This window comes from Methylosinus sp. DMC45 (assembly GCF_056313885.1).
Window position 1 is genome coordinate 110,223 of the sequence record NZ_JBQUZK010000044.1, and the last position, 90,254, is coordinate 200,476.

The 90,254-nt window shown below is 66.7% G+C and carries 86 protein-coding genes, 1 tRNA gene and 1 other RNA gene (1 of these 88 only partly in view); 63 read left to right on the forward strand and 25 right to left on the reverse strand.

Annotated elements, in window-relative coordinates:
- The 3 genes from ACT53T_RS12490 to ppdK all read right to left on the reverse strand — a co-directional run.
- Positions 1-44: the 5' portion of a cell wall hydrolase gene (locus ACT53T_RS12490; protein WP_476161437.1), read on the reverse strand. It extends 1,042 nt beyond the left edge of the window; the window shows 44 of its 1,086 coding nt (coding positions 1-44); its start codon is at positions 42-44; the stop codon falls past the left edge of the window.
- 139 nt (positions 45-183) lie between these two features.
- Entirely contained in the window at positions 184-603 is a 420-nt protein-coding gene (locus tag ACT53T_RS12495) for a secondary thiamine-phosphate synthase enzyme YjbQ (protein ID WP_476161438.1), read from the reverse strand.
- A gap of 50 nt (positions 604-653) precedes the next feature.
- A complete protein-coding gene (gene ppdK / locus ACT53T_RS12500) occupies positions 654-3,332 on the reverse strand; it encodes a pyruvate, phosphate dikinase (RefSeq protein ID WP_476161439.1) in 2,679 nt (892 codons plus the stop codon).
- A 284-nt stretch (positions 3,333-3,616) separates the two neighbouring features.
- Between ppdK and ACT53T_RS12505 the strand changes: the two genes are divergently transcribed.
- The 5 genes from ACT53T_RS12505 (at position 3,617) to ACT53T_RS12525 (ending at position 8,145) form a co-directional block, all read left to right on the forward strand.
- A complete protein-coding gene (locus ACT53T_RS12505; RefSeq protein ID WP_476161440.1) occupies positions 3,617-3,826 on the forward strand; it encodes a DUF1192 domain-containing protein in 210 nt (69 codons plus the stop codon).
- Positions 3,827-3,926: 100 nt separating this feature from the next.
- Positions 3,927-4,988, forward strand: a complete 1,062-nt coding sequence (gene tsaD, locus ACT53T_RS12510; RefSeq protein ID WP_026191240.1) for a tRNA (adenosine(37)-N6)-threonylcarbamoyltransferase complex transferase subunit TsaD — start codon at positions 3,927-3,929, stop codon at positions 4,986-4,988.
- A 30-nt stretch (positions 4,989-5,018) separates the two neighbouring features.
- Positions 5,019-5,564: a phospholipase D-like domain-containing protein gene (locus tag ACT53T_RS12515; protein WP_476161441.1), complete on the forward strand. Its 546-nt coding sequence runs from the start codon at positions 5,019-5,021 to the stop codon at positions 5,562-5,564.
- Positions 5,561-6,553, forward strand: coding sequence for an NAD(P)H-dependent glycerol-3-phosphate dehydrogenase (locus ACT53T_RS12520; protein ID WP_476161442.1), 993 nt, complete (start codon positions 5,561-5,563; stop codon positions 6,551-6,553). Before ACT53T_RS12515 ends, ACT53T_RS12520 begins: the two co-directional genes overlap by 4 nt.
- Before the next feature lie 35 nt (positions 6,554-6,588).
- Positions 6,589-8,145 (forward strand): hypothetical protein, encoded by a 1,557-nt coding sequence (locus tag ACT53T_RS12525; protein ID WP_476161443.1) that lies wholly within the window; start codon positions 6,589-6,591, stop codon positions 8,143-8,145.
- Here ACT53T_RS12525 and ACT53T_RS12530 read toward each other — a convergent pair.
- Positions 8,126-9,235 (reverse strand): DUF2865 domain-containing protein, encoded by a 1,110-nt coding sequence (locus tag ACT53T_RS12530; RefSeq protein WP_476161444.1) that lies wholly within the window; start codon positions 9,233-9,235, stop codon positions 8,126-8,128. The two genes, ACT53T_RS12525 and ACT53T_RS12530, sit on opposite strands and share 20 nt — an antisense overlap.
- Before the next feature lie 194 nt (positions 9,236-9,429).
- On the opposite strand from ACT53T_RS12530, the gene ACT53T_RS12535 reads away from it, so the two are divergent.
- A complete protein-coding gene (locus ACT53T_RS12535) occupies positions 9,430-9,954 on the forward strand; it encodes a CreA family protein (protein ID WP_400767300.1) in 525 nt (174 codons plus the stop codon).
- A gap of 29 nt (positions 9,955-9,983) precedes the next feature.
- On the opposite strand, the gene ACT53T_RS12540 is transcribed toward ACT53T_RS12535, so the two are convergent.
- Positions 9,984-10,319, reverse strand: coding sequence for a hypothetical protein (locus ACT53T_RS12540; RefSeq protein ID WP_400767301.1), 336 nt, complete (start codon positions 10,317-10,319; stop codon positions 9,984-9,986).
- 156 nt (positions 10,320-10,475) lie between these two features.
- Entirely contained in the window at positions 10,476-10,874 is a 399-nt protein-coding gene (locus ACT53T_RS12545; protein WP_400767302.1) for a carboxymuconolactone decarboxylase family protein, read from the reverse strand.
- A gap of 85 nt (positions 10,875-10,959) precedes the next feature.
- Here ACT53T_RS12545 and ACT53T_RS12550 point away from each other — a divergent pair, with 85 nt between their 5' ends.
- The 3 genes from ACT53T_RS12550 (at position 10,960) to ACT53T_RS12560 (ending at position 14,594) form a co-directional block, all read left to right on the forward strand.
- The gene (locus tag ACT53T_RS12550) at positions 10,960-11,454 is read left to right on the forward strand and encodes a hypothetical protein (protein WP_476161445.1); all 495 of its coding nucleotides are present in this window, start codon (positions 10,960-10,962) and stop codon (positions 11,452-11,454) included.
- A gap of 135 nt (positions 11,455-11,589) precedes the next feature.
- Entirely contained in the window at positions 11,590-13,809 is a 2,220-nt protein-coding gene (locus tag ACT53T_RS12555) for a carboxypeptidase-like regulatory domain-containing protein (RefSeq protein ID WP_476161446.1), read from the forward strand.
- Positions 13,810-13,850: 41 nt separating this feature from the next.
- Positions 13,851-14,594 carry a hypothetical protein gene (locus ACT53T_RS12560; RefSeq protein ID WP_036289893.1) on the forward strand — a complete coding sequence of 248 codons (744 nt, stop codon included), beginning with the start codon at positions 13,851-13,853 and terminating at the stop codon, positions 14,592-14,594.
- Positions 14,595-14,699: 105 nt separating this feature from the next.
- On the opposite strand, the gene ACT53T_RS12565 is transcribed toward ACT53T_RS12560, so the two are convergent.
- The gene (locus tag ACT53T_RS12565) at positions 14,700-15,932 is read right to left on the reverse strand and encodes a beta-ketoacyl-[acyl-carrier-protein] synthase family protein (RefSeq protein ID WP_476161447.1); all 1,233 of its coding nucleotides are present in this window, start codon (positions 15,930-15,932) and stop codon (positions 14,700-14,702) included.
- A 256-nt stretch (positions 15,933-16,188) separates the two neighbouring features.
- On the opposite strand from ACT53T_RS12565, the gene rnpB reads away from it, so the two are divergent.
- From rnpB to aspS, 21 genes are all read left to right on the forward strand, one after another.
- An RNA gene (gene rnpB, locus ACT53T_RS12570) (RNase P RNA component class A) lies at positions 16,189-16,581 on the forward strand.
- Between the two features lie 377 nt (positions 16,582-16,958).
- On the forward strand, positions 16,959-17,969 hold the full coding sequence (gene rsmH / locus ACT53T_RS12575; RefSeq protein ID WP_476161448.1) for a 16S rRNA (cytosine(1402)-N(4))-methyltransferase RsmH: 1,011 nt from the start codon (positions 16,959-16,961) through the stop codon (positions 17,967-17,969).
- The gene (ftsL, locus tag ACT53T_RS12580; RefSeq protein ID WP_476161449.1) at positions 17,969-18,355 is read left to right on the forward strand and encodes a cell division protein FtsL; all 387 of its coding nucleotides are present in this window, start codon (positions 17,969-17,971) and stop codon (positions 18,353-18,355) included. The genes rsmH and ftsL overlap by 1 nt, the downstream gene beginning before the upstream one ends.
- The gene (locus ACT53T_RS12585; protein ID WP_476161450.1) at positions 18,352-20,121 is read left to right on the forward strand and encodes a peptidoglycan D,D-transpeptidase FtsI family protein; all 1,770 of its coding nucleotides are present in this window, start codon (positions 18,352-18,354) and stop codon (positions 20,119-20,121) included. The genes ftsL and ACT53T_RS12585 overlap by 4 nt, the downstream gene beginning before the upstream one ends.
- Positions 20,121-21,572 (forward strand): UDP-N-acetylmuramoyl-L-alanyl-D-glutamate--2,6-diaminopimelate ligase, encoded by a 1,452-nt coding sequence (locus ACT53T_RS12590; RefSeq protein WP_476161451.1) that lies wholly within the window; start codon positions 20,121-20,123, stop codon positions 21,570-21,572. Before ACT53T_RS12585 ends, ACT53T_RS12590 begins: the two co-directional genes overlap by 1 nt.
- Complete coding sequence (locus tag ACT53T_RS12595; RefSeq protein WP_476161452.1) at positions 21,569-22,987, forward strand: UDP-N-acetylmuramoylalanyl-D-glutamyl-2,6-diaminopimelate--D-alanyl-D-alanine ligase; 1,419 nt, start codon at positions 21,569-21,571, stop codon at positions 22,985-22,987. Before ACT53T_RS12590 ends, ACT53T_RS12595 begins: the two co-directional genes overlap by 4 nt.
- Before the next feature lie 12 nt (positions 22,988-22,999).
- On the forward strand, positions 23,000-24,082 hold the full coding sequence (gene mraY / locus ACT53T_RS12600) for a phospho-N-acetylmuramoyl-pentapeptide-transferase (protein WP_476161453.1): 1,083 nt from the start codon (positions 23,000-23,002) through the stop codon (positions 24,080-24,082).
- A gap of 4 nt (positions 24,083-24,086) precedes the next feature.
- Positions 24,087-25,511 (forward strand): UDP-N-acetylmuramoyl-L-alanine--D-glutamate ligase, encoded by a 1,425-nt coding sequence (gene murD, locus ACT53T_RS12605; protein ID WP_476161454.1) that lies wholly within the window; start codon positions 24,087-24,089, stop codon positions 25,509-25,511.
- The gene (locus tag ACT53T_RS12610; protein ID WP_476161455.1) at positions 25,508-26,671 is read left to right on the forward strand and encodes an FtsW/RodA/SpoVE family cell cycle protein; all 1,164 of its coding nucleotides are present in this window, start codon (positions 25,508-25,510) and stop codon (positions 26,669-26,671) included. The genes murD and ACT53T_RS12610 overlap by 4 nt, the downstream gene beginning before the upstream one ends.
- Positions 26,668-27,792, forward strand: coding sequence for an undecaprenyldiphospho-muramoylpentapeptide beta-N-acetylglucosaminyltransferase (gene murG, locus ACT53T_RS12615; RefSeq protein WP_476161456.1), 1,125 nt, complete (start codon positions 26,668-26,670; stop codon positions 27,790-27,792). Before ACT53T_RS12610 ends, murG begins: the two co-directional genes overlap by 4 nt.
- Entirely contained in the window at positions 27,789-29,192 is a 1,404-nt protein-coding gene (murC, locus tag ACT53T_RS12620) for a UDP-N-acetylmuramate--L-alanine ligase (RefSeq protein WP_476161457.1), read from the forward strand. The genes murG and murC overlap by 4 nt, the downstream gene beginning before the upstream one ends.
- Before the next feature lie 220 nt (positions 29,193-29,412).
- Positions 29,413-30,339, forward strand: coding sequence for a UDP-N-acetylmuramate dehydrogenase (murB, locus tag ACT53T_RS12625; protein WP_476161458.1), 927 nt, complete (start codon positions 29,413-29,415; stop codon positions 30,337-30,339).
- Positions 30,336-31,847 carry a hypothetical protein gene (locus ACT53T_RS12630; protein WP_476161459.1) on the forward strand — a complete coding sequence of 504 codons (1,512 nt, stop codon included), beginning with the start codon at positions 30,336-30,338 and terminating at the stop codon, positions 31,845-31,847. The genes murB and ACT53T_RS12630 overlap by 4 nt, the downstream gene beginning before the upstream one ends.
- Positions 31,848-31,917: 70 nt before the next feature.
- Positions 31,918-32,154, forward strand: a complete 237-nt coding sequence (locus tag ACT53T_RS12635) for an AbrB/MazE/SpoVT family DNA-binding domain-containing protein (RefSeq protein ID WP_476161460.1) — start codon at positions 31,918-31,920, stop codon at positions 32,152-32,154.
- A gap of 39 nt (positions 32,155-32,193) precedes the next feature.
- Positions 32,194-32,562 carry a type II toxin-antitoxin system PemK/MazF family toxin gene (locus tag ACT53T_RS12640; protein WP_476161461.1) on the forward strand — a complete coding sequence of 123 codons (369 nt, stop codon included), beginning with the start codon at positions 32,194-32,196 and terminating at the stop codon, positions 32,560-32,562.
- A complete protein-coding gene (locus ACT53T_RS12645) occupies positions 32,559-33,482 on the forward strand; it encodes a D-alanine--D-alanine ligase (RefSeq protein ID WP_476161462.1) in 924 nt (307 codons plus the stop codon). The genes ACT53T_RS12640 and ACT53T_RS12645 overlap by 4 nt, the downstream gene beginning before the upstream one ends.
- Positions 33,479-34,462, forward strand: a complete 984-nt coding sequence (locus ACT53T_RS12650) for a cell division protein FtsQ/DivIB (protein WP_476161463.1) — start codon at positions 33,479-33,481, stop codon at positions 34,460-34,462. Before ACT53T_RS12645 ends, ACT53T_RS12650 begins: the two co-directional genes overlap by 4 nt.
- A complete protein-coding gene (ftsA, locus tag ACT53T_RS12655; RefSeq protein WP_476161464.1) occupies positions 34,459-35,772 on the forward strand; it encodes a cell division protein FtsA in 1,314 nt (437 codons plus the stop codon). The genes ACT53T_RS12650 and ftsA overlap by 4 nt, the downstream gene beginning before the upstream one ends.
- A gap of 97 nt (positions 35,773-35,869) precedes the next feature.
- Positions 35,870-37,582 carry a cell division protein FtsZ gene (gene ftsZ, locus ACT53T_RS12660; protein WP_476161465.1) on the forward strand — a complete coding sequence of 571 codons (1,713 nt, stop codon included), beginning with the start codon at positions 35,870-35,872 and terminating at the stop codon, positions 37,580-37,582.
- A gap of 202 nt (positions 37,583-37,784) precedes the next feature.
- Positions 37,785-38,702 carry a UDP-3-O-acyl-N-acetylglucosamine deacetylase gene (gene lpxC / locus ACT53T_RS12665; RefSeq protein WP_476161466.1) on the forward strand — a complete coding sequence of 306 codons (918 nt, stop codon included), beginning with the start codon at positions 37,785-37,787 and terminating at the stop codon, positions 38,700-38,702.
- Between the two features lie 136 nt (positions 38,703-38,838).
- Positions 38,839-40,617: an aspartate--tRNA ligase gene (gene aspS, locus ACT53T_RS12670; RefSeq protein ID WP_476161467.1), complete on the forward strand. Its 1,779-nt coding sequence runs from the start codon at positions 38,839-38,841 to the stop codon at positions 40,615-40,617.
- 231 nt (positions 40,618-40,848) lie between these two features.
- Here aspS and ACT53T_RS12675 read toward each other — a convergent pair whose 3' ends face one another.
- The 3 genes from ACT53T_RS12675 to ACT53T_RS12685 are packed head-to-tail and all read right to left on the reverse strand — an operon-like array spanning position 40,849 to position 43,180.
- On the reverse strand, positions 40,849-41,325 hold the full coding sequence (locus ACT53T_RS12675) for an N-acetyltransferase family protein (protein ID WP_476161468.1): 477 nt from the start codon (positions 41,323-41,325) through the stop codon (positions 40,849-40,851).
- Positions 41,322-42,029: an aminotransferase class IV family protein gene (locus ACT53T_RS12680; protein WP_476161469.1), complete on the reverse strand. Its 708-nt coding sequence runs from the start codon at positions 42,027-42,029 to the stop codon at positions 41,322-41,324. Before ACT53T_RS12680 ends, ACT53T_RS12675 begins: the two co-directional genes overlap by 4 nt.
- A complete protein-coding gene (locus tag ACT53T_RS12685; RefSeq protein ID WP_476161470.1) occupies positions 41,981-43,180 on the reverse strand; it encodes an aminodeoxychorismate synthase component I in 1,200 nt (399 codons plus the stop codon). Before ACT53T_RS12685 ends, ACT53T_RS12680 begins: the two co-directional genes overlap by 49 nt.
- Before the next feature lie 220 nt (positions 43,181-43,400).
- On the opposite strand from ACT53T_RS12685, the gene ACT53T_RS12690 reads away from it, so the two are divergent.
- The 3 genes from ACT53T_RS12690 (at position 43,401) to ACT53T_RS12700 (ending at position 47,172) form a co-directional block, all read left to right on the forward strand.
- Entirely contained in the window at positions 43,401-44,276 is an 876-nt protein-coding gene (locus ACT53T_RS12690) for a TIGR00282 family metallophosphoesterase (protein ID WP_400770373.1), read from the forward strand.
- Positions 44,273-45,190: a KPN_02809 family neutral zinc metallopeptidase gene (gene ypfJ / locus ACT53T_RS12695; RefSeq protein ID WP_476161471.1), complete on the forward strand. Its 918-nt coding sequence runs from the start codon at positions 44,273-44,275 to the stop codon at positions 45,188-45,190. Before ACT53T_RS12690 ends, ypfJ begins: the two co-directional genes overlap by 4 nt.
- A 71-nt stretch (positions 45,191-45,261) precedes the next feature.
- Positions 45,262-47,172 (forward strand): S9 family peptidase, encoded by a 1,911-nt coding sequence (locus ACT53T_RS12700; RefSeq protein WP_476161472.1) that lies wholly within the window; start codon positions 45,262-45,264, stop codon positions 47,170-47,172.
- A 96-nt stretch (positions 47,173-47,268) separates the two neighbouring features.
- Here the strand turns inward: ACT53T_RS12700 and ACT53T_RS12705 are convergent, their stop codons facing one another.
- Both ACT53T_RS12705 and ACT53T_RS12710 read right to left on the reverse strand, forming a co-directional pair.
- Positions 47,269-47,838 carry a transposase gene (locus ACT53T_RS12705; protein ID WP_245278142.1) on the reverse strand — a complete coding sequence of 190 codons (570 nt, stop codon included), beginning with the start codon at positions 47,836-47,838 and terminating at the stop codon, positions 47,269-47,271.
- 37 nt (positions 47,839-47,875) lie between these two features.
- A complete protein-coding gene (locus ACT53T_RS12710) occupies positions 47,876-48,631 on the reverse strand; it encodes a hypothetical protein (protein WP_476161473.1) in 756 nt (251 codons plus the stop codon).
- Between the two features lie 159 nt (positions 48,632-48,790).
- On the opposite strand from ACT53T_RS12710, the gene ACT53T_RS12715 reads away from it, so the two are divergent.
- On the forward strand, positions 48,791-49,024 hold the full coding sequence (locus ACT53T_RS12715) for a hypothetical protein (protein ID WP_476161474.1): 234 nt from the start codon (positions 48,791-48,793) through the stop codon (positions 49,022-49,024).
- Between the two features lie 33 nt (positions 49,025-49,057).
- On the opposite strand, the gene ACT53T_RS12720 is transcribed toward ACT53T_RS12715, so the two are convergent.
- The gene (locus tag ACT53T_RS12720; RefSeq protein ID WP_026191250.1) at positions 49,058-49,726 is read right to left on the reverse strand and encodes a glutathione S-transferase family protein; all 669 of its coding nucleotides are present in this window, start codon (positions 49,724-49,726) and stop codon (positions 49,058-49,060) included.
- A 128-nt stretch (positions 49,727-49,854) separates the two neighbouring features.
- On the opposite strand from ACT53T_RS12720, the gene ACT53T_RS12725 reads away from it, so the two are divergent.
- From ACT53T_RS12725 to mtnA, 3 genes are all read left to right on the forward strand, one after another.
- On the forward strand, positions 49,855-51,069 hold the full coding sequence (locus ACT53T_RS12725) for a polyhydroxyalkanoate depolymerase (RefSeq protein WP_476161508.1): 1,215 nt from the start codon (positions 49,855-49,857) through the stop codon (positions 51,067-51,069).
- Positions 51,070-51,605: 536 nt separating this feature from the next.
- Positions 51,606-51,896: a hypothetical protein gene (locus ACT53T_RS12730; RefSeq protein ID WP_476161475.1), complete on the forward strand. Its 291-nt coding sequence runs from the start codon at positions 51,606-51,608 to the stop codon at positions 51,894-51,896.
- Between the two features lie 121 nt (positions 51,897-52,017).
- Positions 52,018-53,106 carry an S-methyl-5-thioribose-1-phosphate isomerase gene (gene mtnA, locus ACT53T_RS12735; protein ID WP_476161509.1) on the forward strand — a complete coding sequence of 363 codons (1,089 nt, stop codon included), beginning with the start codon at positions 52,018-52,020 and terminating at the stop codon, positions 53,104-53,106.
- A 57-nt stretch (positions 53,107-53,163) separates the two neighbouring features.
- On the opposite strand, the gene ACT53T_RS12740 is transcribed toward mtnA, so the two are convergent.
- Entirely contained in the window at positions 53,164-53,814 is a 651-nt protein-coding gene (locus ACT53T_RS12740) for a class II aldolase/adducin family protein (RefSeq protein WP_476161476.1), read from the reverse strand.
- Positions 53,815-53,906: 92 nt separating this feature from the next.
- On the opposite strand from ACT53T_RS12740, the gene hslV reads away from it, so the two are divergent.
- The 6 genes from hslV (at position 53,907) to ACT53T_RS12770 (ending at position 57,918) form a co-directional block, all read left to right on the forward strand.
- Entirely contained in the window at positions 53,907-54,473 is a 567-nt protein-coding gene (gene hslV, locus ACT53T_RS12745; protein ID WP_018265038.1) for an ATP-dependent protease subunit HslV, read from the forward strand.
- Positions 54,474-54,492: 19 nt separating this feature from the next.
- Positions 54,493-55,800 carry an ATP-dependent protease ATPase subunit HslU gene (gene hslU, locus ACT53T_RS12750; protein ID WP_400767356.1) on the forward strand — a complete coding sequence of 436 codons (1,308 nt, stop codon included), beginning with the start codon at positions 54,493-54,495 and terminating at the stop codon, positions 55,798-55,800.
- Positions 55,801-55,920: 120 nt separating this feature from the next.
- A tRNA-Ala gene (locus tag ACT53T_RS12755) sits at positions 55,921-55,996 on the forward strand.
- Between the two features lie 188 nt (positions 55,997-56,184).
- Complete coding sequence (locus tag ACT53T_RS12760) at positions 56,185-56,493, forward strand: hypothetical protein (RefSeq protein ID WP_476161477.1); 309 nt, start codon at positions 56,185-56,187, stop codon at positions 56,491-56,493.
- A gap of 110 nt (positions 56,494-56,603) precedes the next feature.
- The gene (locus ACT53T_RS12765; RefSeq protein ID WP_476161478.1) at positions 56,604-56,702 is read left to right on the forward strand and encodes a type II toxin-antitoxin system HicA family toxin; all 99 of its coding nucleotides are present in this window, start codon (positions 56,604-56,606) and stop codon (positions 56,700-56,702) included.
- Positions 56,703-56,769: 67 nt separating this feature from the next.
- The gene (locus ACT53T_RS12770; protein WP_476161479.1) at positions 56,770-57,918 is read left to right on the forward strand and encodes an acyltransferase family protein; all 1,149 of its coding nucleotides are present in this window, start codon (positions 56,770-56,772) and stop codon (positions 57,916-57,918) included.
- On the opposite strand, the gene pstS is transcribed toward ACT53T_RS12770, so the two are convergent.
- Positions 57,919-58,950 carry a phosphate ABC transporter substrate-binding protein PstS gene (gene pstS / locus ACT53T_RS12775; RefSeq protein WP_476161480.1) on the reverse strand — a complete coding sequence of 344 codons (1,032 nt, stop codon included), beginning with the start codon at positions 58,948-58,950 and terminating at the stop codon, positions 57,919-57,921. It abuts the gene before it with no gap.
- A 47-nt stretch (positions 58,951-58,997) separates the two neighbouring features.
- On the reverse strand, positions 58,998-60,215 hold the full coding sequence (gene phnA / locus ACT53T_RS12780) for a phosphonoacetate hydrolase (protein ID WP_476161481.1): 1,218 nt from the start codon (positions 60,213-60,215) through the stop codon (positions 58,998-59,000).
- A gap of 195 nt (positions 60,216-60,410) precedes the next feature.
- Between phnA and ACT53T_RS12785 the strand changes: the two genes are divergently transcribed.
- Positions 60,411-61,304, forward strand: a complete 894-nt coding sequence (locus ACT53T_RS12785) for a LysR substrate-binding domain-containing protein (protein WP_476161482.1) — start codon at positions 60,411-60,413, stop codon at positions 61,302-61,304.
- Here the strand turns inward: ACT53T_RS12785 and ACT53T_RS12790 are convergent.
- The 5 genes from ACT53T_RS12790 to ACT53T_RS12810 all read right to left on the reverse strand — a co-directional run bounded on the left by ACT53T_RS12790 (position 61,301) and on the right by ACT53T_RS12810 (position 64,749).
- On the reverse strand, positions 61,301-61,603 hold the full coding sequence (locus ACT53T_RS12790) for a hypothetical protein (RefSeq protein ID WP_400767372.1): 303 nt from the start codon (positions 61,601-61,603) through the stop codon (positions 61,301-61,303). The genes ACT53T_RS12785 and ACT53T_RS12790 overlap by 4 nt on opposite strands.
- 78 nt (positions 61,604-61,681) lie before the next feature.
- Positions 61,682-62,485 carry a 23S rRNA (guanosine(2251)-2'-O)-methyltransferase RlmB gene (gene rlmB / locus ACT53T_RS12795; protein ID WP_476161483.1) on the reverse strand — a complete coding sequence of 268 codons (804 nt, stop codon included), beginning with the start codon at positions 62,483-62,485 and terminating at the stop codon, positions 61,682-61,684.
- Positions 62,482-63,348, reverse strand: coding sequence for a 4-(cytidine 5'-diphospho)-2-C-methyl-D-erythritol kinase (locus ACT53T_RS12800; protein ID WP_400767376.1), 867 nt, complete (start codon positions 63,346-63,348; stop codon positions 62,482-62,484). The genes rlmB and ACT53T_RS12800 overlap by 4 nt, the downstream gene beginning before the upstream one ends.
- A gap of 218 nt (positions 63,349-63,566) precedes the next feature.
- A complete protein-coding gene (locus ACT53T_RS12805) occupies positions 63,567-63,992 on the reverse strand; it encodes a DoxX family protein (protein ID WP_476161484.1) in 426 nt (141 codons plus the stop codon).
- Positions 63,993-64,050: 58 nt separating this feature from the next.
- Positions 64,051-64,749, reverse strand: coding sequence for a pirin family protein (locus ACT53T_RS12810; RefSeq protein WP_476161485.1), 699 nt, complete (start codon positions 64,747-64,749; stop codon positions 64,051-64,053).
- Positions 64,750-64,861: 112 nt separating this feature from the next.
- Here ACT53T_RS12810 and ACT53T_RS12815 point away from each other — a divergent pair, with 112 nt between their 5' ends.
- The 16 genes from ACT53T_RS12815 (at position 64,862) to ACT53T_RS12890 (ending at position 83,240) form a co-directional block, all read left to right on the forward strand.
- On the forward strand, positions 64,862-65,791 hold the full coding sequence (locus ACT53T_RS12815; RefSeq protein WP_476161486.1) for a LysR family transcriptional regulator: 930 nt from the start codon (positions 64,862-64,864) through the stop codon (positions 65,789-65,791).
- Between the two features lie 74 nt (positions 65,792-65,865).
- The gene (locus ACT53T_RS12820) at positions 65,866-66,282 is read left to right on the forward strand and encodes a hypothetical protein (RefSeq protein ID WP_476161487.1); all 417 of its coding nucleotides are present in this window, start codon (positions 65,866-65,868) and stop codon (positions 66,280-66,282) included.
- Positions 66,283-66,354: 72 nt separating this feature from the next.
- Positions 66,355-66,855: an RNA polymerase sigma factor gene (locus tag ACT53T_RS12825; RefSeq protein ID WP_476161488.1), complete on the forward strand. Its 501-nt coding sequence runs from the start codon at positions 66,355-66,357 to the stop codon at positions 66,853-66,855.
- 93 nt (positions 66,856-66,948) lie between these two features.
- On the forward strand, positions 66,949-67,896 hold the full coding sequence (locus ACT53T_RS12830; protein ID WP_476161489.1) for a FecR family protein: 948 nt from the start codon (positions 66,949-66,951) through the stop codon (positions 67,894-67,896).
- 126 nt (positions 67,897-68,022) lie between these two features.
- Positions 68,023-70,581, forward strand: a complete 2,559-nt coding sequence (locus ACT53T_RS12835) for a TonB-dependent siderophore receptor (RefSeq protein ID WP_476161490.1) — start codon at positions 68,023-68,025, stop codon at positions 70,579-70,581.
- Between the two features lie 155 nt (positions 70,582-70,736).
- The gene (locus ACT53T_RS12840) at positions 70,737-71,717 is read left to right on the forward strand and encodes an MbnP family copper-binding protein (protein ID WP_476161491.1); all 981 of its coding nucleotides are present in this window, start codon (positions 70,737-70,739) and stop codon (positions 71,715-71,717) included.
- Between the two features lie 23 nt (positions 71,718-71,740).
- Positions 71,741-72,862: an MbnH family di-heme enzyme gene (locus tag ACT53T_RS12845; protein WP_476161492.1), complete on the forward strand. Its 1,122-nt coding sequence runs from the start codon at positions 71,741-71,743 to the stop codon at positions 72,860-72,862.
- A 474-nt stretch (positions 72,863-73,336) separates the two neighbouring features.
- Entirely contained in the window at positions 73,337-73,516 is a 180-nt protein-coding gene (locus ACT53T_RS12850; RefSeq protein ID WP_476161493.1) for a hypothetical protein, read from the forward strand.
- Positions 73,517-73,578: 62 nt separating this feature from the next.
- Complete coding sequence (locus ACT53T_RS12855) at positions 73,579-73,923, forward strand: ArsR/SmtB family transcription factor (RefSeq protein WP_476161494.1); 345 nt, start codon at positions 73,579-73,581, stop codon at positions 73,921-73,923.
- Entirely contained in the window at positions 73,920-74,432 is a 513-nt protein-coding gene (locus ACT53T_RS12860; protein ID WP_476161495.1) for an ArsI/CadI family heavy metal resistance metalloenzyme, read from the forward strand. The genes ACT53T_RS12855 and ACT53T_RS12860 overlap by 4 nt, the downstream gene beginning before the upstream one ends.
- Complete coding sequence (arsC, locus tag ACT53T_RS12865) at positions 74,429-74,866, forward strand: arsenate reductase (glutaredoxin) (RefSeq protein WP_476161496.1); 438 nt, start codon at positions 74,429-74,431, stop codon at positions 74,864-74,866. The genes ACT53T_RS12860 and arsC overlap by 4 nt, the downstream gene beginning before the upstream one ends.
- A gap of 123 nt (positions 74,867-74,989) precedes the next feature.
- On the forward strand, positions 74,990-76,021 hold the full coding sequence (arsB, locus tag ACT53T_RS12870) for an ACR3 family arsenite efflux transporter (protein WP_476161510.1): 1,032 nt from the start codon (positions 74,990-74,992) through the stop codon (positions 76,019-76,021).
- Positions 76,022-76,151: 130 nt separating this feature from the next.
- Positions 76,152-77,447: an adenylosuccinate synthase gene (locus ACT53T_RS12875; protein ID WP_018265064.1), complete on the forward strand. Its 1,296-nt coding sequence runs from the start codon at positions 76,152-76,154 to the stop codon at positions 77,445-77,447.
- Positions 77,448-77,479: 32 nt separating this feature from the next.
- Positions 77,480-78,739: a hypothetical protein gene (locus ACT53T_RS12880; protein ID WP_476161497.1), complete on the forward strand. Its 1,260-nt coding sequence runs from the start codon at positions 77,480-77,482 to the stop codon at positions 78,737-78,739.
- 80 nt (positions 78,740-78,819) lie between these two features.
- Positions 78,820-80,853 (forward strand): NAD(+) synthase, encoded by a 2,034-nt coding sequence (locus tag ACT53T_RS12885; RefSeq protein ID WP_476161498.1) that lies wholly within the window; start codon positions 78,820-78,822, stop codon positions 80,851-80,853.
- 113 nt (positions 80,854-80,966) lie between these two features.
- Positions 80,967-83,240 (forward strand): M48 family metallopeptidase, encoded by a 2,274-nt coding sequence (locus ACT53T_RS12890; protein WP_476161499.1) that lies wholly within the window; start codon positions 80,967-80,969, stop codon positions 83,238-83,240.
- 347 nt (positions 83,241-83,587) lie between these two features.
- Here ACT53T_RS12890 and ACT53T_RS12895 read toward each other — a convergent pair whose 3' ends face one another.
- The 4 genes from ACT53T_RS12895 to ACT53T_RS12910 form a co-directional block, all read right to left on the reverse strand.
- Positions 83,588-84,280 carry an SDR family NAD(P)-dependent oxidoreductase gene (locus tag ACT53T_RS12895; protein WP_476161500.1) on the reverse strand — a complete coding sequence of 231 codons (693 nt, stop codon included), beginning with the start codon at positions 84,278-84,280 and terminating at the stop codon, positions 83,588-83,590.
- A 38-nt stretch (positions 84,281-84,318) separates the two neighbouring features.
- On the reverse strand, positions 84,319-85,176 hold the full coding sequence (locus ACT53T_RS12900; RefSeq protein WP_476161501.1) for a CmcJ/NvfI family oxidoreductase: 858 nt from the start codon (positions 85,174-85,176) through the stop codon (positions 84,319-84,321).
- A 73-nt stretch (positions 85,177-85,249) separates the two neighbouring features.
- Entirely contained in the window at positions 85,250-86,368 is a 1,119-nt protein-coding gene (locus ACT53T_RS12905) for a GGDEF domain-containing protein (RefSeq protein WP_476161502.1), read from the reverse strand.
- A gap of 221 nt (positions 86,369-86,589) precedes the next feature.
- Positions 86,590-87,252, reverse strand: a complete 663-nt coding sequence (locus ACT53T_RS12910) for a CDP-alcohol phosphatidyltransferase family protein (RefSeq protein ID WP_400767413.1) — start codon at positions 87,250-87,252, stop codon at positions 86,590-86,592.
- Between the two features lie 170 nt (positions 87,253-87,422).
- On the opposite strand from ACT53T_RS12910, the gene ACT53T_RS12915 reads away from it, so the two are divergent.
- From ACT53T_RS12915 to ACT53T_RS12925, 3 genes are read left to right on the forward strand one after another with little or no spacing between them, the layout of a single operon-like run.
- A complete protein-coding gene (locus ACT53T_RS12915) occupies positions 87,423-88,259 on the forward strand; it encodes a transketolase (protein WP_476161503.1) in 837 nt (278 codons plus the stop codon).
- Complete coding sequence (locus ACT53T_RS12920; protein ID WP_476161504.1) at positions 88,259-89,200, forward strand: transketolase family protein; 942 nt, start codon at positions 88,259-88,261, stop codon at positions 89,198-89,200. The genes ACT53T_RS12915 and ACT53T_RS12920 overlap by 1 nt, the downstream gene beginning before the upstream one ends.
- Positions 89,201-89,203: 3 nt before the next feature.
- Complete coding sequence (locus ACT53T_RS12925) at positions 89,204-90,127, forward strand: NAD-dependent epimerase/dehydratase family protein (protein WP_476161505.1); 924 nt, start codon at positions 89,204-89,206, stop codon at positions 90,125-90,127.
- Positions 90,128-90,254 lie beyond the last annotated feature (127 nt).

Genomic DNA, 90,254 nt, shown 5'->3' on the forward strand with positions numbered 1-90,254 from the left:
GCGATGACGCCTATGGCCCAGCTCACTCCCGACCGACGACTCATACGCTGACGCCCCGTCTCGACCCGCGGAAGCGTGGCCGAAACGCCACACGCAAACGCAGAAAAGCCTAACGGCAAGCGTTATCGCTCATTAGGCTTGCGGGTCGGTTAAGGCGGCGCTCCTCGCATGTCCCGCTTTGGATCATTCGCCGAGGAGATGCGCCACCAGCTCGCGCGTTTGCGCGCCATGGCGATGCTCGAAGATATAGATCGCCTGCCAAGTTCCCAGCACGAGCGCGCCGCGCGACAGCGGAATGGAGAGCTGCGTCTGCGTCAGCGCCGTCCGTATGTGCGCGGGCATATCGTCCGGGCCTTCCGTGTCGTGCTCATAGAGGCGCGCGCCCTCTGGCGCGAGGCCGGCGAAGGCGCGCTCGAGATCGCGTAGCACGGCCGGATCGGCGTTCTCCTGAATCGTGAGCGAGGCCGATGTGTGCCGGCAGAACAGCGTCAGCAAGCCCGTCGTCAGTCCCTCGCCGCGCGCCCAGGCGGAGACGACGCGGGTGACGTCGTAAAAGCCCTTGCCGCGGGTCTCGACATGGAAGTGATGGAGCGATTGGCGCATTGGGGGAATGTGCGGAGGAAGCGCGGAGAAGTCCAGCGCTCCTCATGCGCTCACGCCGTGCTCACCGCCTCCTTGCCCAGCGCCGCCTGCGCCGCGGCGAGGCGGGCGATCGGCACGCGATAGGGCGAGCAGGACACGTAATCGAGGCCGACGCTCTCGAAGAAGGCGATGGAGGCCGGATCGCCGCCATGCTCGCCGCAAATGCCGAGCTTGATCGCCGGACGTTGCGCGCGGGCGCGCTCGGCCGCGATGCGCACCAGCTCGCCGACGCCCTGCTGATCGATGGTCACGAAAGGATCGGCAGCCAATATCCCCTTCTGCGTATAGGCGCCGAGGAAGGAGCCGGCGTCGTCGCGCGAGACGCCCAGCGCCGTCTGGGTGAGGTCATTGGTGCCGAAGGAGAAGAACTCCGCCGTCTCGGCGATCTCGGCGGCGCGCAGGCAGGCGCGCGGCAGCTCGATCATCGTGCCGATGTGATATTTGGGCGAGAGGCCGGTCTCCTGCTCGAGCGCCTTCGCCGTCGCGTCTATGCGCGCGGCGACGAAATCCAGCTCCGCCTTGGAGAAGACCAGCGGCACCATGATCTCGATCGTCGCCGGCACGCCGGTCTGCGCGGCGGAGGCGATCGCCGCCTCGAAGATCGCGCGCGCCTGCATCTCCGCGATCTCGGGAAAGGCGATGGCGAGGCGCACGCCGCGAAAGCCGAGCATGGGGTTGAACTCGGAGAGCTCCTTGGCGCGCTGGCGCAGCTTGGCCGGATCGGCGCCCATGGCTTGCGCCACCTCGGCGATCTCGGATTCCGTATGCGGCAGGAACTCGTGCAGCGGCGGGTCGAGCAGGCGGATCGTCACCGGCAGGCCGGCCATGATCTCGAACAGCTCCTGAAAATCCCCGCGCTGGATCGGCAGCAGCTTGGCGAGCGCGGCGCGGCGGCCCTCGACATCATCGGCGAGGATCATCTCGCGCACGGCGACGATGCGGTCGTCCTCGAAGAACATATGCTCGGTGCGGGCGAGGCCGACGCCCTCGGCGCCGAAGCGCCGCGCCGCGCGGGCGTCGGCCGGCGTCTCGGCGTTGGCGCGCACGCGCATGCGGCGGGCCTTGTCCGCCCATTCCATCAGCACGGCGAATTCGCCGGTGAGCTCCGGCTGGCGCATCTTCACCGCGCCGGCGATCACGCGCCCGGCCGAGCCGTCTATGGTGACGAGATCGCCCTTGGCGAAGCGCCGCCCCGCGACAGAAAAGCTCTGGTCCTCATAGCTCACGCGGATGGCGCCGACGCCGGAGACGCAGGGCTTGCCCATGCCGCGGGCCACCACAGCGGCGTGCGAGGTCATGCCGCCGCGCGTCGTCAAAATGCCCTCGGCGGCGTGCATTCCGCCGATATCCTCCGGGCTCGTCTCGACGCGCACCAGAATGATCTTGCGGCCCTGCGCGGCGAGCGCCTCCGCCTCCGCGGCGTCGAAGACGATCTCGCCGACGGCGGCGCCGGGCGAGGCGGGCAGGCCGCTGGCCAATATGGTCGTCTTCACGTCGGGGTCGATGGTGGGATGCAGCAATTGGTCGAGCGACAGAGGATCGATGCGCAATATCGCCTCGTCGCGCGTGATGAGCCCCTCATTGGCCATGTCGACGGCGATCTTCAGCGCGGCCGGCGCGGTGCGCTTGCCGGTGCGCGTCTGCAGCATCCAGAGCTTCCCGCGCTCGACGGTGAACTCCATGTCCTGCATGTCGCGATAATGCTTCTCGAGCAGGGCCGAGACGTGGCGGAACTCCTCGAACACATCCGGCAGCGCCGCTTCCATGGAGGGGCGGGTGGAGCCGCCGGCGCGGCGCGCCGCCTCGGTGATGGGCTGCGGGGTGCGAATGCCGGCGACGACATCCTCGCCCTGCGCATTGATGAGGAACTCGCCATAGAGCTCGCGCGCGCCGGTCGAGGGATTGCGCGTGAAAGCGACGCCGGTCGCGGAATTATCGTCCATATTGCCGAAGACCATGGCCTGCACATTGACGGCCGTGCCCCAATCCTCGGGAATATTGTGCAGCTGGCGATAGATGATGGCGCGGTGATTCATCCAGGAGGAGAAGACGGCGCCGATCGCGCCCCATAATTGCTCGCGCGGCTCCTGTGGAAAGGGGCGGGCGGTCGCTTTCTCGACAATCGTCTTGAATGTGTCGACGATAAAGCGCCAATCATCGGCCGAAAGATCCGTGTCGAGCGAGAGGCCCTTCTTCTCCTTATAGTGCTCGAGCGCGTCCTCGAACGCGTGATGCTCGAGGCCGAGCACCACGGTCGCATACATTTCGACGAAGCGACGGTAGGAATCATAGGCGAAGCGCTCATTGCCGGCGATCGCCGCCAGCGCCCCGACGGTCTTGTCGTTGAGGCCGAGGTTCAGCACCGTATCCATCATGCCGGGCATGGAGGCGCGGGCGCCGGAGCGCACCGAGACCAGCAGCGGCCATTTCGACTCGCCGAAGCTATGGCCGGCGAGATCGCCGAGACGCTCCAGCGCCGCGTCGATCTGCGCGCCGAGCTCGGCTGGATAAGTTTTGCTATTCGCATAGAAATGCGAGCAAACCTCGGTGGTTATGGTGAAGCCAGGGGGGACCGGCAGGCCGAGCCCGGCCATTTCGGCGAGATTGGCTCCCTTGCCGCCGAGCAGGTTCTTCATCGCGGCCGCGCCTTCGGCCGCGCCGCCGCCGAAATTATAGACCCATTTGGTCATAGCATCATTTTCCGGGCGCCACGCTGCGGCGCAACATACAAGAACCGGACCGCCGAGAGCTTCCCCCGAAGGTTTCGCATATTCGAGCTCACGCTCGCAACCGGCGGCGCCGGGATTGTCCGGCGAATGACCGGTCCTTGTCGCAAAATAGGTCGGCCCAGACGAATATTCCGTGAACGGCGGCCCCGTCGGCGCAGAAAAGAGACGCGCGTCCCGACGCATGGCGAGCGGCGCGCTTTTCTGGTCTAATGCAATTCCGCGAGGAAAGCTTCGGGGACCACGCCATGATCGACGACCAGGATGAGCGTCCGCGCGCCGGAGTGGGAAGCGGCAAGACCGTTTCGCATGAGATCGGCCAGCCCCTGGACGCGCTCTCGGTCGCCGAATTCGACGCGCGCATCGCGCTGCTGCGCGCCGAGATCGCGCGGCTGGAGCAGGCGCGCGCCGCCAAGGCGGCCTCGCTCGCGGCCGCCGACGCGTTTTTCAAGAAATAGATCGGCGATTTGCTTTGCCGGGCCGCGCGCCTATAGGTTGGCGCCTGTTTTGGCTCCCGCCGGCAGGGCGATTCGTCCGCCGGCGCTCGAGGATCCGTCCATGCGCGTGCTCGGCATTGAAACCACCTGCGACGAGACGGCGGTCGCCGTCGTGGCGTCGCGCATCGGCGGCGATGGCGGCGACATTCTCTCAAATGAGGTGATGAGCCAGATCGCCCAGCATGCGGCCTATGGCGGCGTCGTGCCGGAGATCGCGGCGCGCGCCCATATCGACGTGCTGGAGCGGCTGATCGTCCGCGCGCTGGATACGGCGGGAACCGATATCGCCGGCGTCGACGCCATAGCGGCTTCCGCCGGGCCGGGCCTCATCGGCGGCATTCTGGTCGGCCTCACCGCGGCCAAGGCGCTGGCGCTGGCCGCCGACAAGCCTTTCATCGCCGTCAATCACCTCGAGGCCCATGCGCTCACCGGCCGCCTGACCGAGCGGCTGGACTTCCCCTATCTCGCTCTGCTGGTTTCCGGCGGCCATACGCAGCTCGTCGCCGTGATGGGCGTCGGGGATTACAAGCGGCTCGGCTCGACGGTCGATGACGCGGCCGGCGAGGCCTTCGACAAGGTCGCCAAAATGCTCGGGCTTCCCTATCCCGGCGGCCCGCATATCGAGCGTTTGGCGGAGGAGGGCGATCCCGCCCGCTTCGATTTCCCGCGTCCCATGTTCGGCCGCGAGGGGGCAGATTTCTCGCTCTCCGGCCTCAAGACCGCGGTGCGGCAGGAGATCGCCCGGATCGGAACGCCGACCGAGCGCGACGTCGCCGATCTCGCCGCCTCCTTCCAGGCGGCGATCGTGGATGTTCTGGTCGATCGCGTTCGCTCCGGCCTGCGCATCTTCACGCAGAATGGCGGCCAGCCCAATGGCCTCGTCATCGGCGGCGGCGTCGGCGCCAATGGCGCGATCCGCCGCGCGCTCACGCGTCTGTGCGCTGAGACCGGCTTGCGCTTCGTCTCGCCGCCGCCGGGCCTGTGCTCGGACAATGGCGCCGTGGTGGCCTGGGCCGGGCTCGAGCGCTTTGCGCGCGGCATGACCGATGATCTGACCTTCGCCGCCCGCCCGCGCTGGCCGCTGGACGCCAACGCCGGCGCGCTGCACCACGGCAAGGCGTGAGCGCTCGATGCCTTCGGCGGGGCGGATAAGATGAAACGGCTCTTGCTGGCCGCGGCGGCGACCTTCTCGGTTCCGCCGCAGCCGGGCGGCCTGCTGTCGCAGGAGCCGCTCGCCGTCGGCGTGCGCGTCTTCTATGGGCCGCGTCCCGGCTTCGAGGACATCGATCTTCGGCTCATCGGCGGCGCCAAAAAATCCATCGATATGGCCGCTTATGTTCTCACCGATCGCGCTGTGATCTCGGCGCTGGGCGCCGCCGCCATGCGCGGCGTGCGCGTGCGAATCTATATCGATGGGGAGGAGCGCGGCGGCCTCGGCCCGGCGGTGGAGGCGGTCGCCGCCGCCCGCAATATGGAGATCAGGCGCAAGGGCCGGTCGCGCGATCTGATGCATCTGAAGTCCTATCAGGTGGACGGACGGATGCTGCGCAGCGGATCGGCCAATTTTTCGGTCTCGGGCGAAGAATTCCAGGACAATGACCTCATATTGATCGAAAGCCCTAGTGCGGTCGAGCAGTTCGAGGCGACATTCGAGCGGCTATGGGCGCGCTCGGACAATCAGAAGATCGGGATGCGATGACGAGCGAGGAGAAGATCGCCGTGCTGGGCGCCGGCGCCTGGGGAACGGCGCTCGCCAATGTGGCCGCGACCGGGCGCGAGAGAGTCGCGCTCTGGGGCCATGATCCCGCCCATATCGCCGCTCTTTCGCGCGACCGCGAGAACCGCGCCTATCTGCCGGGCCTGCCGCTGGCCGCGGGCGTCGCGCCTTCCGCCGATCTCGAGGCCGTGGCGGGCGCCGGCGTCGTGCTCTCGGTGGTTCCGGCGCAGGCGATGCGCGAAGTGGCGCGGCGCTTTCGCGACATTCTCGCGCCGGGAACGGCTTTCGTCATCTGCTCCAAGGGCATAGAGCGCGGCACGCGGCGCTTCATGAGCGAGGTGGCGGCGCAGGAGTTGCCGCAGGCGAACATCGCTATTCTCTCTGGCCCGAGCTTCGCCGCCGACGTCTGCCGCGGCCTGCCGACGGCGGTGACGCTCGCCGCGCGCGACGAGGCGCTGGCCAAGCGCCTCTGCGAGACATTGTCGACGCGCGCCTTCCGCCTCTATCGCTCCACCGATGTGCTGGGCGTCGAGATCGGCGGCGCGGCGAAGAATGTGCTCGCCATAGCGAGTGGCATGGCGGCGGGCAGGGCGCTCGGCGCCAGCGCCGGCGCCGCGCTGATCGCCCGCGGCTTCGCCGAGCTGACGCGCCTCGGCCGCGCCTATGGCGTCAATCAGGAGACGCTGATGGGCCTCTCCGGCCTCGGCGATCTGGTGCTCACCTGCGGCTCGGCGCAATCGCGCAATTTCGCGCTGGGCGCGGCGCTGGCGAGCGGCGAGGCGCCGCTCGAGGCCGCCCATGGCAAGCTCGCCGAGGGCGCTTTCACCGCCTCGGCGTTGGTCGCCATGGCCAGGGAGCGCGGCGTCGAAATGCCGATCGCCGAGGCTGTGGATGCGATATTGTCGGGCGCGATCGGCGTCGATCAGGCGATAGAGGCGCTGCTGATGCGGCCGCTCAGGGCTGAGGCTTGAGCTTTCGTTGACGGCTCGATGCGATCTTCTCGCCGATGCGAAACGAGCCGAAAGTCGCGCCCCCTCCCCAACCCTTCCCCGCTTCGCAGGAGAGGGAGCAGATTCCGCGCGTCAGGGACGTTGCGCGTAACGTCGCCGCCCCCCTCTCCCGCAAAGCGGGGGAGGGTGAGGGAGGGGGCCTCGGCGCATTTCGCTATGCCCTCATCGCCTTCACCCTCATCGGAGCGGCCCTGCGCCTCTGCGCTGCGCAGGGCGATCTCTGGCTCGATGAAATCTGGACGCTGAACCTGCTCGAGCGGGCGCATTCCTTCGGCGACGTCTTCATCGGTCTGCATCACGACAATAATCATGTCGCCAATTCCGGCTGGCTCTATCTCATAGGCCCGAACGCGCCGGTTCCGCTGATGCGCCTCGCCGCGGTCGCATTCGGGACGCTGGCCATTCCCGCCGCCGCGGCCGCCAGCCGCCGCTATTGCGACGCGGCCGGCCTCATCGCGGCTTTCGTCTTCGCGACCTCCTATTTCTTCGTCCATTACGGCTCCGAGGCGCGCGGCTATGCCGGCATGACGCTCGCCGTGCTGCTGGCCTATGGTGTCGTGGACGCCATTCTGGTCGAGGGCGCCTCCTGGCGCAGGCTGCTGGCGCTGGCGGCGGCGATCGGTTTCGGGACCTTCTCCCACCTCACGATGATCGAGGCGAGCGGCGCGCTGGCGCTGACGGCGCTGCTGCGGTTTCGCAGCAGCACTCTCGGCCGGGCGGTCGCGATAGGGGCTGTCGCCGGGCTCGCCAGCCTTCCCGCGCTCGCCTGCTTCGCCTATGGCGCGCTAGCCCCGGATTTTCAGGTCGGGGCCATGGTTCCGCTGAGCCCGGCGATCTTCGCCGAGGGCGTCGCCGGAATGGCGCGGGCGACCTTGGGCTTTCCGCGCGGCGTCGATGATTTCGTCCTTCTCGGCGCCGCCGGCCTGCTCGCCCTCGGCCTGCTGGCGGTTCTGCCGGCAGAGCGGCGGGTCTTCCCGGCCATCGCCGTTTTCGGCCTGCCGCTGCTGCATGTGGCCGCCGGCCTGCCGAGTCAGCAATATCCGCGCTTTCACTCGACCGCGGCGATCGGCCTCGCGCTGCTCGCGGCCGAAGGCTGCGCCGCCCTTTGGCGCGCCGGCGCGTGGCGGCGCGTGGCGGCGGCGGTCCTGCTTCTCGCCTTTGCAGTCGGCGACGCCGCGCAGCTCGCTGATTTCTACTGCGACGGCCGCGGCCATTACGCGGATGCGGTGACGATCATGGCCGAGCGTAACGAGGCGTCCTACGCCGTCGATTTCGCCCGCGGCGAGACCAAGGCCGTCGTCGCGTATTATGCCCATAGGCTGGGCGTCGTCGCGACGCCCGTCGCTCCGGCCGAATGGTGCGCGACGCCGCCGGCCTTTCTGCTGGTGGTCGATCTGCCTGATTCACAGGCGGAACATGCGGAGCGGCGCTCCGCCGGCCCGCAGGATTGCCGCTCGGCCTTCCTGCGGCGCGGATATTTCCCGGCCTCGGGCCTCTCGGGCTTCGCCTGGACGCTCTATGAGCGGGAGGAGATCACAAGGTCGGCGCGATGACGCGCACGCGCTTCTTGACGCCGTCGGCGCCGACGATCTCGCGCGTCGTCTCATGCGCGTCCACGGGGCGCTTCTCCGGCTGAGCGGCCTCCGGGCCGGTGGCCGGGAGATTGGGCGAGACCGCGCCTCGCGCCGTGCGCGCGATGATCGGCCGCGACATTTCCTCCGCCTTTTCCGCCGAGACGACGAGATCGCCCTTGTTGCGCTCGGCCAGCAGGCGCTCCGCCTCGGCGAGCGTCTCCGCCCAGCTGCGGCCCGGCGGCCGGCAGGAGCAGGTCGGATCATAGCTCTTGGTGAATTTCAGCGCATTGGGATGGTCGCCATAGGCCTCGCCATCCATCGACACCGCAGTCTCTATGTCGCGCGAGGGCGAGCGCGTGTAGAGCGTCACTTCGACATTGGGGCATTGCGCCCGGCACAATTCCTGGAGATCGGCGAGATTGGCGCGCCGCGCCGAATAGCTGATGGGGAAGAAGCCGCCGTCGCAGGCGCGCACGCAGACCGCCAGCGAGCCGCCACGCGCGACAGGCCCGCCATTGTCGTCCTCGCCGCGATCCTGCTGCCCGTCGAGCGGAAGCTCGCGGACAGGCGTCGGCTCCTCCTCCTGCGAGCCGAACAGCTCCTCGAAAATATTGCGCTGACGCGAGGCGACGCGCGTCGGCTGCTGCGGCTGCCGGCATTGCTGATCGAAGCGCGCCTGCAGCGCCTGCCGCTGGCCGTCGCCGGAATTCTGCTGGAGCGCGGCGAGATTGGAGCGCATCTGCGCGATGCGGCCGTTGATCGCGCCGCATTGCGGGGGCGGCGCATTGCCGAAGAAGAGGAACTGCCGCCGGTCGCAGCCGATGGAATGGCCATAGGCGACCGTGCGGTCGATCTCTTTCTGCTGGGTCGCGGCGGCGGCGCGATAGCGGGCCGAGCCGCTGTTGTTTCCAGCGGCGGCGATCTGCGCGCGCAAATTGTCGCAATAGGCCGATTGCGCCATCGCCGGCGCGGAGAGCAGCGCGGCCGCCGCCAGAATGAGCGCGCCCGCGAGGCGTTGCAGGAGCCGCTGGCGGGCGGACGTCTTCCGAATGATATGTTTCGCCGACATTGGTCCTATATTGCGCGATTCGAAAGGCGAGGCGCCGCGGGCCGGCGAATCCGAAACCGTCGAGCTCGAGACCATATCGGGCATATCGTCCGTCCGATCAATCGGCGCGCGATTGTCGCGAGCTTCTTGTCGCGAACAAGGCGCGTCACGACATTTGTCGAGGGAATTTCCCGGCGCTCTGGAGGAACGCAGTTATGAAGCCGTCCAAATTCGTCCTGTCCGCTCTCATCGCCTCCGGGCTCTTCGCCGCCCTCGGCGCAGCGCCCGCCCGGGCCGACGGGCCGGATCTGATCTTTCGCAAGTCCACCGACTTCAAGCTGCTGACGCCCAACGACAAATTGGCGACCTATGTGCTCGACGACCCCGATATAGACGGGGTGGCCTGCTATTACACCGTGCATGAGAAGGGCGGCGTCGCCGGAATGTTCGGCGTCGCGGAGCAGACCTCCGATGTGTCGCTGTCCTGCCGTCAATATGGGCCGGTGAAATTCAAGGAGAAATTCGGTCAGGGCGACGAAGTGTTCAGCGAGCGCCGCTCTGCGCTGTGGAAGCGCCTGCATATCGTGCGCGGCTGCGACGCCAAGCACAATGCGCTGGTCTATATGGCCTATTCTGATCGCCTGATCGAAGGTTCGCCGGAAAACTCCACCTCGGGCGTGCCGATCCAGCCCTGGGGCGCCGGCGACGTCGCGCAATGCGGCGAGTTCTTGAAAAAATGACGCGGCGGCGGGCCTGCGCCCGCCCACGCTCAGTCGCCGCAGGAGACGACGGCGGCTTCGGCCGTCAAGGGCTTGCGCGCCGAGGCCGGGCCGATCGCCGAGGTCACGTCGTCGGCGCGGCCGAAGGCCACCGCGGGGCCGTGGCCATGCGACTCGCACCAGCTGTCGGCGACGATCTTCCCGCATTCTTTCTTCTGCGTGATGCATTCGACGACGCCATAGCCTTCGGTGCCGGAGATCAAATAGACGTTCTTCGGCGCCTCGGCGGCGCGGGCGCCGCCCTGGGCCGCCGCGAGCAGCAATCCGCCCAGCAGCGGAATGGCGAGACGCGGGAGAACGAGACGCTGAAATTCGGTGGAGAACATCGGGGGCACGCCTCGCGCGGGGACGCTCATTCGCCTCGCCGCGCCGGCTCCTGGTTTATGTGATCGCAGTTAAGGCGCGGTTAAGTCCGCGCCGATTTGCGGGACCTTACGCCCTCGAGGCGGGACCTCGCGCCCTCGAGCATGGACCTCGCCATTTCAGCGAATGTCATATTCCGCATCCACCTCCACGCCGAGCGCGGTGACGAGGCGGTTGGTCTCCGAGGCCATGCCGACGATGGCGAGCAGCTCGTTGAACTCCGCCTCGGTCATGCCCTTGGCGCGCGCGCTCGCCGTGTGGGAGTGGATGCAATAGCTGCAGCCATGCGCGATGGAGACGGCGATATAGATCATCTCCTTCACCTTCGGGTCCAGGACGCCCGGTCCCATCACCGCCTTTATGCTCTCCCATGTGCGTTTCAGCGTCGCCGGATCATGTGCGAGGGCGCGCCAGAAATTATTGACGAAATCGCTTTTGCGCGTCGCGCGAATATCGTCGAAGACCGCGCGAGCTTCGTCCGAGAGCTCGTCGTCGCCGAGCAGCTTCACAGTGGCCATTTTTTCCTCGCTTCGTCGCGCATTCGCATTCGGCCTATCATAGCGGCGGCGCGCGCGGCGCGCATGTCTCGAGATGGAGTGGAAAATGTCGAATGCATCGGCTCGGAGCGCGTCAGCCGCGCTCTTCGTCGCGCTTATGGGAATGGCGTCGCCGGCGGCGGCGCAGCAGGGGCGCATTTGGAGCTTCTCGCTCGACGAGGCGAAGCCGCAAATGGCCTTTCTCAACTATGGCGTTCCCGAAACGGATGATTCCTTCGGCGCCTTTCATTGCGACGCGCATAGCGGCGCGACGACGCTGTTCATCTCCGAGACCGACGGCAAGCAGAAGGCCGGCAAGGCCGCGACGGCGATCCTGGTGGTCGGCGATGCGAAGACGAAGGTCGCGGGAAAGCTCGTGCCGAATGAGGAGGCGGGCGTTCCGAGCTTCGAAGGGCGGGTCGCCGCCGATGATCCGATCTTCGCCGCAATGGCGCGGGGCGAGGCGCTCGTCGTGACGGTCGGCGGCTCGAAACAATCCGCGCCGCTGAAGGGCGCAGCGGAGAAAATCGGCAAATTCGTCGAGGCCTGCAAGAAAAAGTGAGCGCCGCGACCTTCGTCGCGCTCGCCCGCCTCGGATTTCATGGTGGAGGCGCGCACTGGAAAGCCGAGCCTGCCGTCTCGACAGGGCCGATAAATTCGTTATAATCTATCGGCTTTGTATATTGTAGGCTCGGACATGCGCTTCACAGGCTTTCTCGCTTTCGCCGCGACGCTCGGCGGCGCGCTGCTTCCCTTCGCCGCCCATGGGCAGGCGCAACGCGTCGAGATCGACGCCGACGCCATCGGCGGCGTGGTGACGAGCCGCTTCGGGCCGGAGGCGGGCGTCTGGGTCATCGCCGAGACGACCGAGCTCGGCACGCGCTACGCCAAGATCGTCGTGACCGACGATCTCGGCCGCTATGTCATTCCCGATCTGCCCAAGGCGCATTATCGCGTGTGGACGCGCGGCTATGGGCTGGTGGATTCCAAGAAGATCGCCGCCGAGCCGGGCAAGCTCGTCGATCATGAGGCGTCCGTCGCGCCGAGCCTCGCGGCGGCGGCGCAATACTACCCGCCGATCTATTGGCTCTCGCTGCTGCGCGTGCCGGACAGGGCCGAATTCCCCGGCACGGGGCCGTCCGGCAATGGCGTGCCGGAGAATTTCAAATCGCAGGAGCAATGGCTCGATCTCGTCAAGACCAATGGCTGCGGGCCGTGTCACCAGCTCGGCAATTATGCGACGCGCACGATATCGCCGGCGCTCGGCCATTTCGAGACGTCGCAGGAGGCCTGGGCGCGGCGCCTGCGCTCCGGCCAAGCGGGATCGGCGATGGTCAACACGATTTCCCGCCTCGATACGACCGAGGGCGGCCAGCTGGCGCTCTTCGCCGATTGGACCGATCGCATAAAGGCCGGCGAGCTCCCGCATGAGACGCCGCCGCGCCCCTCCGGCGTCGAGCGCAATATCGTCGTCACCGTGCGAGAATGGGCCTCGCCCAAGCACTATCTGCATGATCTCGCCATTACCGACAAGCGCAAGCCGACCGTCAACGCCAAGGGCCTCATCTATGGCGCGACGGAGCTCGGCAGCGACGACATTCCGGTGATCGATCCGCAGACCAACAAGAAATGGCTCATCGACGCCAAGGTGCGCGACGCCGATACGCCGTCTTCTCTGCTCGGCAATCCGGTGGTCGATCCTTCGCCCTATTTGGGAAGCGAGGCGATCTGGAACAGCAAGTTCAACGCGCATACGCCGACATTGGACGAGACGGGCAAAATCTATTTCGCCGCGCAGGCGCGCGCGCCGAAGAATGCGCCCGCCTTCTGCGACAAGACGTCCGCGCTGCGCTCCGCGCAGCTCTATCCGCTTTCGGCGCGGCCCGAAGGATTCTCGGGCGGTCAGCGTCAGGTGACGATCTATGATCCTTCAACGAAGCAATTCTCCTTCATCGACACCTGCTTTTCCTCGCATCATCTGAATTTCGCCGAGGATGCGAATAATACGCTGTGGCTCAACACGCTCGGCTCTCCCGATCTCGCCGTCGTCGGCTGGGTGGATACGAAGAAATTCCTCGCGACCGGCGACGCCGCCGCATCGCAGGGCTGGACTCCGCTCATCGTCGACACCAATGGAAACGGCAAGCGCGACGAGGGCTATAACGAGCCGGGCAAGCCGGTCGATCCCGCCAAGGACACGCGCGTTCCGCTCAATTACTACAGCATTTCCTGGAGCCCGCTCGACGGCTCGGTGTGGGGATCGAGCCTCGCCTTTCCCGGCTATGCGGTGCGTCTCGCGCCCGGCGCCAATCCGCCGGAGACGGCGCTGGCCGAGGTCTATAAGGTTCCCGCGCCCGGCTACGGAATTCGGGGCGCGGATATCGATCGCAAAGGCGTTTTCTGGGCGGCGCTCGGCAGCGGCCATATAGCGAGCTTCGACCGCCGCAAATGCAAGGGGCCGCTCAACGGGCCGGGCGCCGAGAAGGGCGAAAAATGCCCGGAGGGCTGGAGCTTCTACCCGCTGCCGGGGCCGGGCTTCGCCGGCGCGGCGGGAGCCGCCGAGACGCCCTATTATCTGTGGGTCGATCAGCACGATATTCTCGGCCTCGGCGCCGATACGCCGATCGCCACGGGCAATCAGTCGGATTCGCTGCATGCGCTGGTCGGCGGCAGGATCGTCGAGCTGCGCGTGCCCTATCCGCTCGGCTTCTACGCCAAGGGAGTCGACGGCCGCATCGACGATGCGAAAGCCGGCTGGAAGGGCAAGGGCCTCTGGGTCACTTCCGGCAATCGCACGCCCTATCACATAGAGGCGATCGACGCCCCGGCGCCCGGCGCGCCGGGCGCGACGCCCGCCGCCTATTCGAGCCCGCTGGTGGTGAATTTCCAGCTGCGGCCCGATCCGCTCGCGCATTGAGCGCGCGCTATCCGCTCCTTCTCACGTCAAAGGTCGATCCCATGAGCGAAGCCGTCGATAGCCTACCCGTCGCCTCCAAAATTCGTCTGCCGAAGCAAGGCTGGTTCGTCGGGCTCGGAGTCCTGTTGCTGCTCGTCGGCTTTGCGCCGACCTTCTATCTGAAGCCCGTCTTCGGCGCCGGCAAGCCGCTGACGCTGCTCGTGCTCGCGCATGGCGTGACAACGACGGCCTGGCTCGCCGTCTTCATCTATCAATATGTCGCCGCGAGCAGAGGAGCGCTCAAGAACCATCGCACGGTGGGCGTGATCGGCGCGGTCCTCTTCGGCCTCGTCATCGCCTTGTCGATCGTCACGGCGGTGGGACGCGTCGCCGCGGCGAATCCGCAGGTCGCGGGAACGGCGCCATTGATCGGCCTCGCCTATCCTTTCTGGGTGATCGCCGAGGTCGCCTTCTTCGGCGTCGGGGCTTTCGTCACGGTCCGTCGTCCCGAATGGCACCGGCATTTTCAGCTGGCGAGCTTCTTCACCTTCATCGCGCCGGCGACGGCGCGCGCGCTCCGCTTCGTCATTCCGGGCGGCCCGGCGGTGACTTACGGATCGCTGCTGATCTCGCTCCTGCTCTATGTCGGCGCGAGCCGTCTCGACGACGGCGCCGGAAAATTGTCGCGCGCCGCGCTCGTCGCCATCGGCGTTCAGCTCGCCGCGGCGGCTCTGCTCTTCGCCAGCCTCTCCGGCGCGGATCCTTGGCTGTGGTTCGCCTCCGCCATCACGGGCTATTCTTTGTAAAAAGTCCCGCGCGCTCTCCTCGATCCTCGTCGAGGAGAGCGTGAAAATTCGGGCGATCAGATAGACGCTCGGCTTCGCCCGCAGCGCATCATGACTGCCGCCCCACTACCGCGCCCGTCGCACCACCAGCACGGCGTTGATGCCGCCGAAGGCGAAGGAATTGGACATGGCCGCGCGCATCGGCACGCGGCGCGCCTCGTGCGGCACGGGGTCGACCGGACATTTGGGGTCCGGCGCCTTGAAATGGATCGTCGGCGGGGCGAGCTGCTCGCGCAGGGCGCTGATCGTGATGGCGAGCTCGAGCGCGCCGGAGGAGCCCAGCGCATGGCCGTGGATCGGCTTGGTCGAGGAGACCGGCAGACGCGCGCCGCGCTCGCCGAAGACGCGCAGGATCGCCTCCGACTCGGTGATGTCATTGGCGTAGGTGCCGGTGCCATGGGCGTTGAGATAATCGATATCGTCGGGCGTGAGGCCGGCGCTCTCCAGCGCTTGGCGCATGGCGGAGGAGGGGCCTTCGACATTGGGCCGCAGCGGATCGAAAGCGTCGCTCGTCGTGCCATAGCCTGCGAGCTCGCAGAGCGGCGCATGGCCGCGAGAATGCGCGAGCTCCTCCGTCTCCAGCACGAAGATCGCGGCGCCCTCGCCGAGCACTATGCCGTTGCGGCCGGCCGAGAAGGGCCGGCAGAAATCCGGCGTCAGCACGCGTAGCGCCTCCCAGGAGCGCAGCGAGCCATTGATGACGGCCGCCTCCGCCCCGCCGACGATGGCGCGATCGGCCGCGCCGGAGCGGATCATCTCCAGCCCGACGCCGATCGCCTGGCTCGCCGAGGAGCAGGCGCTGGCGATGGCGAAAGTCGGCCCGTTGCAGGAATAGCGCATGCCCAGCATTGTGGGCGCGGCGCTGGGGATGAGGCGCGGCACGGTCAGCGGATCGGGCCGCTCGCGCGTGTGATATTCCTTATGCGCCTCGTCATCGATGGTCTTGGAGCCGCCGATCCCCGAGCCGATGACGACCGCCGTGCGCGGCCCCGCGATGTCCTTGCGCGCGAAGCCCGCCTGCGCCATGGCCTCGTCGGCGGCGACGATGGCGTATTGGGTGAAAGGGTCGCAATAGGGGAGAATCTCGGGCTCGAGATGGGCCAGCGGATCGAAATCCTGCGGCTGCGCGGCGATCTTGATGCGGCCGCCGTAGGGGCGCTCGAGCTTCAGCGGGCGGACCTGGCATCGTCCGTCGCGCGCCGCCTCCCATAGCGGCTGGGCCCCGACGCCGGCGGCCGAAACCGCGCCCATGCCGGAGATCACCACACGTCTTCCGTTCGATTTCACCGCTGTCGCCAAAGTGGAAATTCGCTCCGTTGCCGCCGTCTCCAGTCCGACGGGACCAGACGTTAATCCTTTTTGCCGTCATGGTCGCCTCACGCGCAAGCAGAGGTCCCCGCTTTTCCCCGAAAAGGCGCGCGGCGCCGCGCCGCAGCGGTCTCTACTCGGCTGATTCATAAGTTGTTCTACTGATGCGTGCGGCTCTGCGCAGCCGCGGCCGCTGGTTTTTGCGGCGTCTTGACCTTCCGCGCCGGGCTGCCTATTGGCACATCAGCCAGTCGGCTGGATGGCCGCTGTCCTTCGGGATAGAGGAAAGTCCGGGCTCCACGGAGACACGGCGCCGGATAATGTCCGGCGGGGGCGACCCCAGGGAAAGCGCCACAGAAAGCAAACCGCCGCGCCCCTCGGGGCCGCGGTAAGGGTGAAAGGGTGCGGTAAGAGCGCACCGCTCGGGCGGCGACGTTCGAGGCATGGCAAGCCCCGCCGGGAGCAAGACCGAATAGGGGCGACTGGAAATAGCGATATTTCCCGGCCCGTCTCCGGGCCGTCGCCCGGGTTGGTCGCTAGAGGCGGCGCGCAAGCGTCGTCCCAGAGGAATGGCCATCGCGCGTGGAAGGGGCGACCCGACCGCGCCATACAGAACCCGGCTTATAGGCCGACTGGCGATTTTTTTCGGGCGAGGGGAGGAGCGGGCGGGGAGCAGTCCGTCTATTCCCGGTTCGCGAGCCTGCGCCTTGGCTAACGCGAAATGCGCGGCCCGCGCCCGCGTCAACGCTCCCTTAACCCTGACGACGGCTAATAATCGCAAGCGCCGCGCCGCCCGCGCCGCTCCGTCGCCCGTGGTCCTTCATGATATGCGTTGTTGTTCAGAGCGATGACACGTCTCTCCGGGAGAAGGCGCGCCCGCGCCTTTCGCGCGTCGGCGCTTTCGCGCCTGCGCGCGGGCTCGGCGGACGGCCGCGTCGACGCCAAATATCCGCCCTGGAGGGCGCGTCCGACGGGCGCGCGCCGGCTTTGCGGCGACATTTTCGGATCGGAGGAGAAATGACGGCGAGCGGCGCTGAGCGGCATGTTCCCGTGCTGCTCGAGGAGGCGGTCGCCGCGCTCGCGCCACAGGCGGGCGGCGTCTATCTGGACGCCACCTTCGGCGCCGGCGGCTACACGCGCGCCTTGCTGGCGCATGAGGGCACACGCGTGCTGGCGCTCGATCGCGATCCGAGCGCCATAAGGGGCGGCTATGCGCTGGTGGAGGCGGCCGGCGGGCGGCTGACCCTGGTGGAGGCGCGCTTCTCCGAGCTGGCGCAGGTCGCCGATCGCGCGGGGCTGGCGCCGCTCGATGGAATCGTCGCCGACATAGGCGTCTCCTCCATGCAGTTCGACGAGGCGGCGCGTGGCTTCTCCTTCCGCAATGACGGGCCGCTCGACATGCGCATGGAGGGGCGCGGGCCGAGCGCCGCCGACATTGTCGCGGAGGCCGAGGAGGAGGCGCTCGCCGATATTCTGTATCACTATGGCGAGGAGCGCGCCTCGCGCCGCATCGCCCGCGCCATCGTCAAGGCGCGCGAGGCCGGCCGCATAGAGACGACGCGCGCGCTGGCGCAGATCATCGAGCGCGCCGCGCCCGGCAAGCCGGGCGACATTCATCCGGCGACGAAGAGCTTCCAGGCGCTGCGCATCGCCGTCAATGACGAGCTGGGCGAGCTGGTGGCCGCGCTCGGCGCCGCCGAGCGGGCGTTGAAGCCGGGCGGCCGGCTGGCCGTGGTGACGTTTCACTCGCTCGAGGATCGCATCGTCAAGCAGTTCTTAGGCGAGCGCTCGGGCCGCGGCGAGACGCGCTCGCGCCGCCTGCCGGGCGAGCCGATTCCGCCGCCGCCCACTTTCATCGGCGAAGGGCGCCAGCCGGTGACGCCTTCGGACCGCGAAATCGCCGCAAATCCGCGCGCGCGCTCCGCCAAGCTGCGCTTCGCGACGCGAACGGATGCGCCGGCGCGCGCGATCGACGAGTCTCTGGCGCGTCTCGCCCGCCTGCCGGAACGCGCGAAAGGAAGACGCTGATGCTGCGCATTCTCAATGTCGTCGCCATTCTCGCGCTGATCGGCTCGGGCTTCTACGCCTATTCGATCAAATATCAGACCATGCTGCGCGCCGAGCAGATCAACAAGATGAAGCGCGAGGCGAAAAGCGAGCGCGACGCTATCGCCGTGCTGCGCGCCGAATGGGCCTTCATGACGCGGCCCGAGCGCGTGCAGGAGCTCGCCGACAAATATCTCGATCTGAAGCCGGTCGCCGTCACGCAGATCGCCACGGCGCAATCGCTGCCGGAAAAGCCCGAGCGCATCGACTCGATCGGCCGCAAGCTGGACGCGCTCGGCCTCGGCGGCGCGGCGACGACGCCGGCCGCGACCGAGGCGCCGACGACGCCGAAAGGAAAGCCGCGATGACGACAGCCGAAACTTTGACGAAAGCCGCGCGCAAGAGCCTGCGCGGCCGGCTCGACGGACTGTTCGCCACCTCGTTCGGCAAGACGGGATCGCGCATGCGCATCGTCGCCGTGGGCTTTTGCTGCCTCTATGTCGGCATAGGCGCGCGTCTCGTCGCCATCGGCTTCAAGCCCGATCCGACGACGATGCGCCGCGCCTCCGGCGAGCCCATCGCCGCCTCGCGCCCCGATGTGCTCGATCGCAATGGCGAGATACTCGCGACCGATGTGAAGACCATGTCGGTTTTCGCCGAGCCGCGCCGGCTCATCGACAAGGACGAGGCGACGGAGCTGCTGACCGCTGTGCTGCCCAATGTCGACTCGCGCGAATTGCGCGAGCGTCTCGCCTCGCGCAAGGGCTTCGTCTGGGTGAAGCGCGAGGTGACGCCCAAGCAGCGTGACGAAGTGTTTCATCTCGGCCTGCCGGGCGTCGGCCTCGCGCCGGAGAACAAGCGCGTCTACCCCAACGGGCCGGCGGGCGCGCATGTGCTCGGCTATGTCAATATCGACAACGCCGGCATCGCCGGAATCGAGAAATATATCGACGGGCAAGGACTCGCCGATCTGCATGACGCCGGCTTCAGCCTGACGCCGGAGGAGCTGAAGCCCATCTCGCTGTCGATCGACATAAAGGCGACGCACGCCATTCGCGACGAGCTGGAAAAGGGCATTGCGCATTTCAAGGCCAAGGCCGGCGCCGCGGCGATCATGGACGTCAACACGGGCGAGATCATCGCGCTCGCCTCGCTGCCGGATTATGATCCCAACAAGCCCGGCGACATGCGTGATCCGACGATCATCAATCGCATGAATGTCGGCGTCTATGAGATGGGCTCCACCTTCAAGGCGCTGACCATCGCAATGGCGCTCGACTCCGGCAAGGTCAATCTCAACTCGCGCCTCGACGCGCGCGGCACGCTCAATTTCGGCCATTTCCGCATTCACGATTATCACGCGACCAATCGCGTGCTGACTCTGCCGGAAGTGTTCACCCATTCCTCCAACATCGGCACGGCGCGCATGGCGCTCGGCCAGGGCGTCGAGCGGCACAAGGCGTTTTTGCGCAAGATGGGCCAGCTCTCGCGCATGCGCACCGAGCTGCCGGAGAGCGCCGAGCCGATCGTGCCGAAGAATTGGGGCGAGCTGAACACTATGACCATCGCTTTCGGCCATGGTCTCGCCGTCGCGCCGCTGCAGGCGATGATGGCGGTCGGCGCGCTGATGAACGGCGGCTATCTGATGACGCCCACCTTTCTCAAGCGCAGCGAGGAGGAGGCGCGCAAGGACGCCGTTCAGGTCATCAAGCCGGAGACCAGCGAGTCCATGCGCTATCTCATGCGGCTCAACGCCGAGATCGGCTCCGCCAAGAAGGTCAACATCAACGGCTATTTCGTCGGCGGCAAGACCGGCACGGCCGAAAAGGTGATCGGCGGCCATTATTCCAAGACCCGCCTTTTCACCACTTTCATGGCGGTGGCGCCGGCGGACAAACCGAAGTATCTGTTCCTCACCGTAATGGACGAGCCGCAGGGCCTGCTGGAAACCGGCGGCTACGCCACGGCCGCCTATAACTCGGGCCAGGTGACGGGGCAGATCATCGAGCGCGTCGGCCCGCTGCTGGGCCTGCCGCCACGCTTCGAATTGCCGACGCAGCCTTTCCCGCTGCTCGCCAAGCTCGGCTATGGCATAGCCAATAGTCCCGCCGTTCCCGGCGGGGGAGGGCATTGATGCGATTTTCCGACCTTCTCGACGAAGCGACGGCGGCGAACCTCGGCGATCTCGATATCGCCGGCGTCACCGCCGACAGCCGCGACGTCCGCGAAGGCTATGCTTTCTTCGCCGTGCCGGGCCATGCCGGCGACGGCCTCGCTTATGTCGCCGATGCGCGCGCGCGCGGCGCGCGGGTCATCGTCGCGCCGCGCACGGCGGAGGTCGGGCTGCCGCTGCTGGTGGTCGCGGATGTGCGCGCGGCGCTCGCTCATGCGGCGGCGCGGTTTTTCGCGCGTCAGCCGCAGATCGTCGCCGCGGTGACAGGCACCAGCGGCAAAAGCTCGGTCGTCGATTTCCTGCGCCAGATCTGGCTCACGCTCGGCCGCGACGCGGCGTCGCTCGGCACGATCGGAATCGTCGATAAGAATGGCGCGCATTACGGATCGCTGACGACGCCGGGGCCAGTGGCGCTGCATCAATCGCTCGATGCGCTCGCCGCGCTCGGCGTCACCCATCTCGCCATGGAGGCGTCCTCGCTCGGCATAGATCAGCGACGCCTCGACGGCGTTCGTCTGACAGTCGGCGCCTTCACCAATTTCTCGCGCGATCATCTCGATCATCACCGCGATCTCGAGGAGTATTTCGAGGCGAAGATGCGCCTCTTCGACACGCTGCTCGCGCCCGGCCAGACGGCGGTGATCGACGCCGACAGCTCGGTGGCCGCGCGCGTGATCGACATTTGCGAGAAGCGCGGGCTGACGATTTTCGACGTCGGCGAGAAGGGCCGCGCCATATCGCTGCTCGAGGCCGATGCGCAGGCGCTCGGCTCGCGCTTGCGGCTGCGTTGCGGCGACGAGACTTTCACCGTCGCTCTGCCGCTCGCCGGCGCGTTTCAAATTTCCAATGCGCTGGTCGCCGCCGGAATGGCGATCGCCTGCGGCGAGGCGCCGGCGCAGGTTTTCGCGGCGCTCGAGACATTGCGCGGCGCGCCCGGACGGCTGGAGCTCATCGGCGCGCGCGACGGCGCGCCGGTCTTCGTCGATTACGCCCATAAGCCCGATGCGCTGGACAAGGTGCTGGCCGCCGTGCGCCCTCTGGCGAAGGGACGGCTCGTCGTCGTCTTCGGCGCCGGCGGCGATCGCGACAGAGGCAAGCGGCCGCTAATGGGCGAGATCGCGGCGCGCGCCGCGGATGTGGTCGTCGTCACCGACGACAATCCGCGCAGCGAGGAGCCGGCCTCGATCCGCGCCGCCATATTGGCGGCGGCGCGCGGCGCGAAGGGCGCGGAGATTCACGAGATCGGCGATCGCGCCGCGGCGATCCGCGCGGCGGTCTCCTGGCTGCGCGAGGGCGATGCGCTGGTGGTCGCCGGAAAGGGCCATGAAACGGGCCAGATCGTCGGCGATCAGGTCCTGCCATTCTCCGACCGCGCGGCGGTCGAGGCGGCCTTGCAGGATGGACTCGAATGAAACAGCAAGCGCTATGGACCGGATTGGGGCTGATCGGCGCCTTGCGCGCGCGCATCAGCGGCGGCTTGCCTCGCGACGTCAATGGCGTGTCCATCGACACGCGCACGCTGGCGGCGGGCGATCTCTTCTTCGCCATAAAGGGCGAGGCGCGCGACGGTCATGATTTCGTGCGCATGGCTTTCGAGCGCGGCGCCGCGGGCGCGGTGATCGACGACGCGCACGCCGCCGAGTTTCGCGATCTCTCGCCGCTCTATGTCGTGCGCGACGTGCAGGAGTCGCTGGAATTTCTCGGCGCTCGCGCGCGCGAGCGCTCGCCCGCCTATATAGCCGCGATCACCGGCTCGGTCGGCAAGACCTCGACCAAAGACATGGCGAAGACGCTGTTTTCGCGCTTCGGCGAGACGCACGCCTCCGCCGCCTCCTACAACAACCAATGGGGCGTGCCGCTGTCGCTCTCGCGAATGCCCGCCTCGGCGCGCTACGGCCTGTTCGAGATCGGCATGAATCACGCCGGCGAGATCGCGTCGCTCGTGCGCTTCGTCGAGCCGCATGTCGCCGTGGTGACGCGCGTCGCGCCCGTGCATCTCGAGCATTTCGACTCGCTCGAGGCCATAGCGGCGGCGAAGTCCGAGGTTTTTTCCGGCCTCGTCGATGGCGGCGTCGCCATCATCAATCGCGACGACGAGACTTATGAGACGTTGCTGGAAGGCGCCGCCGCATCCAGAGCCGCGCATGTCTTTTCCTTCGGCGAGAGCGAGGCCGCGCAGGCGCGGCTGCTCTCCTATGACGGCGAGAGCCAAGTCGCCGATGCGGAGATTTTCGGCCGCCGCCTGCGTTATCGCATCGGCGCGCCGGGCAAGCATTTTGCGATCAACTCGCTCGCCGTGCTGGTCACGGCCCATGTCTTCGGCATAGATATCGTCGAGGCGGCGGAGACGCTCGCCGATTTCGCGCCGCCCAAGGGACGCGGCCGTCGCGAGACTTTGGCGATCGGCGGCGGGAGCTTCACGCTCGTCGACGAGAGCTATAACGCCAATCCAACCTCCATGCGCGCGGCTTTCGATCTCATCGGCGCCGAGAAAAGCGCGCGGCGCCGCATCGCCGTGCTCGGCGACATGCTGGAGCTCGGGCCGAGCGCCGGCGAATTGCACGCCGGCCTCGCCAAAGACCTCGAGGCGGCCGGCGTCGATCTCCTCTTCACCGCCGGCCCGCTGATGGCGCGGCTCTTCTACGCCGCGCCCGAGCATATGCGCGGCGCGCATCGCGCCAACGCCGCCGAGCTCGAGGAGGCGGTTCTCTCCGCGCTCGCGCCGGGCGATGTGGTCATGATCAAGGGCTCGAACGGCTCGCGCATGGCGCGCATCGTCGAGGCGATCAGAACGAAATTCCCGGCCGAAACCGAAGCGGCCTCGTAAAGGAAAAGACGAATGCTGACGCTGCTCGCGGACTTCTCGCATCTCTTCGGTCCGCTGAACCTCTTCCGCTACATCACCTTCCGCGCCGCCGGCGCGGCGGCGACGGCGCTGTTCTTCGTCTTCTTCTTCGGCCCCGCCATCATTGATGCGCTGCGCATCAAGCAGGGCAAGGGCCAGCCCATTCGCGAGGACGGCCCGGCCTCGCATCTGCTCACCAAAAAAGGCACGCCGACCATGGGCGGGCTGATGATCCTCTCGGGTCTGCTCGTCGCCACCGTGCTCTGGGCGAATTTGAAGAATTCCTATGTGTGGATCGTCATATTGGTGACGGCCTCCTTCGGCGCGATCGGCTTCTACGACGATTATCTGAAGGTGACGAAGCAATCGCACAAAGGCTTTTCCGGTAAGGCGCGGCTCGCGCTCGAGTTCCTCGTCGCCGGCCTCGCCTGCTATGCGCTCACCACGGTCGGCGGCGACAATATGACCAAGCTGGCGCTGCCGCTGCTCAAGGGCTACGCCTTCTCGCTCGGCTGGCTGTTCATTCCCTTCGGCGCCTTCGTCATCGTGGCGGCGGGCAATTGCGTCAATCTCACCGATGGTCTCGACGGCCTCGCCATCGTGCCGTCGATGATCGCGGCCGGCGCCTTCGCCATCATCGCCTATCTCGTCGGCAATTCGATCTTCTCCGATTATCTCGGCGTCAATCACGTCGCCGGCACCGGCGAGCTGACCATCGTCTGTGCGGCGCTCATCGGCTCCGGCCTCGGCTTTCTATGGTTCAATGCGCCGCCGGCGCAGATCTTCATGGGCGACACCGGCTCGCTCGCGCTCGGCGGATTGCTCGGAACCACATCGGTCGCCATCAAGCAGGAGTTCGTGCTGGTCATCATCGGCGGTCTCTTCGTGCTCGAGGGCGCCTCCGTCATCGTGCAGGTGGCGAGCTTCAAGCTCACGGGCAAGCGCGTGTTTCGCATGGCGCCGATCCATCATCACTTCGAGCAGATGGGCTGGACCGAGCCGCAGATCGTCATTCGCTTCTGGATCATCTCCTTCGTTCTCGCCCTTCTGGGGCTCTCCTCGCTGAAGCTGAGGTGAGCGCATGACTCCGGCGACGACATTCGCAGGGCGCAAGGTCGCGCTCTTTGGTCTCGGCGGCTCCGGCCTGTCGACGGCGCGCGCATTGATCGCGGGCGGCGCCAGCGTCGCCGCCTGGGACGATGGCGAGCCCGGCCGCGCCAAGGCGCAGGCGCAGGGCGTGGATCTCGTCGATCTGACGAGCGCGGATTGGCGCGAGTTCTCCGCGCTCATTCTCTCGCCCGGCGTGCCGCTGACGCATCCAGAGCCGCATTGGACCGTCGCGCGCGCGCGCGAGGCCGGCGTCGAGGTGATCGGAGATATCGAGCTCTTCTGCCGCGAGCGGCAGGCGAAGGCGCCCGGCGCGCCCTTCATCGCCATCACCGGCACCAATGGCAAATCGACGACGACGGCGCTGATCGCGCATCTTCTGCGCAGCGCCGGCAAGGATGTGCAGCTCGGCGGCAATATCGGCACGCCGATCCTCGATCTCGAGCCGCCCTCCGAGGCGCGCATTCACGTCATCGAATGCTCGTCCTTTCAGATCGATCTCACGCCTTCGCTCGCGCCGTCCATCGGCATTCTCATCAATTTGACGCCGGACCATATCGACCGGCACGGAACGATGGAGAATTACGCGGCGGTGAAGGAGCGTCTCGTCGCCGGCGCCGATGTCGCGCTGATCGGCGTCGACGACGCTTTCTCTCACGCGATCGGCGCGCGGCTGACCGAGCGAGGCCGCGAGGGCCAGCGCGTCTATCCCGTCTCCGCCGCGCGCGCGCTCGATTGGGGCTTTTTCATCGAGGACCGCAAGGCGCTCTATCGCGAGGCCGGCCATGCGCCGGAGGAGACCGAGACGCTCGGAGATCTCGAGGGCGCGCGCACATTGCGTGGCGCGCATAATGCGCAGAACGCCGCCTTCGCCGCCGCCGCCGCATGGCATTGCGGGCTCTCCTGCGCGGAGATCGCGCGCGGGCTGCTCACCTATCCCGGCCTGCCGCATCGCATGGAAGAAGTGGGGCGTCGCGGACGCGTCGTCTTCGTCAACGACTCGAAAGCCACCAACGCCGACGCCGCGGAGAAGGCGCTGCTCTCCTATGACGATATTTTCTGGATCGCCGGCGGCAAGGCCAAGGAGGGCGGCATAGAGCCGCTGCGTCCGCTGTTCTCGCGCATCGCCAAAGCCTATCTCATCGGCGCGGCGGCGCAGGATTTCGCGCGCACGCTCGAGGGCGCGGTGACTTATGAGCAATGCGGAACGCTCGATGTGGCGATCGCGCGCGCGGCCGAGGAGGCCGCGCTGAGCGAGGCGCGCGAGCCCGTGGTGCTGCTGTCGCCGGCCTGCGCCTCTTACGATCAATTCGCCAATTTCGAAGCGCGCGGCGACGCTTTTCGCCTGCTCGCGCGCGAGCTGCATGCGCATGCGCCCATTGCCGGAGAAACCCCATGATCTCGCGCGCGGAGCGTTCCACCTTCTCTGATTGGGCCTGGACGATCGACCGCTGGCTCCTCGCCGGCGTCGCGCTGCTCATCGTCTGCGGCCTCGTCTTCGCCATGGCCGGCAGCCCGCCCGTCGCCGAGCGGCTGCATCTCTCCACCTTCTATTTCGTGCATCGGCAGGTGCTGTATCTCGGTCCAGCGATCCTGGTGATGATCGGCGTCTCCTTTCTCACGCCGCGTCATGTGCGCCGCGCGGCGATCGTGCTGTGGATCGTCTCGCTCGCGCTCGTCGTCGGCACGCTGTTCTTCGGGCAGGAGGTGAAGGGCGCCAAGCGTTGGATCTTCGGCATTCAGCCCTCCGAATTCTTGAAGCCGGCCTTCGTCATCATGGCGGCCTGGGCGTTTTCGGAAGGCGCCAAGCGCAAGGACGTTCCCGGCAATCTTCTCGCCATCGCGCTGCTGCCCGTCACTGTCGCGCCGCTGGTGATGCAGCCGGACATCGGTCAGACCATGCTGATCTCGCTCGTCTGGGCGGGACTCTTGTTCATGGCCGGCATTCACTGGTTCTGGATTTTCGGCGTCGGCGGCGCGGGCGCGGTGGGCGCGGTCGCGGCCTATAAATTTCTGCCGCATGTTCATGCGCGCGTGACGCGCTTTCTCGATCCGCAAGCGGCGGGGCAGGGCGTCGCCGACACATTCCAGGCCGATACGGCGCTCTACAGCTTCATCAGCGGCTCCTGGTTCGGCAAAGGGCCGGGCGAAGGCACGCTGAAGCGCATCTTGCCGGATGCGCATACGGATACGATCTTCGCCGTCATCGGCGAGGAGTTCGGCCTCTTCGTCTGCATGGGCGTCGCCGCGATCTATGGCTTCATCGTGCTGCGCGGGCTCTATTCGGCCTCGCGCAACGACGATCTTTTCTGCGGCTTCGCCACCGCCGGCCTCGTCATGCTGTTCGGCCTGCAGGCTTGCATCAACATGGCGGTCAATCTCCAGCTGATGCCGTCGAAAGGCATGACGCTTCCTTTCATTTCGTACGGCGGCTCCTCGCTCATCTCGCTGGCGCTGGGCTTCGGCTTTCTGCTCGCCGTCACGCGCCGGCGCCCGCACATCGAGCCGGTCGTCGAGACCGCGCATGTCGGCCCCGCGCCGATGGGAGCGGCGGCATGAGCGCGCCGGTTCTGCTCGCCGCCGGCGGCACCGGCGGCCATCTTTTTCCGGCCGAGGCGCTGGCGCATGCGCTGCGCGCGCGCGGGCTCGAGGTGGAGCTCGTCACCGATGAGCGCGCCTTGCGCTATGGCGGCGAATTTCCGGCGCGCGCAATGCACACGATCGCTTCCGCGACGCCGCGCGGCGGCTCGGCCCTCGCCAAGGCGAAGGCCATTGCGACGCTCGGCGTCGGCGCCTTGCAGGCGCTGCTTCTCCTGCGGCGCATTCGCCCGCTCGCCGTCGTCGGCTTCGGCGGCTATCCCAGCGTGCCGCCGCTCTTCGCCGCCTCGCTTCTGCGCATTCCGACCGTGCTGCATGAGGCGAATGCGGTGATGGGCCGCGCCAACTCCTTTCTCGCCGGCCGCGTCGATAGCGTTGCGTCGGGCTTTCCGCTCGCCGGCGTTTCGGCTGCGCTGGCGGAGAAGATCGTCGTCACCGGCAATCCGCTGCGTCCCGCCGCGCTCGCCGCCGCCGCGACGCCCTATCCTACGTTCGATGACGGCAAGCTGCGCCTGCTCGTCACCGGCGGCTCGCAGGGCGCGCGGGTGATGTCCGATATCGCGCCGGCGGCGCTCGAATCTCTGCCGAAAGAATTGCGCGAGCGCATAGAGCTGACGCAGCAGGCGCGCGAGGAAGATCTCGCGCGCGTCACCATCGCTTATGCGCGCGCCGGAATCGTCGCGCAGATCGCGCCTTTCTTCGCCGATCTGCCGGAGCGCATCGCGGGGGCGCATCTCGTGATCGCGCGCGCCGGCGCCTCCACCGTCACCGAGCTGGCAGCGATCGGGCGGCCGAGCATTCTCGTGCCGCTGCCGCATGCGTTGGATCAGGATCAGGCGGCAAACGCCGCCGTGCTGGCGAAATCCGGCGCGGCGGAGGTCGTGCGCCAGGCCGATTTCACGCCGCAATGGCTCGCCGAACGCATCGCCGCGCTCGCCGCGGACGGCGGCGAATTGCAGCGGCGCGCACAGGCGGCGAAAAGCGTCGGCGTGACCGACGCGGCCGAGCGGCTCGCCGATCTCGTGCTCGCCGTCGCGCAGAAGAGAGAGAGCGCCGCGCCGGCGCAGGGGAGCCAGATATGAGAATGCCGCGCCGTCTCGGCCCCATTCATTTCGTCGGCATCGGCGGAATCGGAATGTCCGGCGTCGCCGAGATTCTGCTCGCGCAAGGTTATGAGGTGCAGGGCACGGACGCCGCCGACAGCGCCAATCTGCAACGGCTCGCCGGCAAGGGCGCGCGCGTGCATGTCGGGCATGACGCCAAATGGCTGGGCGAAGCCGCCGTCGTCGTCGTGTCGAGCGCGATCAAGCGCGACAATCCCGAGCTCGTCGCGGCGCGCGCGCAGCGCTTGCCCGTGGTCAAGCGCGCGGAGATGCTCGCGGAGCTGATGCGCGACAAGCGCTGCGTCGCCGTCGCGGGCACGCATGGCAAGACGACGACCACCTCGCTGGTCGCCACTCTGCTCGACGCCGGCGGCCTCGATCCGACGGTCGTGAATGGCGGCATCATCAACGCCTATGGCACGAATGCGCGGCCGGGCGCCGGCGAATGGATGGTGGTGGAAGCCGACGAGAGCGACGGCACATTCTTGAAGCTGCCGGCGGAAGTCGCCATCGTCACCAATGTCGATCCCGAGCATTTGGATCATTTCGGCGATTTCGACGGCGTGAAGAAGGGCTTTCGTAGCTTCATCGAAAATCTGCCATTCTATGGCTTCGCGGCAGTCTGCCTCGATCATCCGACCGCGCGCGAGATCATCGGCCAAGTCGAGGATCGCCGCGTCATTTCCTATGGCGAGAGCGCGGATGCCGAGGCGCGCTTGCTCGATCTCGATCTTTCCGGCGGCGTCGGACGCTTTTCCGTGCTGCTGCGCGATCGCGATACGGGCGTAGAGACGCGGCTCGTCGAGCTTCTGCTGCCGGCGGCGGGACGGCACAATGCGCTCAACGCCACGGCGGCCATTGCGGTGGCGCATCGGCTCGGCGTTCCCGCGGACAAGATTCGCGACGGGCTCGCGCGCTTTGCCGGCGTGAAGCGGCGCTTCACCAAGACGGGCGAGTGGAAGGGCGTTTCCATCTTCGACGATTACGGCCATCATCCGGTCGAGATCGCCGCCGTGCTGCGCGCCGCGCGCGCTTCAACCAAGGGCAAGGTGATCGCCATCATGCAGCCGCATCGCTACACGCGGCTGCAATCCTTGTTCGATCAATTCGCCGGCTGTTTCAGCGACGCCGATGTGGCGCTGATCGCCGATGTCTATCCGGCTGGCGAAAGCAAGATAGAGGGCGTCGACGGTTCCGCGCTGGCGCGCGCCGCCGCTGCGCAAGGGCAGCGCGCGAGCGCCTTCGCTTCGCCGCAGGAGCTGCCGGGCTTGATCCGCGAGATCGCCGCGCCGGGGGATTATGTCGTGTTTCTCGGCGCCGGCGACATTACGAAATGGGCCTATGCGCTGCCCGTGCAATTGGCGGAGCTCGCGCCATGACAATTGCGCAGACATGCAGAACGCGCGCTCCTTCTCCCACTCGTGGGAGAAGGTGGCCCGACGCAGTCGGGTCGGATGAGGGCCCGCGCCGAAGTGCCAGGCTCCTCGTTTCGCTGTGCTCTTACGTTGCGCGCAATATTCACGGACCCTCATCCGACCTCGCTTCGCGAGGCCACCTTCTCCCGCAGGCGGGAGAAGGAATCGCGCACGGAGATTGCGGATGAGCTTTCGAGATATCTCGGCCGAGATCGCCGCGCTCATGCCGGAATTGCGCGGGCGTCTTTCCGCCAATGAGCCGCTCGCGCCTCTCACCTGGTTTCGCGTCGGCGGGCCGGCGCAGCTTCTCTTCTCGCCGGCGGACGAGGATGATCTCGCCTACTTTCTCGCGCGTCTGCCGCGCGAGATTCCGGTCACGGTCATCGGCCTCGGCTCCAATCTCATCGTGCGCGACGGCGGCGTGCCGGGCGTCGTGGTGCGGCTGACGGCCAAGGGCTTCGGCGCCATTACGGTGGAGGAGGGCGAGCGCATTCGCGTCGGCGCGGCCGTTCCCGATGTGAAGCTCGCGCGCGCGGCGGCGGACGCCGGCTTAGACGGTCTCGCTTTCTATCGCGGCATTCCGGGCGGCGTCGGCGGCGCGCTGCGCATGAATGCGGGCGCGCATGGCGGCGAGACCAAGGATGCGCTGATCGAGGCGCGCGGCGTCGATCGTTCCGGCAATACGCGTGTCTACGCCAACGCCGATCTCGGCTTCTCCTATCGCCATAGCGATGCGCCGGAGGATGTGATTTTCACGCAAGCGCTGTATCAGGGCCGCAAGGGCGATCCCGCGACGATCCTCGCGGAGATGGAGCGCATCACGCAGGCGCGCGAAGCCTCGCAGCCCATTCGCGAGAAGACCGGCGGTTCCACTTTCGCCAATCCGCCCGGCCATAAAGCGTGGCAATTGATCGACGAGGCCGGTTGCCGCGGGCTCGTGATCGGCGATGCGCAGGTCAGCGAGATGCATTGCAATTTCCTCGTCAATCGCGGCCAGGCGACAGCCGCCGACGTCGAGGCGCTGGGCGAGGAGGTGCGGCGGCGCGTGCGGGAGAAGAGCGGCGTTGTGCTGCGCTGGGAGATCAAGCGGATCGGCCTCGCCCTCGCATGAGTGTCCTCGAGAAGAGCGCGCGCGCGCGCGTCGAGAGCGACGGGCTCGCGCTGCTGCTGTCGAGCCCGCTGCTCGGCGCGGCGCTCGCTATTGTCGCCGTCGCGCAGCAGCTCATCGGCCATATCGATTGCGACGTCTCCTGGTTCCTGACTTTCGCCGAGAAGGTTCTCGATGGGCGCATCGCCTATGTCGAGGCGAGCGATCCCAATCCGCCGGCGGCCTTTCTCTCGCTCATGCCGGCCGTGCTGCTGGCCCGCGCGCTGCATCTTCCGGCGGAGGCGATGGTCGCGGCTCTGGTGTTTCTCGCCGCGGCGGGCTCCATCGGCTTTTCCTTCTTGCTGCTGCGGCATGGCGCGGCGCGCGGCCGGCGCGAATGGATGCAACTGCTCAACGCCGCGATCTTTCTGCTGCTGGTCGCGCCGGAGATCGTCTTCGCCGAGCGCGAGCATATCGCTCTGCTCGCTCTGCTGCCGCTGCTCGCCGCGCTGGCGGAGGAGCGCGCGTCGGCGCCGCTCCCCTTGCGCGTCGTCGCGGGATTGTGCGGCGGTCTCGCCGTGGCGATGAAGCCGCATTTCATCCTCGCCATCGCTCTGCCGGCGCTGGCGCTCGCGTGGCGGGAGCGCAGCGCGCGCGCCTCGCTGCGGGCGGAGCTGGTCGCCGCGGCGCTCGCCGCCGTGGTCGCGACCGGCGCGATGCTGATCGCCTTTCCGGCCTATGTCGACGAGGCGCTGCCGCTCGCGCTCGAGGTCTATGGACCGGCGCGCGACGATCTCGGCCATTTTCTCGCGCATTCGCTCGCGCTCGCCTATCTGGCGCTGCTCGTGGGCTTTCTCGTCGCGGCGCGCGGGGCTGCGCTCGGCCGGGCGTCGCTCGTCGCGCTCGCCGCCTCTCTCGGCTTTTTCGCCGCCTTTCTGCTGCAGGGGAAGGGCTGGATGAATCACGCCTATCCGGCGATGGTCCTGCTGCTGTTCGCCTGGATATTTTTCGCGCTTCGCGACCGAGCGGCCCCGGTCGCCGGCCTGCGCGCGGCGCTGACGAAATTCCTGTTCGTGCCGGCGCTGCTCGCCGCGCCGGCCTATTTCGGAATCGTCGAGCAGCTGACCGATCGCGAGGAGCACGAGGGCCTCACGGCCGCCGTGGCCGCGGTCGCGCCGCCGCATCCGCGCATCGCGATCATCGCCAGCCAGCTCGATTTCGGCCATCCTCTGACGCGGCGGCTCGCCGGCGAATGGGTCGGCCGCCAGAACGCGCTCTTCGTCACCGCGGCCGTCGGCCGGCTGCTGGAGACGGCGGGGCCGGAACGCCGCCAGCGGCTGGAGGCGCGGCGCAGCGCCGATCTCGCTGCGCTGGCCGAGGATATTCGCGCCGGGCGGCCGGACATTATCGTCGCCGAAGATCGGGCGACGCGGGAATGGGTGCTGAAGCGCTCGGAAATGGCCGGCGCGCTCGATGGCTACAGGCTCGCGAAACAGGCGGGGGATATAGAGATTTGGCGGCAGGCGGAGTGAGCGTCTGGACTTGCCCTCGACTCGGCCTATAGTAAGTCGGTAAGACAGTAAGACGGAAGGAGCGTGAGCCATGCCGTCCGCCAGGCGCCGGACCGTATATTCGAAGGTTTCCGTGAAGAGCCAGACGGTGCTGCCGGCGGAGGTCCGTGAACGCTTGCGCATAAAGCCGGGGGATCGGCTACGCTATGTCATCGACGAGTCCGGCGTGCGGATCGAGCGCGGCGCGCCCAATGAGGACGACGATCCTTTTGCGACTTTCACCGAATGGGCGAGCGACGCCGACGACGAAGCCTATGCCGATCTTTGAGAGCGCCGGCGCCGAACATGGCTCTCGGAGGAGATTGACGTGACGCGCTACGCGCCGGGCGACGTGGTCGTCGTGCCCTTCCCCTATTCGGATCGCTTCGCGGAAAAGCGGCGGCCGGCTCTCGTCGTCTCGAATGACGAGGTGATGTCCGCAGGATTTCTCTGGCTGGTCATGATCACCACGGCGCAGAATTCCGGCATGGATCACGACATGCCGATCGAGGATTTATCGGCGGCCGGACTTTCGAGCCCGTCGATCGTCCGGCCAGTCAAGATCGCCAATGTCGAGCCCTCGCGGATCGTGCGGCGCGCCGGACGGCTCGACGCCAAGCAGGCCGAAGCGGTTTTCGAGGCGGTTCGTTCTTTCATCGGGCGAGGTCGCCCGCAACCACGCAAAGGTGCGTCATGACTGCTCACGTCGCCGTGCTCATGGGCGGATTCTCCTCGGAGCGAGAGGTCTCGCTGCGCTCGGGCGAGGCCAGCGCCAAGGCGCTGGAGAGCGTCGGCTTTCGCGTCACCCGCGTCGATGTCGGCCGCGACGTCGCCGAGGTTCTCGCCAAGCTCGCGCCGGATGTGGCCTTCAATGCGCTGCACGGCCGCTTCGGCGAGGATGGCGCCATTCAGGGCGTGCTCGAGATTCTGCGCATCCCCTATACGCATTCGGGCGTGCTCGCCTCGTCGCTGGCGATGAAGAAGGATGTGGCCAAGAGCGTCATGGCGGCGGCCGGCGTGCCTGTGCCGCGGGGCCGGGTGGTGCATCGTCTCGAGGCGGCCAAGGCCCATGCCCTCGAGCCCCCTTACGTGCTGAAGCCGGTGAGCGAAGGATCGTCCTTCGGCGTCTTCATCGTCAAGGAGGGGCGCTCGCATCCGCCGCAGGAGCTGGCCGCCGCCGATTGGCGCCATGGCGATTTCATGCTGGCGGAGAATTTCGTCGACGGCCGCGAGCTGACCTGCGCGGTGATGGGCGATCGACCGCTCGACGTGATCGAAATCCTCCCCGTGTCGGAGGACTTCTACGGTTTCGACGCGAAATACGCGAAAGGCGGGTCGAAACACGTGCTTCCGGCGAATCTTAAACAAAATATTTACCAAGAGGTCCAACAGTTGGCGCTCGAGGCTCATCGGGCTCTCGGCTGTCGTGGCGTCAGCCGTGCGGACTTTCGATACGACGATCGACCCGGAGGAACGGGCGAGCTCGTCGTGCTGGAGGTCAACACGCAGCCGGGCATGACCGAGACCTCGCTGGTTCCCGAAATGGCGGCATATGCCGGATATTCGTTTGGCGAGCTCGTAAGATGGATGGTGGAAGACGCGTCCTGCGATCGTTGAGGGAGCCCGTCGAGGCTCTCTTCGATGTCGCGCATCCGCATCCCGTCCAAGCCGGATCGTATCAAGCCGGCGCCTATTCCACCCCTTACGTAAACCCCGTCGCCTCCCAGCCGGCCGAGCGGCGCGTCCGCCCGCCGGCCGCCTCGGCTCCGCGCGCGGAGCGCGGGCGTCTGTCGCGGCTCGCCGCTCTGCCGGGAATCGGCACGGCGGCGCTCGCTCTGCTGTTCGGCGGCGTCGGCTTCGTCGGCGTCGCGCATAATGGCGGCTATGCGGAATTCGTCGCCCGCAATGGCGCGCCGCGCGATATCGTGGCGCGCGCGCTCGGCTTTTCCATCGAGGTGGTCACCATCAGCGGGCTCGGCGAGCTGTCCGAGAGCGACGTGCTCGCCGCTTCGGGCGTGAAGCCCACGCATTCGCTTCTCTTTCTCGACGCCGAGACGATTCGCGAGCGGCTGACCGCGCTGCCGCTGGTGGAGAGCGCGCGCGTGCTGAAGCTCTATCCCGATCGGCTGATCATCGCGCTCGAGGGGCGGCGGCCCTTCGCGCTCTGGCAGCGCGACGGCAAGCTCTCTGTCGTCGCCGCGGATGGCGTCGTCATCGACGAGATGCGCGACGAGCGATTCCTGGGTCTGCCCTTCGTCGTCGGCGAGGGCGCGGAAAAGCGGCTCGACGAATACATGCGGCTGCTGGAGGCCGCCGGCGATCTCAAATCGCGCGTGCGCGCCGGCGTTCTCGTCTCCGGGCGGCGATGGTCGCTCGACATGACCAATGGCGTCGAGGTCAAGCTCCCCGAGCAGGATCCCGAGGCGGCGCTCGCCGTTCTGCAGCGACTCCAGCGTGAGGCCAGGATCCTCGATAAGGATGTGATCTCGATCGATTTGCGCGCGCCGGGACGCGTAGCGGCGCGCCTCTCCGAGGAGGCGGCCGCCGCGCGCGCGGCCGCGAGTTCGCGTGGTTCACACAAGGGCGGCCAGACATGAAGCCACATCTCTTCCCGCCGCGAATGAAGCAGCTCGGCGCGCGCCGCAGCGCGACCATGGCGGTGCTCGACGTCGGCACGTCGAAGATCGCCTGCATCATCGCGCGGCTGACGCCTGTCGGCGACGGCTCGCCGCGCGGGCGCACGCATCGCGCGCGCGTGCTCGGCATCGGCCATCAGCGCTCGCGCGGCGTGAAGGCCGGCCAGATCGTCGATATGGAGGAAGTCGAGAGCGCGCTTCGCCGTACGGTGGACGCGGCCGAGCGCATGGCGCGCTCGCAGATCGACGCCATCATCGTGACCGCTTCCGGCGGGCGGCTCGCCTCGCAGCATTTCGCCGCCAAGACGCGCGTCGTCTCCGGCGCCGTCGCGCCCTCCGACGTGCATCGCGTGCTCGAGGCTTCCGCCGCCCATGTGACGGAGCGCGGCCGCGTGGTCATGCATTCGCTGCCCACTGGCTTCTCGCTGGATGGAACGCCCGGCATTCGCGAGCCGGCCGGCATGGTCGGCGGCGAGCTCGGCGTCGATCTCCATGTCGCGAGCTGCGATCAGGCGGCGATGCGCAATCTTCTGGTCGCGGTGGAGCGCTGCCATCTCGGCATAGAGGCGGCCGCCGCGGCGCCTTATGTCGCCGGCCTCGCCGTGCTGGAGGCCGATGAGGCGGAGCTCGGCGCCATCGTCATCGACATGGGCGCGGGCGTCACCTCGCTCGCCGTCTTCGCGGGCGGCGCGCTGGCGCATGTCGATGCGGTGACGCTCGGCGGCAATCACATCACCATGGATATCGCCCGCGGCCTCGACTGTCGTCTGAGCGACGCCGAGCGTCTGAAGACGCTCTATGGCGCGGCGATCTCCTCGCCCTCCGACGATCGCGAGACGATCGCCTTCGATCATGTGGGCGACAGCGGCGAGCATCCGGCGCATGCGCCGAAATCGCATCTCGTGCGCATCATTCGTCCGCGCGTCGAGGAGACTTTGGAGTTCCTGCGCGACCGTCTGGCGGCGTCCGGCTTCTCGGCGCATGCGGGGCGGCGCGTGGTGCTCACCGGCGGCGCCTGCATGCTCACGGGCCTGCCGGAGGCGGCGCGCCGCATTCTGGGCGGACAGGTGCGCGTCGGCCGGCCGGCCGGCATCGACGGCCTGCCCGAATCGGCCAGGAGCCCGGCTTTCGCCGCGGCCGTCGGCCTGCTCGTCTATCCGCAATTCGCGGGGCGCGAATATTTCGAGCCGCGTCGCGAGGCGGAGACGCGCGGGACCGGGACCAATGGGTACATCTCTCGGGTCGGACAGTGGTTGAGAGACAGTTTCTGAGCATTTCGAGCATGGAGAGCGAGGCGCGCGTCGGCGAAACGCTCCGGGGATGGCAACCGACGCGCAGTCGCATGAAAATCAGTCGAAAGGTCTGGCGATGACGATCAATCTCAAGGCGCCCGAGCTCCGGGAATTGAAGCCCCGCATTTTGGTGTGCGGCGTCGGCGGCGGCGGGGGCAACGCCGTCAACAATATGATCATGTCGGGCCTCTCCGGGGTGGACTTTCTGATCGCCAACACCGACGCGCAGGCGCTCGCCTCGGCGCGCGCCGAGCACATCATTCAGATGGGCCTGCAGGTGACGGAAGGCCTCGGCGCCGGCGCGCAGCCGGAAGTCGGCCGCGCCGCCGCGGAAGAGGCCAAGGACGAGATCCGCGAGCACCTCAATGGCGCGCATATGGTCTTCGTCACCGCCGGCATGGGCGGCGGCACGGGCACGGGCGCGGCCCCGGTCATCGCCGCCACCGCGCGCGAGATGGGCATTCTGACCGTCGGCGTCGTGACCAAGCCCTTCCATTTCGAGGGCGCGCGTCGTCTGCGCATCGCCGAGGGCGGCATCGCCGAATTGCAGAAGTCGGTCGACACTCTGATCATCATCCCGAATCAGAATCTTTTCCGCATCGCCACGGAGAAGACGACCTTCGCCGACGCTTTCGCCATGGCCGATCAGGTGCTCTACTCGGGCGTCGCCTCGGTCACTGATCTCATGGTCAAGGAAGGCCTCATCAATCTCGACTTCGCCGATGTGCGCTCGATCATGCGCGGCATGGGCAAGGCGATGATGGGCACGGGCGAGGCCACCGGCGAGCGCCGCGCCAGCCTGGCGGCGGAGGCGGCCATCGCCAATCCGCTGCTCGACGAAGTGTCGATGAAGGGCGCCCGCGGCCTCTTGATCTCGATCACCGGCGGCAACGACCTCACCCTCTATGAGGTGGACGAGGCGGCGAGCCGCATCCGCCAGGAGGTGGACGAGGACGCCAACATCATCCTCGGCGCGACCTTCGATTCGTCGCTCGAGGGCGTCGTGCGCGTGTCGGTGGTGGCGACGGGCATCGATCTGCCCTCCACCGCCGCCGAGGACGCCGCCGCGGCGGAAGCCCGCGTGCTGGAGGCCGCCGAGCGTCTGCGCGCCCAGGTGGCGGCGCAGGGCCGGGTGTCCTTCGTCCAGACGGTCGCCGAGCCGGCTCCGCAGCAGGCCTATGCGGCTCCCGGCTATGCGCCCGAGCCCGCGCAGGCCCCGGTCGAGCGCCAGCAGCCCTCGCCCTATTACGGCGAGCCGCAGCAGGCGCAGGCGCCCTCGCGCGATGTCTATCTCGAGCAGGTGTCGACGCGTCCGGTCTATGCGCCGGAGCCCGCGCCGCAGCCGGCCCCGATGATGGAGGCGCATGAGCCCTACATCCCGCCGGCCGCCGAGCTGCCGCGCATGCGCATGCCGCAGATCGAGGACTTCCCGCGTCCGGTGCAGGAGCAATATCGCCAGGCGCGCGGCGACGCCGCCGCCCAGGCGCCGGAGGCCGCCCGTCGCCGCACGCTGCTGGAGCGTCTCGCCTCCTTCGGCGCGAGCCGTCAGGAGGATGCGCTGCAGGGGCCGGCGGCCGCCGCCGCGCCGCGTCCGCAGATGCGCCCGCAGGCGCCCGCGCCCTCCCAGGGACATGCGGAATACGCCAAGCGTCCGGTTCCCCAGGCGCCGCAGCAGCCGGCCGGACACGCCGGCCTCGATCCGCATGGCCGCCGCGTCGCGCAGGCCCGCTCGATCGAGGAGGAGCAGCTCGAGATCCCGGCCTTCCTGCGCCGCCAGATCAACAATTGATCTTTCGTCGCCGAACTCGAAAACTGTGAAAGGCCCGCTCCGGCGGGCCTTTTCTCATTCGGATCGGCTGTAACATTTTGTAAAAAACCGTGACTGGAGCCCCGCTGCGGCGCGGATTATTCTGCGCGGGCGCCGCTTCGCCACAATCGCGCATCATCGCGCGCGGCGGACTCGACCGCTGTCCCGGAGTGAGACGAAATCGATGACGTCGCATCGACCGACGAGGATGCAGACGACGCTCGGCGCCGCAGTGGCGCTGGACGGCGTCGGCGCGCATAGCGGCCTCGCCTCGCGGCTCCTTCTGACGCCCGCCGAAGCAGGCTCGGGAATTATGTTCTCGCGGCTCGGCGGCGTGGATGCGCTACGCGCCGAGGCGCGCAATGTCTCCTCCACCGATCTTTGCGTGCGGCTCGGCTCGGGCGCCGCGTCGATCTCGACGATCGAACATCTGATGGCGGCGCTGCGCGGCCTTCGGGTCGATAATGTCGCCATCGAGGTCGACGGGCCGGAGGTTCCGGCGATGGACGGCTCGGCGGCGGCCTTCGTCGCGGCCATCGACGAGGCCGGAATCGTGGCGCTCGACGCGCCGCGCCGGGCCGTTGTGATTCGCGCGCCGGTGCGCGTCGCCGACGGCGCCGCCTGGGCGGAGCTGGCTCCCGCGTCTGGCAGCTTCTCCATGGATGTCGAGATTTCCTACGCCGCCGCGCCCATCGGCCGCATGCGGCGGCGGATGCGGCTGACGCCGGCGAGCTTTCGCGCCGAGATCGCGCGCGCCCGAACCTTCGGCTTTCTGTCGGACGCGGAGCGTCTGTGGCGAGAGGGCAGGGCGCTCGGCGCCTCGCTGGACAACACCATCGTCCTCTCGGAGGGCCGCGCGCTCAATCCGCAGGGACTGCGCTTCGCCGACGAGTTCGTCCGTCACAAAATGCTGGATGTGCTCGGCGATCTCGCCCTCGCCGGCGCGCCGATCGTCGGCGCTTTCCGCTCCTATCGCGGCGGCCATCGCCTCAATCTCGCTCTGGTCGAGACGCTGCTGGCGACGCCTTCCGCTTTCGCCATCGTCGGCGGCGAGCAGCGGCCGCGCTCGCGCCCGGCCGCCCGTATCGGCGCGCCCGGCTGAGGCTGCGCTTCCGTTCGTCCGCCATGGCGCGGTGGTCGCGCCCGCAAGCGCGACGCTCCGGCTTGACACCGGCCCTTCCCCCTGCGCTTCTCCGCGGCTAGAAACGTCCCTCCCTACGAGACAAAAGACACGCAAAATGCATCGCTATCGTTCGCATAATTGTGGAGAGCCGCGCGAGGCCCACGCCGGCGAGAAAATCCGTCTCTCCGGCTGGTGCCACCGCATTCGCGACCACGGCGGGGTTCTGTTCATCGATCTGCGCGATCATTACGGCCTCACCCAATGCGTGGTCGACCCCGACTCGCCGGCTTTCAAAGCCGCGGAGAAGCTGCGCTCGGAATGGGTCGCGCGCCTCGACGGCGAGGTGCGCAAGCGCCCCGCCGGCACCGAAAATCCCGACATGCCGACCGGCCTCGTCGAGGTCTATGTCACCGAGATCGAGGTGCTCGGCCCCGCCGCCGAGCTGCCGCTGCCGGTCTTCGGCGACCTTCCCTATCCCGAGGAGACGCGGCTCAAATACCGCTTCCTGGATCTGCGCCGCGAGAAGCTGCACGCCAATATCATGCTGCGCGGCCAGGTGATCGATTCGCTGCGCCAGCGGATGAAGTCCCAGGGCTTCTTCGAGTTCCAGACGCCAATCCTCACGGCCTCCTCGCCGGAGGGCGCGCGCGACTTTCTGGTGCCTTCGCGCATTCATCCCGGCAAATTCTACGCGCTGCCGCAGGCGCCGCAGCAGTTCAAGCAGCTGCTGATGGTGGCGGGCTTCGATCGCTATTTCCAGATCGCGCCCTGTTTCCGCGACGAGGACGCCCGCGCCGACCGCAGCCCCGGCGAGTTCTACCAGCTCGATATCGAAATGAGCTTTGTGACGCAGGAAGACGTGTTCGCTTCGGTCGAGCCCGTGCTGCGTGGCGTGTTCGAGGAGTTCGGCGGCGGCAAGCCGGTGACGCCCGTCTTCCCCAAGATCGCCTTCCGCGACGCCATGCTGAAATATGGCTCCGACAAGCCGGACCTGCGCAATCCGCTCATCATCGCCGATGTGAGCGCGGAATTCGCGCGCGACGATGTGAGCTTCAAGGCCTTCAAGGGCAAGGTGGTGCGCGCCATTCCGGCGCCGGGCGCAGCGTCGCAGCCGCGCAGCTTCTTCGACAAGCTCAATGATTGGGCGCGGTCGGAAGGCGCGCCGGGCCTCGGCTACATCATCTTCGATGAGGAGAATGGCGCGCTGATCGGCAAGGGGCCGATCGCGAAGTTCATTCCGCCGGAGGCGCTGGCCGCGCTCGCCGCCAAGGGCGGCGTGAAGGCGGGCGATGCGCTGTTCTTCTCGGCCGGCGAGGAGCTGAAGGCGGCCAAGCTCGCCGGCGCCGCGCGTCTGCGCGTCGGAACCGAGCTCGGCCTGTCGAAGACGGATGTCTTCGAATTCTGCTGGATCGTCGACTTCCCGATGTATGAATACAACGAGGACGACAAGAAGATCGACTTCTCGCATAATCCCTTCTCCATGCCGCAGGGCGGCCTGGAGGCGCTGGAGAGCAAGGACCCGCTCGATCTTCTCGCCTATCAATACGACATCGTCTGCAACGGCATCGAATTGTCCTCGGGCGCGATCCGAAACCATCGCCCGGACATTATGAAGAAGGCCTTCGAGATCGCCGGCTATGGCGAGGATGTGCTGATCGAGAAATTCGGCGGCATGTATCGCGCCTTCCAATATGGCGCCCCGCCGCATGGCGGAATCGCGCCGGGCGTCGATCGCATCGTGATGCTGCTCGCGGGCGAGGAGAATTTGCGCGAGGTGGTGCTGTTCCCGATGAATCAGCGCGCCGAAGATCTGCTGATGGGCGCGCCCTCCGAGGCGACGGCCAAGCAGCTGCGCGAATTGCACATTCGCTTGAACCTGCCCGAGAAGGGCTGAGTCTCGCCGCTGCGCCCCTTCTCCCACTTGTGGGAGAAGGTGGCCCGACGTAGTCGGGTCGGATGAGGGCCGCTGCGATTTGCGGCTCTGATGAAACTGATTCTCACGCGCCGGAATGCGACGACAATCCGCGCGTGGTTTTCAATGCCGCCCAATTCCGAAGGACCCTCATCCGACCCCGCTGCGCGGGGCCACCTTCTCCCACAAGTGGGAGAAGGGAGGGATGCGGGATCATTTTTCCGCGAGCGCTTCCAGAGCGGCGCCGGTCGTGCGGCAGATCTTCCATTCCTGCATGAGCTTTGCGCCCTGCGCCTCATAAAAGGCGATCGAGGGCGCGTTCCAATCCAGCACCGACCATTCGAAGCGGCCGAGTCCCTCGGCGACGCAGCGCCGCGCGAGATGGGCCAGCAGCGCCTTGCCTATGCCGGCGCCGCGAAATTGCGGGCGCACGAAAATATCCTCGAGCCAGATTCCGTGCCGGCCGCGAAAGGACGAGAAAGTATAGAACCACAGAGCGAAGCCGGCGGGCGCGCCGTCCCATTCGGCGATATCGCAGAAGACGCGCGGATTTTGCGCGAACAGGGCATCGGCGAGCGTCTCCTCCGAGGCTTCGACCTCATGCGAGAGCTTCTCATAATCCGCGAGCTCGCGCACGAAGGCGGCGACCAGCGCGCTATCCGTGCGCGCGGCGGGGCGGATGTGGATCACGGTTCGTTCTCGGCGGTCTCGTCCTCGACGAGCTTTTCCTCGACGATCAACGCCGCGCGCACCAGCCCACGCACGGAATTGCCGAAATAAAATTCGGCGTCGCCAGAAAAATCCTCGAGCCGCAGCACGGCCTCGCGCGCCTTGCCGCTCGCGAGAAGATGCGCGCGCAATGTCCCCGGCAACAGCCCGCTGGAGAGCGGCGGCGTCAGCAGCGCGCCATCCCGCGCGAGAAACACATTGGTGCGCGCGCCCTCGCAAACCTCGTCGCGCTCATTGCGGAATAGCACTTCATCCGCGCGGCAGCGCATCGCCGCTTCCGCCAGCTCGCGCTCGTAGAGCTCGCGCCGCGTCGTCTTGTGGCGCAGCATCGGATCATCGGATTCGAAGCGTGCCTCGGCGACGGCGACGCGCCAGATCGTGTCCGGCGTGATCGCGTCGATCGGCAGCGAGCTGGCCTCGAAACGGCCGTCGCGGCCGAGCGCATAGCGCACGCGCAGACGATCATCGAGCGGATCGGCGACCTCCTCGTTCAGCGCCGCGAGAAAGGCCTCGTCGCTATGGAGAAAGCCGAGCGCGCGCGCCGAGGCGGAAAGCCGCGCGATATGCTCATCGAGATAGAGAAAGCCGCCGTCCTGCGTCCACAGCAGCGTTTCGATCAGGCCGAAGTCTTCGCTCCGGTCAGGAATTTCGCCTTGATCAGACATTCCTCATATTCCTCGCGCGCCCGCGAATCGGCCACGACCGCAGAGCCGACGTTGCAGACGAGCTCCCCATCGGGGAAAAGTGTGAGCGTGCGGATCGCCACATTGAAACGGATCGCCCCGTCGGGCGCGATGAGGCCGAGCGAGCCGCAATAGACGCCGCGGGGCGCGCATTCGAGATCGCGAATGATCTCCATGGCGCGAATCTTCGGCGCGCCGGTCACGGAGCCGCAGGGAAACAGGCCCGCGAAGAGATCGGCGAGCGTCACGCCCTCGCGCAGCTTCGCCTCTATGCCGGAGGTCATCTGATGCAGCGTCGGATAGGTCTCGACGGTGAAGAGATCGGTCACGCGCACCGAGCCGATCTCGGAGAGGCGCGAGAGATCATTGCGCAGCAGATCGACGATCATCAGATTTTCGGCGCGGGATTTCTCGTCCTGCGTCAGCAGCGCGGCGCGCGCCATATCCTCCGTCGGCAGAAAGCCGCGGCGCGCGGTTCCCTTCATCGGCCGCGCGCGTATGACGCCTTCGCAGGCGTCGAAGAAAACCTCCGGCGAGAGCGAGACGATTCTCTCCGCGCCGAGCGCGACCACGCCGCCATAGGCGACCGGCTGGCGCTTGCGCAGCGCGCGATAGAGCGCCGTCGCCTCGCCCTCGTAGCGTCCATGCATGGGGAAGGTCAGATTGATCTGATAGACGTCGCCCGCATAGATGAACTCGCGGCAGGCGTCGAAGCGCTCGGTATATTCGGCGAGGCTCCAGGCGGGGGTCAGCGCGACCTCGACCGGCGCGGTCTCGGTCGCCAGCGAGGCGGCGTTGCGCCACTCATATTGGCGCGGCGCGCGGAATGCGCCGAAGAGCAGCAGCGGCGTGCGCGCCTGGGGCAGGGGGCCGCTCGCGAATTTCGCCTCGAGAGCATAGCCCAGCTCATAGCCGGCGTAGCCCGCGAGGAAGAGCCCGCGCCGCGTCGCGGCCTCCATGCGCGCGAAAGCCGCCGGAACCTCCGCCGCCGTATCGGCGCGGATGATCTCCTCCGGCTCGTCGAAGAGCAAAGCGGCGCCGTTTCGTCCGTCCTCGAAGACGACGAAGGGGCCATCGGGCGCCTTATTGGGGTCGAAAGGCTCGCGCCCGCGAAGCTCGGCGATATGGAACATGAGGGACGCGGCGCTCCGGTTCGGAAAGCCCATCTTATATCAGCCGGGCCCGCGGATGAAGCCGCGAGTTGAGAAACCGAAGGGTTCCGCCGCCACGCTCTCGCCGTCGTGGAAAATTGCTCCCCGCCCCATTGCGCTATATGGAACATCTGAGCTTTCCTCCGGTCCCACGAGCGTTCTCATGCCCCATTCCCCCGACCAATCGCCGAGCGAGCGCGGCATGCGCCTCCTCTTCATCGGCGATGTGGTGGGGCGGGCCGGGCGCAAGGCGATACAGGAGCGGCTGCCGGAGCTGCGCCGTCGCTGGGCGCTCGATTTCATCGTCGTCAATGGCGAGAACGCCGCCGGCGGCTTCGGCATAACCGAGGCGATTTGCGACGAGATGCTCGCCGCCGGCGCCGATTGCATCACCACCGGCAATCACGCCTTCGATCAGCGCGAGGCGCTGGTCTTCATCGAGCGCCAGCCGCGGTTGCTGCGCCCCGTGAATTATCCGCCCGGCACGCCGGGCCGCGGGGCCAATCTCTACACGGCCGAGAACGGTCGGCAGGTGCTGGTGGTCAATGTGCAGGGCCGCGTCTTCATGGATGCGCTGGACGACCCTTTCGCCGCCATTGAGCGGGAAGTGGGCGCCTGTCCGCTGGGCATGGCTTGCGACGCGCTCATCGTCGACATACATGCCGAGACGTCCAGCGAGAAAATGGCCATGGGCCATTTCGTCGACGGACGCGCCTCTCTGGTGGTGGGCACGCACACCCATGTGCCGACGGCGGACGGGCAGATCCTGCCCCATGGCACGGCCTATATGACCGACGCCGGCATGACTGGAGACTATGATTCGGTCATCGGCATGGAGAAGGAGGAGCCGCTGCGCCGCTTCACCCGCAAGACGCCGGGCGCCCGTTTCGAGCCCGCCCAGGGCGAGGCGACGCTCTGCGGCGTCGCGGTGGAGCTTTCGGCCGACGGCCTCGCGCGGCGCATCGCCCCGGTGCGGATCGGCGGCCGGCTGGCGCAGGCGAGGCCGGACTTCTGGCAGGAGGAGGACGAGGCCCGGGCAGGGCGGCTCGTCGAAGCGATCGGAGCGCCAAGGCGATGAGATGGGATCAGCTCGGCCAGTCCGACAACATCGAGGATCGACGCAGCCAGGATTACGCCGACGCCGGCGCGGGGCCGAGCTTCGGCGGCGGCGGCGGGCTCGGTCTCGGCACGATCGTCATTCTCGGCGTCCTCGCCTATGCGTTCGGCATAAATCCGGCGCTGCTGATCGGCGGCGCGGAAGTGCTCAACAATATGCGCGGCGGCGGACAGGTGGCGCAGCAAAGGCTCGACCGCCCGACGCGTCAGGCGCCGACGGGGGCGCCGGCGGATCGCCAAGGCCAATTCATTTCCGCCGTGCTCGCCGGCAATGAGCGCGTGTGGTCGCAGATTTTGCCCGAGCAGAAGGGCATTCGCTTCGATCCGGCGCGGCTCGTTCTGTTCAACGGCGTCACCGGCTCGGCCTGCGGCCGCGCGCAATCGGCCATGGGGCCGTTCTATTGCCCGGTCGACCGGAAAATCTATCTCGACACCTCGTTTTTCCGCGACATGGACCGTCGCTTCGGCGGCGGCGGCGATTTCGCCTACGCCTATGTGATCTCCCATGAGATGGGCCATCACATCGAGAATCTGCTCGGCATTCTGCCCAAGGTTCAGCGCGCGCAGCAGATGGCGTCGAGCCGCTCCGAGTCCAATAATCTCTCGGTCCGCGTCGAGTTGATGGCCGATTGCCTGTCCGGCGTCTGGGCCGCGCACGCCGATCAGAATTGGAAGATTCTCGAGAAGGGCGACATAGAAAAAGCCATCAACACCGCGCAGGCGATCGGCGACGATCGTCTCCAGCGCTCCGCGCAGGGCTATGCGGTGCCGGACAGCTTTACCCATGGCTCCTCGGCGCAGCGCGTCGAATGGTTCCAGCGCGGTCTGCAGACCGGCAAGATCGACGCCTGCAACACATTCACGGCGCAGCGCTAGCGTCTCGACTGACAAGCGAGCCTTCAGGCTCGCTCTTCTGAGCGGTTTCGATTTTGCGGAGATCGATTGCAATGCCCGACCAGCTTATTCCCAGAGCGCATCTTTTCGGCAATCCGGCCAAGGCGGGAACGCGGTTGAGCCCGGACGGGAGGCGGCTCGCCTGGCTGCAGCCCGATGCGGGCGTGCTCAATATTTTCGTCGCGCCGCTCGATCGCCTCGAGGATGCGCGCGTTGTCACCCATGATCGCAAGCGCGGCGTGCGGGACTTCTCCTGGGCCTATGACGGCCACAGCCTGCTCTATGTGCAGGACGAGGGCGGCGACGAGAATTTTCACGTCTATGTCGTCGACTCCGAGGGTGGACCCGCGCGCGATCTCACGCCTTTCGAGGGCGTCGCCGCGCGCGTCAGCGGAACAAGTCGCAAGATTCGCGATCGAATCCTTCTTTCGATCAACCGCCGCGACAAGCGCTTTCACGATCTCTATTCGGCGATCCTCGCCACCGGCGAATTGACGCTGGTGCAAGAAAATCCAGGCTTCGCCGGCTTCATCCATGACGATGATCTCACGCCGCGCCTCGCGCTGCGCAGAGGCAAGGATGGAAGCAGCGAAATATTGCGTCCCGACGGCGCCGGCGGCTGGAGCCAATGGATCATCTTTTCGCCGGAGGATGCGCGCACATCATCGCCGCTGCATCTCGACGCATCGGCGAAGACGCTGTTCTTGCGCGACAGCCGCGGGCGTGACAAGGCGGCGCTGTTTCGCGTCGATGTCGCCACCGGCGAGACCAGGCTCATCGCCGAGAGCGACAAGGCCGATCTCGGTCATGTCATCGCCGATCGCGATAGCTATGAGCCGCTCGCCTATAGCGTCGAGCGCGAGCGCTTCGAATATGTCGCGCTCGACGATCGCATAAAGGCGGATATCGATTTTCTGAATGCGCGCGACATCGGTGATTGGGGCATCGGCAGCCGCACTGAGGATGATTCTCTCTGGACCGTCTCGGCGCAATCCGACACCAGCCCCTCCGCTTCCTATCTCTATGATCGCCGCGCGAAGAGCCTGCGCTTGCTGCATCATGCGCGGCCGCAGCTGATCGGCGCGCCGCTGCGGCCCATACGCCCGGTGACGATCAAATCGCGCGATGGGCTCGATCTCATCTGCTATCTCACTTTGCCGCAGACCGCGGAGGCGAAGGCGCCGCAGCCCATGGTGCTCTATGTCCATGGCGGACCGTGGGGGCGCGATTCCTTCGGCTATAACGCCGCGCATCAATGGCTCGCCAACCGCGGCTACGCCGTGCTCAGCGTGAATTTCCGCGCCTCGACCGGGCTCGGAAAGGCCTTCGTCAACGCCGGCGATCACGAATGGGGCCGGCGCATGGACGATGATCTCCTCGACGCCGTCGATTGGGCGATAAGGCAGGGCGTCGCCGATATGAGCCGCATCGCCATTATGGGCGGCAGCTATGGCGGCTACGCCACTCTGGTCGGCCTCACGCGCAATCCGCAGCGCTATGCTTGCGGCGTCGATGTCGTCGGCCCGTCCAATCTCGAGACGTTGATCGCGACCATTCCGCCCTATTGGGAATCCGCGCGCGCGCAATTGGTGAAGGCGCTCGGCGATCCGGCGACGGAGGAGGGGCGCGCGCTGCTGCGCGAGCGTTCGCCGCTCCATGCCGCCGATCGTCTCGCCAAGCCGTTGCTGATCGCGCAAGGCGCCAATGATCCGCGCGTGAAAAAGGCCGAGGCCGAGCAGATGGTGGCGGCGCTGGAAGCCAAGAAGATTCCCGTCGCCTATCTGCTCTATCCCGATGAGGGACACGGCTTCGCGCGGCCGGAGAATGCGCTCTCCTATCACGCCGTCGCGGAGAATTTCCTGGCCCGCCATCTCGGCGGCCGCGCCGAGCCGGTGCGGGCTGAGGAGCTTTCCGCGAGCAGCGTGAAGATCGAGAAAGGCGCGTCGGAATTGTCGCTGCCGTAGCGGCCGCGCGCAGCTGGACGAGAGCGAGCCTGAAGGCTCGCGGTCCGACGCGCGCCATGGACCGCGAGCCTTCAGGCTCGCATCGGAGAATCCGCGTCAGATCGCGCGGCGGGCTTTCGTCGTCAGCTCGGTCGCGCGCAGCTTTTTGGCGAGCGTCGCCAGATCGCCGGCGGCGCCGAAATCCTCGCGCCGCGCGACGAGGCCCACCGCTTCCGCCAGCCGCGGCGCGATGCGCGTCAGCAGCGAGCTGGGCGCCGCGCGCAGCACCAGCGCGCGGCCCTGCTCGCCATAGGACAGAGCGTCGCGCAATTCATCGACGAAGCCGCGTTCCGGCGCATGGCCGGCGCGCAGAACCAGCACGTCGGGATAGCGCATCGCCGGCAGCGCGCGGGCGAGGCCGGAACGTGCGTCGACGGCTTCCACCAGCCCGCAGCCCGCCTCTTCGGCGATGATTCCGAGACCGGAGTCCGGCGGCCCCACCAGCACGGCGTCGGCGACGAGGCCGGCGACGCAAGCGTCGATGAGCGAGGCCAGCGTGCGCACGATCGCGTCGCGCTCGGCCGATTCCCGGGCGCGCCCGCCCGTCGCCGGGGGCGTGTCGAATGCGAGTATGACGGCCGAGAGCATGAGCGTCGCCAGAGAGAGCGCCTGTCGTAAGACGCTCATATCCCACATTTTCGCCCTGCTCGGCAAATGCGCCGCGTCAGCTTCGCAACGAGTCGAATGTCGCGGCGATCTCGGCGGCGTCGAAATCCGCTATTGCGGCGGGCAGCAGCGGGTCCTCGCCGTCGATCCAGCGCCGCTCGGCGTCGGCGTCGTCGAGCGCTATTGCGACCGCGCCATTGAGCTCATAGAGGCGCCAGGCGAGGCCGGCCGAGCGCATCGAGGACATCATCGCGTTCTGCACCATGCTGCGGACCATGAGATGGGGCGTCGAGACGGCGGTGTCGGCGTCATGGCCGCTGGTCGCGGCGATGCAGGCGTTCTTGTCATAGGAGGCGTGGCCGCGGCAGGCGAGCGGCCGCAGCCGATAGAGCAGGCACAGGCCCGCCTCGATATAGGGGCAGGGCTGGCGCAGCGCCATGCGCGCGCTCTCCGAGCAGCCATTGGCGAATGCGTTGATCGCCCCTATGCGCCCCGGCAGATCGACGCCCCGCTGCGCCAGCGCGCGCTGATTGGCGTTGACGAAACGCGCGATGAGAAACACCTCCGGCGCCGTGGCGACGACGCGCAGCACGCAGCAGGCGGGACAATCGCCGGCGCAGGCGATGGCCGGCGCGCCCTCCGTCTGAATGGCGAGATTGCCCTCGAAGCTGTCGAAGGCCTGGAGGCACAGCGCGCCGATGAACTCCGGCCGCTTGCGGCGCTCGCGGATCGTCGCGTCGAAGGCGTCGGCCATGGCGTTGAAGAAGGAGGAGGGGCCGTCGGAGGTCGGGTCGGTCGGGGTCGGCTCGGTCATTGGCGCGCTCGGGTCGTGGCTCTCGTTTATGTTATGTAACCATGATACATAACGATGAGCAAGCCGCCGAGCCCCCCCAAAATGTCGGCGACCGGAACTCGCGTCCTGCTCGCGCGTTTTCTACCGCTTCGGGGCTGGGCGCGCAAAGGGGAGGCCGTCATGGGACAAAACCTGTCGAAACTGGCCGCGGCCGCCGTCGCGGCCTTCGGCGTCGCCGGCGCCGCTCAGGCGCATAATGACTTCACCGATCGCGCGGAATATTACGCCGCCACGCCGCAGGCCCCGGCCTATTACGAGCCGCAATATTATTATGCTTATCCGAGCTATGCGGAGCCGTATTATTCAGGGCGCTCGATCTATGTCGCGCCCCGGCGCAGGTGGCGCGATCGATAGGCGGGGATGTCTAACGAGCGCGAGGCGCGAGTTTTAAAACTCGACCTCGAGCTCCTCGATCTCTTCCTTCTCGAGCTGCGCGGCCGCGATCCATTCCTGCATCGCGGGCAATTCGAAAATGCGGTCGCAATAGGCCTGGCTGACGTCGTCCAGCGGAACGTCGTAAGTGCGAAAGCGCGTCGCCACCGGCGCGTACATGGCGTCGGCCATGGAGAGCTGGCCGAAGAGATAAGGCCCGCCATAGGTCTCGAGGCATTCGCGCCAGATCTGCGTGACGCGCGCGATGTCGCCTTGCGCCTTCGACCAGACCTTGAACTTGGGGAAATGGCCTTTCAGATTCATCGGCAGCGCCGAGCGCAGCGAGGTGAAGCCCGAGTGAATCTCGCCGCAGATGGAGCGGCAATGCGCGCGGCGCATGCGATCGGCCGGCAATAGTCCCGCCGTCGGCGCGATCTCGTTCAAGAACTCTCCGATCGCCAGAGTGTCCCAAATCTTCGCGCCGTCATGCGTGAGGCATGGCACGAGGATGGAAGGCGACAGCAGAAGAATTTCCGCGCGCGCCGCGACGTCGTCGGGGCTGACGACGATTTCCTCGAAAGCGACGCCGGAGAGCTTGGCCATCAGCCAGCCCCGCAAGGACCAAGACGAATAGTTTTTGCTGCTGATCGTGAGCGTCGTCGTCGCCGCCGTTTTCGCCGCCATGAGAAACGCTTCCTCCTTTTCCTTTGGTGGACTGTGCAGCAAGCGCTGTGCCATGCTAGAGCCGGTCCATGGCACGGGGCTTGCTCGACCTGCCCCATCGGTAACGGAAGGTTTCGCTCAGCCGCATGATGTATGACGCATATCAGAGCTACGCCGACGTGAGCAATCGACTTCGTCTGGCGGCGGCGAGCGGCGAGCGACTGGCTCGCCTATGGAAATCGACGCCTTACGCCTCGCCTTTGCGGTGCTTCGAGGCTTATTGCGAGCTGGTCTCGCTGCTCGGCTTCACGCATGTGCGTCCCGACTATGGCGTCACGCAGATCACGACGCACAATGGCGCCGTCATCGACGTGATGGAGGAGCCGGTCTATTCGACGCCCTTCTGCCAGCTGCTGCGCTTCGTGCGCAAGGATGCGGAAAATCTCCCGCGCGTGCTGCTCGTCGCGCCCATGTCCGGGCATTTCGCGACTCTGCTGCGCGGCACGATCCGCACGCTCGCGCAGGACCACGACGTCTATGTCACCGACTGGATCAACACGCGCGACATACCGCTCTCGCAGGGCGTTTTCGGCATGGACGAGTTCGTCCAGCATCTGATCGATTTTCTGCGCTTCCTCGGCCCGCCCGCCCATGTCGTCGCGGTCTGCCAGCCGACGGTCGCCGCGCTCTCCGCGGTCTCGATAATGGCGGAGGACAATGACCCCGCGCAGCCGGCGAGCCTGACGCTGATGGCCGGACCGCTCGATGTCAGCGTGTCGCCGACCAAGGTCAATGAATTCGCCGTCTCCAAGCCGATCGAATGGTTCCACAACAATGTGATCGGCACCGTGCCGCGCATGCTGCCGGGGGCGGGGCGGCGCGTCTATCCCGGCTTTCTGCAAATCTCCGGCTTCATGAGCATGAACGCCGAGCGCCACGCCAACGCTTTCATCGATCTCTTCCGCCACCGCGTCGAAGGCGATCACGAGAAGGCGGATCGCATCCGCACCTTCTATGAGGAATATTTCGCGATCATGGATCTCGATGCGGATTTCTATCTGCAGACGATCGAGACCGTCTTCCACAAAAATGCCCTTTCTGCGGGCAGTCTGCTCTTTAAAGGGCGTAAGGTGACGCCGCGCGCGATCAAGAAGACCTTCCTACTCACGGTGGAGGGCGAGAAGGACGATATTTGCGCCGTGGGCCAGACGCTCGCCGCTCAGGATATGTGCAGCGGCCTGCGTCCCTATATGAAGTCGCACCATTTGCAGGCCGGCGTCGGCCATTATGGCGTCTTCAACGGCAAGCGCTGGGACAATCAGATCTACCCCGTGTTGCGCGACCACATCCAAAACAGCCTATGAGCGGGTGAAGGCTGCGCTCGCGTCGCTTGCCGCGCCTTCGCTGACGAAGCCTCTTTGAGCAAAGTGGCGAGACGATCGGCGCGGATATTTGTCCGCGGCGACGCGGGCCTGTCTCCATCGGCAGGCGCCCGCATTTCAGAGGGCGCGCGGCGAGGCCGCTCCATCCGTTGCCGCGACAACAGCCTGCGCCGGGCCAGCCGAGGCCGGGACTGTGACAAATTGTTGCAGGGCGTCACGGCGGCGCCGCAAGGGCGCGGGCAGGGCGTTCGGCGGGGGTGGATGATCTCATATAAATATTTGAATTATAATATGAAACATTGGCTGTTGAAGCCTCGTGAAGGTTACTGGATCATTACGTTCCTCTATAGCCCGACGGGAATTTTTCCTTGAAATTTTTGTGCGGCGCAATATTCTAAGTTCACTGAATTTCGGCCCGCTCCGTCGAGCATCGTTCCCGAGCCGCGCCGCCGGAATCGTAATTTAGAGAAGCCTTCCGACCCGTTCGACCGTGGCTGCGAAGGCGAGACGAGGTCACTATGGAATCGATCAAGACTTGGTTTCAGGACTGGTCCGACGCCTGCGAATACGCCAAGGAATGCGCGCCCGACCTGTCTTTCCTCCCCGGCGAGCCCTTCACCGCGCTTTTCGGCATCGCCGCCGTCTGCTTCCTCGTCTGGTGGTGGAACGAGCGTTCCCTGCGCGCCAAATTGGCGATCGTCGCCAGCGCCTGGGCCTCGCCGCAGCAGGTCGAGGCTCCCGCGAGCCCGGTCGCCGCTCCTGACCGCGCATGGGCTCTCTCCCCGGCCGCTCTGAAGCGCGCCGCTTGATCTCACCCGGCGGGCGGCGGCGCGAAAGCGCAGGCCGCCCGATCGCTTTCGGGCGAAAGGTCGACAGGGCGGCGGCCATAGGCTAGGCGTGGAGCAGGACTCCGCCGGACACGCCGCCGCGATGCGCATCGACTCACGCCATTACCGCACCATCTGGGAAAACGCCGACGGAAGCGTCGAGGCGATCGACCAGACCAAGCTCCCCCACAGATTCGAGACCAAAAGGCTCGCCTCGCTCGACGACGCCGTCGCGGCGATCGCGACCATGGTCGTGCGCGGCGCGCCGCTGATCGGCGTCACCGGCGCCTATGGGCTGGCGCTCGCCGCGGCCGTCGATCCGAGCGACGCTGCGCTGGAGGAGGCCCATGCGCGGCTCGCCGCGGCGCGCCCCACAGCCGTCAATTTGCGCTGGGCGCTCGACCGCATGCGTAGGCTGCTGCTTTCCGCGGCGCCCTCGGATCGGCGCGCGCTGGCCTTCGGCGAGGCGGCCGCCATCGCCGATGAGGACGCGCTCTGCTGCGAGGCGATCGCCGACCATGGCGCGACATTGATCTGCGCCGCCGCCGCCGAGCATCCGGGCCGGCCGGTCAATATCCTCACCCATTGCAACGCCGGCTGGCTCGCGGCCGTCGATTGGGGCACGGCGCTCGCGCCCATCTACAAGGCGGCGCGCGATGGAATCGATCTGCATGTGTGGGTCGACGAGACGCGGCCGCGCAATCAAGGCGCGAGCCTCACCGCCTTCGAGCTTTCGGGCGAAGGGATTCCCCACACCGTCATCGCCGACAATACCGGCGGCCATCTGATGCAGCACGGGCTCGTCGATCTCTGCATCGTCGGCAGCGACCGCACGACGCGCATCGGCGATGTCTGCAACAAGATCGGCACCTATCTGAAGGCGCTCGCCGCCCATGACAATGGCGTGCCTTTCTATGTCGCTCTGCCGAGCTCGACGATCGATTGGTCGATGCGCGACGGCGTCGCCGAAATTCCGATCGAGCAGCGCGATGCGAGCGAGGTGACGCATATCTCCGGCCTCGCCGACAATGGCGAGGTGACGCGCGTGCAGGTGACGCCGAAGGGCTCGCCCGCCGCCAATTACGCCTTCGACGTGACGCCTGCGCGCCTCGTCGGCGCGCTGATAACGGAGCGCGGCGTGTGCGCCGCGAGCGAGGCGGGACTGCGCGGATTGTTTCCTGATCTGGCGTAATCGGAGCGCGCGATTCCTTCTCCCGCTTGTGGGAGAAGGATGCGCAGCGGCACCATATCACTTAATGGACTTCAATCCGTAATTCTCGAAACGCGCGATCTCGTTCTCTATCTCTGCCTCGGAGATCAGCGCCGGCTCGCCGGCCATGCGCGCGAGATAATAGAGCTGCGCCAGCGCCTCCAATTCGACGGCGCGCCACATTGCGCGCTCCAACCCTTCGCCGAGCGCGATCATGCCGTGATTGCCGAGCAGCACGCCATGCGCGCGGCCCAATCCTTCCACCGCGAGATCAGAGAGCGCCTGCGAGCCGAAAGGCGCGTAATCCGTGCAGCGAATGCGCGACGTTCGGAAAATCCCGATCATATAATGCACGGGCGGAATCTCGCGCCGCAGCGCGGCGAGCGTCGTCGCATAGGTCGAATGCGCATGCACGACGGCCTGCACATCCGGCCTCGCGCGTAAGATGTCGCGATGCATGCGCCATTCGCTGGAAGGCGCGAGCGGCCCTTGCGACTCGCCATCGCTCGCGAGCGGCATGCGCGCGATCATCTGCGGGGTCATTGTGGCGTAGGAGATTCCACTCGGCGTGATCAGCATGGCGTCGCCGTCGCGCGCCGAAATATTGCCGGCGGTTCCGTGATTGAGGCCGAGCGCGTTCATGCTCCGCGCCGCCTCGACGATCGCCTCGCGCTTGCTCTCTTCGGTCATGATCGGGGCTCCCCTGCGCCGCGGGCGCGCCCCTTGCCGAGCGACGCCGCAGTCCCTACATCCGCAAGACTCTTTTTCCAGCCGAGGCTCGGATGACACAAGAACAAAATACGAAACCGGCGAGCTGGCACGCGACGACCATCGTTCTGGTGAAAAAGAACGGCAAGACCGTCATCGCGGGCGACGGACAAGTGAGCCTCGGCCAGACCATCGTCAAGGCGAACGCCAAGAAGGTGCGGCGTCTCGGCAAAGGCGATGTGATCGCGGGTTTCGCCGGCGCCACGGCCGACGCCTTCACTCTGTTCGAGCGGCTCGAGGGCAAGCTCGAGCAATATCCCGGGCAATTGACGCGCGCCTGCGTGGAGCTCGCCAAGGATTGGCGCATGGACCGCTATCTGCGCCGGCTCGAGGCGATGATGCTGGTCGCCGATCGCGAGGTGGGGCTGACGCTGACCGGCGCCGGCGACGTGCTGGAGCCGGAAGCCTTCGAGCATGGCTCGGTGGCGGCGATCGGCTCCGGCGGCAATTATGCGCTGGCCGCGGCGCGCGCGCTGCTCGATCAGCCGATAGAGGCGGATGTGATCGCCAAGCGCGCGATGGAGATCGCCGCCGACATCTGCGTCTACACCAATCGCAACATCGTGCTCGAATCGATCTGAGCTTCTCCGAGGAACTGATATGGCCGATTTTTCCCCGCGCGAGATCGTCTCGGAGCTCGACCGATTCATCGTCGGACAGAAGGACGCGAAGCGCGCCGTCGCCATTGCGCTGCGCAATCGCTGGCGCAGGCTGCGCCTCGAAGGCTCCATGCGCGAAGAGGTGCTGCCCAAGAACATATTGATGATCGGCCCCACCGGCTGCGGCAAGACAGAGATCGCGCGGCGTCTCGCCAAGCTCGCCAATGCGCCCTTCCTGAAGATAGAGGCGACGAAATTCACCGAGGTCGGCTATGTCGGCCGCGATGTCGAGCAGATCGTCCGCGATCTTGTCGAGGTGGCGATTCTGCTGGTGAAGGAGCGCCGGCGCAAGGATGTCGAGGCCAAGGCTCAGCTCGCGGCCGAGGAGCGCGTGCTCGATTCGCTCGTCGGCCCGGCGGCCTCGCCGGCGACGCGCGATTCCTTCCGCAAGAAGCTGCGCGCCGGCGAGCTGGACGATAAGGAGATAGAGGTCGAGCTGGCGCAATCGGGGCCGCAGGTTCCGATGTTCGAGCTGCCGAACATGCCCGGCGCCAGCGTCTCCGCTTTCTCCATCGGCGATATTTTCGGCAAGGCGTTTCAGGGCCGGCCGAAGCGCCGCAAAATGCTGGTGAAGGAGGCCCATGGCCCGCTGCTCGCGGAGGAGAGCGACAAGCTCATCGATCAGGAGGAGAGCGTCCGCGAGGCGATTTCCGAGGTCGAGAATAATGGGATCGTCTTCCTCGACGAGATGGACAAGATCTGCGCTCGCGAGGGCAGGGGCGGCGCCGATGTCTCACGCGAGGGCGTGCAGCGCGATCTGCTGCCGCTGATCGAAGGCACCACGGTCGCGACCAAGCACGGGCCGGTGAAGACCGACCATGTTCTGTTCATCGCCTCTGGCGCTTTCCATGTCGCCAAGCCCTCCGATCTCCTGCCGGAGCTGCAGGGCCGCCTGCCGATCAGAGTGGAGCTCGCCTCGCTGGACGAGGAGGATTTCCGCCGCATTCTCACCGAGACCGAGGCCTGCCTCACCAAGCAATATGTGGCGCTGCTGGCGACGGAGGGCGTCGCGCTGGAGATCGCGCCTTCGGCGGTGGACGCCATCGCCCGCGTCGCGGTGCAGGTGAATTCCTCGGTGGAGAACATAGGCGCGCGGCGCCTGCAGACGGTGATGGAGCGCGTGCTGGACGAGGTGAGCTTCTCCGCCTCCGATCGGGCCGGCGAGACGGTGACGATCGACGGCGCCTATGTGGAGGAGCATATCGGCGACCTCGCCAAGAACCGCGATTTGAGCCGCTTCATTCTCTGACGAGAAAGGGCGAAAAGCGGGCTTGCGGCGCGCGGCGGGCTGCACTATACAGCCCTCGCGCTGCAGCGGCGACGCCGCGGTTCGCCCCGCCCTCACCCCAGAGAGGGCGGCGACAAAAGTGGGGCCATAGCTCAGTTGGGAGAGCGCTTCAATGGCATTGAAGAGGTCGTCGGTTCGATTCCGTCTGGCTCCACCAAAGACATCCCGCAACTCGATCAGCATAAGAGCGCGACCGTTACGGTCGGAAGCTACGGCCAGCTTGAGGCCGATGGCCCCGCGCCAGCGTTGCCAAAGCGAGCGCGGCGCTGATAGCTTCTCGAGGATCGGCGGGACACTAGCTCCTCAGAGAGAGTTCTAGGAACTCGATTCGAAAAGGGTCCGAAGATGCGCGATCTCCTTTGCTTCGCTCACGGCCAAGCTGGCGAGTGGGAGGGCGTTTGCCTCGAATTCGACCTCGCCGTTCAAGGCCGCAGCTTCAATGAGGTTCGGGAAGCCCTCGAGGACGCCGTTCGCGACTATGTCGCCGCAGCGAGCGACGAGGACGAGGCCACGCGTGCGAAGCTGCTGAACCGACGCGCGCCGCTATGGGTGTTCCTGTCCTGGACGGCGCGAGTCGTGTGGTCGGCTCGGCGCCATTGGCGCGCAGGCGACGGCGACACCTCGGCGTCCTTCCCCGTGGCCTGTCCGGCGTGACATTCGATGCGTTCATTCGGATATTGGAGCTGAATGGCTTCGCTCTCCATCGTCAGGGAAAGGGCTCACATGCGATCTACTGAGGCGAGGTCGATGGCGAGGTCCGCCTCGTGACGATCGCAGCGCATCGGCTGAGCGACGATATCAAGCCCGGCACGCTGGCGTCGATGATCCGGCAATCGGGTCTGCCGAAGAAGCATTTTCGTTGAACCTCCCAGCTGGAGAGCCGGCCTGATTGTCCGAACGAGGACGACGAACGGCCAATCGCGAAACCCCATGCAGCAGCCTCCAAAACCTCGTCTCCAGCATCTCGACATGCTGCGCGGTCTCTGCGCGCTCGGCGTGGTGGTCAGCCATTTGCGGGCGCTGCTCGTCGTTCCTTACGCCGAGGCGGCGCGACATGGGCTCCTCGACAAATTTCTTTTCACGCTCGGCGGTCTCGGCCATGAATGCGTGATCGCCTTTTTCGCGCTCAGCGGCTTTCTCGTCGGCGGCTCGACTCTCGCGGCGATGCGCGCGGGGCGCTTCTCCTGGGCGGATTACGGCGCCGCGCGGCTCTCGCGGCTGTGGACCGTGCTGATTCCCGCGCTGGCGCTCACTGCGCTCTGGGACTTCGCCGGCGCGGCGCTCGGCCCCGCCGGGGCCTATCAGGGCGCGCTGGCGGCGGTGCTGCCGAGCGGGCCGACGCCCGCCGAGCCGGCGAATCATTCGCTCGTGACGCTGCTGGGAAATGTATTTTTTCTGCAGACGATCGAGACGCCCGTCTTCGGCTCCAACCGCCCGCTGTGGAGCCTCGCCAACGAGGCCTGGTACTATCTCGCCTTCCCGCTGCTCGCCTTCGCCTTTTTCCACCGCGCGCCGCTCGTTCGGGGCCTCTGCGCCAGCGCGGGCCTGCTGACTCTGGCGCTCCTGCCGGCGGAGATCGCGCTGCTCGGCCTGCCATGGCTCGCCGGCGCGCTGGCCGCCGATCATCCGGCGCGCCCGTCGCCGGCGCGCGCTCTCGGCGGCGCGCTCGCGACCTTGGCGGCGATCGGCGTCGCCCATGCGTGGCGCAATATTTTCGGCGATGTGATTCTCGGCTGCGCCATCGCCTTCTGGCTGCGCGATCTCGCGGCCTTTCGGCCTTTCGGCGGGCTCTATGGCGGCGCGGCGCAGGGGCTCTCGGAAATTTCCTACACGCTCTACGCCGTGCATTTTCCACTGCTGCTGATGCTGTGGTTCTGGCTGCTGGCGCTTGGCCAGAGCCAGCCGGGCGTCGCCGTCCTCTTGCGAATGGCCGCGCTGATGGTCGTCGCGCTGCTCTATGCGACTTGCGTCTGGTTCCTGTTCGAGCGTCGCACAAATGTGGCGCGCGGCTGGATGCGAGGGCTGATGCGCTGGCGGCCGTCCGCTCGGGCGTTCGGCCGCGAGCGCCTTCGCGAATGATCAGTCCTTGGCGCCGAAGGCCAGCTTCTGGCGCCAGGCCGCTCTGATCTGATCCTTCACCGCATGCGGCAGCGGGATATATTGCAGAGCCTTGGCCGCCTTGTCGCCATGGGCGAACGCCCAATCGAAAAATTTCAGCAGAGCGGCCGTCCGTTCCGCCTTGGCCGGAGCTTTCGGCGCCAGCACGAAGGTCGCCGTCACCAACGGCCAGCTTTTCTCGCCCGGCATATTGGTGAGATCGACGGCGAAATTATCAGCTGCCGTCCAATCCGCATTGGCCGCCGCGGCGGCGAAGCTCTCTTCACTGGGTGCGACATATTTGCCGGCGCGATTGAGCAGCTTGGCTGGCGCGAGATGATTGGTGGTCACATAGGAATTCTCGGCATAGCCGATCGAGCCCAAGGTGCGCGGAACCTCGCCCGCCGTGCCGGCGCTGCCATGCACGCCGACGCCGCTCGGCCATTCCAACGTCAGCGCGACGCCCATGCGCGTCTTCCACGTCTCGCTCATTTTGGAGAGATAGCGCGACAGCGCGAAGGTCGACCCCGAAGCGTTGGAATGATGGATGGGGACGATCAGCAGATCGGGAAGCGCGAGACCGTGATTGAGCGCGACGATGCGCGGATCGTTCCAGCGCGTGATGGCGCCGAGATAGATGTCGGCGACGGCCGGTCCGTCGAGCTTCAGCGCATTGGCGCCGACGCCGGGAATATTGACGATAATGTCCAGGCCGCCGACGACGGTCGGAAATTGCAGAAGATCGGCCTCTTCTAGGCGCTTTGCTTCCATGGCGACATCGGAGGCGCCGAAATCGACGGTTCCCGCCGCGGCCTGCTTTTGGCCGACGCCGGAGCCGGTCGCCTGATAATTCACTTGCACGCCGACGCTCGGCTTCGCCTCCTGCGCCCAGCGCGTGTAGATGGGCGCGGCGAAAGCGGAGCCCGTTCCCGCAAGGGAAATCTCCGCGCGCGCGGCGTCGAGACTCGATATTGCGGCGATCGAGACGACGAAAAAGCTGCAGGCGTTACGCATGGTCGTTCGTCCTGTGGCGAGAGAAAAAATCATGAATGTCGCGCGCGTCAGATCACGCGATTGAGCGCGAGCGCGAAGACGTCGAAATTCCGCAGGCGCGCATTGCTCTCGCGTCTGACGGGACGATTGAGGAGCAGCGGAACCTGCTGCTCCGAGAGGCCGCCATGCGAGCGCAGTGGCGCGGTCAATCCGCTGAGGTCATGGCTCTTCGCGGATGTGCCGAGCGTGAAGAGACGTTTCGCCAGCACGACCAGATCGCCGACGCGCTCATTGGGCAATTCGAAGCGCGCGCAGGCGGTCCGATTGTCGAGCACATGATCGATGCCTTCGAGCGCGGCGACGCATTGCGTCGCCTCGTCGAGAATAGAGGCGGGAGCCGAGACGGTCGCATAGGAGCCGAGCGCGCCGTGATGCGCGACATAAGGATCGGTGATCGGCAGGATCACGCGGCATGTCCCGGCGCCGAAGCGCATGTCCAGCACGTCTTGCAGAAAGACGATATTGGGACGGCCGATCGAATCCGTCTTGGCGTTCATGCCGTGATCGGCGGTGATTCCGACGACGGCGCCCATCGCGTCGAGCTGCGCGAGATATTTGTCGAGCATGGCATAGAAGGCGTTGGCGACGAGCGTGCCGGGCGCATGCTTGTGCTGCACATAATCCGTCGTCGAGAGATACATGATGTCCGGCCGCATCGTCTTCATCAGCCAGACGCCCGCGGCGAGAACGAATTCCGACAATTCCGCGCTATAGACGGCGGGCAGCGGCAGGCCGATCTCGGCGAGAAGATTATCGACGCCGTTTTGCGCGAGCGTCGCCTCATTGGCCTTTTCGGCGGAAAAGCGAACGCCCTCGAGCCCGCAGCCGAGCAGAGCGCTGAGCTTGTCCTTCGCCGTCACAGTGGCGACCTTGCGGCCGGCCTTGGAAAATTCCGCGAGTATCGTCGGCGCGCGCAGATATTTCGCGTCGTTCATCAGAACTTCGACGCCCTGCTCGGGATCGAAGAAATAATTGCCGCAAATGCCATGGACGCTGGGCGGCGCGCCGGTCACGATGGAGATATTATTGGGATTGGTGAAGGAGGGCATCACGCAATCGGCGGTGAGCACGGCGCCGCGCTCGTCGAGGCCGGCGAAGAAAGGCGCGTTGCCGGCGCGGATCGCCTGATTGATATAGTCCTGCTCGCATCCGTCGATGCAGACGACGACGGTCGGCTCGGAGGGCGCGGCGTAGCGCCTTCCGTTGATCGTGATTTCGGCTGTCATTTTCGCGCCCCGCATTCTCTCGTCGCATCATTGGCGACTTCGCTTCGGCGCTGGTTCATCTAGCAGGCGGGGACGTCATCTCGAAACGAATAAATCTCACAGCCCCTGTGAGCGGGGCCGATAGGCTTCACAAAAGCGTCACATCCGCAGGATGTTCATCGCGGATACGGCGTATGAGAGAGCGAGTGACATGAGATGGCGCGCAAGCCGCTACCGCTGAAAATGCTGCAGACGCTCGAGGCCGTGGTGCGGCTCGACGGCGTCTCCAACGCCGCCAGGGAGCTCGGCGTCACCCATGGCGCGGTGAGCCGGCAGATCGCCGCGCTCGAGGATTGGCTCGGGCGCGCATTGTTCGAGCGTGATCGCGGACGTTTGCGGCCGCTCGACGAAACGCGCGAATTCGTCGCCGTCATCACCGACGGCTTCGAGCGCATGGATGCGGCCATGGGACGCGTCGCGACGGCGCGTCGGCGTCTCAAAGTCTTCGCCCATGCGACTTTCGCGATGCATTGGCTGGTGCCGCGGCTCGAGCAATTCTACGCGCTGCATCCCGATATCGATGTGCATGTTCAGACGCGTCAGACTGGAGAAGATCCCGCTCTCGCTTTTTTCGATGTCGCGATCATGCGCGGCTCCGAGCAGATCGGCAATTGGGAGTCCGCTTCCGTGCTGCAAGAGACGCTAACTCTGCTGACGACGCGTCGCCATGCGGAGACGCTCGCCGCGCAGGGCGCCGCCGCTCTCCTCGGCGAGACATTCGCCGTCAGCGACACGCGGCCGGGCGAGACCGAGCGATGGCTCGAGGCGGCGCGGCTGCCGCTCCTGCAAAAGTGGCGCGTGCGTCGTTTCGGCCATTTTCACACGGCGCTGATGGCGGTTCTCAACGGGCAGGGCGTCGCTGTCGGGCCGATCGAGCTGACAGCAGGACAGACCGCGGAAGGATCGCTCGCCGCGCCTTTCCCGCAGATCGTCGCGCCCGGTCCGCGCCACGTCGCCTTCATCGATCCGCAATCGGAGAGCTATCCGATGGCGAAGCGTTTCGTGCTGTGGCTAGGCGAAGCCGCGAACGCCGCGGAACGAGGGGTTTAATACACGAATTTCGAGGTCCCGCCGCGGCCGCGCGGGGCGGGGCCGCTCTGCGCGCCCGGCTTGCCTTCGACGCCTGGCGCGCCGGCGGCGAGGGCGCTCGCATCCAGCGCGAAGCCCTCATTCTCGTCGATGAAGCTCGAGCGTCCTTCCACGGATTTCTGCGTCACCGTGCTCGGCGTCACATTTTGTCCGACGGCCGGGCCGGAGGTGCGGCCGCGCTGCGTCATCTGAGTTTCGGCGACGGCGGCGCCTCCGAAAATCAGAACGAGGCTCGTCGAAACGAGCGCGAGCTTGCACATGGCGTCTCCTCCTTCGCGAATTCGATCCGCCCCTTACATCGAACCGGGGGGCCGCGCGGCAAGCGGAGGCGTTTCGCCTCAGCCGAGGCGAAGTCGCAGCGCCATCAGAGCGGCGGCGCAGGCGTTGGAGACATTGAGGCTCTTGATCGGCCCCGGCATGTCGAGCCGCGCGAGAATATCGCAGCGCTCGCGCGTCAGACGGCGCAGGCCCTTGCCTTCCGCGCCCAGCACCAGCGCCAGAGGCTTGCGCAGCGCGCTCGCCTCCAGCGGCTGCGGACCTTCCGAATCGAGGCCGACGATCAGAAAATCGCGCTCCGCCAATTGCTCGAGCGCGCGGGCGAGATTGACGACGGAGACGATCGTCACATGCTCGAGCGCGCCGGAGGCGGCCTTGGCGAGCACGCCGGTGAAATCCGGGCTGTGGCGCTCGGTCACGATCAGCGCATCGACCGCGAAGGCCGCCGCCGTGCGCAGAATCGCGCCGACATTGTGCGGATCGGTCACTTGATCGAGCACGAGGACGAGGCCGCTCCTCGGCTCTATGTCGGCGATCTCCGCCTCCGGCAGCGGGCGCGCCTCCAGCATCAGCCCTTGATGCACGCTCTCCTCGCCGAGCCGTTGCGACAGCGCGCGCGGGTCCACGATCTTCGGCGTGAGGCCGGCGGCGGCGGCGAGCGGCGCGATGCGCTCGGCGGCGTTCTCCGTCGCATAGAGCGCCAGCAATTTGCGCCGTCCGGCGACGAGCGCCTCGCGCACCGCATGGGCGCCGTAGAGCACGACGACATCCGCCCCGGAGCGACGGAAGGGCGTCTCCTCCTTCGGCGGATGGCGCGGCGGCGGCGGGCGGCGGCCGCGGTCCTTGCCGGCGGGCGGGCGGCTCATCGCAGCACCGCCGTTTTCACCCACCAGTCCGCATGCTGGCGGCGGATGACCGCCGCCGCGCGGGCGGCCGCCTGACGGGTCGAGAACAGAGCGAAGCAGGTCGCGCCGGAGCCGGACATTCGCGCGAGCCGGCAGCCCTTGGCGGCGGACAGCACGGCGAGCGCGTCGACGATGACCGGCGCCTCGACGCAGGCGGCGTCCTCCATGTCGTTGCGGCCGCGGCGCAGCGCCGCCGCTATCCCCTCCGCGCCGAGCGCCGCCGCGATCTCGGGATGCGGAGCCGCGCCGGTCGTTTCGCCCGGGGCGAGGCCGAGGCGGGTGAAGACGCCGCGCGTCTCCACCGGCGCGCCGGGATTGATGAGCACGGCGGGCAGCGGCGGCAGGCCGAGCGGCGCGCCGATGGTCTCGCCGCGGCCGAGCATGTAGCGGGCGCGAGGGCAAAGGCAGACGGGCACGTCGGAGCCGGTGGCGCGGGCGGCCTCCAGCAGGCGCGGATCGTCGGCGGAAAGTCCATTGGCGCGGGCGAGCAGCCGCAGCGCCGCGGCGGCGTCCGAGGAGCCGCCGCCTATGCCGGCCGCGACCGGCAGATATTTGGTGAGATGAAAGGCGCCGAGACGCAGGCCGGGGACGCGCTCGGCGAGACGCTGGGCGGCGCGCAGCACCAGATTGTCGGCGTCCGAGCCGGCGGCGGCGGCGGTGGGGCCGTCCACGGTCAACGAAAGCGCCTCGCCGGGCTCGAGACGCAGGCTGTCTCCAGCGCCGGAGAAGGCCACGAGGCTCTCGAGCTCGTGATAGCCGTCGGCGCGGCGGCCGAGAATGTGAAGCGTCAGATTGATCTTGGCGGGGGCGCGCGTCGCGAGCATGAATTCCGGTGTCTCGGCCTGTGGAACGGTCCGGGCGCGCCGGAAGCGGGCGACAGATGCGCCGCCCGCGCCGGACCTGTCAAGAACGCGCCGACCTCCAGCTAGACCGCCGATGCGGCCGAAATTCGACCGCGCGTCATACGAATGCGCGCGGCGTCCGCGCTTTCCGAAAGCCGCTCGCGGATACTGCGCGCATCGTCGAGCGCATGGGCGGCGGCCTATCGCATCGAGCCGAGCGCCTGTCCTTCTGAATGCGGGAGCCTGACGGCGAAGGCGCCGGGGCCGAGCAGGGCCTGCACGATCAGGAGCGCCGTCCACAGCGCCGGAAACTCCCATCCGCCATTGGCGTTGGAGAACAGCCAGCCGTTGGGCAGATGCACGAGCAGCGCGCCGATCATCACCGGAATGAGCGCGACGGACACGATGCGCGTGAGCGCGCCGAAGATCAATGCGAGGCCGCCGCCGATCTCCGCGGCCACGACCACATAGGCGAGCAGCGACGGATAGCCGAGCTGCTCGAAGAATTTCGCTGTTCCAGGCAGGGTGAACACGAAGATTTTGAGGAGCCCATGCGCGAGAAACAGCGCGCCGAGGCTCACACGCAGCAGCAGAGCGGCGTAATCCGCATTGCGAACATTGGTCATTGTCGTGATCCTTTTTTCATGATTTGCGAAGGCCGGCGCGTCGGCGCCGGCTCGAGCGTCACGCGGCGTCGACGAGAACGATCTCGCTGTCCTCCAGCGCGGTGACGCGCAGGATGTCGACATCGCTGATCGCCGCGCCGTCGCGGGCGTTCACGCGCACATCGTCGATCCGCACGGCGCCGACAGCCGGCACGAGATAGGCTTTGCGCGCGCGGCCGAGCGCATATTCCGCCGTCTCGCCGGCCCGCAGCGTCGCGCCGACGACGCGCGCGGCTGTGCGGATCGGCAGCGCGTCGCCGTCATTGTCGAAGCCGGAGGCGAGGGTGACGAAGCGCCCCGAGCGATCGCCTTTGGGGAAGGGACGGGAGCCCCAGGCGGGGGCGCCGCCGCGCGTCGTCGGCAGGATCCAGATCTGAAAGATCCGGGTCGGCTCATTCTCGAGATTATATTCGGAATGCGCGATGCCGGAGCCCGCGCTCATCACCTGCACGTCGCCGGCCTCGGTGCGGCCCTTGTTGCCGAGGCTGTCCTGATGCGTGATCGCGCCCTCGCGGACATAGGTGACGATCTCCATGTCGCGATGCGGATGCGTGGGAAAGCCCGTGTGCGGCGCGATCGTGTCGTCGTTCCAGACGCGCAGATCGCCCCAATGCATCCGTCTGGCGTCGTGATAGTCGGCGAATGAGAAATGATGCTTGGCGTCGAGCCAGCCGTGATCGGCGCCGCCGAGGCTGTCGAAAGGTCTCAGTTCGATCATTGCAAATCTCCTGTCGCGACATCGGTCGCTGTCGATGGAGACGGATTTAAGAGTTGCGCGCCCTTCTGATCAGTCGGATAATTTTGGTCGAACTGTTCGAGAAAGTTGAAAAGTGAGCAATCCGGGCGCGCCCAGCCTCGACCAGCTGACCATCTTCCTGGCCATTGTCGACGCCGGCAGCTTCGCCGGCGCGGCGCGGCGGCTGAATCGCGCCGTCTCGGTGATCAGCTATGGAATCGCCAATCTCGAGGCGCAGCTCGGCATAGAGCTGTTCGAGCGCGAGGGAACGCGCAAGCCGCGGCTCACCGTGGCCGGGCGCGCGCTGCTGGCGGAGGCGCGGGCGATCTCGCGCGGCGTCGAGGATTTGCGCGCCAAGGTCAAGGGCCTGCTCGAGGGGCTGGAGGCGGAGGTCGATCTCGCCGTCGATGTGATGCTGCCGACGGAGCGGGTGGGGACCGTGCTGCGGGAATTCGCGGGGCGATTTCCGACCGTGCAGCTGCGGCTGCATGTGGAGGCGCTCGGCGCGGTCACGGCGATGGTGCAGGGCGGGGAGGCGATGATCGGCGTGTCCGGTCCGCTCGCGCTCGGCGTCGAGGGGATAGAGAGCATAGCGGCCGGATCGGTCGCGCTGATCCCGGTGGCGGCTCCCGATCATCCTCTGGGGCGCATGGCGCGCATCCCGCCCGGCGCCGCGCGCGAGCATACGCAGCTCGTGCTCACGGATCGCTCGCGCTTCACCGAGGGACGCGATTTCTCGGTGGTGAGCCCGCGCAGCTGGCGTCTCGCCGATCTCGGCGCGAAGCACGCCCTGCTGCGCGAGGGCGTCGGCTGGGGCAACATGCCTCTGCAAATGGTCGCGGGCGATCTGGCGTCGGGCGCGCTCGTGCGGCTGGCCATGTCGGATCATCGGGGCGGAATTTATCGCTTCTCGTGCATTTGGCGGCGCGAGGCTCCGCCGGGGCCGGCCGCCTCCTGGCTGGTCGATCGCTTCGTCGCGCTGGGCGCGGAGGATTTGCCGGCCGAAGGGCTGAGCGACGTGTGATCGCGGCGCCGCCGGCCTGCGCGCTCCGAACCCGGGTCTTGACGGCCGTCCGCCGATCATGGACCCTTTTCGGCATGGCGAAGCTATGGGCGATTTGGGGACGGCTGGCGCGCATGCTCGCGCTGAGCGGGATCGTCGCGCTTTTTCTCGCGCAGGCGATCGCCATCGCGCGTCCCGACGCGTCGAGCTTCGGCGGCTCCGCGTCGCTCTCCTCGTCGGACCGGCTCTGCCGTTCCGCCGCCATCGAGGCGGCTCATGACGTCGCCGACGCCCACGGCGGTCATACGGGCGGGGGCCAGCGTTGCGACTCTTGCCCCGCCGTCTGCGGCGGAGGCGCGGCGGACGCCATTGTCGCGCCCATTCGGCTCGGCGCGGCTCTGCCCCATGCGCCGCCCGCCGCCGCGGCGTCGCGGGCGGTCGAGGCTCCGGCTCGCCGCCGGTCCGGCTGGCGCTGGTCCTGGTCGTCGCGCGCGCCGCCGCTCGGCGCCTGATCGCGCCGCTCGACGCGACGGCGCCGCGCTCTTCCCGCCGCCAATCCTTCCGCACGCATTCGGACGCCGCGCATGTCGGACAGCAAATTCTTGTCGTTCCGCGAGCTTTTCCTCCGCAACAAGCGCGGCCTGCTCGCTTTTCTGACGCGCCGGGTCGGGCGCGAGGAGGCCTCCGATCTGCTGCAGGAGACCTTCGTGCGCGCGCTCCGCCACGACCGTTTCGAGAGCGTCGCCGATTCGACCGCCTTCCTGAAGCAGATCGCCGTCAATCTCACCAGGGATTTCGCCCGTCGCCGCAAGACCGAGACTCGCTATCTCGATTTCGGCGATCCGCCCGTCGAAGCGCCCTCGGACGCGGCGACGCCGGAAGAATCGCTCGATCGCCGCCTCGAGGCGCGCATCGTGCTGGAGACGATCGAGGCGCTGCCGCCCCGCTGTCGGGAGGTCTGCGTGATGGTGATGCACGAAGGCGTCTCCCTGAACGAGGCGGCGCGGCGGCTCGGCATTTCCGAGACGATGGCGCGCCGGCATTTGCGGCTCGCTCTGCTGCGCTGCCGGGCGGCGCTCGATTGATTTATTTTGGCGCTCCGGTTTCGTTTTCCGTTCCGGCGCGTCTTATGAGACAGCAGCCGGCGGAGGAGCCGCGCCGATCGATGGCCATGACCAATGACCGACTATAGTGACGGTTTCGATCACGACAGCCCGCGCGTCGCCGCCGTCAATTGGTGGATACGGATGCGGGCCGGCGCGCTATCGGCCGTCGAAAAGGCCGAATTCGACGCCTGGCGCGCGGCCGACCCCGCCAATGCCGCGGCCTTCGACGATATGGCGAACATGTGCGGCTTCGTGGAGAGCCTCGCGCCGAGCCGGCGTCCCGAGCCGCCGCGCGCCGCTCCCCGCCGCCGGGCCTCGCTGGCCGGCGCGGCGACGATGGCCGTCGCGCTCTGTCTCGCCATGGCGATCGGCTTCGGCGATCTCGCGACCTGGCTTCGCTCGGACCTCTACGCCGGCGTCGGCGACCGCAAGAGCGTGACGCTGGAGGACGGCTCGCGCGTGGAGCTCGACGCGAGTTCGGCCATTGCGCTGCATTTCGAGCCCGGCCGTCGGCGGCTGACGTTGCTCGAGGGCGAAGCCTGGTTCCAGGTCGCGCCGGACGCCGCGCGGCCCTTCGTCGTGGAGGCGGCCGGCGGCTCGGTGACGGCGCTGGGCACGGCCTTCGACATCGCGCTCGACAAGGGCGAGGCCCGCGTCACCGTCACCGAGCACAGCGTCGCGGTCGCGAGCGGCGAGGATTCTGTGACGGTGGGGGAGGGCGCGCAGAGCGCCTTTTCCGCCGAGCGCGCGGCGCGGCCCGAAGCCGTCGACGTCAAGCGCGCCACGGCCTGGCGGCGCGGCAGGCTGATCTTCGAGAACAAGCCGCTCGGCGAAGTGCTCACGGCGCTCGGCCGACACCGGCGCGGCTATGTCTATTGCATCGGCGAAGCGAGCTGCGCGCGGCGCGTGACCGGCGTTTTCGACGCCGAGAATCCCGCCCAGGCGCTGCGCGAGATCGAGGCCTTTCTCGGCCTGCGCGCCATTCACGTCACCGACTATCTGATCCTGCTCCACGGCTGAGGCGTTTTTCGCCTCGCGCGAAAAAAAATTGCTCCGCGACGTTTCGTTTTCCGCATCGACCGCGTCCAGCAAGACGGGGGCATTTCAGCGCCCCGAGGCGGATGATCGTTACGGAGATGCGGAGACATGGCGAGGAAGTCGGCGCGCGGCGAGCGGCGAGGTGAAGCGAATATGGGTTCGGCGGTCGCGGCGGCGGCGTTCGGCGCCTTGTTGACGGGAGCAGGAGTCTCGGATTCTCCAGCGCAGGCCGCAATCGCGCCGCAGGAGCGCTCGGGCGCGATCCAGAGCTATCGCATTCCCGCGGGCTCGGTGGCCTCGGCGCTGAATGTCATCGCCGATGAGAACGATCTCCATGTGCTCTACGACGCGCGCCTCACCCATGGGCGCATGACGCCGGGGCTCTCCGGCAAATATTCCGTGCGCGAGGCGCTCGGCGCGCTGCTGGCAGGCACCGGCCTCACTTACGAATTCTCGCGCGACGGGCAGGCGGTGTCGATCGTGCTGGCGCAGAACGACGCCGCGACGCAGAACGACGCCGCGACGCAGAACGACGCCAGCGGCGCAGCGGCGCTGCCGCCGATCGACATTGGCGCGCAGACTGGGCGCAAGGACGGCGCGCGGAGTGGCGGCCGCGCGGCGCCGGGGCCGGGGCCGGGCGATCGCTATACCGGCTATAACGCCGCGAGCGCGCCGGCGACTCTGAAGACCGACACGCCGCTGTTGAAGACGCCGATCGCCATCGAGGTGGTGACGCGCCAGACGATGGACGATCAGCAGGCGATTTCGGTCGGCGACGCGCTGCTCTCTAATGTCAGCGGCGTGACGGCGGCTCCCAATGTGTTGGATATTCTCAAGGTGCGCGGTTTTTCCACGCTCAACAGCACTTACAAGAACGGGCTGATCGAGCTGAGATCACGAAATCTCGACACCGTGAATCTGCAATCGATCGAGGTGCTGAAGGGACCCGCCGCCATGCTCTTCGGCCGCAGCGAGCCGGGCGGACTCGTCGACCTTGTCGTCAAGCGTCCATTGGAGACGCCTTATTACTCCGTACAAGAGCAGATCAAATCCTTTGGCGGCACGCGAACGACGGTCGACGCGACAGGGCCGGTGACGGTGGACAAATCCGTTCTCTACCGCGTCAACGCCGAATTCTATCGCGCGGATTCCTATCGCGACTTTGTGACCGACCGCAATTTCTTCGTGGCGCCGACGATCAGCTTTCGGCCGACCGAGCAATTTCGCATCAATGTCGATTTCGAGTATCAGAACAGGACCTGGGTGGACGATTATGAGCTGCTGCCCGCAGTTTACGATCGTCCGGCGAATGTTCCGATCAGCCGTTATCTCTCCGCGCCCTATCTGACGACCAATCTCAAAGATCATTTCGACAAGAAACGCATCGCCTATGATTGGACCTACGATTTTGCGAAGGATTGGAGCCTCACCAATCGCCTGAGCTACACGAGCCTCGGCACGACCAACGGCAATGTGTCGGGCTCCGCCTTCAATCAGGTCACCGGGGTGTTGAGCCGCGCCTATGTCTATTTCCCCGGCAATACGGATAATACGCTCGCCACTAACCTGGATCTCAAAGGCAAGCTCGAGACCGGGCCGCTATCACATTCGATTCTGCTCGGCTTCGACTATTTCAGCAATTATTGGGGCATGAAGAGCCAGATCATCACGCCGATCAGCGCCATCAACATATATGCGCCGAATTATTGGACGCTCGACGTTCCCAGGGGCGGAGGCTATGCGCATTCCGGCGAGCAATGGACGGGCGTCTATGGACAGGACATGATCTCCTTTCTGGACGACAGCGTCCACGTTCTGCTCGGCGGGCGCTACGATTGGAACGCCGTGGGCTCGTCCGGCGGCTATAACGCTAATTGGTGGAGCGGCTACGTCAATTACAAGGTCGCCAACACGTCGGCTTTCAGCCCGCGCGTCGGAGTGGTCTATCAACCGCAGCCCTGGATGTCCGTCTACGGCAATTATGCGCAGTCCTTCGGCTCCAACAACACCACCAATTACAGCTTGCCACAGCCGCCGCAACATGGCGAGATATGGGAGGCGGGCGCCAAGGCGGAACTCCTGGACAAGCGGCTGACGTTGACCCTAGCCTATTTCGACATAACCAAGACGAATGTTCCGACGCCGGACCCCAATAATCCCACTTATTCCACGCTGATCGGCAAGGCGCGCAGCCAAGGCTTCGAGTTCGATCTCACCGGCCGTATCGACGATAATTGGAGCGTGATCGCCAATTATACTCACGATGATGTGCGCACGCTCGAAGGTTCGGCGGCGAATGCGCTCGTCGTATACAACAGCCAGCTCGCGGCGCCCGGCAAGGTGCTGGCTTCGAGCCCACGTAACTATGGCAATCTCTGGGTGAAATACGACGCCGATGGCGCCTTTAAAGGGCTGAGTCTCGGCGCTGGCCTCGCCGTGACGAGTAGCGCCCTCGGTGATAACGCCAATTCCTATGTGCTGCCCGGCTACACGCTGCTCAACGGCATGATTGCCTATACGATGAAGATCGACGGCGTCAATGTGACGGCGCAGCTCAATGTGAAGAACATTACCGACGCGGTCTATTATCCTTCTTCGCTTGACCGCATCTATATCAAGACCGGCGCCCCGCGCACCTTCCTCGGCTCGCTGCGCGTCGAATTCTGATCGGCGGACGCGTCAGGACGGGAGATTTGCGCCGGCCGCAAAAAATCTTTCGTCCCGACATTCCCTTTTTGCCGTCTCGCGCGTCCTATGAGGTAGGCGAGTCCCTCGAGAGTTCGCGGTCGGCGGAGTCCGGCCGATAGATGGAGGAAGTCGAGATGCGGAATTTGCGAAAGCTCGGATTTGCGGCCGTGACGGCCGGCTATTTTTGCGGCGTTTCCGGGCCGGCGCTCGCCGCTTCCGGCGAGACGAAGCCGGTCTCGATCGCCTTCGCGTTGGTCGACGACGGCAAGGAGGTCGGCTGCGGCGCGCCGCTCGCCAATCTCGGGACGAGCCATCTCGCCGCCAAGCTCCATGATGCGCGTTTCTATGTCTACGGCTTCAAGCTGATCGACGCCAAGGGCAAGCGCACGCCGGTGTCGCTGGAGCAGAGCGAATGGCAATATGGCGACGTGGCTCTGCTCGATTTCAAAGATGCGCGCGGCGGCAATAATCCTTGCACGCCGGGCAATCCGGCCAAGAACGCCCGCATCGTCGGCAGCGCGCCGGCCGGCGCCTATGTGGGCCTCGAATTCTCGGTCGGCGCGCCAGTGGAGACGATCGTCGACGGCAAGCCCGTCGCGATCAATCACTCCAATGTCGAGACCGCGCCGGCTCCGCTCGATGTCGTCGGCATGGCGTGGAACTGGCAGGCCGGCCGCCGCTTCGTGACTTTCGAGTTCGACCCGGAGACGCCCGTCATCAAGGCCGATGGCTCCAAGGCGCGGACCTGGATGGTGCATATCGGCTCCACCGCCTGCAAGGGCAATCCGGCGACCGGCGAGATCGTCTCCTGCGCGCATGAGAACCGTTTCTCGGTGACGCTCGATCGCTTCGACGCCAAGACGCAGCGCGTCGAGCTCGATTTGACCCGCCTGCTCGCGAATTCCGACCTCGCGGCCGACAAGGGCGGCGCGGTCGGCTGCATGGGCGCGCTCGACGATCCCGAATGTTCCGCCGTTTTCGCAGCGCTCGGCCTCAATCTCGGCGACAGCGCAGCGGGCGCCGGCGACGCCGGCAAGCAGACCAAGCCCGGCGTCTCGCCGATTTTCAAGGTCGGCGCCTCGACGCCGGCGAAAATCGTGGGCGCGAAGCAGTGAGCCGGGCGGCGCTCCTCGGGTCGATGCTCGCCGTCGCGACGGCTTGCGCCGCGACCGCCGAGACGACGGAATGGAAATGGGAGCTTCCCAAATATGTTCCGCCGCCGCGCACGCCCGCCGACAATCCCATGTCGGAGGAGAAGTTTCAGCTCGGACGGCGCCTGTTCTTCGACAAGCGCGTCTCGGGCAATGGAACCCTCTCCTGCTCCTCCTGTCATTTGCAGGAGCGCGCCTTCACCGATGGGCGCGTCGTCAGCGTCGGCTCGACCGGCGACAAGACGCCGCGCAATGCGCCGTCGATCGTCAATTCCGGCTGGCATGCGACGCTCACCTGGGCCAATCCGGCGCTGGTGACGCTCGAGCGCCAGATGGAAAATCCGCTCTATGGCGAGCGGCCGATCGAGATGGGCGTCAATGACGCCAATAAGGCGGAGATCGTCGCGCGCTTCCGCAACGACGCGGATTATAAGAAATGGTTCGCCGCCGCATTTCCAGAGAAGAAGCCGGCCGAGCAAATCTCCTTCGAGACGATCATCAAGGCGATCTCGGCCTTTCAGCGCGGCGTTGTCTCCTTCGACAGCCGCTACGACCAATATCTGCAAGGCAAGATCAAGCTGACGGAGGCGGAGCAGCGCGGGCACGATCTCTATTTCGGCGAGAAGGCGGAATGTCATCACTGCCATGGCAGCGTCAATCTCGACGATCAATTCGTGCACGCCAAGACGCGCGAGGCGGAGACGCCGTTCCACAACACCGGGCTCTACGACATCGATGGAAAGGGCGCCTATCCAGAGCCCAATCGCGGCCTCTACGACATAACGCAAGACCCGGACGATATGGGCAAGTTCCGTGCGCCGAGTCTGCGCAACATAGCGGTGACGGGTCCTTATATGCATGACGGAACGGTCGCGACGCTCGAGGAGGTCATCGACATCTATGCGCGCGGCGGCCGGAAGATCGCGAGCGGCGCCAACGCCGGCGACGGCGCGGCCAATCCGTTGAAGAGTCCGCTGATTGTGAAGATCGATCTCACGCCGCAGGAGAAGGCCGATCTGCTCGCCTTTCTGAAGGCGCTCACCGACGAGACTCTGCTCACCTCGCCGCGCTTCTCCGATCCGTGGAAGACGCAGGCCGCGGGGAAATAGCCGGGAGATGAGCGATATTGCGTATTCACTTGTATGTATTGTGAGCGTATATCATCTATACGTATAGAAATTAAAGACGGCCATGTTCTGCGTTTTGCTTGCATGAAGTTATTTCTATTATATATTCCTCGTTCATTGGCGTATGCGGCGGTAGAGCAGGGCGCAAGCTCCGATGATGATGACGCGCGTCTCGGTGAAGGAAGAGCGATTGCTCGTCGAGCGCCGCGTCCGACAGCCGTAAGCGTCGTCCCATTTATTCAAATGTCCTCAGCGACATTCATGCGAGCAGATTTCGACATGACCAATATTGCTCGAGATAGGGAGCCTGGCGACGTCGACCGGGCGCGCGCGGCCGAGACTCGCGGACTGATCGACGCGCTTCGACCTTGCCTGCCGCTCATGGCGCATCCGCGACGATCATTGGCTCTGTCGATCGCCGCCGCGCGGCGTCGCGGCGCAGACCGGCGATGCACTGTGACCAATGTATTCGACGCCGGCGACGCTTTCGGCCTCATGTGCCAAGTCGAGGTCGGCGGCGGCGCGCCTGCGATCTTCGTGGCCCCCATCGCCGAGCTGGCGTTCGGGCGGCATCCGATCGCGCGTGCGGTCGCCGATTATCGACGCCGCCGCGCGCGCGTCGGCGGGTCCTCATAATTAGAGACGAGGGCGGACGCGCTCGGCCTTGACGTCCTCCATAGTTCAAATATATTGGAACTATGGAAAAAAATGACGCCATCACGGCGCTCGTGGCGCTCGCCCACGAGTCTCGGCTCGATATTTTCCGGCTGCTGATGCAGGCCGGTCCCGAGGGGCTTCCCGCGGGGCGGATCAGCGAGCGGCTGGGGCTTCCTTCAACCACGCTGTCCTTCCACCTCAATCAGCTCAAGCACGCCGATCTCGTGACCTTCCGTCGCGACGGGCGCTCGCTGATCTATTCGGCCGCCTATCCCGTCATGAACGCGCTGCTCGCCTATCTGACGGAAAATTGCTGCAAGGGCGACGCCGCCGCTTGCTGCGTCCCGGAGGCCGAGACGACCTGCCAAACCGAGAGGGTTCCATGAAGCGCCTGCATCTGCATGTGTCCGTCGACGATTTGCCCCGATCCATCCATTTCTACAGCGCGCTGTTCGGCGCCGCGCCGACGGTTGCAAAGCCCGATTACGCCAAATGGATGCTCGACGATCCACGCGTGAATTTCGCCATTTCGGCGCGCGGCGGATCGAGCCTCGGATTGGAGCATCTCGGCATTCAGGTCGAAACCACGGATGAGCTGCAAGAGGTCTATGGACGCCTGAAGCAGGCCGGCGGGCGCATCTACGAAGAGGGCGCCACCACCTGCTGCTATGCGCAGTCGGAAAAGTCCTGGATCGCCGATCCGCAAGGGCTGATGTGGGAGACCTTCCTCACGACGGGCGAGAGTCCGGTCTATGGCGGCGATCCGGCGCTGGACGCGCTCGAGAGCGAGGCGAAAGCCTGCTGCGCGCCGACGACGCCGCAAGGCGAATGCTGTCCGCCGAAGCCGGAGCTTCCCGCGAAGGCGCCGTGCTGCGGCGCGAAGGAGCCGGCATGAGCGCGACCGATGTGATCGTCTATCACAATCCCGATTGCGGAACGTCGCGCAACACGCTCGGCCTCATCCGCAACGCCGGCATCGAGCCGCATGTGATCGAATATTTGAAGACGCCGCCGACGCGCGCGCTGCTGACGCAGCTCATCGCGCGAATGGGAATATCGACGCGGGCGCTGCTGCGCGAGAAGGGCGCGCCCTTTCACGAGCTCGGACTCGGCGATCCGACGCTGACCGACGAGCAATTGCTCGATGCGATGATGGCGCATCCGATCCTCATCAATCGTCCGATCGTCGTCACTTGCGAGGGCGTGAGGCTGTGCCGTCCGTCGGAGGCGGTTCTGGATATTCTGCCGCGGCCGCAACGCGGTGCGTTCCGCAAGGAGGACGGCGAGCTCGTCGTCGATTCCGAAGGTCGGCGCGCGGCGACGACATGATGCGCCCGCAGGCCGGGTCGCAAAAGCCCTACGATATTCTCGACGAAAGGAACGCCGATGGAATTGCGCGCAGCTCGGGCCGCCACGGGGCCTGATCGTAGCGAAGCGCCCGCTGCGCCCGCCATGGGCGTTTTCGAGCGCTATCTGACCCTATGGGTCGGCCTCTGCATCATCGTCGGCGTCGCGCTCGGCCAGGCGGCGCCCGTCGTCTTTCACGCGATTGGAGAGGCGACGATCGCGCAAGTGAATCTCCCGGTCGCGGCGCTCGTGTGGCTGATGATCGTCCCCATGCTGCTGAAGGTCGACCTCGCGGCGCTGGCCGAGGTGCGTGCGCATTGGCGTGGCGTCGCCGTCACGGTCGGGGTCAATTGGCTGGTGAAGCCCTTCTCGATGGCGCTGCTCGGCTGGCTGTTCATCGCGCATCTGTTCCGGCCTTATCTGCCGGCCGATCAGATCGACGCCTATATCGCCGGCCTCGTTCTGCTGGCTGCGGCGCCTTGCACGGCCATGGTGTTCGTGTGGTCCAACCTCGTCGACGGCGAGCCGCATTTCACGCTTTCGCAGGTCGCGCTCAACGACACGATCATGATCGTCGCCTTCGCGCCGCTGGTCGCTCTGCTGCTCGGCTTGTCGTCCATTGCCGTCCCATGGGGCACGCTGCTGCTGTCGGTCGCGCTCTATATCGTCGCGCCGGTGATCGCCGCGCAGCTCTGGCGGCGTTCGCTGCTGAAGACGGGCGGCGCGGCGGCGCTGGCCGCGACGCTGCGCGCGCTCGGCCCGCTCTCGCTCGCCGCTCTGCTGCTCACGCTGGTCATTCTGTTCGGTTTGCAGGGCGAAGAGATCGTGCGGCAGCCGCTGGTCATTGCGCTATTGGCAACGCCGATTCTGATCCAGGTGTATTTCAACGCCGGCCTCGCCTATCTCGTCAATCGCCGCCTCGGCGTCGAATGGCGCGTCGCCGGACCTTCCGCTCTGATCGGCGCCAGCAATTTCTTCGAGCTCGCCGTCGCGACGGCGATTGCCCTCTTCGGTTTCCAATCGGGCGCCGCGCTCGCGACCGTCGTCGGCGTGCTCGTCGAGGTTCCCGTCATGCTCTCCGTCGTCCATATCGTGCGGCGCTCGCGGAAATGGTACGAGGCCGGCGCCCCGTCCTGAGCGTCGACCGCGCAAGGGACGGGCCCTTTGACGCTTTTCGCGAATTGCGCTAAACGACTGCCGTAACGAGCCCTGGCGTTACCCGCCGGGGCTTTTTCTTGGGCTCACGCAGAAAGCAGACTGAAGCGCCATGGCGAATGTGGTCGTGGTCGGCGCCCAATGGGGCGACGAAGGCAAGGGCAAGATCGTCGATTGGCTCTCGCTCGAGGCCGATGTGGTGGTGCGCTTCCAGGGCGGCCACAACGCCGGCCATACGCTCGTCATCAATGGCGTGACCTATAAGCTCGCGCTGCTGCCCTCGGGCATTGTGCGGCCGGGCAAGCTCTCGGTCATCGGCAATGGCGTCGTCGTCGATCCGCATTTTCTCGTCGGCGAGATCGAGCGTCTGCGCGAGCAGGGCGTCGAGATCGGCCCCGAGAATTTCAAGATCGCCGAGAACGCCCCGCTCATTCTCTCCCTCCACCGCGAGCTGGACGCCTATCGCGAGGAGGCTGCCGGCAATGGCGTGAAGATCGGCACCACCAAGCGCGGCATCGGCCCCGCCTATGAGGACAAGGTCGGGCGCCGCTCGGTGCGGCTGATGGACCTCGCCGAGCCGGACGCGCTGGACGAAAAAATCATCCGCTTGCTCGCCCATCACAATCCGTTGCGGCGTGGACTCGGCTTGGCGGAGATCGAGCCGGCGACCGTTCGCGACGAGCTGCTCTCCGTCGCGCCCAAGGTTCTGCCTTACATGGATGCGGTGTGGGAGCTGCTCGAGGATCTCCGCCGCGCCGGCAAGCGCATATTGTTCGAGGGCGCGCAGGGCGTGCTGCTGGACGTCGATCACGGCACCTATCCCTATGTGACCTCCTCCAACACGGTCTCCGCCTCGGCGGCCAGCGGCTCCGGCCTCGGGCCGGGGGCGATCGGTTATGTGCTCGGAATCGCCAAAGCCTATACGACGCGCGTCGGCGGCGGGCCTTTCCCCACCGAGCTGCATGACGAGATCGGCACGCTGATCGGCGATCGCGGCCATGAGTTCGGCACCAACACCGGCCGTCGGCGGCGCTGCGGCTGGTTCGACGCGGTGCTGACGCGCCAGGCCGTGAAGACCTCCGGCATAGACGGCATCGCCTTGACCAAGCTCGATATTCTCGACGGTCTCGAGAAGATCGAAGTGTGCACCCATTATCTTCTGGACGGCGTCCGCATCGATCGCCTGCCGGCCTCGCAATCGGCGCAGGCGCGGGTCGAGCCCGTCTATGAGACGATCGAGGGATGGCAGGGAACGACGGGCGGCGCCCGCTCCTGGGCCGATCTCCCGGCGCAGGCGATCAAATATGTGCGCCGCATCGAGGAATTGATCGGCGCTCCGGTCGCGCTCCTCTCCACCAGCCCCGAGCGCGATGACACGATTCTGGTGCGTAATCCTTTCGAGGATTGACGAGAATCGTCCGAGGTGGTCTTAGAAGCCCCATGGCCGACTATTATTCGCTGCTCGCCCGCGCGGTCGCCGCTCTTCCGCAATCCGCGCCGGAATCGCGGCAGGCGGTCTATGAACGAGCCCGCAAGGCGCTGTTCAACCAGCTTCGCAGCATTCAGCCTCCCGTCGCCGAGGAGGACATAGACGCCGAAGGCCGCGCGCTGGACGAGGCCATCGCGCGCCTCGAGCTCGAGGTCGTGCGCGAGCAGCAGAACGGTCGGGAGCCGATCGCCGCTCCGGCGCCCAAGGAGAAGCGCGCTCCCGAGCCGGAGACGAAGGAGCCGGCCAAAAGCGAGTCTGACGCGGCGGAGCCGGCCGCCGTCGAGCCGCCGACGGAAAGACCCGCCCCGGTCGAGAAAGCGCCTCGCGCCGAGAAGCCCGCGCCTGTCGATAAGCCTGCCCCGGCGGAGGAGGCTCCGACGCAGCCGCAGCGGCCGCCGGCGCCGCTTCCGCCTCTGCCGGAGCCCGCCGCCAGCGTCTCGCGCCGCGTCATCGTCATCGGCGGCGTTCTCGCCGCCGTGGTGGCGCTGGTCGCGGTTCTGGCGCTGCAATTCCGCGAGCGGCCGGAGGATCTCGCCAAGCTGCAGCCGGAGCCCACCCCCGTGGAGAGCGGCGAAGGCGGCAAGCTGGCCGATCGCATCGGCGGCGACAGTGATGCGACGCCGCCGTCGCCCTCGCGCGCGCCCTCCGAGCAGCGCAGCCAGCCGGTCGCCGTCGCTCAAAAGGCCGAGCTCTGGGTCGCCGCGCCGGAGGAGGCCGCCAAGGTCAAGACTTTCCCCGGCACGGTCGTCTGGCGGCTGGACAGCATACCGGCCGGCCCCGGCCAGCCGGTCTCGCCGGCGATCCGCGGCGAGATCGATTTTCCGACCGCCAAGCTGAAGACGACGATCGTCATCCAGAAGAATCTCGATCCGACGCTCTCGGCCTCGCATACGGTGAATCTGTCGTTCAATCTCGGACCGGGCAATGAGCTGAAGCGCATAAAGGCGATCGGCCCGATCCAGATGCGGCGGCCGGAGGCGCAGTCGGGCGAGCAGGTGGCGGGCGTTCCCGTGCCGATCACCGACAACGCTTTTCTCATCGGCCTGCTGCGCGGCAATCGCGAGGCCCGCAATGTCGTGCTGTTGCGCGCGCCCATGGTGCTCGATCTGCCGATGCAGCTCGAGGACGGCCGCGCGGCGACGATCTCGCTGGAGAAGGGCCCCGGCGGCGAGCGCGTCTTCGCCGACGCTCTGGACGCTTGGTCGAAATAATCTCACCGAAACAATCTCCGTGAATTAGGCGCGCCGCCGCGGCTTCACGCCATGGCCGCCGCGGCCCTATAATCGCGCGCATGACGCATCCTTTCTTTTCGCTCCATTCGCATGGCTTCGTTCGCGTCGCCGTGGCCGGTCCGCGCACGCGCGTCGCCGATCCCGCTTTCAATGTCGCACGCACGATCGAAATGGCCCGTGAGGCGGACGCCAAAGGCGCGTCGCTGGTTCTTTTTCCCGAGCTCGGACTCAGCTCCTACGCCATCGACGACCTCCTGCATCAGACGGCGCTGCTGGACGCGGTGGAAGCGGCGATCGGGCGATTGCTGGAGGCGAGCCGCGCATTGCAGCCGCTGATCGCGGTGGGCGCGCCGCTGCGCTGGCGCGGGCGCCTCTATAATTGCGCGGTGATCCTGCGGCGCGGCGAGATTCTCGCCGTCACGCCGAAAATCTATCTGCCCAATTATCGCGAGTTCTACGAGAAGCGCCATTTCGCCTCCGGCGCCTTCATCGCCGGCGAGGAGATGGAGATCGCCGGCCAGACCGCGCCTTTCGGCTCCGACATTCTGCTGGAGGCGAGCGATTTTCCTGGCCTCGTGATCCATACGGAAATTTGCGAGGACGTCTGGGTTCCGATCCCGCCCTCGACGCGTGCGGCGCTGGCCGGCGCGACCGTGCTGCTCAATCTCTCGGCCAGCAACGCCATTGTCGGCAAATCCGATTATCGCGCGACGCTGTGCTCGGCCCATTCGGCCCGCTGCCTCGCGGCCTATCTCTATTCGGCCGCGGGGCAGGGGGAGTCGACCACCGATCTCGCCTGGGACGGCGAGGCGATGATCCATGAGAATGGCGCGCTGCTCGCCAAGGCGAAGCGCTTCGCCGATGAGCCGCAGCTCATTCTCGCCGACATCGACTTAGGGAGGCTCGCCGCCGAGCGCATGCGCCAAGTCACTTTCGGCGATTGCGCGGACATAGAAGCGGGCGCGACCAGCTTTCGCCGCATCGCCTTCGAGCTTCACGCGCCGCGCGACAAAAATCTTGGCCTGCTGCGCGAGGTCGCGCGCTTTCCCTTCGCGCCGGACGACGAAGCGCGCCTCGCGGAATTGTGCTTCGAGGCCTTCAATATTCAGTCGCACGGTCTGCGCCAGCGGCTCGCGGCGGCGAATTTTCAGCGCCTCGTCATCGGCGTTTCGGGCGGGCTCGATTCCACGCATGCGCTGCTCGTCGCCGTCACCGCCTTCGATGCGCTGGGCCTGCCGCGCGAGAATATTCTCGCCTTCACGCTGCCGGCCTTCGCCACCACCGACCGCACCAAGGCCAACGCCTGGCGGCTGATGCGCGCGCTCGGCGTCTCGGCCCAGGAGATCGATGTGACGGCCGCCTGCCGGCAGATGCTCGAGGACATCGGCCATCCTGCCGCGCGCGGCGAGCCGGTCTATGACACGACATACGAGAATGTGCAGGCCGGCGCGCGGACCTCTCTGCTGTTCCGCCTCGCCAATCGGCACGACGCGCTGGTGCTGGGCACAGGCGATCTCTCGGAGATCGCGCTCGGCTGGTGCACTTATGGCGTCGGCGATCAAATGTCGCATTACAATGTCAACGCCTCAGTGCCGAAGACATTGATCCAGCATCTCATTCGCTGGTGCGCGCGCGACGCCCATTTCGGCGCCGAGACGGTCGCCGTGCTGCGCGACATTCTCGACACGGAGATTTCGCCGGAGCTGGTGCCGGGCGCGAGCGTGCAGCGCACGGAAGATGTCGTCGGCCCTTACGCGCTGCAGGATTTCAATCTCTTCTACACGACGCGTTATGGTTTTGCGCCGTCGAAGACGGCTTTTCTGGCCTTTCACGCATGGGGCGACGCCGCGGCGGGGCGCTGGCCCGCCGATATTCCGGCGGAGAAGCGGCGCGCCTATGACGTCGAGGAGATCAAGCATTGGCTCGGCGTCTTCGTGCGCCGCTTCTTCGCGACGAGCCAGTTCAAGCGCTCGGCTCTGCCCAATGGGCCGAAGGTCAGCTCTGGCGGCTCGCTGTCGCCGCGCGGCGACTGGCGCGCGCCCAGCGATTCCAGCGCCGCCGCCTGGCTCGCGGATGTGGAAGAGATTCCCTAGAGATCGAGGTTGTAAATCGCCTCGGCTCGGCTAGTCTCGGGGCCAGGGCGACGACGCCGGAGGCCATTTCGGCGAGCGGCCCATGCGGCAACCCGTTTCCGAAGCGTTTTTTCATGCATGATTTGCTCAAATTCGAGAAGCTCGTCTTCGCTTGCGAGCGATTGGCCGAGCGCAACCCGCGCGCCTATCGCATCCGCGTCTTCCTGCTGGCGACGCTCGGCTTCGCCTTCATCGCCGCGATCCTGCTGCTTTCGGCCGGCGCGGGCCTGCTGCTGTTCTACGATGCTTTCGCGCATAATCACCTTGTTATCATCAAATTCGCTTTGATTCCGACCGTGATCGCTTGGCTGCTGTGCCGTTCGCTGCTTGTGCGGATAGAGCCGCCGCAGGGCGTCGAGATCACGCGCCAATCCGCGCCACGATTTTTCTCGCGGATCGACGAGGCGCGCGCGAAGCTGATGTCGGCGCCCATTCATCGCGTCGTGGTCGATGTCGGCAGCTTCAATGTCGGGGTGATGCAGGTTCCGAGCTTCGGCGTGTTCGGTCGACCGCGCAATCATCTCGTCATCGGCCTGCCTTTCCTCGAAGCCGTGACGGTCGAGGAATTCGATTTCGTCCTGGGCCACGAGCTCGGTCATCTCTCTAGCAGGCAGACGCGCTTTCGAAATTGGATCTATCGCGTCCGCCAAGCCTGGCCGCGCATTCTCGCGGCGTTGTCCGGCGGACGGAACATCATGAGCGGCGTCTTCACGCGTTTTCTGAATTGGTATGCGCCCTATTTCAACGCCTATAGCTTCGTGTTGGCGCGCGCCAATGAATATGACGCGGACCGCGCCGGCGCGGAGGTCGTGGGAGCCGCCGTCGGCGCGCATGCGCTTTTGGCTTCGGACGTGTTCCACGACCATCTCCAGAACGAATTTTGGCCCGCCTTGTTCCGCGAGGCCCGGGCCGATAGCGAGCCGCCGAGCGATCCTTTCGCGCGCTCTCTGCAGGCGCTGCGGCGAATCTCGCCCGCCGAGATCGACGCTTCGATGCGGCGCGTCCTCGCGCGTCGGACCTCGCTGGCGGACACACATCCTTGCGTCGCCGATCGGCTGCAGGCGCTCGGCGAGAGGCCGCGGCCTCCCGAGGTTCTTCAGCGCTCCGCGGGCGAGGCCCTGCTCGGAGAGCTGCGCGAGCGTCTCGTCGCCGAGGCCGATGCGAAATGGTCGAATGCGATAAGGGAGCAATGGGCGCAGGCGCGCGAGCGTCATCAGAAGCTCGCGGAGCGCGTATCCGAATATAGCGGCGGCGTCGACGCGCTCGATGAGAGCGGATTGCTCGACTATGCGGCGCTGATCGAGGAGGCCGAGGGACGGGAGCGGGCGCGGCCCTTGGTCGAAGCGGCTCTGTCGCGCCAGCCGGATCACGCTCCGTCGCTCTTCATGCGCGGAAGGCTGCGGCTCGCCGATGGCGACCATGACGGCGTTCTGGACATAGAACGCGCGATGGAGCTGTCGCCCGACGCGCGAGAGCCGGGGTCGCGCATTCTCGCCTCCTATTTCCTCGGTCGCCGCGACATCGAACGGGGCCTCCGCTATGTCGAGACGGTGCAGGAGGCGGATCAGCGCAGGAGCGCGGCGGAAGCCGAGCGTTCCAACGTCCTGCCGACCGATGATCTCACCGATCATGGTCTCGGCGCCGTCGAACTCGAGCGTCTGCGCGCGACGCTCGCCGATCTTCCCGTCGCCAGCGTCTGGCTCGTCGGACGGGAACTGAAGCTTTCGCCCGGGCTCAGATGTTATGTCGCGGTCGTCGCTTTCGCCCGCAAGGTCGCGGCGACTCAGGAGCGGTTGAACGCAATTCTCGACGCGATGCCCGAAGACGGGTTCAAGATCGTGACCGTCGCGGATCCGAAGGGCGCGGTGACGCGAAAGATCGCGGCGATGGAGGGAGCGCTCGTCTATGGAAAGGCGCGCGATTTTCGCAGCTGGTCCGACATTGTCTGGGACGCGGCGACCAATTGGTCGCGCCGGGCTTTCGGATCGGCGCGACGACATCCGGCGAAGGCAGCCGGCGCGTTGGCGGTCGCGCTGCTTCTGGCGGGATATGCGCAGTTCCGGCATGACCCGAGGGCGCGCTTCGCCTATGCGACGCTGCTGATCGATCTCGGCGCCGCCGGAGCGGCCGAGGCGCAGCTGAATCTTCTTCTCGGAGAGGACGGCGGTCTCGACGACAATCGCTTTCCCGATTTGGAGAGCCGGGCGCGACTGACTTTTGCGGAATTGCTCGTGTCACGGTCGCGTGACCGCGAAGCGCGGGAGATCGCTCTGCCGGCATGCCGATGGCGAATGCCGGATGCGCTGAAAGCGCGTCGGGACGCGCTCGGCTTCTGCAGCCGCCGCTGACGTCTTCCATCGAGAAAGGCGACCGTGCGCCTCGCCGGCGCATCTGCGTCGGCGAGACCTGAGTGAGGCGGGGCTGCGCAAGAAGCGAACGCTCGCAGGCCCTCCAATGACTGTCCGAAGTCACATATTCGCGAAAGCGGTGATCGCGGCAGTGACGGCGGCGCAGGTCGCGACGATCGATAGGATAGCCGTAATCGTGTTCATGAGCGCTTTCCCCATTTTGTTCGTTCGTCGTTATGGGGACGAGCGCGCCGCTCCTAGCGGGCGCTCGCCCTGGGTCGACGGCTCACGATAACACGCCCTGGTCCACTTTGCGACATTTTGTCGCGCCGCAGATTCAGCTTTTGTCAAAATTTCTCGCACCATGGCCGTAGCTCGACCTCGAAGGACCAGGCGCTGCGCTTTTGGCGCAGGAGATCGACATAGGCGTCGGCGATGGCGTCCGGCTCGAGCGTCGCATCGGCGGGATCGACGCGGCCGGCGTCGCGAATCACGCCGTCTATGACGATATGGGCGACATGCACGCCCTTCGGCCCCAATTCGCGCGCCGCGCTCTGCGCCAGCGCCCGCAGCGCGAACTTGCCCATGGCGAAGGGGGCGGAGATCGCATAGGCTTTCAGGCTCGAGGTCGCGCCGGTGAAGAAGAGCGCGCCGCGTCCGAGCTTCTCGAAGCGCTTGGCCGCTTCGCGCGCGACCAGAAACCCGCCGAAGGCGTTGACGTCGAAGGCGCGCCGCACCGCCTCTGGATCGAGCTCGGCGAGCGCGCCGCGGATGCGCGCGCCGGCGTTGTAGACGACGACGTCGATCTCTCCGAGCTTCGCCTCCGCCGCCTCGAACAGCGCCGCGACCGAGGCGGGATCGGCAGCGTCGGCGGCGAAGCCCTCGGCGCCGGTCGCCGCCGCAATGGGGGCGAGCCGCTGCGCGTCGCGGGCGACGACGCCGACCTTCAGCCCGGCGGCGGAAAAGCGCCGCGCCAGCGAGGCGCCGACGCCGGGGCCGGCGCCGATGATGAGCGCGGCGCGATAGGGAATATCGTTCATTTTTCGTCCTCGAGGCTCGGCCGCATGCGCGGCGAGGGTCATTCGTCGAAAGCGACGAAGCAGCGCAGCTCTATGCTCTCGCGTGGGCGGGCGTTCTGCGGCGTCGCCGGATCGTCGAAGGCGGTGTGAGGCGAAAAGCGCGCCACATCGGCGCGGGAATCGTAGCATTTGAGCAGCAGGACCTCGCCGCGGCGCATGCGCGGATAATAGAACCAGCGCTGCTGCGGCGAATAGGCGAGGGCGTAGGTCTCGCCGCGCCGGTCGCGGAAGACGAGATCGCAGGCGACGAGATCGCCGGGCGCGACGCTGCGGGCGTCACAGACGGCGAGCGGCGCATCCTCCACCGGGCCGAACAAGGGCCGCCACACATTGATGATGGCGAAGCGCGGGCGAGAGAAGCGCTCGGCCGCATCTCCCATAATCTCGCGCAGCCGTTTGGGCGCGGATTGGAGCGTCTGATCGACATGCGCGCGGCCCACGGGCTCGCGCGGCGTTCCGTCGACGGAGCGCCGAAAGCTCAGCGGGCCGGGGCGCATCCGCTTGCGCAGCGTATGGTCGTAGATATGGACCTCGCGCGCGCCGAGCGCCCGCTTCAGCAGCGCCTCGGTCTCGGGATAATAGACCGCGCGCAATTGCGCCTCGTTCCAGAAATCCTCGACCATCGTCGGCGCCGCGAGGAGCTGGAATCCTTCGCGATCGATGGCGGCGTCGGCGGCGTGGCGACGCGCATCGGCGATGCTGGTCTGCTGCGGCAAATATTCGCCGCTCTGCCAGCCGGCGCCCGGCGGCGGCTCGAATGTGTAGGAGACCGGCTTTGTGTCGGTCGGCTTCAGATAGAAAAGCTCGGCGATCGTCGCCGCGCTGTCGGCCGGAGCGCCGGAACGGCTCGTCTCCATGCTCGTCGCCTTCGGTGGGAAAAAAGCGCCTCGCGCGCCTCGCCGGATAAATCTACCAGTCTGGTCGAAATATTCAACGGGGCGCGAGGTCGGAGTCGACGGTGACGATGTTGCGGCCGCGCGATTTGGAGACATAGAGCTTGGCGTCGGCGCGCTGGATCAGATTCTCGGCGTTCTCATTGGGCGCCAGCTGGGCGACGCCGAAGGAGGCGGTGATGCGGCCGATCGGCGCGCCGCCCTTGATCGCCCATTTCTTGGTCTCGAATTCGGCGCGAATGCGCTCGGCCGCCATTTTCGCCTCGGCATAGGAGACGGCGGGCATGATGATCGCGAATTCCTCGCCGCCATAGCGCGCGACCGTGTCCTTCTCCTCGACATGCTTGGCCATCGTCCTGGCGAAATTCTTCAGCACCTCGTCGCCGATGAGATGGCCATGGCCGTCGTTGATCTTCTTGAAATTATCGATGTCGGCCATGATGAGGCTCAAGGCGCTCGCCGTCGAAGCCGCGAGCTTCGCCTCGCGCGCAAGCGTTTCGTCGAAATGGCGGCGCGTGAACACTTGCGTCAGCGAGTCGCGGACATTGAGCTCCTGCGTCTCGGCCAGCTCGGCGCGCAATTGCGTGATCTGCCGCTGCGAGTCCTCCAGCTGGCGCTGATGCTCCTCGGTCTCGCGCAGCATCTTCTGATTTTCGGCGATCAGCAGCACGATGGCGGCGCGGATCTGATCCGGGCTCGTCGTCGCGGTGATTTCCTTGTGGCCTTTCGCGAGGGCGGCGGAATAGGTCTTGTTGCTGTCGAGATGCGAGCGCACCAGAGTGAGAATCGTGCCGAGCTCGCCGTCGATCAGCCGCCGCGTCTTGGCGAAATCCTCCGGCGCTCCCGTCGCTGCGGCGCCGTCGCGTCCCGAGCGCGTGACGATCTCCACGACGCGCGGCGTTCCCATCACGACGCCGATGAAGGAGACGGAGATCAGCGCCAGATTGCGCGCCAAGGCGAGCGGCTCATGGGCGATGCGCAAGCGCTCGCCGGAGGCGCCCACGATTGTCGTCTCCCAATTGTCGAGCGACCATGACCAGAGCGAGGAAGGGTCCGGCGCCGAGAAAAAGCCGGCCCGGCTCAGAGCGAACACGCCTGCCGCGGCGACGAGCGCGCAGCCCGCGACCAAAGCCCAGCTTCTCGTAGCGAGTTTCATCTTGGTCCGTCTCTCCCGTCTCGGCCGGCGAGACAATTCTATCCGCATCGTCTCGCCGGCAGGAAAAACATGCTCGCCGACGGGACGCGAATCAGAAAATGCCCGGAAACTATTTTCCTCTCTCCTCGGCGCGCGTCCATAGCGACGTTCGCGCCGGCGCGCGAAGCCTTTCGAGCGGGAGAGGACGTTTTTTTGAGGAAACGGCGGCGGGCCGGCCGGGCTCAGACGCCGCGGCCGCTCTCGTCCATCGCGACGCGGCGCGCGTCGGTGAGCGCCTTTATGGCGAGGCCGCAAATGGCGAAACCCGCCAAAATCAGGATGGCGGCGTCGAGCCGGGAGACGCCGACGTCATTGGTCTCGTCTATTCCCATGGCGTGGGCGGCGAAGGGCCAGAGCGCCATCAGCAGTCGGAACTCGGTCGCGCCGAGGCCGATATAGGCCATTTGCTGAACGTGGCGGACGATCGCGCGAATATAAGTATAGGCCGAGAAGAGCAGATAGCAGATCAGCACGACGAAGGCCGATTCGATCGACAAGAAGGGCGAGAGGCCGAAGGCGACGATCAGCAATATTTGGGAGAAGAGATCGAATGTGTGCTCGACGAGGCCGAGCCGCGGATCGGCGCTCTTGCGATGCAGCGCCAGCCGTCCGTCCAGCGCCGCGCCGAACCAGTTGAGAAAGACGCCCAGCGGAATCAAAGGCATCCACAACGCCGACCAGCGGCAGCCGACGAGCGCGACGGCGGCCACGCAGGCGCCGAACAGTCCGATGCGCGTCAGCTGCAGAGGCGTCACCGATTCGGGCAGCTCGATCACGAGCGCGCGCAACAGCCGTTGCTCGGCCGGAGCCAGGAAGCTCTGATGATGGTGATCGGCGGTCTTCATGAGCGACGCACTCCGCGGTTGCCTCCGCTCGATCGTTTGCGCTTCGGACGATTTTTGTATTGTCGCATATCGTCGGCGGCGCGCAAGCCCGAGCGAGAGCCGCCGGCCTTAAGCCAAGCGTTAACCTTTCGAAAGGCATAGTGCTCGCGAAAATGGCGAGGACATGACCGATGGCGAGAGCAGGCTCGGCGCGGGGCCGGAAACATTCGCCCCTATCCTATGACGAAGCGGCGGCGGCCGCGCGTTGCGCGGCGGCGCGGCGGCGCGTCATTTCCATGTCTTATAGCGCCAATTCGGCTCATCTCGGCTCCTCGCTCGGCGTCGTCGAGATTCTCGACGCCGTGCTCGCCGTCTCCGATCTGCGTCCGGCGACCGCCAGCGCGGCGGACCGCGATCGCGTCATTCTCTCCAAAGGCCATGCGGCCATGGCCTATTACGCCGCGCTCGAGCAATATGGCCTCGTCGCGCCCGGCCTTCTCGACGCCTATCTGCAGAATGGCACGCCGCTCTGGGGGCATGTCGGCCTCACCGAGGCGGTCCCCGCCATCGACGCCACCAGCGGCTCGCTCGGCCATGGCCTGTCGCTGGCGGCGGGTTTTTCGCTCGGGCATCGGCTGCGCGGAAGCGCCCATCGCGTCTTCTGCATTCTCTCCGACGGCGAATGCGACGAGGGCTCCACCTGGGAGGCGGCGCTCTTCGCCGGCGCGCGCAAGCTCGCCTCGCTGACCGCCATCGTCGATTACAATCACATTCAATCGCTGGCGCCCACGCGCGAGGTGATGGACCTCGAGCCCTTCGGCGCCAAATGGCGCAGTTTCGGATTTGAGACGATCGAGCTCGACGGCCATGATTGGGCGGCGCTGGTCGCGGCGCTGGAGCAGCCTTCGCGCGGACGCCCGCGCGTCATCCTCGCCCATACGGTGAAGGGCAAGGGCGTCGCCCGCATAGAGAACACGGTCGCCTCGCACTACAAGCCGGCGCTCGCCGCCGATCTGGAGCTCGCCTGATGCGCAAGCGGATCATCGAGCTCATAGAGGCGGACGCCAGCGTCGATCCCAGAATCGTCTTTCTCACCGGCGATCTCGGCTTTTCTTTCGTCGAGCCGCTCGAGCAGGCGCTCGGCGAGCGTTTCGTCAATATGGGCGTCGCCGAGGCCAATATGGTCTCGGTCGCCGCCTCGCTGGCCGCCGGCGGCTTTCGGCCCTTCGCCTATTCCATCGCGCCCTTCATGACGGCGCGCTGCCTCGAGCAGATTCGTAACGACATCTGCTATCAGCGCCGCGCCGTGCGGCTGATCGGCGTCGGCGCGGGCTTCTCCTACGGCACGCTCGGTCCGTCGCATCATGCGCTCGAGGACGCCACCATCATGGCGGCGCTGCCCGATCTCGTCGTCGCCAATCCGGGCAACGCCGCCGAGCTCGATCGCTGTTACGCGGCGCTGCTCGACGATCCGCGCCCCGCCTATTTCCGCATCGCTCGCGAGAGCGGCGCCTCTTATGGCGCGCCGATCTTCTCGCCGCAGACGGCGGCTTTCGCGGCGCGCCGCGGCGCCGATGTCACCCTGGCTGCGAGCGGCGGCTCGGTGACGCAATGTCTCGCGGCGGCGGAGATTTTGGCGGCGCAGGGGATCGAGGCCGCCGTCGTCAGCGTTCCGATCGTCCAGCCTTTTCCGGCGGAGGCTTTCGCCGCTCTGCTCACCGGCGCGCCGGTCGTCGCCGTCTTCGAGGGCTATCGCGGCAATCCGCTGTCGGTCGGCGTCATGGAGACGCTTCTCGCGCGCGGGATGGGCGAGGCCTTCGTCGATCTCACCGCGCCGCAGGCTTTCCCCAGCCTCGTCGGCGACACGGAGACGCTGCGCCGCCGCGCCAGGCTCGACCCCGCCGCCATCGCCGCTCGGGCGCGCGCGGTCGCCGGACGGGACGAGCGGCTTCTCAGCGGCCGGGCCTGACGCTTGCGCGTCTTTCTCACAGGCGGGACGGGCTTCCTCGGGGCGCAGGCGACCCGGCTCCTCGTCGAATCGGGACATGAATGCGCCGTTCTCCTGCGCGGAGAGATCGAAGCGACGCGGCTCGCGCCTCTCGTCTCCCGGCTTCATGCGATCCGCGGCGATCTCTTCGCGCCGGAGAGCTATCGCGAGGCCTTGACGAATTTCGCGCCCGACGCGCTTTTGCACAGCGGCTGGCGCGGCGTCGCCGGGGCGGAGCGCAATGATCTCGGCCAGCTCGACAATATCGTCGCCACGGGACGATTGGCCGTGGCCGCCGCCGACGCTGGCGCCCGCATTCTGATCGGCGTCGGCTCGCAGGCCGAATATGGCCTCCTCTCCGGCCGCGTCGCGGAAGACGCCGCGGCCGAGCCGACCACACTCTATGGAGTGGCCAAGCTGGCCGCCGGCCGGGCCCTGCTCGCAATAGCGGCGGAGCGCGGGCTGCGCGCAGCCTGGGGGCGCGTTTTTTCTCTTTATGGTCCCGGCGAGGCGCGGCCCTGGCTCGTGCCGTCGCTCATTCGCGCCTTTGCGGCGGGCCGTTCGCCCGATCTCACCGCTTGCGAGCAGATTTGGGAGTTCACCCATGTCTCCGACGCGGCCGCGGCGCTGCTCGCGCTGCTCGATCACGAGGCGAGCGGCGTCTTCAACATAGGATCGGGCGAGCCGACGCCATTGCGCGACGCTGTTCTGCTCTTGCGCGATCTGACGGCGCCCGGGGTCGCTCCGGGATTCGGCCGCACGCCCTATCGCCCGGATCAGATCATGCATCTCGAAGCCGATATCGACCGGATAAGCGCCGCGACCGGCTGGCGACCCGGCGTGTCCCTGGCGTGCGGCTTCGCCGAAACGGTCGAATGGTTTCGCGCCGGCGGCGGTGAAAATTGTTAACCATGGCCTGTAGCGAACGGGTCACAGCCGGGCGATAAAGGGTTGGCGTGGCGTGGAAGGCCTTGTCTTCGCCAAAGAGACAGGGTCATTTGGGCGCGCGGCGAAGCTCCGGGAGCGGCTCGGAGCA

Excerpts from the sequence above, each read along its gene's own strand:
- ACT53T_RS12885 (WP_476161498.1), top strand. The coding sequence starts at position 78,820 with ATGACGCATCCTTTCTTTTCGCTCCATTCGCATGGCTTCGTTCGCGTC.
- rsmH (WP_476161448.1), top strand. The coding sequence starts at position 16,959 with ATGACGGCGAGCGGCGCTGAGCGGCATGTTCCCGTGCTGCTCGAGGAG.
- ACT53T_RS12595 (WP_476161452.1), top strand. The coding sequence starts at position 21,569 with ATGAAACAGCAAGCGCTATGGACCGGATTGGGGCTGATCGGCGCCTTG.
- ACT53T_RS12560 (WP_036289893.1), top strand. The coding sequence starts at position 13,851 with ATGAGCGAAGCCGTCGATAGCCTACCCGTCGCCTCCAAAATTCGTCTG.
- ACT53T_RS12555 (WP_476161446.1), top strand. The coding sequence starts at position 11,590 with ATGCGCTTCACAGGCTTTCTCGCTTTCGCCGCGACGCTCGGCGGCGCG.
- ACT53T_RS12800 (WP_400767376.1), bottom strand. The coding sequence starts at position 63,348 with ATGCTCGCGACGCGCGCCCCCGCCAAGATCAATCTGACGCTTCACATT.
- ACT53T_RS12540 (WP_400767301.1), bottom strand. The coding sequence starts at position 10,319 with ATGTTCTCCACCGAATTTCAGCGTCTCGTTCTCCCGCGTCTCGCCATT.
- ACT53T_RS12915 (WP_476161503.1), top strand. The coding sequence starts at position 87,423 with ATGGCGAGAGCAGGCTCGGCGCGGGGCCGGAAACATTCGCCCCTATCC.
- ACT53T_RS12900 (WP_476161501.1), bottom strand. The coding sequence starts at position 85,176 with ATGGAGACGAGCCGTTCCGGCGCTCCGGCCGACAGCGCGGCGACGATC.
- ACT53T_RS12855 (WP_476161494.1), top strand. The coding sequence starts at position 73,579 with ATGGAAAAAAATGACGCCATCACGGCGCTCGTGGCGCTCGCCCACGAG.
- ACT53T_RS12920 (WP_476161504.1), top strand. The coding sequence starts at position 88,259 with ATGCGCAAGCGGATCATCGAGCTCATAGAGGCGGACGCCAGCGTCGAT.
- ACT53T_RS12685 (WP_476161470.1), bottom strand. The coding sequence starts at position 43,180 with ATGTTCCATATCGCCGAGCTTCGCGGGCGCGAGCCTTTCGACCCCAAT.
- arsB (WP_476161510.1), top strand. The coding sequence starts at position 74,990 with ATGGGCGTTTTCGAGCGCTATCTGACCCTATGGGTCGGCCTCTGCATC.
- ACT53T_RS12820 (WP_476161487.1), top strand. The coding sequence starts at position 65,866 with ATGGCGAAGCTATGGGCGATTTGGGGACGGCTGGCGCGCATGCTCGCG.
- ACT53T_RS12880 (WP_476161497.1), top strand. The coding sequence starts at position 77,480 with ATGGCCGACTATTATTCGCTGCTCGCCCGCGCGGTCGCCGCTCTTCCG.
- ACT53T_RS12910 (WP_400767413.1), bottom strand. The coding sequence starts at position 87,252 with ATGAAGACCGCCGATCACCATCATCAGAGCTTCCTGGCTCCGGCCGAG.
- pstS (WP_476161480.1), bottom strand. The coding sequence starts at position 58,950 with ATGCGTAACGCCTGCAGCTTTTTCGTCGTCTCGATCGCCGCAATATCG.
- aspS (WP_476161467.1), top strand. The coding sequence starts at position 38,839 with ATGCATCGCTATCGTTCGCATAATTGTGGAGAGCCGCGCGAGGCCCAC.
- ppdK (WP_476161439.1), bottom strand. The coding sequence starts at position 3,332 with ATGACCAAATGGGTCTATAATTTCGGCGGCGGCGCGGCCGAAGGCGCG.
- hslU (WP_400767356.1), top strand. The coding sequence starts at position 54,493 with ATGGCCGATTTTTCCCCGCGCGAGATCGTCTCGGAGCTCGACCGATTC.
- ACT53T_RS12530 (WP_476161444.1), bottom strand. The coding sequence starts at position 9,235 with ATGTCGGCGAAACATATCATTCGGAAGACGTCCGCCCGCCAGCGGCTC.
- ACT53T_RS12520 (WP_476161442.1), top strand. The coding sequence starts at position 5,561 with ATGACGAGCGAGGAGAAGATCGCCGTGCTGGGCGCCGGCGCCTGGGGA.
- ACT53T_RS12845 (WP_476161492.1), top strand. The coding sequence starts at position 71,741 with ATGCTCGCCGTCGCGACGGCTTGCGCCGCGACCGCCGAGACGACGGAA.
- ACT53T_RS12810 (WP_476161485.1), bottom strand. The coding sequence starts at position 64,749 with ATGATCGAACTGAGACCTTTCGACAGCCTCGGCGGCGCCGATCACGGC.
- ACT53T_RS12715 (WP_476161474.1), top strand. The coding sequence starts at position 48,791 with ATGGGACAAAACCTGTCGAAACTGGCCGCGGCCGCCGTCGCGGCCTTC.
- ACT53T_RS12725 (WP_476161508.1), top strand. The coding sequence starts at position 49,855 with ATGTATGACGCATATCAGAGCTACGCCGACGTGAGCAATCGACTTCGT.
- arsC (WP_476161496.1), top strand. The coding sequence starts at position 74,429 with ATGAGCGCGACCGATGTGATCGTCTATCACAATCCCGATTGCGGAACG.
- ACT53T_RS12785 (WP_476161482.1), top strand. The coding sequence starts at position 60,411 with ATGGCGCGCAAGCCGCTACCGCTGAAAATGCTGCAGACGCTCGAGGCC.
- murC (WP_476161457.1), top strand. The coding sequence starts at position 27,789 with ATGAGAATGCCGCGCCGTCTCGGCCCCATTCATTTCGTCGGCATCGGC.
- ACT53T_RS12895 (WP_476161500.1), bottom strand. The coding sequence starts at position 84,280 with ATGAACGATATTCCCTATCGCGCCGCGCTCATCATCGGCGCCGGCCCC.
- ACT53T_RS12505 (WP_476161440.1), top strand. The coding sequence starts at position 3,617 with ATGATCGACGACCAGGATGAGCGTCCGCGCGCCGGAGTGGGAAGCGGC.
- ACT53T_RS12825 (WP_476161488.1), top strand. The coding sequence starts at position 66,355 with ATGTCGGACAGCAAATTCTTGTCGTTCCGCGAGCTTTTCCTCCGCAAC.
- murD (WP_476161454.1), top strand. The coding sequence starts at position 24,087 with ATGACTCCGGCGACGACATTCGCAGGGCGCAAGGTCGCGCTCTTTGGT.
- ACT53T_RS12700 (WP_476161472.1), top strand. The coding sequence starts at position 45,262 with ATGCCCGACCAGCTTATTCCCAGAGCGCATCTTTTCGGCAATCCGGCC.
- ACT53T_RS12680 (WP_476161469.1), bottom strand. The coding sequence starts at position 42,029 with ATGTCTGATCAAGGCGAAATTCCTGACCGGAGCGAAGACTTCGGCCTG.
- ACT53T_RS12585 (WP_476161450.1), top strand. The coding sequence starts at position 18,352 with ATGACGACAGCCGAAACTTTGACGAAAGCCGCGCGCAAGAGCCTGCGC.
- ACT53T_RS12840 (WP_476161491.1), top strand. The coding sequence starts at position 70,737 with ATGCGGAATTTGCGAAAGCTCGGATTTGCGGCCGTGACGGCCGGCTAT.
- murG (WP_476161456.1), top strand. The coding sequence starts at position 26,668 with ATGAGCGCGCCGGTTCTGCTCGCCGCCGGCGGCACCGGCGGCCATCTT.
- ACT53T_RS12635 (WP_476161460.1), top strand. The coding sequence starts at position 31,918 with ATGCCGTCCGCCAGGCGCCGGACCGTATATTCGAAGGTTTCCGTGAAG.
- ACT53T_RS12790 (WP_400767372.1), bottom strand. The coding sequence starts at position 61,603 with ATGTGCAAGCTCGCGCTCGTTTCGACGAGCCTCGTTCTGATTTTCGGA.
- ACT53T_RS12630 (WP_476161459.1), top strand. The coding sequence starts at position 30,336 with ATGAGTGTCCTCGAGAAGAGCGCGCGCGCGCGCGTCGAGAGCGACGGG.
- rlmB (WP_476161483.1), bottom strand. The coding sequence starts at position 62,485 with ATGAGCCGCCCGCCCGCCGGCAAGGACCGCGGCCGCCGCCCGCCGCCG.
- ACT53T_RS12770 (WP_476161479.1), top strand. The coding sequence starts at position 56,770 with ATGCAGCAGCCTCCAAAACCTCGTCTCCAGCATCTCGACATGCTGCGC.
- hslV (WP_018265038.1), top strand. The coding sequence starts at position 53,907 with ATGACACAAGAACAAAATACGAAACCGGCGAGCTGGCACGCGACGACC.
- ypfJ (WP_476161471.1), top strand. The coding sequence starts at position 44,273 with ATGAGATGGGATCAGCTCGGCCAGTCCGACAACATCGAGGATCGACGC.
- lpxC (WP_476161466.1), top strand. The coding sequence starts at position 37,785 with ATGACGTCGCATCGACCGACGAGGATGCAGACGACGCTCGGCGCCGCA.
- tsaD (WP_026191240.1), top strand. The coding sequence starts at position 3,927 with ATGCGCGTGCTCGGCATTGAAACCACCTGCGACGAGACGGCGGTCGCC.
- ACT53T_RS12740 (WP_476161476.1), bottom strand. The coding sequence starts at position 53,814 with ATGACCGAAGAGAGCAAGCGCGAGGCGATCGTCGAGGCGGCGCGGAGC.
- phnA (WP_476161481.1), bottom strand. The coding sequence starts at position 60,215 with ATGACAGCCGAAATCACGATCAACGGAAGGCGCTACGCCGCGCCCTCC.
- ACT53T_RS12805 (WP_476161484.1), bottom strand. The coding sequence starts at position 63,992 with ATGACCAATGTTCGCAATGCGGATTACGCCGCTCTGCTGCTGCGTGTG.
- ACT53T_RS12760 (WP_476161477.1), top strand. The coding sequence starts at position 56,185 with ATGCGCGATCTCCTTTGCTTCGCTCACGGCCAAGCTGGCGAGTGGGAG.
- ftsA (WP_476161464.1), top strand. The coding sequence starts at position 34,459 with ATGAAGCCACATCTCTTCCCGCCGCGAATGAAGCAGCTCGGCGCGCGC.
- ftsZ (WP_476161465.1), top strand. The coding sequence starts at position 35,870 with ATGACGATCAATCTCAAGGCGCCCGAGCTCCGGGAATTGAAGCCCCGC.
- ACT53T_RS12875 (WP_018265064.1), top strand. The coding sequence starts at position 76,152 with ATGGCGAATGTGGTCGTGGTCGGCGCCCAATGGGGCGACGAAGGCAAG.
- ACT53T_RS12610 (WP_476161455.1), top strand. The coding sequence starts at position 25,508 with ATGATCTCGCGCGCGGAGCGTTCCACCTTCTCTGATTGGGCCTGGACG.
- ACT53T_RS12720 (WP_026191250.1), bottom strand. The coding sequence starts at position 49,726 with ATGGCGGCGAAAACGGCGGCGACGACGACGCTCACGATCAGCAGCAAA.
- ftsL (WP_476161449.1), top strand. The coding sequence starts at position 17,969 with ATGCTGCGCATTCTCAATGTCGTCGCCATTCTCGCGCTGATCGGCTCG.
- ACT53T_RS12860 (WP_476161495.1), top strand. The coding sequence starts at position 73,920 with ATGAAGCGCCTGCATCTGCATGTGTCCGTCGACGATTTGCCCCGATCC.
- ACT53T_RS12525 (WP_476161443.1), top strand. The coding sequence starts at position 6,589 with ATGCGAAACGAGCCGAAAGTCGCGCCCCCTCCCCAACCCTTCCCCGCT.
- ACT53T_RS12830 (WP_476161489.1), top strand. The coding sequence starts at position 66,949 with ATGACCGACTATAGTGACGGTTTCGATCACGACAGCCCGCGCGTCGCC.
- murB (WP_476161458.1), top strand. The coding sequence starts at position 29,413 with ATGAGCTTTCGAGATATCTCGGCCGAGATCGCCGCGCTCATGCCGGAA.
- mtnA (WP_476161509.1), top strand. The coding sequence starts at position 52,018 with ATGCGCATCGACTCACGCCATTACCGCACCATCTGGGAAAACGCCGAC.
- ACT53T_RS12890 (WP_476161499.1), top strand. The coding sequence starts at position 80,967 with ATGCATGATTTGCTCAAATTCGAGAAGCTCGTCTTCGCTTGCGAGCGA.
- ACT53T_RS12645 (WP_476161462.1), top strand. The coding sequence starts at position 32,559 with ATGACTGCTCACGTCGCCGTGCTCATGGGCGGATTCTCCTCGGAGCGA.
- ACT53T_RS12710 (WP_476161473.1), bottom strand. The coding sequence starts at position 48,631 with ATGACCGAGCCGACCCCGACCGACCCGACCTCCGACGGCCCCTCCTCC.
- ACT53T_RS12730 (WP_476161475.1), top strand. The coding sequence starts at position 51,606 with ATGGAATCGATCAAGACTTGGTTTCAGGACTGGTCCGACGCCTGCGAA.
- ACT53T_RS12905 (WP_476161502.1), bottom strand. The coding sequence starts at position 86,368 with ATGAAACTCGCTACGAGAAGCTGGGCTTTGGTCGCGGGCTGCGCGCTC.
- ACT53T_RS12535 (WP_400767300.1), top strand. The coding sequence starts at position 9,430 with ATGAAGCCGTCCAAATTCGTCCTGTCCGCTCTCATCGCCTCCGGGCTC.
- ACT53T_RS12705 (WP_245278142.1), bottom strand. The coding sequence starts at position 47,838 with ATGAGCGTCTTACGACAGGCGCTCTCTCTGGCGACGCTCATGCTCTCG.
- ACT53T_RS12550 (WP_476161445.1), top strand. The coding sequence starts at position 10,960 with ATGTCGAATGCATCGGCTCGGAGCGCGTCAGCCGCGCTCTTCGTCGCG.
- ACT53T_RS12545 (WP_400767302.1), bottom strand. The coding sequence starts at position 10,874 with ATGGCCACTGTGAAGCTGCTCGGCGACGACGAGCTCTCGGACGAAGCT.
- ACT53T_RS12590 (WP_476161451.1), top strand. The coding sequence starts at position 20,121 with ATGCGATTTTCCGACCTTCTCGACGAAGCGACGGCGGCGAACCTCGGC.
- mraY (WP_476161453.1), top strand. The coding sequence starts at position 23,000 with ATGCTGACGCTGCTCGCGGACTTCTCGCATCTCTTCGGTCCGCTGAAC.
- ACT53T_RS12515 (WP_476161441.1), top strand. The coding sequence starts at position 5,019 with ATGAAACGGCTCTTGCTGGCCGCGGCGGCGACCTTCTCGGTTCCGCCG.
- ACT53T_RS12495 (WP_476161438.1), bottom strand. The coding sequence starts at position 603 with ATGCGCCAATCGCTCCATCACTTCCATGTCGAGACCCGCGGCAAGGGC.
- ACT53T_RS12835 (WP_476161490.1), top strand. The coding sequence starts at position 68,023 with ATGGCGAGGAAGTCGGCGCGCGGCGAGCGGCGAGGTGAAGCGAATATG.
- ACT53T_RS12690 (WP_400770373.1), top strand. The coding sequence starts at position 43,401 with ATGCGCCTCCTCTTCATCGGCGATGTGGTGGGGCGGGCCGGGCGCAAG.